General features: G+C 42.1%; 83 protein-coding genes, 1 tRNA gene, 2 pseudogenes and 1 other annotated feature. Of the genes and pseudogenes, 41 read left to right on the top strand and 45 right to left on the bottom strand.

Annotated features, from left to right (window positions below):
• Positions 1–490: 490 nt before the first annotated feature.
• From JMX07_RS10420 to JMX07_RS10410, 3 genes are all read right to left on the bottom strand, one after another.
• The gene (locus tag JMX07_RS10420; RefSeq protein WP_191113951.1) at positions 491–1,153 is read right to left on the bottom strand and encodes a glutathione S-transferase family protein; all 663 of its coding nucleotides are present in this window, start codon (positions 1,151–1,153) and stop codon (positions 491–493) included.
• Between the two features lie 210 nt (positions 1,154–1,363).
• Positions 1,364–2,002 (bottom strand): peroxiredoxin, encoded by a 639-nt coding sequence (locus JMX07_RS10415; protein ID WP_201607813.1) that lies wholly within the window; start codon positions 2,000–2,002, stop codon positions 1,364–1,366.
• A 435-nt stretch (positions 2,003–2,437) separates the two neighbouring features.
• The gene (locus JMX07_RS10410; RefSeq protein WP_201607812.1) at positions 2,438–4,177 is read right to left on the bottom strand and encodes a glutamine--tRNA ligase/YqeY domain fusion protein; all 1,740 of its coding nucleotides are present in this window, start codon (positions 4,175–4,177) and stop codon (positions 2,438–2,440) included.
• Positions 4,178–4,489: 312 nt separating this feature from the next.
• Between JMX07_RS10410 and JMX07_RS10405 the strand changes: the two genes are divergently transcribed.
• On the top strand, positions 4,490–5,005 hold the full coding sequence (locus tag JMX07_RS10405) for a peptidylprolyl isomerase (protein WP_057760980.1): 516 nt from the start codon (positions 4,490–4,492) through the stop codon (positions 5,003–5,005).
• Between the two features lie 123 nt (positions 5,006–5,128).
• Positions 5,129–5,998, top strand: coding sequence for a UDP-2,3-diacylglucosamine diphosphatase (locus JMX07_RS10400; RefSeq protein WP_201607811.1), 870 nt, complete (start codon positions 5,129–5,131; stop codon positions 5,996–5,998).
• Positions 5,999–6,118: 120 nt separating this feature from the next.
• Here the strand turns inward: JMX07_RS10400 and orn are convergent, their stop codons facing one another.
• A complete protein-coding gene (gene orn, locus JMX07_RS10395; protein ID WP_057760984.1) occupies positions 6,119–6,706 on the bottom strand; it encodes an oligoribonuclease in 588 nt (195 codons plus the stop codon).
• A 230-nt stretch (positions 6,707–6,936) separates the two neighbouring features.
• Between orn and rsgA the strand changes: the two genes are divergently transcribed.
• From rsgA to secB, 4 genes are all read left to right on the top strand, one after another.
• Positions 6,937–8,040, top strand: a complete 1,104-nt coding sequence (rsgA, locus tag JMX07_RS10390) for a ribosome small subunit-dependent GTPase A (protein WP_201607809.1) — start codon at positions 6,937–6,939, stop codon at positions 8,038–8,040.
• 221 nt (positions 8,041–8,261) lie between these two features.
• Positions 8,262–8,717 carry a rhodanese-like domain-containing protein gene (locus tag JMX07_RS10385; protein ID WP_057760987.1) on the top strand — a complete coding sequence of 152 codons (456 nt, stop codon included), beginning with the start codon at positions 8,262–8,264 and terminating at the stop codon, positions 8,715–8,717.
• A 379-nt stretch (positions 8,718–9,096) separates the two neighbouring features.
• Positions 9,097–9,360: a glutaredoxin 3 gene (gene grxC, locus JMX07_RS10380; protein WP_021813631.1), complete on the top strand. Its 264-nt coding sequence runs from the start codon at positions 9,097–9,099 to the stop codon at positions 9,358–9,360.
• Positions 9,361–9,552: 192 nt separating this feature from the next.
• On the top strand, positions 9,553–10,005 hold the full coding sequence (secB, locus tag JMX07_RS10375; RefSeq protein WP_057760989.1) for a protein-export chaperone SecB: 453 nt from the start codon (positions 9,553–9,555) through the stop codon (positions 10,003–10,005).
• A 193-nt stretch (positions 10,006–10,198) separates the two neighbouring features.
• On the opposite strand, the gene adk is transcribed toward secB, so the two are convergent.
• The 6 genes from adk to JMX07_RS10345 all read right to left on the bottom strand — a co-directional run bounded on the left by adk (position 10,199) and on the right by JMX07_RS10345 (position 17,343).
• A complete protein-coding gene (adk, locus tag JMX07_RS10370) occupies positions 10,199–10,852 on the bottom strand; it encodes an adenylate kinase (RefSeq protein ID WP_180952604.1) in 654 nt (217 codons plus the stop codon).
• 335 nt (positions 10,853–11,187) lie between these two features.
• The gene (ccmI, locus tag JMX07_RS10365; protein ID WP_201607802.1) at positions 11,188–12,468 is read right to left on the bottom strand and encodes a c-type cytochrome biogenesis protein CcmI; all 1,281 of its coding nucleotides are present in this window, start codon (positions 12,466–12,468) and stop codon (positions 11,188–11,190) included.
• Positions 12,465–13,022 carry a cytochrome c-type biogenesis protein gene (locus JMX07_RS10360; protein ID WP_201607798.1) on the bottom strand — a complete coding sequence of 186 codons (558 nt, stop codon included), beginning with the start codon at positions 13,020–13,022 and terminating at the stop codon, positions 12,465–12,467. The genes ccmI and JMX07_RS10360 overlap by 4 nt, the downstream gene beginning before the upstream one ends.
• A complete protein-coding gene (locus JMX07_RS10355) occupies positions 13,019–13,696 on the bottom strand; it encodes a DsbE family thiol:disulfide interchange protein (protein ID WP_201607796.1) in 678 nt (225 codons plus the stop codon). The genes JMX07_RS10360 and JMX07_RS10355 overlap by 4 nt, the downstream gene beginning before the upstream one ends.
• 1 nt (position 13,697) lies before the next feature.
• Entirely contained in the window at positions 13,698–15,728 is a 2,031-nt protein-coding gene (locus tag JMX07_RS10350) for a heme lyase CcmF/NrfE family subunit (RefSeq protein ID WP_201607794.1), read from the bottom strand.
• A 283-nt stretch (positions 15,729–16,011) separates the two neighbouring features.
• Positions 16,012–17,343 (bottom strand): hypothetical protein, encoded by a 1,332-nt coding sequence (locus tag JMX07_RS10345; protein WP_201607792.1) that lies wholly within the window; start codon positions 17,341–17,343, stop codon positions 16,012–16,014.
• 493 nt (positions 17,344–17,836) lie between these two features.
• On the opposite strand from JMX07_RS10345, the gene mrdA reads away from it, so the two are divergent.
• The 8 genes from mrdA (at position 17,837) to scpB (ending at position 25,946) form a co-directional block, all read left to right on the top strand.
• Complete coding sequence (mrdA, locus tag JMX07_RS10340; RefSeq protein ID WP_179798395.1) at positions 17,837–19,822, top strand: penicillin-binding protein 2; 1,986 nt, start codon at positions 17,837–17,839, stop codon at positions 19,820–19,822.
• Positions 19,823–19,921: 99 nt separating this feature from the next.
• Positions 19,922–20,608 (top strand): 16S rRNA (guanine(966)-N(2))-methyltransferase RsmD, encoded by a 687-nt coding sequence (gene rsmD / locus JMX07_RS10335; protein ID WP_201607790.1) that lies wholly within the window; start codon positions 19,922–19,924, stop codon positions 20,606–20,608.
• A gap of 210 nt (positions 20,609–20,818) precedes the next feature.
• Entirely contained in the window at positions 20,819–21,247 is a 429-nt protein-coding gene (rplM, locus tag JMX07_RS10330; RefSeq protein WP_057761004.1) for a 50S ribosomal protein L13, read from the top strand.
• A gap of 10 nt (positions 21,248–21,257) precedes the next feature.
• A complete protein-coding gene (gene rpsI / locus JMX07_RS10325; RefSeq protein WP_101206364.1) occupies positions 21,258–21,644 on the top strand; it encodes a 30S ribosomal protein S9 in 387 nt (128 codons plus the stop codon).
• Positions 21,645–21,976: 332 nt separating this feature from the next.
• On the top strand, positions 21,977–23,065 hold the full coding sequence (locus JMX07_RS10320) for a lipid A biosynthesis acyltransferase (RefSeq protein WP_201607788.1): 1,089 nt from the start codon (positions 21,977–21,979) through the stop codon (positions 23,063–23,065).
• 108 nt (positions 23,066–23,173) lie between these two features.
• Positions 23,174–24,259 carry a tryptophan--tRNA ligase gene (locus JMX07_RS10315; RefSeq protein WP_201607787.1) on the top strand — a complete coding sequence of 362 codons (1,086 nt, stop codon included), beginning with the start codon at positions 23,174–23,176 and terminating at the stop codon, positions 24,257–24,259.
• 138 nt (positions 24,260–24,397) lie between these two features.
• A complete protein-coding gene (locus JMX07_RS10310) occupies positions 24,398–25,261 on the top strand; it encodes a segregation and condensation protein A (RefSeq protein ID WP_227684784.1) in 864 nt (287 codons plus the stop codon).
• A 124-nt stretch (positions 25,262–25,385) separates the two neighbouring features.
• Entirely contained in the window at positions 25,386–25,946 is a 561-nt protein-coding gene (scpB, locus tag JMX07_RS10305) for an SMC-Scp complex subunit ScpB (protein WP_201607817.1), read from the top strand.
• A 120-nt stretch (positions 25,947–26,066) separates the two neighbouring features.
• Here the strand turns inward: scpB and lolA are convergent, their stop codons facing one another.
• From lolA to rplU, 3 genes are all read right to left on the bottom strand, one after another.
• Positions 26,067–26,753, bottom strand: coding sequence for an outer membrane lipoprotein chaperone LolA (gene lolA / locus JMX07_RS10300; protein WP_413786677.1), 687 nt, complete (start codon positions 26,751–26,753; stop codon positions 26,067–26,069).
• Between the two features lie 408 nt (positions 26,754–27,161).
• On the bottom strand, positions 27,162–27,419 hold the full coding sequence (rpmA, locus tag JMX07_RS10295) for a 50S ribosomal protein L27 (RefSeq protein WP_021813611.1): 258 nt from the start codon (positions 27,417–27,419) through the stop codon (positions 27,162–27,164).
• Positions 27,420–27,510: 91 nt separating this feature from the next.
• Positions 27,511–27,822, bottom strand: coding sequence for a 50S ribosomal protein L21 (gene rplU / locus JMX07_RS10290; RefSeq protein ID WP_057761012.1), 312 nt, complete (start codon positions 27,820–27,822; stop codon positions 27,511–27,513).
• Between the two features lie 569 nt (positions 27,823–28,391).
• Between rplU and JMX07_RS10285 the strand changes: the two genes are divergently transcribed.
• From JMX07_RS10285 to hemB, 5 genes are all read left to right on the top strand, one after another.
• A complete protein-coding gene (locus JMX07_RS10285; RefSeq protein ID WP_160020800.1) occupies positions 28,392–29,417 on the top strand; it encodes a polyprenyl synthetase family protein in 1,026 nt (341 codons plus the stop codon).
• 866 nt (positions 29,418–30,283) lie between these two features.
• On the top strand, positions 30,284–31,687 hold the full coding sequence (locus JMX07_RS10280) for an efflux RND transporter periplasmic adaptor subunit (protein ID WP_201607786.1): 1,404 nt from the start codon (positions 30,284–30,286) through the stop codon (positions 31,685–31,687).
• A gap of 35 nt (positions 31,688–31,722) precedes the next feature.
• A complete protein-coding gene (locus JMX07_RS10275; RefSeq protein WP_201607785.1) occupies positions 31,723–34,953 on the top strand; it encodes an efflux RND transporter permease subunit in 3,231 nt (1,076 codons plus the stop codon).
• Positions 34,950–36,764: an efflux transporter outer membrane subunit gene (locus JMX07_RS10270; RefSeq protein WP_227684774.1), complete on the top strand. Its 1,815-nt coding sequence runs from the start codon at positions 34,950–34,952 to the stop codon at positions 36,762–36,764. Before JMX07_RS10275 ends, JMX07_RS10270 begins: the two co-directional genes overlap by 4 nt.
• Positions 36,765–37,187: 423 nt before the next feature.
• Entirely contained in the window at positions 37,188–38,195 is a 1,008-nt protein-coding gene (gene hemB, locus JMX07_RS10265) for a porphobilinogen synthase (RefSeq protein ID WP_201607784.1), read from the top strand.
• A gap of 88 nt (positions 38,196–38,283) precedes the next feature.
• Here hemB and JMX07_RS10260 read toward each other — a convergent pair whose 3' ends face one another.
• Positions 38,284–39,261: a glutathione S-transferase family protein gene (locus tag JMX07_RS10260; protein ID WP_201607783.1), complete on the bottom strand. Its 978-nt coding sequence runs from the start codon at positions 39,259–39,261 to the stop codon at positions 38,284–38,286.
• 311 nt (positions 39,262–39,572) lie between these two features.
• Here JMX07_RS10260 and JMX07_RS10255 point away from each other — a divergent pair.
• Positions 39,573–39,649 (top strand) — tRNA-Val (locus JMX07_RS10255).
• Between the two features lie 229 nt (positions 39,650–39,878).
• Here the strand turns inward: JMX07_RS10255 and JMX07_RS10250 are convergent.
• Entirely contained in the window at positions 39,879–40,106 is a 228-nt protein-coding gene (locus JMX07_RS10250) for a helix-turn-helix domain-containing protein (RefSeq protein ID WP_075107579.1), read from the bottom strand.
• A 117-nt stretch (positions 40,107–40,223) separates the two neighbouring features.
• On the opposite strand from JMX07_RS10250, the gene JMX07_RS10245 reads away from it, so the two are divergent.
• The 4 genes from JMX07_RS10245 to JMX07_RS10230 are packed head-to-tail and all read left to right on the top strand — an operon-like array spanning position 40,224 to position 42,265.
• Entirely contained in the window at positions 40,224–40,439 is a 216-nt protein-coding gene (locus JMX07_RS10245) for a hypothetical protein (protein WP_075107543.1), read from the top strand.
• 11 nt (positions 40,440–40,450) lie between these two features.
• On the top strand, positions 40,451–41,647 hold the full coding sequence (locus JMX07_RS10240; protein WP_201607782.1) for an Arm DNA-binding domain-containing protein: 1,197 nt from the start codon (positions 40,451–40,453) through the stop codon (positions 41,645–41,647).
• The gene (locus JMX07_RS10235) at positions 41,644–41,934 is read left to right on the top strand and encodes a hypothetical protein (protein WP_201607780.1); all 291 of its coding nucleotides are present in this window, start codon (positions 41,644–41,646) and stop codon (positions 41,932–41,934) included. Before JMX07_RS10240 ends, JMX07_RS10235 begins: the two co-directional genes overlap by 4 nt.
• 10 nt (positions 41,935–41,944) lie before the next feature.
• Positions 41,945–42,265 carry a hypothetical protein gene (locus JMX07_RS10230; RefSeq protein ID WP_201607778.1) on the top strand — a complete coding sequence of 107 codons (321 nt, stop codon included), beginning with the start codon at positions 41,945–41,947 and terminating at the stop codon, positions 42,263–42,265.
• 97 nt (positions 42,266–42,362) lie between these two features.
• Here JMX07_RS10230 and JMX07_RS10225 read toward each other — a convergent pair whose 3' ends face one another.
• Positions 42,363–43,409, bottom strand: coding sequence for a TRAP transporter substrate-binding protein (locus JMX07_RS10225; RefSeq protein ID WP_201607776.1), 1,047 nt, complete (start codon positions 43,407–43,409; stop codon positions 42,363–42,365).
• A 492-nt stretch (positions 43,410–43,901) separates the two neighbouring features.
• Here JMX07_RS10225 and JMX07_RS10220 point away from each other — a divergent pair, with 492 nt between their 5' ends.
• Both JMX07_RS10220 and JMX07_RS10215 read left to right on the top strand, forming a co-directional pair.
• The gene (locus JMX07_RS10220) at positions 43,902–45,065 is read left to right on the top strand and encodes an iron-containing alcohol dehydrogenase (RefSeq protein ID WP_201607774.1); all 1,164 of its coding nucleotides are present in this window, start codon (positions 43,902–43,904) and stop codon (positions 45,063–45,065) included.
• Between the two features lie 49 nt (positions 45,066–45,114).
• Complete coding sequence (locus JMX07_RS10215) at positions 45,115–46,014, top strand: SMP-30/gluconolactonase/LRE family protein (RefSeq protein ID WP_201607773.1); 900 nt, start codon at positions 45,115–45,117, stop codon at positions 46,012–46,014.
• Positions 46,015–46,132: 118 nt separating this feature from the next.
• Here JMX07_RS10215 and JMX07_RS10210 read toward each other — a convergent pair whose 3' ends face one another.
• The 6 genes from JMX07_RS10210 to JMX07_RS10185 form a co-directional block, all read right to left on the bottom strand.
• Positions 46,133–46,957, bottom strand: a complete 825-nt coding sequence (locus tag JMX07_RS10210; RefSeq protein ID WP_201607772.1) for a M48 family metallopeptidase — start codon at positions 46,955–46,957, stop codon at positions 46,133–46,135.
• Positions 46,958–46,985: 28 nt separating this feature from the next.
• Positions 46,986–50,285 (bottom strand): type I restriction endonuclease subunit R, encoded by a 3,300-nt coding sequence (locus JMX07_RS10205; RefSeq protein ID WP_201607770.1) that lies wholly within the window; start codon positions 50,283–50,285, stop codon positions 46,986–46,988.
• A 344-nt stretch (positions 50,286–50,629) separates the two neighbouring features.
• On the bottom strand, positions 50,630–51,379 hold the full coding sequence (locus JMX07_RS10200) for an adenylate/guanylate cyclase domain-containing protein (RefSeq protein ID WP_201607768.1): 750 nt from the start codon (positions 51,377–51,379) through the stop codon (positions 50,630–50,632).
• A 14-nt stretch (positions 51,380–51,393) separates the two neighbouring features.
• Positions 51,394–51,927: a hypothetical protein gene (locus JMX07_RS10195; RefSeq protein WP_201607766.1), complete on the bottom strand. Its 534-nt coding sequence runs from the start codon at positions 51,925–51,927 to the stop codon at positions 51,394–51,396.
• Positions 51,927–53,132 carry a restriction endonuclease subunit S gene (locus JMX07_RS10190; protein WP_201607764.1) on the bottom strand — a complete coding sequence of 402 codons (1,206 nt, stop codon included), beginning with the start codon at positions 53,130–53,132 and terminating at the stop codon, positions 51,927–51,929. The genes JMX07_RS10195 and JMX07_RS10190 overlap by 1 nt, the downstream gene beginning before the upstream one ends.
• Positions 53,122–54,657, bottom strand: coding sequence for a type I restriction-modification system subunit M (locus JMX07_RS10185; RefSeq protein ID WP_201607762.1), 1,536 nt, complete (start codon positions 54,655–54,657; stop codon positions 53,122–53,124). Before JMX07_RS10185 ends, JMX07_RS10190 begins: the two co-directional genes overlap by 11 nt.
• 282 nt (positions 54,658–54,939) lie before the next feature.
• On the opposite strand from JMX07_RS10185, the gene JMX07_RS10180 reads away from it, so the two are divergent.
• A complete protein-coding gene (locus JMX07_RS10180; RefSeq protein ID WP_201607761.1) occupies positions 54,940–55,872 on the top strand; it encodes a hypothetical protein in 933 nt (310 codons plus the stop codon).
• 338 nt (positions 55,873–56,210) lie between these two features.
• Here JMX07_RS10180 and JMX07_RS10175 read toward each other — a convergent pair whose 3' ends face one another.
• The 8 genes from JMX07_RS10175 to JMX07_RS10135 all read right to left on the bottom strand — a co-directional run bounded on the left by JMX07_RS10175 (position 56,211) and on the right by JMX07_RS10135 (position 68,011).
• Positions 56,211–59,420: a site-specific integrase gene (locus tag JMX07_RS10175; RefSeq protein WP_201607760.1), complete on the bottom strand. Its 3,210-nt coding sequence runs from the start codon at positions 59,418–59,420 to the stop codon at positions 56,211–56,213.
• Position 59,421: 1 nt separating this feature from the next.
• A complete protein-coding gene (locus tag JMX07_RS10170) occupies positions 59,422–61,809 on the bottom strand; it encodes a site-specific integrase (protein WP_201607759.1) in 2,388 nt (795 codons plus the stop codon).
• A gap of 1,138 nt (positions 61,810–62,947) precedes the next feature.
• A complete protein-coding gene (locus JMX07_RS10160; RefSeq protein WP_201607757.1) occupies positions 62,948–63,871 on the bottom strand; it encodes a LysR substrate-binding domain-containing protein in 924 nt (307 codons plus the stop codon).
• Positions 63,872–64,167: 296 nt separating this feature from the next.
• A complete protein-coding gene (locus JMX07_RS10155; protein WP_201607756.1) occupies positions 64,168–64,518 on the bottom strand; it encodes a cupin domain-containing protein in 351 nt (116 codons plus the stop codon).
• Between the two features lie 19 nt (positions 64,519–64,537).
• Positions 64,538–65,854 (bottom strand): NAD(P)/FAD-dependent oxidoreductase, encoded by a 1,317-nt coding sequence (locus tag JMX07_RS10150; protein WP_201607754.1) that lies wholly within the window; start codon positions 65,852–65,854, stop codon positions 64,538–64,540.
• 75 nt (positions 65,855–65,929) lie between these two features.
• A protein-coding gene (locus JMX07_RS10145; RefSeq protein ID WP_201607751.1) for an IS3 family transposase occupies positions 65,930–67,017 on the bottom strand; the annotation gives its coding sequence in 2 pieces (ribosomal slippage) (positions 65,930–66,765 and positions 66,765–67,017; 1,089 coding nt in all).
• Positions 67,018–67,138: 121 nt separating this feature from the next.
• Positions 67,139–67,777, bottom strand: coding sequence for a hypothetical protein (locus JMX07_RS10140; RefSeq protein WP_201607748.1), 639 nt, complete (start codon positions 67,775–67,777; stop codon positions 67,139–67,141).
• A gap of 18 nt (positions 67,778–67,795) precedes the next feature.
• Positions 67,796–68,011 (bottom strand): hypothetical protein, encoded by a 216-nt coding sequence (locus tag JMX07_RS10135; RefSeq protein WP_201607747.1) that lies wholly within the window; start codon positions 68,009–68,011, stop codon positions 67,796–67,798.
• 236 nt (positions 68,012–68,247) lie between these two features.
• Between JMX07_RS10135 and JMX07_RS10130 the strand changes: the two genes are divergently transcribed.
• Complete coding sequence (locus JMX07_RS10130; RefSeq protein ID WP_201607746.1) at positions 68,248–68,688, top strand: transposase family protein; 441 nt, start codon at positions 68,248–68,250, stop codon at positions 68,686–68,688.
• Positions 68,689–68,741: 53 nt separating this feature from the next.
• Here JMX07_RS10130 and JMX07_RS10125 read toward each other — a convergent pair.
• From JMX07_RS10125 to JMX07_RS10110, 4 genes and pseudogenes are all read right to left on the bottom strand, one after another.
• Positions 68,742–68,858 (bottom strand): annotated as a pseudogene (locus tag JMX07_RS10125) (IS5/IS1182 family transposase); the annotation flags it as partial.
• Between the two features lie 231 nt (positions 68,859–69,089).
• Complete coding sequence (locus JMX07_RS10120) at positions 69,090–70,259, bottom strand: HlyD family type I secretion periplasmic adaptor subunit (RefSeq protein WP_198335757.1); 1,170 nt, start codon at positions 70,257–70,259, stop codon at positions 69,090–69,092.
• Positions 70,252–72,558 (bottom strand): type I secretion system permease/ATPase, encoded by a 2,307-nt coding sequence (locus JMX07_RS10115; RefSeq protein WP_201607745.1) that lies wholly within the window; start codon positions 72,556–72,558, stop codon positions 70,252–70,254. The genes JMX07_RS10120 and JMX07_RS10115 overlap by 8 nt, the downstream gene beginning before the upstream one ends.
• Positions 72,559–72,578: 20 nt before the next feature.
• Positions 72,579–74,135 carry a TolC family protein gene (locus JMX07_RS10110; protein WP_320158005.1) on the bottom strand — a complete coding sequence of 519 codons (1,557 nt, stop codon included), beginning with the start codon at positions 74,133–74,135 and terminating at the stop codon, positions 72,579–72,581.
• 73 nt (positions 74,136–74,208) lie between these two features.
• Here JMX07_RS10110 and JMX07_RS10105 point away from each other — a divergent pair, with 73 nt between their 5' ends.
• Complete coding sequence (locus JMX07_RS10105; RefSeq protein ID WP_201607744.1) at positions 74,209–74,958, top strand: hypothetical protein; 750 nt, start codon at positions 74,209–74,211, stop codon at positions 74,956–74,958.
• 63 nt (positions 74,959–75,021) lie between these two features.
• Here the strand turns inward: JMX07_RS10105 and JMX07_RS10100 are convergent, their stop codons facing one another.
• The 3 genes from JMX07_RS10100 to JMX07_RS10090 form a co-directional block, all read right to left on the bottom strand.
• The gene (locus JMX07_RS10100) at positions 75,022–77,856 is read right to left on the bottom strand and encodes an Ig-like domain-containing protein (protein WP_201607743.1); all 2,835 of its coding nucleotides are present in this window, start codon (positions 77,854–77,856) and stop codon (positions 75,022–75,024) included.
• Positions 77,857–77,934: 78 nt separating this feature from the next.
• Positions 77,935–78,909, bottom strand: coding sequence for an OmpA family protein (locus JMX07_RS10095; RefSeq protein ID WP_201607742.1), 975 nt, complete (start codon positions 78,907–78,909; stop codon positions 77,935–77,937).
• Between the two features lie 79 nt (positions 78,910–78,988).
• Positions 78,989–80,208, bottom strand: a protein-coding gene (locus JMX07_RS10090; RefSeq protein WP_201607741.1) for an IS3 family transposase whose coding sequence is annotated in 2 segments (ribosomal slippage) — positions 78,989–79,923 and positions 79,923–80,208 — 1,221 coding nt in all. Because the reading frame shifts where the segments join, the coding sequence is not laid out codon by codon here.
• Positions 79,817–79,933 (bottom strand) — a sequence feature (AL1L pseudoknot). Its footprint overlaps the gene before it by 117 nt.
• 225 nt (positions 80,209–80,433) lie before the next feature.
• Between JMX07_RS10090 and JMX07_RS10085 the strand changes: the two genes are divergently transcribed.
• Both JMX07_RS10085 and codB read left to right on the top strand, forming a co-directional pair.
• Positions 80,434–81,135, top strand: a complete 702-nt coding sequence (locus JMX07_RS10085) for an IS1 family transposase (RefSeq protein WP_201607739.1) — start codon at positions 80,434–80,436, stop codon at positions 81,133–81,135.
• Positions 81,136–81,442: 307 nt separating this feature from the next.
• Complete coding sequence (codB, locus tag JMX07_RS10080; protein ID WP_201607737.1) at positions 81,443–82,669, top strand: cytosine permease; 1,227 nt, start codon at positions 81,443–81,445, stop codon at positions 82,667–82,669.
• Positions 82,670–82,679: 10 nt separating this feature from the next.
• Here codB and JMX07_RS10075 read toward each other — a convergent pair whose 3' ends face one another.
• Positions 82,680–83,336, bottom strand: coding sequence for an IS1595 family transposase (locus JMX07_RS10075; RefSeq protein ID WP_201607735.1), 657 nt, complete (start codon positions 83,334–83,336; stop codon positions 82,680–82,682).
• 89 nt (positions 83,337–83,425) lie between these two features.
• Between JMX07_RS10075 and JMX07_RS10070 the strand changes: the two genes are divergently transcribed.
• Both JMX07_RS10070 and codA read left to right on the top strand, forming a co-directional pair.
• Entirely contained in the window at positions 83,426–84,574 is a 1,149-nt protein-coding gene (locus JMX07_RS10070; RefSeq protein WP_201607734.1) for a PucR family transcriptional regulator, read from the top strand.
• A gap of 35 nt (positions 84,575–84,609) precedes the next feature.
• The gene (codA, locus tag JMX07_RS10065; protein ID WP_201607733.1) at positions 84,610–85,860 is read left to right on the top strand and encodes a cytosine deaminase; all 1,251 of its coding nucleotides are present in this window, start codon (positions 84,610–84,612) and stop codon (positions 85,858–85,860) included.
• A 210-nt stretch (positions 85,861–86,070) separates the two neighbouring features.
• On the opposite strand, the gene JMX07_RS10060 is transcribed toward codA, so the two are convergent.
• Positions 86,071–87,192: a Fic family protein gene (locus tag JMX07_RS10060; protein ID WP_201607732.1), complete on the bottom strand. Its 1,122-nt coding sequence runs from the start codon at positions 87,190–87,192 to the stop codon at positions 86,071–86,073.
• Between the two features lie 342 nt (positions 87,193–87,534).
• Here JMX07_RS10060 and JMX07_RS10055 point away from each other — a divergent pair.
• From JMX07_RS10055 to JMX07_RS10025, 8 genes and pseudogenes are all read left to right on the top strand, one after another.
• A pseudogene (locus JMX07_RS10055) lies at positions 87,535–87,708 on the top strand (ATP-binding protein); the annotation flags it as partial.
• A gap of 178 nt (positions 87,709–87,886) precedes the next feature.
• Positions 87,887–88,360 carry a diacylglycerol kinase gene (locus JMX07_RS10050; protein ID WP_201607731.1) on the top strand — a complete coding sequence of 158 codons (474 nt, stop codon included), beginning with the start codon at positions 87,887–87,889 and terminating at the stop codon, positions 88,358–88,360.
• Between the two features lie 118 nt (positions 88,361–88,478).
• Positions 88,479–89,288: a PAP2 family lipid A phosphatase gene (locus JMX07_RS10045; RefSeq protein ID WP_201607730.1), complete on the top strand. Its 810-nt coding sequence runs from the start codon at positions 88,479–88,481 to the stop codon at positions 89,286–89,288.
• A gap of 271 nt (positions 89,289–89,559) precedes the next feature.
• Positions 89,560–89,958 (top strand): YceI family protein, encoded by a 399-nt coding sequence (locus tag JMX07_RS13700; protein WP_265088365.1) that lies wholly within the window; start codon positions 89,560–89,562, stop codon positions 89,956–89,958.
• An 8-nt stretch (positions 89,959–89,966) separates the two neighbouring features.
• The gene (locus JMX07_RS13695; protein WP_320158006.1) at positions 89,967–90,173 is read left to right on the top strand and encodes a YceI family protein; all 207 of its coding nucleotides are present in this window, start codon (positions 89,967–89,969) and stop codon (positions 90,171–90,173) included.
• A gap of 122 nt (positions 90,174–90,295) precedes the next feature.
• A complete protein-coding gene (locus JMX07_RS10035; RefSeq protein WP_413786679.1) occupies positions 90,296–91,693 on the top strand; it encodes a c-type cytochrome in 1,398 nt (465 codons plus the stop codon).
• A gap of 94 nt (positions 91,694–91,787) precedes the next feature.
• Positions 91,788–93,389, top strand: a complete 1,602-nt coding sequence (locus tag JMX07_RS10030) for a flavin monoamine oxidase family protein (RefSeq protein ID WP_201607727.1) — start codon at positions 91,788–91,790, stop codon at positions 93,387–93,389.
• An 87-nt stretch (positions 93,390–93,476) separates the two neighbouring features.
• Positions 93,477–94,208 carry a c-type cytochrome gene (locus tag JMX07_RS10025; protein WP_413786675.1) on the top strand — a complete coding sequence of 244 codons (732 nt, stop codon included), beginning with the start codon at positions 93,477–93,479 and terminating at the stop codon, positions 94,206–94,208.
• A gap of 21 nt (positions 94,209–94,229) precedes the next feature.
• Here JMX07_RS10025 and JMX07_RS10020 read toward each other — a convergent pair whose 3' ends face one another.
• The 6 genes from JMX07_RS10020 to JMX07_RS09995 all read right to left on the bottom strand — a co-directional run bounded on the left by JMX07_RS10020 (position 94,230) and on the right by JMX07_RS09995 (position 99,395).
• Positions 94,230–94,649 (bottom strand): PaaI family thioesterase, encoded by a 420-nt coding sequence (locus tag JMX07_RS10020; RefSeq protein ID WP_201607725.1) that lies wholly within the window; start codon positions 94,647–94,649, stop codon positions 94,230–94,232.
• A 62-nt stretch (positions 94,650–94,711) separates the two neighbouring features.
• Positions 94,712–95,254 carry a DUF3124 domain-containing protein gene (locus JMX07_RS10015; protein WP_165597419.1) on the bottom strand — a complete coding sequence of 181 codons (543 nt, stop codon included), beginning with the start codon at positions 95,252–95,254 and terminating at the stop codon, positions 94,712–94,714.
• A gap of 44 nt (positions 95,255–95,298) precedes the next feature.
• The gene (locus JMX07_RS10010; RefSeq protein WP_201607722.1) at positions 95,299–96,000 is read right to left on the bottom strand and encodes a potassium channel family protein; all 702 of its coding nucleotides are present in this window, start codon (positions 95,998–96,000) and stop codon (positions 95,299–95,301) included.
• A 68-nt stretch (positions 96,001–96,068) separates the two neighbouring features.
• Positions 96,069–97,829, bottom strand: a complete 1,761-nt coding sequence (locus JMX07_RS10005; RefSeq protein ID WP_201607720.1) for a TrkH family potassium uptake protein — start codon at positions 97,827–97,829, stop codon at positions 96,069–96,071.
• A 212-nt stretch (positions 97,830–98,041) separates the two neighbouring features.
• Positions 98,042–98,983, bottom strand: coding sequence for a DMT family transporter (locus JMX07_RS10000; protein ID WP_201607718.1), 942 nt, complete (start codon positions 98,981–98,983; stop codon positions 98,042–98,044).
• A 31-nt stretch (positions 98,984–99,014) separates the two neighbouring features.
• Positions 99,015–99,395, bottom strand: a complete 381-nt coding sequence (locus JMX07_RS09995; protein ID WP_265088364.1) for a hypothetical protein — start codon at positions 99,393–99,395, stop codon at positions 99,015–99,017.
• Positions 99,396–99,549 lie beyond the last annotated feature (154 nt).

The following is a 99,549-nucleotide window of genomic DNA, read 5'->3' as shown; positions in this document are numbered from 1 at the left end:
ATACTCATATCTTGTTGTTTAACACTTTTAATCACTTGAGCACGGAAGTCTGCTGAATAAGTCATAATCTTTTTACTTTTCGCTTGTTTTAAAACGACTGTACCACTTTTATAAAAGATCTACTATACTGGGTAATAGCAGTAATTTTAACGTTGGCTTATTTCGGCTACCTACCATATTACATACCTCTTAGTAAGCTTGTACAACTTATCTCGCGTACCATCTATATTTTAAAAAACCTATTCAAAAGAAGTCATAATTTAAAAGCATTCTTCTTAAATAAACGTTTTAAAAACATAATTGATATAACTAAGCTAGATTAACCACTATAACCTTGGCTCTATTAACCTATGTAACGAAATGTTGATTTTTATTATGTTTCATAAAAAAACAGCTAACGATTGAGGTTAGCTGTTTTGCTTTATAGCGAGCAATTTATCGGATAGGTTAATAGATAAATTTTATGATTTAAACTATTCTCTAGAACCTTTTAGTCATTCACACTGGCAGGTTTGGCTTTAGCCATATTTTTAATACTAAAGCGTTCATTCATCTTTTGATAAAAACGAGCTAGGTTTTCGCCTTGCTCATTAGGATTAATCTTCAATACTTTACCAAAATCTAAGCTGAGATATAGCACGATATCCGCAAAACTTAATTGCTCACCTACTAGGTATTCACGACCTTCTAATATCGTCTCAAAATACGCCATGGCTTTGACCGCACGAGCAATTGATGGTGCGACGAACTCGGGCACTTGTTCAATACGTTGTGCTTTAGATGGATGGCTGTGCTGAAACGCGAGCATCAAGTTATACATCACTTCAAACTCTGCAACACGGCGCATAGAGCAAACTTGCGCACGCTGTACCACATCATTACCCATGACCGAACGCTCTCCGTAAACGCGATCCAGATACTCACAAACTGCCTGAGAATCATTCAATACCGTACCATCATCTAAGGTCAAAACAGGTACGGTCTGCATCGGATTCATTTGTGTAAAGGCTTCTGACATTTGCTCATTTGCCGCAAAATCAATGTCTATCACATCGACATCATCCATGTCATCGACATCGATACCTTTTGAAGCCAATAAGATAAGCGCTTTACGTGGATTAGGCGCTGTACGGGTGATATATAGTTTTTTCATAGTAAACTCCTTGTAAGAATGATTGGACAGCAATTTGGCGCTGATACGCTTTATTATGGTTATTGTACTAATAAGCACAAACGATTGATACGCTATAGCCTAATCTGGCCATCATGGCAAAGTGTTATTAATCATAAAGTAGAAATAATAAAAGCCCCATAACCTTGAGTCATGGGGCTTTATTTAATCATATTTATGCAACCAGTCCAGTTATTTATTAGGGGCTGGGGTCGTACGTAGGTACGGCTTGATTTCTTTATGACCTTTTGGGTATTTGGCAGCAATATCTTCGTTTTTCACACTTGGTGGAATGATCACGTCATCACCGTCCTTCCAATCTACAGGCGTCGCGATGTTATACTCATCCGATAATTGTAGCGCATCAATAACACGGATAATTTCATCGAAGTTACGACCACAGCTGGCCGGATACGTCAGCGTTAGACGCACCTTTTTATTTGGATCAATGATAAAAACGCTGCGTACCGTATGCGTGCTATCTGCATTAGGATGCATCATGTCATATAATTCAGCCACTTCTTTGTTAGGATCAGCGATGATTGGAAAGTTCATCTCTGTCCCTTGCGTCTCACCGATATCACTCGCCCACGCTTTATGGTCCTCTAAGCTATCGACAGAGATACAAATCGGTTTTACATTGCGCTTTTGAAACTCGCCATTGAGTGCTGCTGCACGACCAAGCTCAGTGGTACATACTGGGGTAAAGTCTGATGGATGTGAGAAAAAGACCACCCAATGATTGCCTGCCCACTCGTGGAAATTAATATCGCCTTCTGTGGTCGCAGCGTCAAAATTTGGTGCGGTATCACCTAAACGTAAATGTGCCATGCTTGATTCCTTAGCTATGTGAATGAACGCTTATATCGACACGTCGGCCTCGCGTTCTATTATTATCATCGACGTGCTCAGTTATCAAATATAACATAAAGCACATCCGTAAAAACTGACTTTATCTTAACAAACTGGTTATGAATGTCTTGTGACGGATTGTAATGCGGTTATTCCGTTTAACTCTAAGCTGATGGACAAATCTTTTAATGAATTTTATGGACAGGTAGCTTTGATAAATAAATAATTAAACCACCATACCTGCATCCCATAAGCAAAATTCGCACTATAATCATACTTAACTTTATATCTACACACAAAAAAGCCCATCCCTAGCGTACTAGAAATAGGCTAACTTGCAAACTACTATTGTTCAGTATTATTTCAAAATATTCATTTGGATAAGGATACTTTTAAATACTAAGCCAACATAAATTAAGCTGGCTTATAGCTATCACGTAAGCTAACGATTTGGTTAAATACTGGCTTATCAGTGCTGTGATCTTCGCTGTCAGAGATGAAGTAACCTTCACGCTCAAACTGGAAGCGCGTGCCAGCATCTGCATTGACCAAAGATGGTTCAACTACTGCATTTAGCTCAGTGAGCGAGTTCGGGTTTAGCGCTTGATGAACATCAGCAACGCCACTTGGATCTTCAGCACTGAATAGCTGCTCGTACATGCGTACTGTCGCTGGCACACCTTGACTGGCTGATACCCAATGAATCACGCCTTTGACCTTACGCCCTTCAGGGTTGTTGCCCAAAGTAGCAGGGTCGATCGTCGCTTTTAGCTCAACGACATTACCATTTTCATCAGTGATATGCTCAGTGACGGCTAACACATAGGTGTTACGCAGACGAATCTCTGGCTTTTCTGGAGAGAGACGTTTGTAGCCTGCTGGCGGTTCAATTTCATAATCACCTTGGTCAATGTATAGCGTTTCGGTGAATGGAATCTCACGCTCACCCATATCGACGTTAGGATGATTAGGCTGAGTCAACCAAAGTGTCTGCGTCGTATCGTCAAAACGTGCATTAACGCTATCGGCTTTTTGCGACTCCCAACTGCTGACCGCTTCACTAAAGTTAGTAATCGTCACTTTCAATGGCTTTAGCACCGCCATACCGCGACCAGTAGTCGTCTCCAACGATTGACGAACGCTGAATTCCAATAAGCGAAAATCAACCACACTATCCGCTTTGGTCACACCCACACGCTCACAAAAATCGCGCAAACCCTCTGGCGTATAACCACGGCGACGCATGCCAGCGACGGTTGGCATACGGGGGTCATTCCAACCACTGACGATACCTTCATCTACCAGTTGCTTCAGCTTACGCTTACTGGTCAATGTATGATCAACGTTTAAGCGGCTAAACTCGTACTGATGTGGTGGTACGTCAAAGCCGATTTTTTCAATGACCCAATCATAGAATGGACGATGATCTTCAAACTCAAGCGTACATAATGAATGAGTAATCCCTTCTAACGCATCCGAGAGTGGATGAGCAAAGTCATACATTGGATAAATGCACCATTTATCACCAGTCTGATGATGCGCTTGATGCATCACGCGATAGATAACAGGATCACGCAGGTTCATATTTGGGCTAGCCATATCAATCTTGGCGCGCAAAATAGCCTTTCCTTCAGCGTATTTACCGTCTTTCATATCGTTGAAAAGCGCTAGGTTTTCTTCAACACTGGCATCACGATATGGTGAAGGTGTTCCCGCTTCATTAAATGAACCACGGTTTTCTTTGATTTGTTCAGGAGTTTGCAAATCAACATAAGCGTCGCCTTGCTCAATCAGCTGGATTGCCCATGCATGCAACTGATCAAAATAACCTGAGGCATGATGCGCCTCGCCTGCCCACTCAAAACCTAACCACTGCACATCGTTCTTAATATTGTCGATGTAATCTTGCTTCTCAGCAGTTGGGTTGGTGTCATCAAAACGCAGGTTGCACACACCGCCGAACTCTTTGGCCACACCAAAGTTTAAGCAGATAGATTTCACATGACCTAAATGCAAGTAGCCATTTGGCTCAGGCGGAAAGCGCGTTACAATTTGCTGGTATTTTTGCGCATTGACATCGTCACGAATGATATTACGAATAAAATCGTTTTTTGCTTCGTCTTTTTGTGCATTGTTGCTTGAGTGATCACTCATCGGGCATTGCTCCTAACGCAAATTGTCAGTTCATGATGCGTGCCATCACGCATCACGAAACGTTTAAACTAAAGTGTTAAAATAAAACGAGAATATTAAAATAAAGCGAGAATATTAAAACTTAGATAGTGCGACCGCATTATCAAAATTTGTCAAAAATGGGTAAAGTTGCGTTATTCTATCAGGTTTCGCAAACGCATTAACAGCCTGATACATGACACGGGATAAAAAAGCCGTTAGACTACCCGTAACTTTTTAACCACCACTCACAATAGTGCTATTTAAGGCGCTGCAATCAAAAAGGAATATCCCATGGTAGACATGCCACCAGTAGTAGAACTTGAAACTAATATGGGTGCGATCGTTATCGAACTCAACGAAGAAAAAGCACCAAAAACCGTAGAAAACTTTTTAAACTACGTAAAATCTGGTCAGTATGACGGTACAATTTTCCATCGCATCATTGATGGTTTCATGATTCAAGGCGGCGGAATGGACGCTGAGATGAATGAAAAACCAACCAATGCGCCTATCGAAAACGAAGCGGACAATGGTCTAAAAAATGACAAAGGTACTATCGCAATGGCGCGTACCCAAGATCCGCATTCAGCGACTAGCCAGTTCTTCATCAACGTAAAAGACAACGACTTCCTAAACCACTCTGGCAAAAACATGCAAGGCTGGGGTTACACCGTATTTGGTAAAGTAACAAGCGGTATGGACGTTATCGAAAAAATGCGCAGCGTACCAACTGGTCGTTTCGGCATGCATGCTGATGTGCCAAAAGAGCCAGTTGTTATCAACTCAGCAACCATTATTACTCAGTAATAGTCATTCAATAGCAGCTATTCAGTCATAGTTACTTAGCGATAGCTGTGAATGAGCGAGCATTTTTTAATAGAGTTTATTAAATCATGCTCGCTATACGATAAGTCACGAGGACCAAGATAAATGCAAAGTTTTAATCACTTAATCACGACCCGCCCTCATCAAGTGCGGCAAGTATTGATTAGCGATTTGCATTTATCGCCTCAGGAGCCTGCCTTAGCGCAGGCTTTTTTGGCGCTATTAGATGACTGTCTAGCCCTGCCAGCGTTCAAACGCCTCTTTATACTAGGTGATTGGTTTGAGGTGTGGCTAGGTGATGATACGTATTTATCGTTGTCAGAAGACGAGAGGATAGCGCACTGGTTGACTCCACTTATCACCAAACTCAAGCAGCTACGTATCAATGGCTGTGAGATATTGGTCATGCACGGTAACCGTGACTTTCTATTGGGTCAGCCGTTTTGTAATCTGTTCGGTGGAGAGCTTATCAACGAGCCATATATTTTGCCTATTGGTCAGCAGAATTACCGCTTAGAACACGGAGATGCGCTCTGTACCGATGATAAAAAATATCAGTTCTTTCGCAAAATTATGCGTAACCGCCTAACTCAGTGGTATTTGCTTAACAAGTCATTAGAAAAACGCTTAGCCATCGCAGATAATATGCGTCAACGAAGCCAGCAGAATAATGCTCATAAAGCTGCTCATATCATGGATGTGAATGATAAAGCTGTACGTCAAGCCATTACTACTAGCGATGCATTATTACACGGACATACTCATCGTCCAGACATTCATCAGGCGACTGCTGATAAGAAACGTTATGTCTTAGGCGACTGGCGATTGTTAGATAAAGACACTCGCCAGCCGAAAGTTAGCACCGTGATTGGTGCAGTGACAGATGACGAGCATTCAAATGACGGTTTTAGTAGTAATGATTTAAGCAGTAATACTGCTGAGTTTGGATTGTTTGAGTTTACAATGCTTGTTTGACTTGATCGTTGAATCTAGCTTAAACATAAAAAGGGTCTGTTGAAATATCAACAGACCCTTTTGTTTTTTTACTACAATTCTTTTACTACACTTTTAAATAGCTTATCTCTTGCTAGCTATTTAAGGTATTAACTTAAAGAAATGCTGACGGTAATGCTTTAGCTCACGGATAGAGTCACGAATATCATCTAGGGCTAAATGACTGCCACCTTTTTCGAAGTTCTTTAAGATATCAGGACGCCAGCGGAAACAAAGCTCTTTAATTGACGATACATCAAGGTTACGATAATGGAAGAAACGCTCAAGCTCTGGCATTTGCCGCGCCATAAATCGACGATCTTGGCAAATAGAGTTACCGCACATTGGCGACTTACCACTATCAACCCATTTGTTTAGGAACTTTATGGTCTCAGCTTCGGCTTCTGCCAATGTCACCGTACTACGACGTACACGATCGACCAATCCTGATTGACCGTGCTGCTTGGTATTCCAGTCATCCATCTTGTTTAAGACTTGATCCGATACCTTGATAGCAAACACAGGCCCTTCAGCAAGTACATTCAAATCTTCGTCAGTGACGACAGTAGCAATCTCGATAATCTCATCGTTTAAGGTATCAAGTCCGGTCATTTCTAAATCAATCCACACCAGCCCTTTTTTGCCTTGATTTTTGATTTTAATCTTATTGGGATGGTCACCGGTAGTCATACAATATCCTATGGTCATTAAATTTTGGGACAGTTTTAAACATAATTTAAAAAACGTATTACGAGTAAATACTCATATTCAGGCAGCATTGTAATATACTGATTGATTCAAAAAATCTAGCAAGCAGCCAAAATATTACAAAACCACTGTCTGCCGCAGACGCTTTAGGCTGTATGTTAGCAAATTTTCACGCTACACTTAGCAATATTTTTATAATAGGTCAAAAACCCATGGCATTAATCCGGCAACGCAAACTGACTAAACAACAGATTCGTCGCATCGACAAGCAGCAACTGTCTAATCAAGATAGTATTGATGACAGTTTGATGGATGGCGTGGTCATGGCGCATTACGGTAAGCAACTAGAAGTACAAGTCACTAGCCTGCCAGCTGTCATACCTGAGCAGCCAGAGATTGCCCCTGATGATCCTGAGCCGTTTTGGCAAACGCTTGAATTGAATGATATTTGGCGCTGTCATGTGCGTACCAATCTACCGATGCTAGCTGCTGGCGATCAAGTACGCTGGAATGCTGACTCTAATACTGGTTTTGGTCGTATCGAAGCGGTCAAACCGCGTACATCGCTGGTTTCTCGTCCTGACCGCTATCATAAGCTCAAACCTGTTGCCGCCAATGTCGATATTTTGGCAATTGTTTTTGCGCCACTGCCTGCCGCCGCGCCAACGCTGATCGATCGCTATCTTGTGGTATGCCATCATGCAGGTGTCAAACCACTGTTGGTACTTAATAAAGCCGATCTGTTGGCAGAAGAAAACGGTGTGGATACCAATGAGCTATTGGCGCAGTATGCCGCGCTTGGCTATGAAAGTGTTCTAACTTCGGTCGACTGCCCTGAAAATATCGCTGAGAGCGATGAGCAAGAAGGCCTTGATGAACTAAAACGCTATATAGATAAAAAGTTGGTCATCTTTGCGGGTCAATCTGGCGTCGGAAAAAGCAGTTTAATCAATGCCCTTCTGCCTGACTCTGGACAGAGCGTCAATATCATCTCACAAAACTCTAAGCTCGGTCAGCACACCACGACGACCAGTAGACTGCTGCCATTCAATCCAGAAAACCTTACCCAAGGCGGTATCGTCGATACACCAGGGATTCGTGAGTATGGCATTTGGCACCTTACTCCTGATGATATTATTTCAGGCTTCGTTGAGCTAGCACCATTGGCCAGCGGTTGCCAATTCCGTGACTGTCGCCATACTCACAACAGCAAAGGCTGTGCACTATGGCAAGCCGTAGCTGATGGTGAAGTATTGCAGCGCCGCGTTGAAAATCTCGTCACGCTACGAGAAGAGGCAGATACGAAGCCTTATTAGTATTTGGCTTGTTAGTGTCCGTCTTAATTAAAAGCGGTCATGTAAATAGATATTTTTATTAGGCTGAGAAGCTCCATAGATAAGTACAATAACCGCCCAATTATTGCCCATGTCATCGCCCGTTTACTATAGATGACCTTATCGGTATAATAGCGCCTTGTTCACTATCATTGGGCTGTCTTCTCAGCTTAATAGAACACTTATTTTTTTGGAGGTATGGTTTGGATCGTGCGCTGGAATTTGTGGGCAACCACCCGTTTTTATTTGGTATATTAGCCGTACTTGCTATACTGTTTTTTACGATTGAAAACAAACGTAGCGGTAGAAAGATATCGCCTAACACGCTTGGCATGATGGTCAATTCTCAAAACGCGCAACTTATCGATATTCGCGCTAAGAAGAAGTTTGAATCAGGCTATATTCAAGGCAGCCGTAACATACCGTTCACTGACCTCAAAGACCGCTTAGAAGAGATTCGCGCGATTGAGCAGCCAGTGATTATCATCTGCGACATGGGCGTCCAAGCAGGCGCTGCGATTCAGATGATTGGTAAAGATAGTGTCTATCGCTTAGAGGGCGGTATTGGCGGCTGGCAAGGCGCTGGCATGCCATTGGTTGGTGTAAAAGACGCCAAAGCAAAGGCTAAAGGTAAAACAAAACCAAGTCTAAGCAAGTAATAGATCTGTATAGGCGCTTAAGTGAAGCGTTTATACACATCGCTTAGCTGATGTTTATGCGACCTGACTGATGTTTATGCGACCTGACTAACGTTATCAGCGCTACCAACGCTATAAAAAAGACACCTTTTTATCAGGTGTCTTTTTTTGTGGTTTATTTTTTATGTTCTGTTTATCATGTTTTACAGCACTAAAATACGTTTTGAGCCAAAACGGCTTGAATTTGTTGTGCTTATCCCCACTTTAGTAATGAGCATCACCGAATGCATTTTTACTTTACTCATTGATAACAGACTATACCAACGCTTTGACTATGATAATTTATCATGCTCTTTATAATACGTTTGTTATCCCATAAATTTATAAATAAGGATTTACCATGACTGTATCTGTAAAAGTTTACACTACCCCTATCTGCCCATACTGCTCAAACGCCAAACAACTACTAAAAACCAAAGGCGTTGATTATGAAGAAATCGGTATGCACGATATGAGCAGCGAAGAGCGTCAAGCGCTGATGAAAAAAACCAATAACTACCGCACTGTGCCGCAAATCTTCGTTGGTGAAACCTTTGTCGGTGGTTTTGATGAACTTAACCAAATGAACCAGCAAGGCAAACTTGACGAGCTATTGGCAGGTTAATCTGCTACCTTTCTTTACTGTCTGTCTTTACTTATGTAAAGATAGACAGTGGCACGTTTTAATAGAGTAGTAAGAAGTAATGATAAAAAATATCGAGACAATACCAAAAAATAGTCTCGATTTATATTACAATGAACTTTTATTAAAATGACGATTTGCCCAATCATTTGATTTAATTTTAGAGGATTTACCATGGCTGAAGAACAAGCACAACCACAATTGGCACTAGAACGCATCTACGTAAAAGACATGTCACTTGAAGTCCCAGGCGCTAGCGTATTCACCAAAGAGTGGAACCCAGAGCTTGATATCAATTTGTCTAGCAACGCTGAAAAACTAGATGACGATCATTATCAAATCATCCTAACTGTGAGCGTTACTGCCAAAAATGCGGAAGAAGCAGCATTTATCGCTGAAGTGCATCAAGCAGGTATCTTCTTACTAAAAGACATTCCAGAAGATCAAATCGGTCAAATCCTAGGCGCATACTGCCCTAATGTGTTGTTCCCATATGCTCGTGAAGTCATCAGTGACATCGTGACGCGTGGTAGCTTCCCACAATTGCTACTAGCACCTGTGAACTTTGATCAAGCGTATGCACAGAGCCAGCAGCAAGCACAAGTTGATGCTCAAGGTAATGCTTAAGCGCTAACCAAAAATATATGAGCTCTACGAGTCGTATATTTGATGAAAGACCGTTTACTTATAATGAGTAAGCGGTTTTTTTGTGGGTGTTTTTTATGAGGCGTAAAATCATTGGTCATAAAAAAACCCTGCTATTAAACAGGGTCTTCAACGACTACATCGACTGGCTAAATCAATTAGCTAACCTCGATAATTAGCCTTTTAGTGCAGACAAAATTTGTTGCTTCACATCATCGATACCTTGCGTACCATCAAACTTGTCATAGTTAGGCGCATCATCGCCTTCTTTAGCTTTGTCTTGGTAAAAACCAACCAATGCTGATGTTTGCTCATGATAAGTAGATAGACGGTCACGGATAGTCGCTTCTTGGTCATCTTCACGCTGGATAAGCGCTTCACCAGTGACGTCATCGATGCCTTCAACCTTTGGTGGATTGTGATCGACATGATAAACACGACCTGAACCTGGATGCTGACGACGGCCAGACAAACGGCTCACGATTTCGTCATCAGGTACACTGATTTCGATAACATGGTCGATAGCAACATCAGCGTCTGCAAGTGCTTGCGCTTGAGGAATAGTGCGCGGGAAACCATCTAGGATACAACCATTCACACAATCAGGCTTAGCGATACGCTCTTTCACTAGGTTGATAATGAGGTCATCAGAAACCAAACCACCAGCATTCATGATATCTTTGGCTTTTTTGCCAAGCTCGCTACCTTCTTTAATTGCTGCACGTAGCATGTCGCCAGTTGAGATCTGTGGAATATCATATTCTTTAGAAATAAACTGGGCTTGGGTACCTTTACCGGCGCCTGGTGGTCCTAGTAAAATAATACGCATCATTACACGACTCTCCTTAATAGATAGGATTTTGGGATTAATAAAACTCTGGGATTAGTTGTTTGCAAAGCTACCTTACCTTGTGGCCCTGCAAAGCTCAAGTATTTTCATTATTGATGTGACAAGTTGGCATGACTTATCTGTTCATACATGGTCAATTCAAGATAAAAAGTAATAGAATTGACTGCGTTTGAAACGCCCATTTATATATCTGGGTTCACTTCATATCTCTTTCAAATTAGAACAATCATAGCACTGCTGCTCGCGTCCGTACTGAGCAGCAGCGTCTATATAATAAATACCATTAGCGTCCGGTATTTATCATACTACTATGGCTATGGCACTTGCTGATTGATTTCCACGTTGACCTGATTTTGTTCTGCACTGATAACCACTGGATTGCCCGAGAGGTCGCCTGACTCTGCGGTAGCATTGCCACTATGACTGATACGAGCGATGACCGCTAGCTGTACTTTATCAGAACGAGCCGACCCTAGGGTACGCTCTGGCATCATAGCATCAAGATCACTTAGACTAATAACTGCTTCGCCTTGTTTGATATTGCTAATTGGTAGACGCTTAGCCGCAAATGGTGGACCACCTTTCACGTCACGTATCGCCACAAACAGTGTATCGTCAGCTTTTACCAATGGTAACAAACTAGCATTAATTTTGACTGTCACTTCGACGCCTTCAGAAGCTTGCTGCTGCTGCATCACCACATTAGCGCTAAGCTCGTCTAGACTTGATAGCGCTTGCGTATGATCGCCTGGTTTGGCCGCGATACTGTCACGCAGACGTTTAATCCAGCCTTGCGCTTGATCAAAATTACTAGCACGAGCCTCACCCATCGCCATAAGCATTTGTGCGCCTTCATGCTCTGGGTTTGTGACTAGTATGTTTTCTAACACTCGGCGGCTATTGGCATCTAACTGACCTTTATTAGCAAAGAAACTAATCTGCGCATAAGTGGTCGCAATTTCTTCGTTATCAGGTGATAGACGATAAGCGCGCGACAAAGCCTCTAATGCCGAATCAGTCGCCTCTAATGACAAGAACAGCTCTGATAAACGCATCCAGCGATTGTAGTCACTGGCATGACGATATACATTAGTCTGCATGGCACTAATCAGCTGATTACCATCTTCAATTGCCCAAGCTGGTGGTTGATCGATTCTACCTGTCAGTAAGTCATCCGCCACTTGACCGACTTTGTCCTCGGCAGCCCACAGCTCAAATACAGGTGTGCGATCACCGACCATCAGATATGCCATAGCAGTTAATACAGGTACCCAAACCATAATAATCAATCGGCTTTTGATACCTGGCGTGACCATCGGTGACACTTCACGCTGAGCATCCAAAAGCTGACGCTCAAGCTCAAGCTTCTGGTTTTGATAGTGATGGTCATCAATGATACCACTGTCTTTATCTGTTTTCAGCTCTGCTAGTCGCTCACGAAACACAGCAACGTTGATATCCAGCAGTTGATTATCCACAGGCTTACTATGCGAACGCGGTGCTCTTAACCACGGCTTAATGGTGATAACACCCAATAGTAGAGCGACAAGTAAACTTAGCGCAATAAATAAGCCAACAGTAGAAAATATGGTCATTTTTTGTCCCCAAGGCTTGTAGTGTCGTCTTTGTCATCGTTATTGGCGCGTGACAATAAGCGATCAAGTTCTGCTTTTTCAGCGGCAGACAACGCTTTGACATGGTTGTCTACTGCCACACCACTCTCGCCACTGGCGACAAGCTGACGGCGTTTACTTTGCCAAAACCAACCGACCAATAAGACGATCAATAATAGCGGTGGGAAAAACCATAAAATCCATGTTGAAGGACGTACTGGCGGCTTATAACTGATAAAGTCGCCATAGCGCTCTTGCATATAGGCTCGAATCTCGCCATCACTACGACCATCTTTTATTAAATCATAGGTTTTTTGCTTTAAGTCTTGGGCAATTGGCGCATCAGACCCTGCCAAGTTTTGGTTTTGACATTTCGGGCAGCGCAGCTCTTCGATGAGACCACGGTATTGGGCTTCTTGTTGCACAGAATCAAAATCGTAGACATCAATGGCAGCAAAGCTTGCCATACTCAATAGACAAGCGATAAACAAGCTTGCTAATTTTATAGTCGCATTTCTTATTTGGTAGGCTATCATTTGCACGCCTCCGCAACTTGGCTCGGATCTGGACTGACACCATTATTACTAGCGTCATTGAGCACCATCAAGCAAGGCGTGATACGACTTTGCCAATTGCTCTCATTGATCTCACCGATGATGTGCTGACGAATAATCCCATCACCATCGACGATGAAAGTCTCAGGCGCACCAGTCAGACCTAAGTCTAGAGCGAACTGCCCTGACAAGTCCTGAATAGACATAGAGAACGGGTCACCACCGCGATTCAAATACCCTAACGCATCACCAATATCATCTTTGTAGTTTACGCCCACCAAGTTAACACCGCGCTCTTCTAGCTTCATCAAAAAAGGATGCTCAATGATACAAGTTGGACACCAAGAGCCCCAAATATTCATGAGAAATGGCTTATCTGGCAAGTTATCATTGGTCATGATACGACTGGTATCTGATAATAATGGCAACTCGAAAGCAGGTACTGGACGCTCAAGCGCCGTATTGGTCACGATATCAGTCGGCTTGCCCAAACGCATATAGAGCATAGCGACCAAACCAATAAAGATAACCAGCGGAATCAAAAACCCAATTTTAAGTTTTTTCTTAGTTTTTACTTTATTACTGCTAGCAACTTTAGGGTCTTTGACAGCCTCTTGCTGAGCTTTTTTATCAGATTCATTGTTTGAGGTAGTCATATTAACGCTCCCCTATCTTTGTAGCTGACGTATCCAAATCCGCAACCGTCGCAAAACCTGATTTTTTGGCCGCGATTTGTGCAGGTGTTTTGGTTTTTTTGATACGGTAACGACTGTCTAGCATACTGAGCAATGCGCCAAACGCCATGATAAGCGCACCCAACCATATCCAGCGGATCAGCGGTTTGACATAGATACGGAAAGCCCATTCATTACTGTCTTCAGCAATCGGCTCACCAAGTGCTACGTAGACATCGCGCATCAAATTGGCATCAATCGCAGCTTCTGTCATCGGCATCATACTGATAATGTAGTTACGCTTTTCAGGATATAACGTGGTCACTTCTTGACCGTCTCTGCTGACTGTTACTTCTGCTTGCGTAGCATCAAAGTTACTGCCTTTTACTTCACTAAAGCCTTTCACCGTAAAGTCATAGCCTTGCACGTTGACACTGTCATTAGGCCCTAATGCCACATCGCGCTCAATGCTCAACGTACTGGTAAATGCCACACCGATAACTGCAATGATAACGCCAATATGAGCGGTCTGCTGACCCCAGTAGCTTAGACGCAACTGACGTAAACCGTTTAAACGACTTGGTGCGTTTTTAGTTTTGTCTTTGAAATCGACAACCATCCATAACAACACCCAAAAGCTCACAGCCAATGTAACACCGATATTTAGCATCGCTGATGGACTGGTAAAATAGGTGATAATGGCAGCTAATACCAAACTGCTCACCGCGATAACCATGCCAGCACCCAATAACGGGCGGCTGTCTTGTTTCCAACGGATATTAGAGCCCATACCCATCGCTACCAGTAGCAGCCATGTCAACGGCACAAATAGAGCGTTGAAGTATGGAGGGCCAACAGATACCTGACCCAAGTTAAAGGCATCAGCAATAATAGGATATAACGTACCAAGTAGTACCACTAAGGTTGAAATGAGAATAATAACGTTGTTAATTACCAAAAATGATTCACGTGAGATAAGTCGATACTGACTCTCGACCGTCAAACGCCAACCACGTACAGCAAACATCAACAGACCACCGCCGACGATGATACCGAGAATGACTAGAATCACTAAACCACGCGTTGGATCAGCGGCAAATGAATGCACTGACGTGATGACACCTGAACGTACTAAGAACGTACCAAGCAAGCTAAGCGCAAAAGCAAAGATTGCGAGCATAATCGTCCATGCTTTAAATACACCACGTTTTTCGGTGACAGCAAGTGAATGCAGTAGCGCTGTCCCTGCCAACCATGGCATTAATGAGGCGTTCTCTACTGGATCCCAGAACCACCAACCGCCCCAGCCAAGCTCATAATAAGCCCACCATGAGCCAAGCGCGATACCGACTGTTAAGAAACCCCAAGCCGCCAATGCCCATGGACGCGACCAACGTGTCCATACCGCATCCAAACGCCCTTCCCACAATGCAGCCATACAAAACGCAAATGGCACAACCATACCCACGTAACCCATATAAAGCATCGGCGGGTGAATAATCAGACCAAAATCTTGCAACACAGGGTTTAGATCCGCGCCATCAACAGGCAGATTGGGTAATGTGCGATCAAATGGTGATGAGGTAAAGATAAGCATCGCTAGCATCATCATCTGCACGCCTGCTAATATCACCAGCACTCGCGCACGCATAGACAACGGCAACCCACGGCTGAAGTAAGAGACCAATGCACACCAAGTGGCCATGATGGTCATCCAAAGCAGCAGCGAGCCTTCATGCCCGCCCCATGTCGCCGACAGCTTGTAGTACCAAGGCAGCAATGTATTGGAATGCTGAGTGACGTAGACGAGGCTAAAGTCGTTGTAATAAAAGCCTGCCATCAGTGCAGCAAATGAGGTAATCATTGCCGCAAATTGTGCCCATGCCAGACTTGGCGCCAAACGCTGCCAAGCGACGTGGTCACGCATGACGCCAATGGTTGGTAGTACCACCTGCAAAATCGCCAGTATAAAAGCGGCCAGCAAGGCAAAATAACCCAATTCTGTGATTAACATACGGTCTAACCTTGTTTACCTTGGATACAATTAAGGGTTCACCGATGGCATTGCTAGCCACTGGCAAACGCTAATAGTCCTTTATGCGGTCATAGTTTACGGTTAAAAACTGAGGTTTCAATTGCTGTAGAAGCACATAAAACCCGCTACTATCATTGTGACGTATCAATATGAATGATTGATACAAATTACTTATCTGTTGTTAATTTTACATTTTTTAGTTATTCAAAGCTTATTCAATATAGCCGTTCATCACTAATTAAAAATACTTATTAATGCATTATTACATCGAGGGGAAAAATACTAACACTAAATGCAACCAACCTGCTAGAAAACCAGTCAAACCGCCCAAAACAATCAACGTCATCTCATCCTCTCGGAAAGCGGGACGCAACAGGTTCTGAAACTCATTTGGCGTTAGCGCACGTATTCTATCGCGAAACAGACCGAATATCTTACTGGCTCGGCTTTCATTTAGCTCAGGATCTCGCAGTGGTACCATCGTTGCGACAATAGATTTGTCGATAATGGTATTTTTGAGCTGTCCATAATCACGGCGACCCAATCCCACACGTAATGTCGTGCTAATCACTGGTGACTCTAGCACCGTATATAGATGCGATTTCATCAAATCACGGGTTTGCGCTGAGCGGTCACCATACATCATCTCATTCATGATGTTTTCTAGAGTGACCAAATCTTTTACCACAATTTCAGCAAAAACCTCAGAAACTTCCTCTTGGCGCTTCATAAAGCCACCTTGCAAACGATACTTTGCGATATGCGGTATGACGGGTTTGATAAATGGAAAGCGACTCTGCACCGTAAATAGCTTCAAATAAGGTATGAAGTGCGGCTCTACTGGATTAAATACCATCCAAATGGCAATCCAATTGGTGAGAAAACCCCAAATCGCGGCAAAGAACGGTACGGTCCAATGCTGCGGCACTACCAAAAATATAAACATTTGGATAATACCAAATACCAGACCAATCAACGCACTGATGTGCCAGATAAAATCGATCTCTTTTTGTCCGACCTTTAGAAACATATTGACCATCAGGCGACGATCGTTTTCCATCGTGTTAACAATCATTTTGCGCATATCGACCAAGTCTTCGACATGATAAGTCAAATCTGTCACCAGCGACTGCATAATACTAGGTAGCTCTTTATGGGCTTGCGCATAGACACGGCGCTTTAGGGCGTAAGGCAGATTGCCCCACAATGCTGGCGAGTGATCCAGCATAATCTCATCAATCAATGGCTCAAGGTTTTTGTCCACCGTATCGGTGACAAATATCGCCATTTGCTCAGGCTCCATCGCCTTAAAAAACTCATCAAGCGAACCGAGTTTTGAGAGCGTTTGGTCAACGATAACCCCTGATATCTTGCCCGCTTTGCGCGGAACAATACCTTGCCAACCGATACCTGGCAGCCCAAAAAATGGGAAGTTTGGAATACGAATACCCCAGAACTTGACCGGATAGAACAGCATCTTGAGCGCCATCCACACATGTACCCAAGTGACGAATGCCGTCACTGGTGGGATGGTCAGCATGGCAAAAAACTCTGGATGTTCAGCTATCGTCTGCCATAATGAATTTACGTCCATGACTTATCTAGTCCCTGACAGGTTGATTGTCGTTGCTAATATTGTCGCTACTGATAACGAAACTTTAGCAAAATGAGAACGTTTCAAAAGACGCTCCGCCCATAATAACTACTATAAAATAAATCGCCTGATTTTAGCATACTTGCCATTTATTAGCACATATAGACCAGCGGCAAGTTGTGACTAAAGATGACATGGTTCATATCGTCTGTTAACCAATAAAAACCTAAATATAAGCCAGTGCTTAGTCAGTAGACAATCAAGACAAAATATATGACTGAGTACTGCGCCTGCTTATTTGTTCTGTTATAATTTGTAGTGCAATAACAAAGACTACCTGCGTATAAATGACTGCATGACGATTTCACACCATACTCTTCTATGTGATTGAAACCATTTGCATTATCTTTTAGACTCACCGCACTTTGGTTAACCAACCTGCCCTCTTACTTTTCTTTTATTGACTCACTGACCGTTTGGGCTCTGATCTTCTATGAATAAACCGATAACTCCCAATACCGAACAGGTCAACAGTACCTTTACCAATCGTATTATCATCTTTGGGATTATAATATTGATTGGTTTGGGCGGTTTGATAACACGTTATGGGTATTTGCAAGTCTATGCTCATGATCAGTACACAACGCAAGCTGATAACAACCGTATCAAACTGATATCTGCGCCACCTAGTCGTGGGTATATCTATGATCGTAACGGGGTAATACTGGCAGACAACCAGCCAGTCTTTACAGCGATGCTCAGCCCTGATGAGGTCGAAAATCCTGAGCGCACGTTGCATCTACTTGCGCCGATTTTTGATTTAACCGATACAGATATCACTGACATCTTGGCGCGTCTAAGTAAAAATAAAAACGACCCTGTGACGATTAAGATTGATTTAACAGAAGCACAGTTGGCTCAGTTTAGTGAGCGTAAGCCTTTCTTCCGCGGGGTCTCTATCCAAAGCAAGCTTACGCGCTCTTATCCTTATGATGAGCTGTTTGCCCATGTCATCGGCTATGTCGGACGTATCAATGACAAAGAGTCAAAGCGTATTGATAAAGACCGTTACGCTGGTACTGACTTGATTGGTAAAATCGGTATTGAAGACTACTACGAAGATATTTTGCTTGGTCAACCAGGTTATCAATCGGTAGAGACAGACGCACATGGGAATATCTTACGTCAACTGGATACCAAGCCGCCAATAGCGGGTAACGATATTACGTTGAGCTTGGATTATGGTTTGCAAACCATCGCCCAACAGCAACTCGATGGACGCCGCGGTGCAATCGTCGCGATAGATCCCAAAAACGGTGATGTATTGGCATTTGTTAGTAATCCAAGCTACGACCCTAACCCTTTCATATCGGGTATTTCTTTCAAAGACTACGACGATCTACGCGAAGATTTAGATCAGCCACTATACAATCGCGCACTCCAAGGGATGTACCCCCCTGCTTCTACTATTAAACCGTTCGAAGGTTTGGGCGGTATTCATTATGGTCTACGCGATTGGAACAGCACTATCTATGACCCTGGTTATTTTAGCTTACCTGGTGACACGCATCGATTCCGTGACTGGAAACGTGGCGGTCATGGCACGGTAGACCTCAAAAAATCCATCATGATGTCGGTCGATACGTATTACTACAAACTGGCCTACGAGATGGGCATACAACGTCTACATGATTGGATGACACGCTTTGGTTTTGGTCAACAAACAGGCATTGATTTGCCCAACGAAAAATCAGGCATCATGCCATCGCCAAAATGGAAAAAAGACACTTACGATAAAGACTGGCTACCGGGCGAAACCATCTCGGTCAGTATTGGACAAGGGTATTTCTTGGCAACGCCGCTACAGATTGCTAATGCTACAGCCATGACTGCCAGTAAAGGACAGCACATTACCCCGCATTTATTAAAGAGCAGTGACGGTGCTGCGGACGTCAAAATCATCACTAAGCCAGATGGCAAAATAGACTACAACGGTAAGCCGTCTGACTGGCTACGAATGCATGATGCTATGGAAGACACCGTCAAAAGAGGGACAGGCCGCGGCATCTATACCCCGCGCTATCGTATCGCTGGTAAAACAGGTACTGCACAGGTAAAGTCTATCGCTCAAGGCCAGCGCTATGACAAGTCGGCAATCGATAAGCGTCACTGGGATCATGCTTGGTTTAATGGTTTTGCCCCAGTAGAAGACCCGCAGATTGCCCTTGCAGTATTGGTCGAAAATGGCGGCGGTGGTAGTGCTGTTGCAGCGCCTATTGGCCGTGCTCTATTTGACTACTGGGTATTACAACGTAAAACAGATCCTGTGCTGCCACCTTCTGCTGATGAGCTAAAAGTCATTAAACGCCAAAAAGCTTTTGAAAAAGCGATGCGTGATGCCATTCGAGATAAAGAAGCAAAAGCATTGGAAGAAAAAGAAGCCGCGGAAGCTGAAGCGGCAGCAGCGACGTCTGAGTAACTAGACGTTTAAGTACTTAATAGTATAAAAAGCAAAACCTAGTGAAATAAGACTTAGTAAAGTAAAACCTAGCAAAGAATTGGTAAGCGAGACACGATAATGAAAAAAGCCTCAAATGGACGCGCACCAAAGAATAACCGTAAGGCGAAAAGTGCCGCAGCGGGTGATGTACGCATTATCGGTGGTCAGTTTAAGCGCCGTATTGTAAGTTTCATCGATGCAGATGGCCTGCGCCCGACCCCAGATCGCTTGCGGGAGACTTTATTTAACTGGCTACTCGCTGACATTCATGATGCCCATGTACTCGATAGCTGTGCTGGCAGTGGCGTATTAGGATTTGAAGCATTATCTCGCGGTGCGGCCCACACGACATTTATCGAAATCAATCCAGCACAAAGCAACATGCTACGTCAGAGTGCTGAGCAATTACGTCTTGAAGCTGCTTCTTATCAAATTATCACTGGCACTGCTGAGCAAGTACTGCGTCAAGAGCATCTGACTGCGCGCTCCTTTGACATCGTATTTATCGATCCACCTTATGCTCAGGATTTATGGCAGCCTATTTTGACTGCGCTTATTACCAACGCTTTAATCAATACTGAAACACTAATTTATCTAGAAGCTGATAAAGATTTGTCAGCACAGCTTAAACAATTGGAAGCGTCGCTAAATGAGAATTTAGACCTCCAACCAAGCGTTACTCAGCAACCAATCGCTTTTGAATGCTTAAAACAAACTAAAGTCGGACAAGTTGTCGCTGGACTTTATCGTCTATCATCGTCATAATTGTCGGGTTAATGAAAGCCGTTAACGTATTTTACAAATGTTTAGAACCGCTAAAAACTGGCCGACGCTGCAGTTTAATGTATATAAGGCGAAAATAAACCCCAATGCAGCTTGCAAGCGTAGGCGCTACTGCTTATAATGTGCAGTCTGTTTTTTGAGAGCCCCGTTCCCAGCTAAACTCTCAACGAATTCTAATTTTAAGGTTTTATCATGAAAACACTTAGTGCAAAACCAGCTGAAGTGACCCATGACTGGTATGTCGTAGATGCTGACGGCAAAACCCTTGGTCGCTTAGCCACTCAAATCGCAACTCGCTTACGTGGCAAGCACAAGCCTTCTTTTACTCCGCACGTTGATACTGGTGACTTTATTGTTGTCATCAATGCTGACAAAATCACGGTAACGGGTAAAAAAGCACAAGACAAAAAGTACTATCGTCACAGTGGCTACCCAGGTGGTATTAAAGAAACCAACTTCAATAAGTTGCTTGCACATAAGCCTGAAGATGTTCTACACAAAGCAGTTAAGGGTATGCTTCCAAAGGGCCCTCTTGGCTATGCGATGATCAAGAAGCTGAAACTTTATGCGGGTACTGATCATCCACATACTGCACAGCAACCTAAAGAACTAGACATCTAAGGATATACTTATGGAACGCAATTACGGAACTGGTCGCCGCAAGACGTCTACTGCTCGTGTATTTTTATCAAAAGGTACTGGTAGTATCGTTGTTAACGGTAAGCCACTTGACGAATACTTCAGCCGTGAAACTTCACGCATGGTTGTACGTCAGCCATTAGAACTACTAGACTCTGTTAACGCATATGACTTATATGTAACTGTTGCAGGCGGTGGTATTAGTGGTCAAGCTGGCGCAATCCGCCACGGCATCACACGTGCATTAATCGAAGCTGACGAAACTTTGAAGCCTGCCCTAAAAGCAGCTGGTTTTGTTACTCGTGATTCACGTCAAGTTGAACGTAAGAAACTGGGTCTACGTAAAGCACGTAAACGTCCACAGTTCTCAAAACGTTAATCAAAACTCTCTCTTATCCTTTTGCTGCTGTTGTCTTTTTCTCAGAGCTTCAGTAGCAAAGTTAAATAAGAGTCTGGTTTTGCAAAACCTTATAAGCTGGTCACAGCTTATAAGGTTTTTTTATGCCTACTGATAGCGTGTTGATTATCTGATTGTCTTAATCAAACCAGCTTTGTCTTACAGCGATAATTGACATGAGTGCCTTGTTTCGACACTACAAAGTAGAGCGTCTGTAGAAATTCTAACTTGCAAAGCATTAAACGCTACCCCATCATATCAGTAACTTTTTATTATTAGCCATGATGCCTCAAACCGTGCTGCAGAAGGATATTATGAAAGCGCCAGAACAATTCGACCCTAGCAAGCCATCTGCCAACAGCAGCGTGCCGCCTAGCATGGAACAGTCGGCTAAGTCGCCTGCGATACCTGCTGGCACACCGACGATTACTCAAAATCATAAGCGTACAGCGCAAGCAGATAACAAGCCATTTCAGTGGCAGTTTTTATCACCAAAGAATTGGGGCATTTGGCTGTTATTTTTGATAATGCTACCCATGATATATCTGCCGTTACGTTGGCAGTTTTGGCTAGGTCGTAAGCTCGGTATATTGATTTATAAAGCTGCTGGCTCACGTAGACGTGATACGCTAATCAATCTGAAGTTGGCATTTCCAGAGAAGCCAGAAGCTGAACGTGAATTAATGGCCAAGCAAGTCTTTGTCAATCAAGGCATTGGTGTGTTTGAAACGTTATGCGCTTGGTTCAGGCCCAATATATTTACTAGAACTGTATCCATCTCAGGGTTACAGCATATTGTTAATGCGCAAAATGAGCAGCGACCAGTTATCCTGCTCGGTGCACATTATACGATGCTAGACTTGGGTGGCCTCTTATGTGCGCAGTTTTTCCCTGTAGACTGTATGTATCGTACGCAAAACAATCCTTTATTAGACTGGTTTATTTATAATGGTCGTACCAATATTTTTGGTAAGCAAATCTCTAGTCGTGATATGCGTAGCTTGGTTACCTCTATCAAAGCGGGACACGTCATCTGGTACTCTCCTGATCAAGACTATGGTCTCAAGCAAGGGGTCATGGCGCCATTTTTCGGTGTGCCAGCCGCGACGATTACTGCATCGCGTCGCATGGCAAAACTGGGTAGCAAAGAAAAGCCGCCAGCTGTCATGGCACTGCATACTTATCGGCAGACGCCTGACAACTTGCCGCGCGGTAAACGCCCCCATTATCATTTAACGATTACACCAGAGTTAGACAACTACCCAAGTAAAGATGAAGTCGCTGATGCCACTCGGGTCAATGAAGTTTTAGAAGGACTCATTCGTATTGATCCCACTCAGTGGATGTGGTTTCATCGCCGCTTCAAACATGGGCCAAACGGTCGTACTGATATCTATAAGTAAGCCTTTATTCCCAAAAATACTGGTGAAGTTTGCTATACTTTGCGGCTAATATTTTGCATTTTAGCTATGCACTGATAATAATTTGATAAACAAAATAACGGATTTTCCATGAGCAATAACAGTACTCCTGACAATCAAACTTCTGATACTTCAACCGAAGCCAAGCGCATCCTGACTGGTATCAAGCCAACTGGTATTCCGCATTTAGGTAACTATGTTGGTGCGATTCGTCCAGCGATTGAGTCTATTCAAAATAGTGATCATGAAGCGTTTTTCTTTTTGGCAGACTACCATGGCATTATCGGTTGTTATGACCCTGCTATCATTCATGAATCGACGAGAGCCATTGCAGCCACATGGATTGCTTGTGGTTTAGACCCTGAGCGTGTCACGTTCTACCGTCAGTCAGACGTGCCTGAAATTCCAGAACTTGCTTGGATCTTGAACTGCTCATGTGCCAAAGGTTTGATGAACCGCGCCCATGCCTATAAAGCAGCCGTTGATATCAATACAGAAAAAGCCGATGTCGATCCTGATCAAGGTGTCACCATGGGTCTATTCGGTTATCCCGTGCTAATGGCAGCTGATATTTTGATGTTTAATGCGACCCACGTGCCTGTTGGTCGTGACCAAGTGCAGCATATCGAGATGGCGCGTGATATCGCAGGTACTTTTAATCATCGTTATAAGTCGCTTTTCACGCTACCATCAGCAGTCGTTGATAACGATATACCGCTGCTTACTGGGCTTGATGGCCGTAAGATGAGTAAGAGCTATAGCAATACGATTCCCCTATTCGGTGAGCCAAATCCACAAGTTAGTCCTGAAAAACAGATGCATAAAGCCATCATGAAAATTGTGACTAACTCACAGCTACCTGATGAGCCAAAAGATCCTGATGACTCAGCTATCTTTGAGATTTATAAAGCATTTGCGACCGCTGAAGAGATTGCTGATATGCGTGCGCGCTATGCCGCTGGTATTGGTTGGGGCGACGCTAAGCAAGCTTTGTTTGATAAGATTAATGACGAAATCGCGCCATTCCGTGCACGTTACGAAGAGCTGATGGCCAATCCAAAAGAGCTAGAAGAAATCTTGCAGATGGGTGCGGATAAAGCCCGTCGCCATAGTCGTAAGCAACTAGACAAAGCTCGCCGTGCTATCGGCATCCGTCCGCTTGCTAAGCTTAAATAATCGTTGCTGGAATAGTCGTTTCACTGGCGCAATTTATTATCAAAGCGGGTGCTAAACGTGCAAAATGAACCAAACATCAGACAGGCGGCTTTGTCTAAAGCCGCCTTATCTGCTATGGCTGATTCAACTTCTGAGTCTATGGACAATCAGAGCGAGCATGATGAATCAGTCAACCATGATATGTCGCTGCGTATCTATCAAACGCCTGTGCAGCATTTGCCAGAAGACCTGTATGTACCACCGCAAGCCTTTGCTATTTGGTTAGAGCAATTTGCTGGTCCATTGGATTTTCTATTGTATTTGGTCAAAAAGAACAACGTCGATTTGACCCAAATGCCCATTTTGCCTATCACTGAGCAGTACTTAGCTTATATCGGTGAATTAGATACCGAACACTTTGAGCTAGCGGGTGATTATCTGCTAATGGCATCAACGCTCATCGCTATCAAAACCGAACTGCTATTACCTGCCCCTGATACCCCTACCGATGAGCGTGACCCAAAAGCAGAACTGATCGAACGCCTCGAAGAATACGCGCAAATCAAAGTGGTCAGTCAGCGCCTAGACAATCTAGTACGTCTAGAGCGCGATGTGTTTTTGGCCATGGTTAGTATGCCTGGTCAAGACGTTATGAATGCGGAACTGCCAAGCTACTCACCTAACTTGCTGATTGATAGCTTATTTAAAATGCAGTTACAGCCTGACTATCAAATGCATACGATCAAAGTTGATGCAGTACCCCTTGCCGATCGTATTGCCAGTATTAGCAGACAATTAAGTACAGATGGGGCGCGCTCCTTTTATGAGCTACTGGATAAGGCACAAGGTAAAATAGGCGTGGTCGTGAGTTTTGTCGCCGTACTTGAGCTTATAAAGCGGCAGTTAGTTGGTGTGGTCAATATTGAGACAGATAGCGGTGTCGTCAACTCTGTTTCCAATAATTCTGATCAGACTAATATGAATAATGAATCCACAAATCTCACATTACAGTGGTTAGCCTAGTAGGCTCTAAGACTGTCTCTTAGACTACTCTCTATTAAAATCACAATATTGAAATAAGAGCATACTTTAGATGGTAGATATTGAAGACCCAAAGCAACATGATGAGACCCTAGAATCAACAACTATGACTACATCACCATCAGCTGAAGCGCAGCATAATTCTCTTGAAGAGATGAGTAAACGTATTGAAGTACTGTTGCATGTATCAGAAGCACCGCTGACCGCTCACGCATTAAAGAAACATTTGTCATTATCTACTAAAGAATTAAAGCAAACCTTGGAAGTGCTGCAACAACGCTTAGATACAGGTGTGCTTAGGCTACATGAGACCGCCAGCGGTTATCGTTTACAGATATCTGATGACTATAGCAGTCTAATCCAGCGTACTTTTCCGCAGCGTCAGGAACGCTTGAGCCAAGCCTTACTTGAAACCCTAAGTGTCATTGCTTATAAACAACCTGTGACACGCAGTGATATCGAGCATGTGCGCGGAGTGACATTATCGAGCAATATACTACGCCAGTTATTCGATAAAGGATGGATTGTGGAGAAAGGCTTTAAAAATACTCTAGGCCGTCCTGCATTGCTGCATACTACTGCGCAGTTTTTAGATGCGTTTGGATTAAGCCATCTGGATGAACTGCCACCTATGCCAGATATGGAAACCATACGATCCATGTCTTAAATTTTCTGCTGAACAAACTATAGTTACTCACATAAAAAAGGACAGACCACATAGGGTCTGTCCTTTTTATTGCGTTGCTGATTTTGAACTGATATCAAAACCTAGCAATACGTCTGCTAATTACTGATTAATCACATCAACACCCTTTGGCGGTGTAAATTTAAACTGACTGCTACCAATACTTGGGTTCATCTTAATACCGCTAAACTTAATAGAGGTTGTCTGTCCCAAAGTATCATTCAATACCATCATGACAGGTTTGCCACCACTAAAGCTTATTGAAAGACTTTTGAAACTTGCACTGTCTGACTTAGGATAGAGTACATAGTAGTTTTTGTTGTCATATGGCTGAGTGATTTTGAAGTTTTGATCAATTTTGCTCGGATCACCTGACAGTAGCAAAGCTGGCGTATTACCTACTTGGCTGTCGACGTTTTGCTTGGTCGCTTGCTCTAAATCCTTGTCATAAACCCACATAGAATTACCATTAGCAACGATCAGCTGCTCTGATGGTGACTTGGTTTCCCAGCGGAAGTTATTTGGACGTTGGACACTCATAGAGCCTTTAAACGTACCACTACTCGCGCCTTTAGTTGTTTGACTAAAATTGGCTGTCATACTCTTGGTATTGGTCAGCAATTTGTTCAAACGTTTAGCAGCTGTTAGGTTGTCAGCAGGAGCTGCTGTAGCCGTTTGAGTCAACGCCATCATTGGCGCTGCGACACCTAGCGATGTCATTAATACACCTGCTAAAGCCCCACTCATCATTTTTTGTTTGGTTGATTTTTTCGTAGATAAGTTCATCATAAATCCTCTCTAAAAAAGCATAATCGCTTTAAAGTTGTCGCTAAAAATAAAATATTCTATTGAAATTTTTGTTTTCTATAAATACTGATTTTACCAAGCTAAAGCTGGTAACCATCAGCAATGGCAACAGTGTGCCAGTTTTTTTATTACGCGCCTAGTCATGATTTGCAATCTTTACTACGGCTGCCATACACGCTTGTAACCAATACAGTTACACGGTAAAAGTTTGCATTTATAATTATTAGCTACAGTAATTATGCTAATAGTGGCTTTAAAGATATCGCTTAGAATTATTATTAATTTATATCACCCTACAAACGTAAAAAGCCCTTACTACCATAAGGCAGTAAGGGCTTTTTTAATTATCTGATCATTCTATCCAAAGAATAAAACGACCTAAATAGATAATTATGCGTTTTCAACCGTAACATAACGACGGTTAAATTTACCTTTGGTCGCAAACTTTACAACACCGTCATTCAGTGCAAATAAAGTATGGTCACGACCCATGCCAACGCCTTCGCCTGCATGGAATTCTGTACCACGTTGACGAACGATGATGTTACCAGCTGTGATAGCTTGGCCACCAAAGATTTTTACGCCTAGCATTTTTGGGTTTGAATCACGACCGTTACGGCTCGAACCGGCAGCTTTTTTATGTGCCATGAGAAAATCTCCTTGTTAATTTGACTTATCGCTGATGCGATAACTCTTAAGCATTTAGTGCGCTATTTAGCAATAATTGCTAAATGGATAATTAGGCATTAATCGCTTTGATTTTTAACAAGGTGTACCATTGGCGGTGACCTTGTTCTTTGTGATAATGCTTACGACGGTTGTGCTTGATGATACGGATTTTTTCGCCGCGACCATGCTCAACAACTTCAACTTCTACGCTAGCGCCGTCAACAACAGGCTGACCGATTTTGACGTTATCGCCGTCAACAACCATCAACACGTCTTCAAATTTGATTGTTTCGCCTTTTTCTGCTTTTAGTAGTTCAACTTTAAGCAATTCATCGACGACTACACGGTGCTGTTTACCACCAGTTTTGATTACTGCGTACATTGTATGACTCCGTTTAACCCGTGTGCCGTGGCTGATGTTATACCAACGCTTTTACGACGAACACGACAGGGAAAAATTAAAGGCAAGATTTTACGGCTTTTTGCTCATAAAAGCAAGCCGCGCCTCTCGTTTTTGCAAGGTAGTTACACTAATGACCATCTCTCATTTGGCTATAACGGCTGCTCATCAAGGAAAGTCGATAAACGACAATGCGAATATAAACATGAGAAATAGTAATGATAAGTGATAGATTAAGCCCAACAGCGGCCATTATAACTTATGCAATCAGTTACTTACAGCCCTTTATGAATCATTTATGTGACCAATAAGCTTAAAATGAGCTAGAAGATATATCTGTAAAACACAAGACATTTCTTATCGTTTTTATTCTATTCAATAGGCATAGTAAGCCCTATATATCATACGCCTGACCTACTTGTGCTATATACTTTAACCAACAATTTAAGCAGATAGCTATGCTATCATAAGCGAAATAATACCTTACCTATAGATAGATAAAGTCAAGGTTATACCAACTCTCTTTACTCTTATTAATATGACTATTTATTATGACTAGCACCTCTTTAAATAATACCGTGCCTGCCCCTCAATCGACGCCTAGCTATGCTGATATTCAAAGTATTGTAGCCAACGACTTTGAGGTAATGGACAAGCAAGTGTTTGGCAGTTTGAACTCAAAAGTACAACTCGTCATGAGCGTCTCGCAACACGTGATCAATGCTGGTGGCAAACGTATGCGCCCCCTGATTACCTTGCTTTGCGCACGTATGTTCGATGACAATCCATCAGAAAAGGCCATGCATCTAGCTGCTATCACTGAAATGCTACATACCGCCACCCTAGTCCATGATGATGTCATCGATGAGTCCGGGCAACGCCGTGGAAAGCCGACAGCAAATGCGACGTGGGACAATGCCACTGCCGTATTGGTCGGTGACTATCTGATTGCTCGTGCGTTCAACCTATTGGTTGGCTTTCAGAGCCTGCCACTGTTGCAAGTATTCTCAGATGGGACTTGTGACATTGCCGAAGGCGAAGTATTACAGCTACAGCACCAGCATAACCCTGCCGCAACAGAGGAAGATTACTTACGTATTATCGATGGCAAAACATCACGCCTGTTCATGATGGCGACCCAAGGTGCTGCTATCTTGCAAGACAAGACAGAATATATGACGGCATTGGGCGATTTCGGACAGCATTTTGGTAATGCGTTCCAAATTATCGATGATGTGCTCGACTATAGTGGCGACAGTGAAGTGATGGGCAAAAACTTAGGCGATGATCTTGCTGAAGGCAAACCTACCCTACCGACTATCAAAGCACTCGAGCTACTCAAAGACAGCGACACTGAAGGCTATGAGCAGTTACGTATTGCCGTTCAGACAGGTAAGACACCAAATGCTGAACAACTGATTGAGTTGGTACGTAGTTCTGGCTCATTGGCTTATTGTAAGCAGCGCGCTCTAGAAGAAACTAAACTGGCACAAGATGCACTGAGTACGCTACCAGACAACCGTTATCGTACAGGCTTATATCAATTGACTGAACTCGCTAGCGCCCGATTAGTATAATTAAAGCTGAGTCGTCTATGTTATTAACTAATTAAGACGACTCTTTTTTTTGACAGAATTTTTTAGCATGGCTTTTTAGCAAACTCCTTCAGCAATTGATGAATAAGAAGCTCATAAATTAAGAAGTACCTTCTCAAAAACTAGCATGTCAGCCAAATCGTTACCTTTCTTTAAGTTTCATACATTCTTGCAGTACTATAATCGTATAAGGCTTTTTGGACAGTCGGTCAAAGTTTGATGACGTTTGTTAGAGAGATACTGATAGTTATTTTTTATGACTGTAATTAGGGGTTGCTAAAATTGTCATTTTGTTGACAAAGTCGATTTTCTATCGTTTAAAAACCTTAGTTACTATAGGGTTTTAGATTTATAACAAAAGTTTACAATATATTTTGATACTAGGTTGTGCATGGTTCTATTAGCTGTTAATAGAGACGACGCTTACTATGACGGTAATCTATTAATTCGTAAACTGTAATATTACCGCTTTTCGATCCAGCTCGTATCGCAAACTACTTGACTGTGGGGTTACCCCAATAGTTTATAATGACTCATTAAATTTATTAATCCATTCTGTGGTTTGCTTAAACAATTAATGCTAAATAATCCTTTCGATACTTAATCCATATCGATGTCAGATTTCCTATTAGTTATATTTCACTAACAGAATAATCTGAAACTGGAATAAATAATGCTAGCTTAGGCTATTTATTCTCTTTATTCAGCATTAGCAAGTTATTCAGCATTAGCAAGTTATTCAGCATTAGCAAGTTATTTAGTATTAGCAAGACCCTTATATTCAGTACGCCAAACTTATTGATCGATTTTTATACTGTCACTATTTATATATATTGCCGAGGACATTGATGAAGCACTCTTATCTTGCGCTTGTAATAGCATCTGTACTATCTGGAGCTGTACTGGTTGGCTGTGACAACAACGAGGACGCCGCTGGTGAGCAAGCCGCACAGCAGCAAATGCCGCCTGCGGTTGTCAACGTTCAGACAGTCACTCTCGATACCGTCCCTCAAGTACAAACTTTTTCTGGTCGTACTGCAGCTTATCAAACTGCTGACGTCCGCCCACAGGTCAACGGTGTGATTGACGAAGTACTATTCCGTGAAGGAAGCAACGTCAAGAAAGGTCAGCCACTGTATCGCATCAACACCGACAACTATGCCTCATCTGTAACGAGTGGCCAAGCTGCCGTACAGCAATCACAGGCTAACTATCAAACTGCTGTGGCAAACAATGCCAATGCAAAAGCTGAATTGGTCAGTCGTCAAGCGTCATTAGCACAAGCGCAAAATGATTTACAACGTCTGCAAGGTCTGGTCAGTATTGATGCCATCTCGAAGCAGCAGTACGATCAAGCACAAACAGCCGTACGTACTGCACAAGCAGCGGTACAAAGTGCAGCAGCTTCTGTCGGTCAAACTCAAGCAGGTATTGAGAGTGCAAAAGCAGGCATTCAGACCGCAAAAGCAGGTTTAGAAGCCAGTACGTTAGATCTTAACCGTACTATCGTACGCGCACCGCTTACCGGTCGTACTGATCGCTCTAGCGTCACTGCTGGTACTCTAGTCAGTGCTGGTCAAGCAGATCCATTGGTGACTATTTCACGCTTAGACCCTATCTACGTTGATATTAGCCAGTCTTCTTCTGAGTTGCTAAAGCTTCGTCAGCAGATAGCAGATGGTACTGCTCAGCCAGGTATGAACTCAGTTGAATTGGTACTAGAAGATGGTTCTGTCTATCCAGTACGCGGCAAGCTTGCACTGTCTGAAGCCAAAGTTGACGAGTCAACAGGTGCTGTCACCTTGCGTGCGATTTTCCCAAACAGCAATAACATCTTGCTACCAGGTATGTATGTCTCTGCACGTTTGACGCAGAGCGTTATTACCAACGCGGCTCTTGTCCCGCAAAGTGCGGTCACTCGTACGCCGAAGAGTGAGACACAAGTCTATATCGTTGACGAAAATAATAAAATCCAAGTACGTCCGGTCACCATTAATGGTACTTACGATGGACAATGGGTCGTCACTGAAGGCTTGAAAGCAGGTGACAAAGTAGTTGTGATTGGCGGTGCTAAGGTTAAGCCTGACCAAGAGGTGGTCGCCAAACCACTAGAAAGTGCAAATCCAGCACCATCTGCAAAAGGACAAGGCACGCCAAACGCCAAAACGCCTCAGCAAGCTGCAAAAACGGTGGATAAGCCAGCTGGTAACGAAACTTCTGCTAAGAAACCTACAGAAACCGCTGCTAACTAATTCCATTCAAAGATAGGAAGACTTAGGGATATACTATGTCACGTTTTTTTATTAATCGCCCTATTTTTGCATGGGTTATGGCTATTTTGGTCATGCTCATCGGGGTGATATCGGTTATTAATCTACCGATCGAACAGTATCCACGTATTGCACCGCCGACTATTTCGGTCAGTGCAAGCTATCCTGGTGCTAATGCACAAACCGTCGAAAACTCAGTCGTACAGATCATTGAGCAACGTATGAAAGGCCTCGATGGTCTGATGTATATGTCGTCATCGAGCTCGTCAAATGGTAGTGCTTCAGTGACGCTTACCTTTGAAAACGGCACAGATCCTGACACAGCTCAAGTACAAGTACAGAACAAACTGCAAGCAGCGATGAGCTCCTTGCCTGAGTCTGTTCAGCGTCAAGGTGTCAACGTCAATAAATCGTCTAGCAGCTTTTTGATGGTGCAAGCATTTATTTCTGAAGATGGCACCATGGATCGGGCAGATATTGCCGATTATATTAACTCTAATGTCGTCGATTCGATCAGTCGTGTCGAAGGTGTGGGTGAAGTTCAAGTCTTTGGCTCTACTTATGCGATGCGTGTATGGCTTGACCCTTCACGCCTACGTAGCTACAACATGATACCTTCAGATGTGGTCAATGCGATACGAGCGCAGAACGCGCAAGTATCTGCCGGTCAGTTAGGTCAAGCACCTGCTGATACCGACCAACAGGTTATCAATGCCACGGTCACGGTGCAAAGCTATCTTCAAACGCCTGAAGAATTCCGAAACATTCTACTAAAAACAGATACCTCAGGCGCACAAGTACGCTTAGGCGATGTGGCAGATGTCGAAATCGGCAGTGAAAACTATAGCGTTGTGTCTTTATACAATGGTAAAGAAGCAGCCGGTTTAGGTATTTCACTCGCTGGTGGCGCAAACGCCCTTGAGACTCGTGAAGCCGTCGGCGCACGTATGGCTGAGCTGGAAAAAAACTTCCCAATTGGTCTAGCCTCAGTCGTTCCGTATGACACCACACCATTTGTACGCTTGTCTATTGAACAAGTCGTTATGACCCTCATTGAAGCGATTGTGTTGGTATTTATCGTTATGTTCATTTTCTTACAGAACTGGCGTGCCACCATTATCCCGACCCTTGCCGTACCTGTCGTACTCTTGGGTACCTTTGCAGTGTTGTATATTGCAGGCTTTAGTATCAACGTCTTGACCATGTTTGCTATGGTTCTCTCCATCGGTCTGCTGGTCGATGATGCGATCGTCGTGGTAGAGAACGTCGAGCGAATACTAGAAGAAGATCCTCACATCTCTATCAAAGATGCAACTATCCAGTCGATGGGTGAAATCAGTAAAATCGTTATTGGTATTGCGCTTATCTTATCCGCAGTATTCGTACCGATGGCGTTCTTTGGTGGCTCAACAGGGGTGATTTATCGCCAGTTCTCCATCACGTTGATTACCAGCATGGTGCTGTCAGCCATGGTCGCGCTTATTTTTACGCCTGCGCTATGTGTCACTTTACTCAAACGCGGTAAGAGTCACGAAAAAGGCAGTACTGAAAAGCAAAAGGGTTTCTTTGGTTGGTTTAACCGTGGCTTCTTTAAACTTAGCCGCTCTTATGAAAACTTTGTCGGCAAGAGTATTCGTTTTAAATGGCTTTACATGATTGGCTATGCAGCCATCATCGGTATCATGGCGGTTGTGTTCTTACGTATTCCCGGCTCGTTTTTACCAGAAGAAGATCAGGGTATTATGTTTACCTTGGTTCAGCTTCCTGCTGGTTCGACATTAGATGAAACGCAAGAAGTGCTCGATAAAGTCAGAAACTATTACGACACTCAAGAAACCGATAACATTGCCTCTGTCTTTACCATTGCAGGCTTCAGCTTTGCAGGTCAAGGTCAGAATATGGGTCTGGCGTTTGTGCGCTTATCAGACTGGGAGGAACGCTCGGGCGATGAAAACACCGCTCAAGCTGTCGCTGGTCGAGCAATGGGGTACTTCTTTACTCAGCTGAACGAAGCACAAGTATTTGCCATCGTCCCACCCGCGATTACCGAGCTTGGTAATGCCAGTGGTTTTGACTTAATGATTCAGGACAGTGGTAACCTCGGACATGACGGGCTACTTGAAGCCCGAAACATGCTCTTAGGTATGGCCGCGCAGAACGATCAAGTAGCTGGCGTACGTCCTAACGGGCAAGAAGACTCGCCACAACTTAAAGTAAATATCAATCAAGAACAAGCGGCGGCTTATGGCCTGTCACTAAGCAATATCAATAGCGTTATCTCAACAGCGTGGGGCTCAAGCTACGTTAATGACTTCATCGATCGTGGCCGTATCAAACGTGTCTATGTACAAGGTGAAGCCAGCAGCCGTACCAACCCTGATGATATTGGTAAATGGTATGTACGAAATGACATGAATGATATGATTTCGTTTGATGCATTCTCTAGTAGTGAGTGGCAGTCAGGCTCACCGCGTCTTACTCGTTACAACAGCCTACCGTCCATGAACATCCAAGGTAGCGCCGCACCAGGACTAAGTACTGGTGAAGCAATGAGCTCAATGGAAGCGATGATAGACAAGCTACCTGAGGGTATCAGTTACGAGTGGACAGGTATGTCATTGGAAGAGCAAAAGTCAGGGGCTCAAGCGCCAATGCTTTATGCGCTTTCAATCCTAGTTGTCTTCTTATGTTTGGCAGCCTTGTACGAAAGCTGGTCTATCCCCTTCTCTGTGTTACTAGTGATTCCACTTGGCGTATTGGGTGCAGTGATATTTACCTGGCTACGTGGTTTTGCCAATGATATCTACCTGCAAGTTGGTCTACTGACTGTCGTTGGTTTATCCGCCAAAAACGCCATTTTGATTATTGAATTTGCGAAGGAACACCAAGAGGAAGGTTACAGTCTCAGAGAGGCCGTCATGACCGCAGCACGCCAACGTTTGCGTCCGATTGTCATGACCTCACTTGCCTTTGGTTTGGGTGTTGTGCCATTATTCTTGGCGAATGGGCCAGGTTCAGGCAGTCAAAATGCTATTGGTACTAGTGTTGTTGGTGGGGTAATCACAGCAACCCTCTTAGGTATCTTCTTTATCCCAATGTTCTATATCTGGGTGCGTAGTGCGTTCCCGCATAAATATGAGAACAACACACCCAATGATAAAGATGGTGGCAATGGTACGCCTAACTCGCATAACCCAACACCTTCTGAGAGTTATCAGCCTGCAAGTCTGGGAGACAATACACAATGAGTGCTCAAAAAACATCTATCATCAACTCGTCATCGGTAGCTATGACAGCTATCGATGCGCAGCCAGCACTATCTCGTTTACGCAAAAACAGTGGCCGCCTGTTAGGGCTGACTGCATTGGCAATCAGCATGGCCGCTTGTAACACCATTCCAAAAGCGGATATGCGTCCTGTGCTAGCAGAGCCAAATATTCCTATGCAGCAATCTTATGGTGCATTTGATAAAGAGACTGTCAGTAGTGCTGACCAAGCAAGCATTGCCAGTCAACGCTGGCAGAATTTTTATAGCGATGAGCGTCTAAAGGGTCTGATTGCTCTCGGTCTTGAAAAAAACAAAGACTTTGAGAGTGCGCGCCTAGCTATTGAAAAAGCACGTGCACAGTATCAGATTACCGATATTAATGACTTGCCCGCTATCAATGGCAGTGCTGGTTACACTCGTTCAGCACAGAATCGTACTGATCGAAATGCGAGTAGTAGCTACAGTGTCAACTTGGGTCTTGCCAATTATGAGCTTGACTTTTGGGGTAAAATTTCAAGCTTAAAAGATCAAGCATTGCAGAACTTTTTGGCGACCACAGCAGCCAAAGATGCGACCCAAATCAGCTTGATTAGTAATATTGCCCAAAGCTACGCCAACCTAAGCTATAGCTTAGCGCAGTTAAAACTGGCTGAAGCTACAGTCGAGAGTCGTGAGCGCTCGCTATTTATCGCGGATAAACGTTTTGAAGCAGGTATTGACGCAAAACTGCCTTCATTGCAGGCTGCTGCCTCATTAGAGAGTGCCAAGCTTGCCGTATTACGTGCACAGACCAGCGTTCTTCAATCACGCAATGCATTGCAGTACTTGGTTGGTGGCGCGATTCCAAACGAGCTTATCCCAACACCTGCTGTCAGTAATATCACTAGCCAGCAGATATTTAATGCTGGTCTACCAAGTGAATTGCTGCGCTATCGCCCTGATGTACTACAGGCAGAATACAACTTAAAAGCTGCTGGTGCGAATATAGAAGTGGCGCGTGCCTCTTACTTCCCATCTATTAGCTTGACCAGTAGTGTGGGCGTTAGTAGCGGCAGCCTAAATGACTTGTTCAAAAATGGTGCCGTTGGCTGGTCGTTTGGACCTAGCATTAGCGTCCCTATCTTTGATGCAGGCCGTCTAGATGCCAACTATGATGTGGCTCAAATTGAACGTAAGCAAACGCTTGCTAGTTATGAGAGCTCTATTCAAACGGCATTCCGCGAAGTGTCAGATGTACTTGCTACACGTGCGACGCTCGGTGAGCAGTTAGAGGCGCAGTATCGTCTGCAAGATAATTTTGAGCAGACATATCAGATAGCAGATGCGCGCTTTAAAGCAGGTCTGGACAATTACTTAGACGTACTTGACGCGCAGCGTTCCCTATTCTCTACTCAGCAAGGTATCCTAGATTTAGAGCTACAGAAAATCGTTAGCCAGATTGAGTTGTACCAAGCGCTTGGTGGCGGTGCGAACCTTGATGTACCGTCTGTCATTCCTGTACCGCAGCACACCAACTTGGCGCAAATTGTCACTGGAACTGCTACTAGTGCAAAAACCAAAGCGACAAACGCCATTAAAGCAGCTGGTTCAGCGCGTGTGACTACGCCGCAAGAAGCTATCGCCATTAAGCAGTCGCAAGCGGTAGAAACGACTACTTTTGAACCGACTGCTATCGTCGATGTGAATGACGATGGTAAGAAGGATGCCGCTGTCGGCGTGGTCACTGAAGAGACTCGCTTCAATAATAATAGTGTTGAGCAAGTTCCTGTGACCCAGATTATTGAGCCTTAAATGACCCAGCCTTAATCTGATGACGCAGCTCTATCATCACATTGACAGTCGATACGTACTATCAGCCCTACCGACTTAACATGGTGGGGCTTTTTGCTTTTACTTATGTCTTTTGGTTATAGTAGGCTCTCTTTGTATACGGCCAGTTATAAAGCACAGATTTTAATAAGCTAGTTCTATAAAATACCGCTTATAGCGATATTATTTTAACCATGTAACATGATAACTATTAGGGCGTGTCATCAATTCAATTGATCATATCTAAACGGGCTAAAAATGGCTAAATTTTGCCAAACATCGTTAAATAGCTGGTTAATATCCCGATATTAACCAGCTATTTTCCTTGTTTGACTGCAATTTATCTCATTTTTATCACCATTTTTAAAATGAGGACACGCCCTAAAACAATCATAAGGAATTATTATGAGCTATACCTTTAACCGTGAATACCCTGCCACTCGCTTACGTCGTCTGCGCTACAACGACAATGTACGTTCAATGATTCGTGAGGTGGAGCTGCATCCTAAGCACTTTATTGCCCCTGTCTTTGTATTAGAAGGCGAAAACCAGCGCGAAACCATCGCTAGTATGCCGGGCGTTGAACGCTTATCGATTGATTTGCTAATCAACTATGCCAAAGAGCTGTTAGCAGAAGGTGTCACAACCATTGACCTTTTCCCTGTGATCGATAACGCTTTGAAAACACCGGACGGTAGCGCCGCTTATGACGAAAACGCCCTGACTGCACGTACGATAAAAGCGGTCAAAGACGCTGTGCCAGAGATGGTCGTTATGACTGATGTAGCGCTAGACCCTTATACCTCACATGGTCAAGATGGTCTACTTGATGACAGTGGTTACGTCATCAATGATACAACCATCGAAGTATTGGTCAAGCAGGCGTTGGTACATGCGCGCGCCGGTGCAGATATCATCTCTCCTAGTGACATGATGGATGGCCGTATCAAGGCCATGCGTGACGCGTTTGAAGCAGAAGGTTTTGTGAATACGGCTATCATGGCTTACTCAGCCAAATATGCTTCTGCTTACTACGGCCCATTCCGTGATGCCGTCGGCAGTGCTGGCAACCTAAAAGGTGGCCATAAGAAACAGTATCAGATGGACTTTGGCAATCGTGCTGAGGCGCTACATGAAGTGGCTATGGATATCAACGAAGGCGCAGATATGGTCATGATCAAACCAGGTCAGCCGTATCTTGATTTGATTCGTGAAGTCAAAGACACCTTTGGCGTACCCACCTTTGCGTATCAAGTATCTGGCGAATATGCCATGCATATGGCTGCTATTCAGAATGGCTGGTTGAGTGATGCAGTGATTTTAGAATCTTTGATTGGCTTCCGCCGTGCTGGTGCTGATGGTATCTTGACCTACTTTGCTCTAGAAGCGGCCCGCCAGCTAAACAATGCCTAATAGTAGTTGTACTACCTTTTATAATGTAAAAACCCCAGCTACTAATAAGTAGCTGGGGCTTTTTTTGAATATTTTTTGATGAATAGAACTATAGACGTGCACGATCATGTGGTTCATTAAAATCAAGCACTGGGCCAACAGGGACAATACGCGTGGGATTGATATTGGCATGACTGGTGTAATAATGCTGCTTGATATGATTCATATTTACCGTATCTTCAATGCCAGGTACCTGATATAAGTCACGCAGATAGCCCCAAAGATTTGGATAGTCAACGATACGACGCAGATTGCATTTGAAATGCCCAACATAGACAGCATCGAAACGAACCAACGTCGTAAATAGTCGCCAATCGGCCTCGGTTATAGTGCTACCTGTTAGATAACGCTGATGTGCTAAGCGCGTCTCAAGTGTATCTAATGCCGCAAATAGCTCAATCACGGCCTCTTCGTAAGCCTCTTGCGTGGTAGAGAATCCTGTTTTATATACGCCATTGTTGATAGTTGAATAGACAAAGGTATTGATATCATCAATTTCTTGTAACAACTCTGCTGGCACAAAATCACCTGCTAGCGCACCAACCTCATCAAAGGCAGAGTTAAACATGCGAATAATCTCAGATGACTCATTACTCACGATTGTGTTTGTTTTTTTATCCCACAAGATAGGTACGGTGACACGGCCTGTATAGTCTGGCTTGGCCTTGGTATACAGCTCATAGGCATAGTCTGCATTGATAACTGGGTCAGCAACGACGCCTGCACCCTCTGCAAACGTCCAGCCGTGCTCTCCCATAAAAGGATGAACCACAGATATCGGAATGATGTCTTCTAAGCCTTTAAGCTTGCGGTAAATAAGGGTACGGTGTGCCCAAGGACAGGCTAGCGACACGTATAGATGATAGCGGTCAGGTTCGGCTTTAAAGCCCTCAATACCTGTTGGCCCTGCACTACCATCTACCGTTACCCAGTTTCTAAAACCAGCATCCTCACGCTGAAAGCGGCCGCCACTCTCTTTTGTCTCGTACCACTTGTCTTGCCACTGCCCGTCTACCAAGAGACCCATGTTATTCTCCAACTGTTTTTAATATTTGTTTAACGTTTACTAAGCATGATTAACTTTAAGTCATTATCATCATGATGATCGCATTATTTAGAAAGACATCATACCAGTTATAAGGGTCTAATCATTAGCATCACCACTTTTATTAACAATAAAAACTAAACTTACTAAATTTAATATTTAGTTAAATTATACAAAAACACTTTTTAATCACTAATATAATGCTGAATACCAAATATTATGATAATAAAAGAGTTTTATGCTAAAAAAGACTTGCAAAGTCTGAGAAACTTGCTAAAATGCTCAACCTAAATAGGCGTATAGCTCAGTTGGTTAGAGCGCTACCTTGACATGGTAGAGGTCGTTGGTTCGAATCCGATTACGCCTACCAGATTCGAAAAGCCCCAATCTTAAGATTGGGGTTTTTTTTTGTCCGTGAAATATGGGCTGTAGCGGAAAATACTTGCTTATATCGACTCATAGCCATGATTATACAATCAGATTTAAATCATTTAAAAAAGTGACGGTGACCAAATGGTGACCAAAACGTGACCGACCCTTAAAAACCATTAAAATTAAAACTCTCTTTTTGACCTCTACTTTAAACTGTAAGCTAAAACCTATTTCTGAGTATTTTTCTCTTTATCCTCTTTTACATATTCAAAAATATCCCCTACCTCTACTTCTAAATACTCACAAAGCTTATCTATAGTATCAAAATCAATTCTAGATGATTGATCATTATATATCTTATGTAATGTCGTCTTGCTTACCCCTGTTGCTCGTACGGCATCCGCTACTTTTAGCCTTCTTTCAGCTAACAAAGTTGGGAGATGGTTAACTATCATTCTATAAACTCCAATTATAATTATAAAAAGTACTTGCATAGTTATAAATTTATGGTAAATTACAACTATGGTATTTAAAAGTACCATTATGGTTAAACTTTATATAAGGAACATATTATGTCACATACCTACCTAACTACCCAAGAGCTTTCTGAGCTCATCAAATACAACCCTCGTACTATCCGTAATGAGCTCAAGGATAGTGTGCTTATCGAGGGTATTCATTACATACGTCCATTTGGTGGTCGTAAGATTTTGTACATTTGGGAAGAAATTGAAAAGGATATGCGCACTGGTATCGCCGGTAGCGTCAATGCCATGGCACTTCAATAAGGAGAAATAGAATGGCTAGTATCAGAAGTAGATACGGCAAGCTTGTTGTAGATTTTTACTATATGGGTATACGCTGTCGGGAGACGACAAACCTGACAGACACACCAGCGAATCGCAAGAAGCTTGAAAAAGTGATTGAGAAGATGGAAGCAGAAATCATCTTAGGACTGTTCAACTACGCTAAGTACTTTCCAAAAAGTGATAAAGCGGCACAGATGGTAGCGTTAAACGACCGAAAGGAATGCATTAGTACCGATACGCCTTCTTTTGAACAGTTTGCAAAATTATGGTTTTCTGAAAAAGAAATTGAATGGCGTGATACTTACAAGCGTAAAATAAAGGAGATTATTGATATGTACTTGATTGCTAAGTTTGGGACTAAGCCCATTCATCTCATAAAAAAGACAGATGTATTAGCCTTCCGTTCATCCCTCGCCAAAGTGACTTACGGAAAAGCTAACAAACATCTGTCAGCGGCACGCATCAATTCGATCATGGTACCTTTGGGTATGATACTAAAAGAAGCAGCTAAACGCTATAAATTTGATAATCCTTATTACGATATCAATGCGCTCAAACAGCCCAAAACGGATATCCAACCATTCACACTAAGTGAGGTTTGGACGTTTATTAATGGGGTGAGAGCAGACTATCGCAATTATTATCTGGTACGTTTTTTCACAGGTATGCGTACGAGTGAAATTGATGGATTGACTTGGGAGAACATTGACTTTAATCGACGTGAGATTGTGATCAAACAAGCTTATGTCAAAGGCAAAATTGTTCCTCCTAAGACTCAAGAGTCTTACCGTGCGATTCAAATGTCACCTTGGGTCTACGATGCTCTGAAGGAACAGCAGACCATCACTTATAAGCGATCTGATTATGTGTTTTGCGCACATACAGGTGAACCACTTGATTATAACAACGTAAATAAACGTGTTTGGCACCCTACTCTTAAGATTTTGGGTCTCAAAAAGCGTAATGCTTATCAGACTCGTCATACCGCAGCAACGCTATGGTTAGCTGCTGGCGAAAGTCCTGAGTGGATTGCCAGTCAAATGGGGCACGCTACGACTAAGATGCTGTTTAATACTTATAGTCGCTACGTACCGAACATGACTAGGCAAGATGGTAGTGCATTTGAAGCATTGGTCAATCGCAGTCAGATTGCTCAGGTATCTACTGACAAGGAGACGTCACAATGAAAATGATTGATTACGATAAATTGCATGCGACGTTTAAATCTAGTGGCTATGTCAGTAATGGCGCAGATAATATTGCTAACTACCTCATTTGTGAGCTCTGTATTCAGTCAGGTACTGGTTTGGCTAGGTTCCTAAGTATTGATAGTTGCTTTGATAATCATACGGCGCTGCGCATATGGGTACAGAAGCGCTTAGAAACTAATCTCGACTATGTCTTTGATGATATGTGTAGTCAGCTACAGAGTGAGCTCTACGAGCTTCTACCTCAAACTGGTTATGGATACTAAGGAGGGTATTATGAGCATGAACTTCGTCTTTGATTCAGCTCTGGAGGATACAGCAAAGCGTCTGTGCTATGAGTATTGGTCCTATGCGTCGCCCAGTGATTATATAGCGCATTTAGAACTGCTTTGTTATGACCACAACACGGAGACTGATGTTTTATTTGCTACACTTGCAAAATGTCAGGTTTATTTAGATGACGTACACTGTGAGTACTGTGGTCGTCCCTATCAATTAGATGTCCCAGCAGATGTACCTTATGCAAGGAGATTTAATTCTTGGTTTTGTGAGGGGTGTATTAGCTTTTCTGGTGGACAGCTTGTCCTAGGTAAGTAAATCTTGAAATAGTTATAATCAGAAAAACAAAAAAAGCCTCAGCTTAAAGTTGAGGCTTTTTCAGTTTAGCTATATTTTAGCTAAAATTTTTATAAGATTACACCTTACAGACTACGCTAGCTTCTTTAGCCTTATCATAGACCCCGTAAGCATCTAGTCCTAAAGACTCCACATCATCAAGATATTTCTTTGTACCTTTTTCAAGTGGACCTTTCCAATCTGGGTCATTGAGTGGATCTAGGATATCGATAACTTCGTCTCCCTGATCGATAGCTGCTTGTAGCTGCGTTGAATAAGTCTTATCCCACATGGCCCCTACTTTCTTGCTAAGCGCCATACCTGAATTGTCATCAATAACTTGTTTCAAGTCCTCTGGCAGACCTTCATACTTATCTTTATTCATAGTTACCATTAAAGCAGAACTATAAAATGGCATATTAGTATGATACTTCGTCAACTCATTTAGTTTGAAAGTCTCCATAGCTTCCCATGGAAAGCTTAATCCATCAACTACACCACGCTGTAAAGAAGTATATATATCATTGGCAGGTAGCCCCACAGGAGAAGCTCCCATACTCTCGATAATATCACCTGCAACTGCTGAAGGCCGACGAATACGCATACCTCTCATATCCTCAGGAGTTCTGATCAATTTGTTAGTACTGTGCAAGGTTCCGGGTCCTGTGGCAAACATAAAGAGCAAGTGTGAATCTTTATACTCTTCAGCAATCGTACCATTGTCATACAAGGTTTGCAGCATACAGCCTGTTTGTGTTGATGAGTTAGATAACCCTGGAAGCTCTGCAATCTGAGATAGTGGGAATCGACCACTTGTATAACCTTGTACTTGTGAGCCAATATCAATGGTTCCTTTTACAGCAGACTCATAAGCTGTATCCGCTTTACTAATAGTGGCCGAAGGATATACCTCAACTTTAAGACGCCCGCCCGAATCAGCTTCGACTTTCTTTGCCCAAGGTTCAAAAATCTCTTTATTAATATCAGATGTTGCAGGATAGAAATGTGAGAAACGTAAAACAGTGGTCTCTTCTGAAGAAGTCGCACCATTACTAGATTGGTTTGAACAACCTAAAAGGCTCATCGCGGCTAGCACACTTATCGGAAAAATGGGTGCTAATTTCATTATCAATTCCTTTTGATAGTAGTCATAAGTTCATTAATTTAACTTATGTTTTTATAGTATTTGACAGGTAAGTTAAATACACCATTATTAGTGGTTATAAATAATTAGGTCAATATATACTTAACGTACAACTGAACACTCATCTGAAATTAGCAACTAAAGTGATAGCTGTCAAATCATTTAATGACTATTCTCTAATGTTTATGATAATGTAATACCTTACAAACATCGGCTAGTTAAGCATGCTAGTAAATTCAGATATTGCTTACTTTTCTGGTATCCAGACCCTTTTAATACGCTGTTTTTGCAACCCACTGTCCGCAATGATTTTGTAAAAATGTATTGAAAGTAAAAATGTTAATAAGATAAGTAGTTACCTAATACTCTTGAAAAGCATTGACGCCTTATAAGAGTCTAATCGATATAAAAGCACTCTTACTTTTGCATCGTTCGATCTCAACAAGTGAGTATATATATACAAGGAAGAACAGAATGACAGGGATTGAATTTTATACTAATGGTCATATTGTCAGCGAAGCTGACAGCATGCGCCAAAAGCTAGGGGTTTTAGCAAAACAATATTCTGCCACCTCAGCTATAATCATTACAGATGCTGGAATCTCCGAACTAGGCTATGTCAATATCGCCCAGCAATCCTTACAGGAAGCCGGTGTTAATGTCGTTGTGTTCGACAGTGTCGTTGCAGACCCGCCCATTGAAATTGTTGAAAGCGCTATTGGACTTGCAAGAGACAATAAATGTGACTTGATCATTGGCTTAGGAGGCGGCAGCTCTATTGATACAGCAAAGATTGTCGCCCTATATCCAAACGACTTTCAGTCCGTTAATGATATTTTGGATAAAGATATTAGCGGTTTCAAAAAACTGCCGCTATTTGCAATACCGACTACTGCAGGTACAGGTGCAGAGTCCACTTTTGTCTCCGTGATTACCGCAAAGGATGGCAGTAAAAAGGCTATTTATACTCCTAAAATTCTACCTGATGTCGCCATTTTAGATGCAACACTGACACTAAAATTACCTCGTCATATCACTGCAGCAACCGCGCTTGATGCTATGGTGCATTGTATTGAAGCCTACACGAGTCGTACTAAAAAGAATCCTATTTCAGATGCATTAGCCCTAAAAGGCTTACAAATGCTTTGGAATAATTTTGAAAAAGTGTTAAACCAAGGTGACGATATTGATGCTCGTGCCGATATGCTGTTAGGTTCTACGTTAGCAGGCATCGCCTTCGTCAATGCCTCTGTAGCCGCTGTTCACGGGCTCTCCTACCCGCTTAGTATTAACTTCCACATTCCACATGGACATGCTAATGCACTCGTCATGTGCGGTGTTTTTACATTTAACTTATCAGAAGCTGCTCCTCTATACGCAGAGCTTGCTCGTGCTGTCATGCCTACTCAAACAGCTGGAATGACAGATTTAGACGCAGCGACTTCATTTATTAGTCAACTAAAAATATTTTTGGAAAACAGTGGTCTCAAATACCGTTTAAGTGAACTAGATATTACAAAGAACGATATTCCTGCTCTAGCCGACATAGTTATCAATACCTATGCGCGACTAATTGCCACCAATCCCAAAGATATGAATTTAGAGGAAGTCACTGCAATATATGAAGAAATAGCCTGATAAGAAATACTTTTTAAATAATTTTGTCTATCAATCAAGGAAGATGGTTATGTCGAAATATGAATTAGAAGTTGCCGTTGATGGCTTTCACTATCTAGAAGGGCCTCGCTGGTATCAAAATGCGCTATGGTTTGTCGATTTCTATACTCAAGGCGTTTATCGGGTCAACGATGAAGGAATAGCGGAGAAAATCATCCATGTTGAACATCAACCTTCCGGTTTAGGATGGTTGCCTGATGGGCGTCTGCTGGTTGTATCGATGAAAGACCGCAAAGTCTTGCGACTAGAAAATGATGGTAACTTGGTCGTTCACGCTGATATCTGGGAGCATTGCGGTGGTCATGCCAATGACATGGTGGTTTCAGTCAATGGTAATGCTTATGTCGGCAACTTTGGTTTTGATTTGATGGGTGGCGCTGACCATGAAAACACAGGGCTTGTATTGGTTAAGCCTGATGGAAGCTCACAGGTTGTCGCTGAAGGATTGGCATTTCCAAATGGCATGGTTATCTCTGCAGACCAGAAAACATTAATCGTTAACGAGCTATTTGGCAATAAAGTTACGCAATTTGATATCAAAGAAGATGGTAGCCTCGGAGAAAAGCGTGACTTTGCTAATTTTGGAGAATTAGGTGATGAGCCAAATCTGGGTCTACGTATAGAAAATGCCAGCATATTACCTGATGGTTTGGCCTTGGATGCCGAGGGTGCTGTGTGGATCGCAGATACCATAAATCAGCGAGCGGTACGCATAGCAGAGGGTGGTGAAATTTTAGAAACTATCGATACTGCACCTGATGGTATCTTTGCGGTTACTCTTGGTGGGCATGATGGTAAGACATTATTTATGTGCGCGGCGCCAGACTGGGATGAAGCTTCTCGTAAGGCAGAAACTAAAGGACGTATGCTAGCTGTACAGGTTGAAGTAGGGCATGCAGGTACGCCATAATTAAAAAGCTTCTCAGAACTGAACTTAAAATAACCCGCATCAGGCGGGTTATTTTAGTTGATAGCTAGCTACTTTTTGAAGGTGGCTTTTATGCTAATTACGATAAAGGTGTTATGACTCATTCATTCAAATAAAGCTCAGCCATCTCATCAAGCCGGGCTTTTACCTCTTTCCAGTTCGGCATTACTTGCGTTAATAAGCGCCAAAATTGCTCGCTATGATTATGCTCAGCTATATGACATAGCTCATGCAATATTACATAATCAATGCATTCCTTTGGTGCTTTTACTAAGTGCGGATTGAGGATTAAATTACCTTTCACTGAACAACTGCCCCACTGCTTCTTCATAACTAACAGTCTGAAAGCTGGCGTATCAGTTATCCACGCTGCTTTAGGTAATACCACCTTTAGGCGTTCTATAAAGATAAGCTTGGCTTTGTTTTTATACCATTCATCAATAAGACGTTTAACTAAGACAGCTCGTTCTTCAGCGTCCAACTCAGAATCACTTTGAGACAATTCCACGTTAAATTTACCGCGACTGAGCTTCACCGTGCTGTTTGTTACATCGGCAGTTTCTGCATCGGCTATCACTTTTAACACATAACGACGGCCTAGATAAAACTGGGTCTCACCGCTGACATAGCGCTTGGGCAATACATGATCTTGTTGCTTGGCAAAGTCCTGTAGGCTTTGCCATATCCAGCGAGCACGCTTCATCATCGCATCATAAATCACCTCATCGGTAGCATCGACAGGTGCGGTGGCAACCACACGCTGATCAGGATGTACTTTGATAACCACTTTTCGAGGCTTGGTCTTTTTAGCAATCAGCTTATCGCTTTCAGGCTTATTTATCTTTTCTTTATAAGTTGCTTCTTTACGCACGACTTCATAATCAATCTTATCTTGACCATAATAAAATACGCCATTCTCAGTCATTACCTACTACCCTCTTACTGCTCTTAGCCTACTTGTCTCTTGAAAGCCCAAGACGGGTAATCTTTAGCACTTCTTCGATAAGTTGTTGCGCTTTATCGATACCCAAATCCATAAATAACATCGGCAGCAATTTGACACTAATAGCATTTTCAATCTCTGCTGGATTGATAGAATACTCAGCCACTGCTGTCTTAACGATCTTATCAACCTCAAAGGCGTAAGCGACTAGCTTGTCGTTATCTAACTCTTTATCTACCAAGAAATCAATATCAAATAAGTGCTTAAACAAACCAAAATACGCCTGAGCATGTTTGTTTAACTTACCACTATCATCGATAAACGCATTTGGTACATCAGCGACATCGCGGTCTTTGACGGCTTGCTCAAAGTCAGCAAACATCATGTACTGCTTCACTGGCGCATCAAACATTGCCTTAGCATCAGCAATCGCTTGTTTGAGCAATTTAGAAAAATACTCTTGGGCATAAGGATCATCAGCCAAATCCTGCTCAATCATCTTGGTCACCCGACCAGTGATTTTATCCGTTTGGTTACGGGCTTCATCATCGCTTAATTCTTCAGGTTTAACATCCTTACCTAAGTTACCAACCAAGTAAGCACCTTTTGCCTCACGAACTTCAAGCCCTGCGATATGCTTATCAAGTAAGCTACGAATGTCCGCTTCATACTCATCGTAATCAATGGTTTCATCAGCATCTTCGCGTACTTGCTTACGTAGATTGATAAAGGCTTTTAGATCCTGTTTATAACAATCACGTTTACTATCAAACGACTTATCCTCAAAGAAAGACGCTGATTGCAACGCAATTTTCATAGCATTAGAAAACGTAGTCAAAGCTGCATAAAAGTCATCACGTTCTTTGAGCTTGGTATCGACTACCCTACCTTCTATTTCCTGCATTTTTGGTGCAAGTACTTGTCTTAACGCTTGACCATCCTGTTTGTTCTTCACTGATGAGAATATCGCCCACAGCTCACTATGCAGTCTGGGTAGCTGCTTATACTCGGTATCCATCGCGTTATACAGACCCTTAAGATCTTCGATATCAAAGCCACCTTGCGTACGTTCTGCTAAGTCTTGATATTTCTCAATGGTGATATCCAGCTCTTTTAAGATGCCACGATAATCAATCAGATAACCAAAGCGTTTCTTCTCATGCAAGCGGTTTACCCGTGCAATCGCCTGAATCAGGTTATGCTGTTTTAAAGGCTTATCAATATACAGTACGGTGTTTTTTGGCTCATCAAAGCCCGTTAGTAGCTTATCAACAACGATCATAATGTCAGGACCATCGTCCTGACTAAAGGCTTCTATGATAGCTTTGGTGTAAGCTTTTTCATCACCGCCATACTCTTTGGCGACATTGGCTTGCCACCAGTTTTGTACGATGTCTTTTGATTCACCATCAACAGTGTCATGCCCCTCACGGGTATCAGGTGGCGACATGGCAACCACTGAGGTCACTTTGCCAATCTTGTCTAAGGCCATCTTATAGCGGATAGCTGAGGCTTTAGAGTCACAGGCCAGTTGACCTTTAAGGTGCTGCTGTTTAAAGTTTTGGAAGTGATCAGAGATGTCATGAGCGATCAGCTCAATACGACCTTCAACCTGATAGATTTGACCTTTTTGTGAGAACTTACGCTTGAGATCAGTCTTTTGATCATCGGTAAGCTTTTGAGTAATACGGTCAAACCAAGCATCGATGGCTTGGTCATTGGTATTCAATTCAGGGATACGCTCTTCGTATAATAGTGGCGTGACGGTTTTGTCTTTAACTGCTTGCTGCATGGTATAAGAGTGAATGATGCTACCGAATTTGTTTTCGGTCTTATCATCTTTCAGTAATGGCGTACCTGTAAATGCAATAAAAGCGGCGTTTGGCAGGGCTTGTGCCATGCGGATGTTATTCTCACCGTTTTGGCTACGGTGACCTTCATCGACCATGACGATGATGTTTGGGCTGTCGTTATAACATTCATCATATTTAACGGCCGAGCCAAACTTATTAATAATAGAGAAGATAACGCGCTCGTTACCGTGCCCGATTTGCTGCGCTAGACGGCGACCAGAAGTTGCCATGGCATCGGATTTATCTCGATCACTAAGCACACCACCAGAAGCAAAGGTTTTACTAAGCTGAGTTTCTAGATCGACACGATCGGTGACGATAATGACGCGGCACTTCGCAAGCTCCTCTAACCAAATAAGTGCTTTGGAAAAGAACACCATGGTGAAAGATTTACCACTACCTGTGGTATGCCAAATGACACCGCCTTCACGACTGCCCTTTTCATCAAAGGTACTGATACGTTCAATCAAGGCTTTGATACCAAAGACTTGCTGATAACGGGCAACAATTTTGCCAGCTTTTTTATCAAACAAGGTAAACAGGCGCGTCATTTCAAGCAGACGCTGTGGCTGCAAAAGACTGATGATTAAGCGGTCTTGGTCGGTAACGACTAAATCACCGCCATTAACTAATGACTGATATTCCTCTTTGATAGAAGTAGGACGATCACCAAACAAATTCTCAATTTGCTTAGGACTGAGCGCTTGGTTCTTTAAACGATGAAACTCAGGTTCAGAGATTTCTTCTTCAACCCATTTTGCCCAAAACTTCTCAGGCGTACCGCAGGTGGCATACAGACCGTCATTACCATTGACCGCTAGTAATAACTGGCTATAGGCAAATAGATGCGGTATTTCTTTTTGCTTTTGATTTCGGATATGCTGGGACACCGCTTGAGCATTGGTCGATTGCCACTCTCTACTCGAGTCAGGGCGTTTGGCTTCGATCACTGCCAGCGGTAGACCATTCACAAAGCAGACGATATCAGGTCTACGGCTACTCGTGCCCTCGCTATTGAGTACCACCAGCTCTTCAGTAACGTGAAAGCTATTATTACCAATATTATTCCAATCTATCAGAGCGATAGTCTGCGAGGTTTTCTTACCATCGATAAACTCAGTCACGGTCACGCCATAAAGCATAGCGTTATATAGTGCTTCGTTTGCTGCCTGTAAGCCTAAGTTCATGGCTGGATTTAGCTCGTGCATGATTTTATCAATGGCACTGTCTGACAAATGATGCGCCTGACCTTCAAATGTAAAAGTTTGCTTGGCTAAAAATGCACGCATGATGGGCAGTAATACGACTTGGTCAGTGGCCTTATTTGAAACCACTTTTGAGCGCATGGCACTGCATTGACTGGGTGGTATGAACTCATAGCCTAATGTTGTCAGCAAGGTTAGGGCAGGAATCTTTGAGCTGAACTCTTCTGCGAAGTTGATGCTGGGGTTGGTCATATCTGCCCACTTTAGACATAGCGTTTGTTTGGTTATATTTATTGTAGCTGATACCGTCATAAAAAAGGCAAAGAAAAACCGCCAAGGTTGCGCGTTACCCAAAGGGCACTAAGCGTGGCGGTTATGTTGGGTATAGATTAGTTGATATTTGTTATGGTGACAATTTGCTTTGACAAGAAATAAAAAGTAAAAGCTCAAAAAGATTAGCCTCGATATCTGAATGCTTTAAAAGTGGGGAAATATGCGAGTCATGGGACGGTGTTCTTTAAGACTGCATTCGCGCCTCGTCCCTCGGAAAGGGCAGATATAGTTGTTGTAGGTGAGAAGAACCAACCCTACACTGCTTACTCTCTAAAATCGTTCTCAACCCATGTATTAAATTCAATTTTAATAATATCAGCATGATACGCATCTAAGTACCAAGTTTTAGAGTTGTTGATGTATTTGAAAAAACCTCTTAAGTTGTTATTTGGATTATTCTTTTCAAGTTCATCTATAAAATTATCATAAGAAGTTTTAGAATATATTATACGTGAATAGCCATCCTTATCTCCGTAGGAAGATAGGTTTGATGCCATCGTCACTGCTCTACCTATCCATACTTTGCTATTGATATTGACACCTTTCCTACCAGCTTTCACCACCAATTCCTTATCAGTAGCCATACCAATTCCAACGTCAATTTTATCCATTCCTCTCTTACTAAGTAGTCGATTAAACATGTTGATAAACGTATTCACATAAAAAGTATTATTTGCACATTCTAAAATTTCGGCTTGAGTAGGCGTAGTATAGATAGCGTAGACACAATCTCCACGGATACCTATCTCACGGACGTTACCATCCTTCCTGAGGATTTCGATAACTTCTGAGGTAAATGCTCTAACTAATTTAGCTGTATCTTCATTCTTCTTAGAAAATAAAGTAGTTGAGTCCCTTATATCAACAAATATTGCTGTAACCCAAGAATTATAACCGTTCTCAAAAGTAAAATTATCATCACTGGGAAGTCTATCCTTTTCTTCTATTTCCATATAGTTATCAAGAATTGTTTCAATTCTATTCTTTCCTTGCTTGTAATCATATATAGACAATATTCTCTCCTAATTTAAAATAAATAAGACCATGAGACTATGAGCACTGGTAAGCTGAACAGAATGAGCTTAAAACCTTTGTTGTACCTTTCGAATTTTTCTGTGCATATTTTTGAATTGACATAAATTTGACAGGCTAAATCTTCTCTATAGCTATACTCGTTCTTTTCGATATTTTGTAGGTATTCATTACTACCTTGTTGAGATGATATTGCACCAAAAAAAATCATAGAGTTGCTATTTTCAGAATGAATTTTGGTTCGCGCTGTTAATGCTTGTGATAGGTGATACACACCTTTTAAAAAATAAAATAGCGAGAGAGTAAGGCCAAATATACTAATTCCAAAAAACCAATATGATTCGTTACTTTCTAGTACTAAACTAATAAAAATTAGGTTTGGGGGCTTGAATGTAAGTAAGATCGTGATGATAACTCCAACAAAAGAGAGTAAATAAGATACTTTACTATCGCAATTGGCAACAAAACCTATCGTTCTATCTAAAGTTTTTTCTAGTACTTCGTTACTTATGCGAGAGTCAGCTTCCATTACGCAACCGCCCCATCAACCACCACCCGCTTCTTACCAGTCAACAAAACCTGCATCAGCGCCTTTTTCTCTTGCTGAAAATCAGCCAATTGCTGCTCAAGCAACTCAATTTCTTTATCGGCATTGGTCAACACGGTGGCGGTTTTTTGTTGTTCTTTCAGGCTTGGAATTTTAATTACTAATTCAGATACAACGCCCCAATCTGCTCTAGGCATTTTTGATCCTGATGATTTATTTGCCTCAGATACAAACTTATCTGTTTGTACGAAGTGAAATAAATACTCATCAAGCAACTTAGATGTAGTTTTAAACACCCATATTTCAGTCGAGCAAACGCCTTCAAAATCTGGTCTTGCATACTTTCTTAGGTATGGGCGCAGCTTGCCAAACAGTACGCTTCCAGCTTCAAAATAGTTTTTTATACTTGCTAATTCGCTAGCATTTTCACTTCCAATTATTCGACCTGAGCTTTGATCTAAATGCTCCAGCTCAATACAAGGAAGACACTGATTAGCCTTTAATGGATTATACTTTTTAGATGATAATTTAGTGACTTCTCCGAATATTACTTCCTCCCACTCACCCTCAAACCGCTGACCTGACTCGTCAAGCAAACGCTTTTTACCCGTCAGCAATTGCTGCATCAACGCTTTTTTCTGCTGGATACTATTCTCAATCAAACGCTCAGTCGTGCTAATCGCTTTATCCCAAGTCGATAGGATTTTGGCGATTTTTTGTTGTTCTGGGAGTGGTGGAATCGGAACTTGAATTTCTTTAACAATTCCGCCGCTTAGATTTTGCTGACCACCACTATTGGCTAGCTCTCTGATATTTTCATATTGGCTAGTCAAATATTGATAATAATAATCTACGTTAAATCCTGCATTCAACTGTAACGCAGCACATGCTTGATTTGTAGAAGCTTCAATCCCAAGCTTGGCTACTTGACCACGAGTTTTTCCTTGACCATACATAGCCATTAAAATAGTATCTTTCGGATATAATTTTGCTGATGATTTTTGAAGACCTTCTTCAGTAATTTTTTGCTCAGTATCAGTAATCACATTGAACTTGACTTCAGCAGTAGTTACCCAAGGAATAGTGCCATTAACCCAGTAAGAATCTTTTTTTCTGCTAGGAGTACCACCCGAAGAAACTTGTGCTATGTCCTCTATAACGCCTGACTCCCAACCATTAGGCATCATAACCCAACTCCTTTAAAAACCCTGCCATTTCTGCTTCTAGCGCATCGAGTTCAGCCTTTAACTCAAGACGCTCAGTACGCACCGCGACCAGATCAATCTCCGCCTCTTCCTCAAAGGTATCGACATAACGTGGAATGTTAAGGTTAAAGTCGTTTTCTTTAATTTCATCAAAGCTCGCTAGATACGCGTATTTATCAACGCTCTCCCGCGCTTTATAGGTTTCGATGACTTTAGCAATATTGCTATCAGTGAGCTGGTTTTGATTTTTACCGGATTTGAACTCATTGCTGGCATCGATAAACAGGACTGTGTCATCCGTTTTATTCTTTTTAAACAGCAAAATAGCGGCTGGAATACCCGTCCCAAAGAACAGCTTTTCGGGTAAGCCAATCACCGTATCGAGTAGGTTTTCTTCGATGAGCTGCTGACGGATTTTGCCTTCGCTAGACGCACGGAACAGCACGCCATGCGGTACGACCACACCCATACGACCAGTAGTTGGCTTAAGTGTTTCGATCATATGACTGATAAAGGCATAATCGCCCTTGGTCTTGGGCGGTACACCGCGATGGAAGCGACCATAGGGATCGCTGCTGGCATCTTCATGTCCCCATTTATCCAGTGAAAACGGCGGATTGGCGGTCACCACATCGAACTGTAATAAGTGCTTGCCGTCCTTGTCGAGTAGCAGCGGATTGCGGATGGTGTCGCCCCACTCGATACGGTGGTTGTCCTCACCGTGTAGGAACATATTCATCTTCGCCAGTGCCCATGTCGAGCCAATGGCTTCTTGACCGTATAGCGCATACTTCTTAGAGTTTGAGTTTTTGCGTACCATTGCCCCGCACTTAATGAGTAGCGACCCTGAACCACAGGCTGGATCACAGATTTCATCACCTTCGACAGGCTCAAGGATAGTCGCTAGCAAATTAGACACTTCAGGCGGCGTATAGAACTCGCCAGCTGTCGCGCCACTACTCGCAGCAAAATGCTTGATTAAAAACTCATAAGCATTACCAATCACATCGAGGCTACCGACACGCTCAACGCTTAGATTAAGGATGTCTTTGCCAAAGTCTTCTAATAAGTGGCGTAGTAGCTCGTTCTTTTGCTTTTCTTGACCCAGTTTATCAGTGTTAAAACTGATATCTTGGAAGACGTTTTTGAGCTTAGTACCGTTGGCTTCTTCAATGGCATGTAGCGCCTCGTCAATACGTTGACCGTTGCCCGGCTGATGACGCTGCTCATACAAGTCCCAAAAGCTTGCGCCTTCAGGCAAGACAAAGCGCTGCTTGGACATCATGGCATGGATCAGCTCTGGGTTGTCGCCAAACTGCTCGACCAGCTTGTTGTACTCATCGCGGTAAACGTCGGATAGATACTTGAGAAACAGCATGGTCAAAATAAAGTCTTTATAGGTATCAGCGCTGATGACGCCACGGAAGGTGTCACAGGCGTTCCATACGGCTTTATTAATGTCGTCTTGATTGATTTGGGTAATATTATTAGTGGTACTGGCAGGCATTGGTTATTCCTTAACGCGCTGGAAAATTGCTGGTTGTTATGGTGAGTCTTTATAGTTTGATGAACTGGTTTTGCTTGGGAGTATAGCGCACATTACTGTTTAGGATAAGACTCAAGACACTGCTACTTGTGAGTTGGAAATTTTCTAATGATTTAAACATTCTTACTTTATAAGATACATAGTAATTGTAGCGACAATGTTAAAACTAAAACTTTGTTTTGCAATTTGATGTACCTTTAACTATGATTACTTTCTTACGGAAAGCTAACGATAGGTAACAATATGAAAATAAATAAATTGTATGCCAGTATCTTATTGACAAGCGCCTTAATGCTGACAGGGTGCGGCGGCAATGATGATAATGGTGAATATGTAGTAGGTAGCGGTGATAGTACTGGCCCTATCATCGACAATAAGCTGAGCTACGTAGCATTTGACCCGTTCAGTGATGTAATTGACGGAGAATATAAGACAGGATGGGGAAAGCTTGCCTATCGATTCGATAGCAATAATTTTTTGCAGACAATTTCTACTGTCGTAGGAAGCTCACCTACTGCTTATCAAGTTAGTAGAGGTGATGAGGAAGATAATTTAGACTACTATGTTGGCAATAAAGTATTTGTAAAAGTAAGTGATGAGTTTGACAGTCGATTCTATAAGCTCAAATTTACTGATAGTGATAGCTTTGAGTTAAAAATTCAGACCGATAACGCAGCCATTGAAAGCATTTACGATATCGAAACTTTAGATCTTAGCGGCATTAAGAAGTTAGCTCGTAATGCTGATACGGGGATTAATACTGTCTTAGACTATGACTACTTCCCAGATAATATCGCCTTTCCTACTGGCTCTCAATGCTATATTTTTCAGGAGACACCATCTCAGTCCTATTATTCTTTTTACGAGCTAGCTTCTAGAAACGACATCACTATCAGTGAATGGATCGCTGACCAAAAACAATACAACGTGGTCAAAAACCTCGTTGAAGAAAAAGTTGGTCGCAATAACGAACTCTCAGCTGCTAGATATACTTCTGAAGATGGCGATATTGTAGCTGCTGTTGAGTACAATGGTTTAGTCTATGACTCTTACTACTATCAAAAAGGTGTTACAGAAGATACTGATACGGACTTTACGGTCGATGTGGTCAATTGTGATCAGTACAATACTGTTGCCGCTGATTTCATAGAAACACAAATTAAAGCCAATTATTAGAAATAGTTGTGTACTAAGAAGTAGCTGTAATCTTAAGAGCTTATATAAATCAGAAATCATGAACCTACCTCATAGAAATGAAATAAAAATAGCGCCTGCAATGGGCGCTATTTTTATGAGTCTAGTAAGGGCTCATCAATCACATTTATAAATATTCACAGTTAGACATCAGGATCACTACCGCTTCATTGATTACTTTTCTTTTTATGCTCTATAAACATATATCACCATAAGGGCTCAACGATTAGTCCTGTATATAGTTTTAAGCAGATAACGACCACACTATTCTGATAGCGTACCCACCATAACCTCATCCAAAAACACCTGGCAATCTAAATTCACATCATTTTCAAAAACTGATTATCCAAATCCAAGATTAAAGTTAAATGTATAGCAAACCTCAATAAGGGCGAATACTCGTAATTGGAGACTTCAATTTTACTATTTTTCTTTGAATTCTTTTTGCTATTCGGGTTATGTATACCTAGACTAATAATATTATCTGGTTTATACGTTTCGAATTTTAAGCCAGGATAGCCTGATAGCTCTTTTTTAAATAGTGACATTATCTCTTCATTACCTCTTACAAGCCAGTACTTATCTTCTATAAGTTCAGCCCCAAGCTTTATAAAATCTACTGCTGCATTCATATCTTTTATAGAGAAGTTGATACTAGGACGCGAAGTGCTCATTTTAGAAGCCGCAACCATAATAAACTGATTCCATTGTTCATTTTTTTGGTCTCTAACTGTAGTAGCGTTCGTAAAAAAATGACTTAAGATCTTCTGCTCACGACCACTCTTCAGTAATGATGGGGTTAACTTAATAGTATCTGTTTCAGCGAAAAACCGCTTTTGGCCTCTTGTAGATAGAATGCCATGAATTCGCATAGCATTATCAAAATACTGCTGTGCATGTAACCTATTAATATCGTATTTTGCAGCTACGTTATCAACGTTTTTATCCTCTACCATATCTTCTAAAAACCCAATAATCCTTCGTAGACCATACCGCTGTAATAGCATATTTCTACTATCATCTTGTGCATTCGCTACTACTGTATTATTAATATTTTCTTGGATAGCAAATTGCTTTGGACTTCTATAATCTTTATTCAATACTTGTCGATACAATATTTTTCGTATCTTTTGCAGATCTATGTTATTGGTATCACCTTTATATCCATTCTCTTTTAATTGCTTTTTATCTATACCGGTAATATTTTTAAATGTGCTATAAGGCAATCGAATACTAGCTTGACTAAGACTATAAGACGCCATTAGCCATGCGGTATGATTGTAATATTCGAAACCTCTATCAGGTGATAAGTGTCCAAAAAGATGAGCGCAGCTATACCACAAATCTGAACCACAAGTATTTTCACCCAGTAATCCCTTTTTAATACATTCAATATCCTCTTCATTGTAGTCAGTCATACTCATGACTAAGTCAGGATGACCTTGCATTACTAATGCTAGATTAGTCATCGCTGTATGCCTAAATCCATGAAACGTCATACCTATATGATCAGATCCCTCTATATCTTTATGCAATAGCTTGAGCAGCTTGATTGGAACATGGTCAGCAAGAGGTATATGTGAGGATGACAGTGTAAAAATAAAACGCTGATCATTCTTCGTCTTGTTAATAGTAATAAACTTAATAAACAATGCCAATTCAGATGGCTTTAACAGTGCAAATAGCGGTACCTCTCTGATGCTTTTGTCTGTTTTGATTGAACGATAATGATTTGGACGTATCATAACTGACGGTTTGTCACGCTGCATTCCCTCGATATCGGCATATTTAAGACCTAAGATCTCTTTTTTACGCATGCCTGTACGATACGCGATAGTGAATAAAATAGTGAGCATATCGGCTTCAACAATATCAATACCAATTCGCATTTGTTCTATAAGTGCTGAAAATAATTGTGGAGAAAACCATTCAGAGCGAATTTTACGCTGCGATGACGTAAGAGGCACTTTAACCTTTGGGAATCCATATTCTACTTCAGCAAACTTATGTATTGCTTGTAGACGTTTTGCCGGGTAACTTAAATCTTTGACAGCCATATCATCAAGTATTTCATCATATAGCTCTTCAAAATATTCAGTTGTCCAACTCTTAAGCGGTTGGTCTTTGGTAAACGTTAGCCATTCATAACCTATAGCGGTTATATATTTGCTAATAGACTCATTATTAATTCCCTTTTTTTCTACAAGAGATAACACCCAACGTATTAATATTTTATAGCTCAAACTTGAAGAGTCATGCGATATTTTTAATAGTTCGTCGATTATGTTGCTTTGAGACTTGGACTTATTCTGATGCTCATACTTTTTGTGTAGTATATTTTTAAGCGCTTTAATAAGATCAAGCTCATCATCTGCCTGACGGCGAGAGGCTTTCTTTTCATTTCCACCATTGGAAACAATGATTTCAAGATCCAAAAACTCTTTGTTCTCATATACTTTTTGAATAGGCTGGTACTTCTGATGAAGTAATCGTTCAAACGATTTTTTTGTGAGTCCAACGGTAGCCTGCTTGCCTTTCATAACGGTTACTAATGCCTGATCTACATTCACATCAGGTAGCATCTCCCAAATATAACTGCTATTAGAGAGCATGAATGCCAACGTTGGTGTCTTGATACTCTGCTTAACTAGCAGTGGAGTTAAAGTGGTTTTTAATATACTTTCAATACTCGTTTCAGTCAGCGTTTCGTGTATCAGCTCATCAAGCATTGATATCATCCTAGCTTTACTATGACAGTCATTTAACCGTATCAACCAACACCGTGTGACGGGGTCTAAAACAATTTGCTGATTGCAATACAAATTATCAGTAATATACTCGTTGCCATATTTTCTGTTCTTATAGTGCCCCTGACTAATAATATTAAAATTTATAAAAGGCTGGCGTTTTGTCGGTTCTCTAATAGTATTTATGTAGCTTACAAGCGTCTTTTTATCATTGATTCCTCCATATATCATTGCTGAAAATATTAGCCACCCTATAATCTGGGTTTCCGTATAACAATCCGTATCTAGCCAATGGCGATCAACAACTGTCAAAATACTACTCACTTTCTTACCATTTTTGATCCAGTCAGATTCAACACTTAAGGTATTGACCTTAGCTTTAACCGCTTTTGGAGGCATTGGGTATGCAGTCGTTTGGGTCTGAAAATTATTATTTTGGTAAGCGATAAATTCATTCAGCAGTGTATAGGCTTGTGTTAAAGGATATCCTTGATAGCAGTAGGTAGGGATACTCGACGTCATCTGACTATAAAACTCTTCCAGGTTTGTATTAGTTATTCGCTGGCCTTTAGTTATTGAACACATTTTGTCCTTATCGAACAAAGTATCCCAATTTTCTTGAAACATTAGTAATAGGCTACGCTTGTTTAACTCTAAAGGTGTTAGCCGACTCTCTGAATCAATTAATTGATAACCTGTAGATAATTTGATGAAAAATTTATCAGTAATTCGTCCGTTTGGATTTATCCAAACGCTAGGTTCTATGGTTTGAATATCAGACATGTTAATCAGCTCTCAGTTGTTTTAAGCGCTCTTCTACGATAGAGGCTAATGATCTTATGCCAATAGTTTGTGCAATAACTTCAAGAGTAGGACCTACTTTATGGATCTGCTGCTTAGAGATTGAAGAATACTTGTTCAACGCCTCTTGATCACGCTTTTCGTGGCCAATAATTGCATTGATCAGCGGTATTGGGGTGCTAAGTCTCTCTAGCTGAGTACGCACAAAATGCCGAACCCAATAGGGATCAATATCTAGCTCATGAGGCGTCGCTTTAGTAATATCTCCACGTTTAATAGGATTTAACTGGTGCATAGACTCTAAAAGATTAATAACTGTTGATTCAATATTATCATCTAGCGTCTCAGTGATAATATTAGATAACTCTCTATTTTCAATAAAGGTCATCCTGAATGTTCGTAAGAAAATTTTGTAGTCTATTATTAGTTGTTTGGCACTTGCACATAGAGGTATTAATCGATCTGTCTTACTACTACGATTAGGCTTATCATCTACGATCAACCAGCCCATTTCTTCATCTATTTGATTGACTGAACCTGGAATGCCGTTGTTAGCTCGAATACCTGTCGACAAACAAATGGCATACCATGTATAGATACTATATCGATTAAACAGCTCAAATGCTGTTTCACTGTTAGAAACCCATAACGTTAAATCTAAGACTAGGTTTTTGACATGTTCAATATTTAGCACCTGCATGCTACCTGTAGAGAAATGTGGTACTGGCTTATCAAAGTAGCCAAGATTGTAAGTTGACCCTGCACTTAATGAGTTCAAACAATCTTTATAAACAGAAACGATGTCATCGTTTGAATGGCTACTGTAATAAATTGCAGGTGCGATAGAGGCAGGTGTACGGCAAATTAAATCTGCATAATGCTCATTACCCGATGGCGTGAATCGTCGGATATACATATGTAATATTTTTGATATGCGAGTATCAGTAAGATAAACAATCTCCAGCTGACTTTTCATGGCTTTAATAAACTCTTTTACCTTCTCCATCGTTAGCTCTGATGCACTAACCTCTGCTAACTTGCAGGTCAAACCTATAGGTAGTGGTAGATAAATGAGATCTGACTTATTTTCAAAACAAGAAGTCTTAAGCTCTGCCCTATCACTTACGCCTAACCTATGCATAATAAATATCTGCTCGTTATCGTACTCAAGCAACGTACTTTTGCTAAAAAAATCAGGAATTAATAATGTTTTGATAGGTAAACCAGTGATCAGAGAAAAAAGCAGGAGAGCTGCTACCGGTTGTTCGCTGTAGGTTACTAAATGATTAAACACTGCCTGACAGCTCATTTTTGAAAGATAGCGAACATTAGTAGCAAGCTCAAAATCATGCGCTGCCATGTAGGTTTGCTGTACCGATTCATCATAGTTATGAAGTGGTGCGATACGTTTAGAGAGATCAGGCTGTGAATAGCTGAAAAAATAATCTGAATTATAAGCATCTACCAACTCTTCAACAGAAACACTTTCCTCAGAAAGAGATGGTTTTTCACAAAAAGGTATTAATTCTATTGGATTATTATCAATAGGATCAGACACTTTGTTAGTATGGAAAAACCCATAAAAATGAGGCTGCGCGTTAACGGGTATAGGTTCAGCTTTAAGATTTTGCCAAGGCTTGTCTTTTATTTTGTCAGGTTTATCTGACTTAGAGTTGCTATTATCACTCGTCCCTGCTTGCTCTTTGTCTTTTTTTTGCTCTTTGTCTTTTTTACTACTTCGTTTATGTTTTCTTTCAGGATAGTAGGCCCATTCTATTATTTGATGGATTTGCTCTATCTGACGCGCACGTTTCTTATAGTTGTTAGTATCGTTTTGTTCCCACCGTGCATTCGCTAGTACTTCAGCACGCTCATTAAGGTCATCTATTAAAGCTTGTAAATATTGCGAGTCAAACTCTAGCCTTGAGAGTGGTAATATAGTTTGAAAAAAATCATGACTCCAAAACCACTGATAGTCTGCAGTTTGTGTATATCCATATATTTTAAATTTCTTTAATATGCTCTTGGCTTGTATTGGGTTTAGATGAATGTGTGATAACACACTAAGATAAATGGCGAACCCTAACCATTCTCTAATCAGCGCATAGTTAGTATTATAGTCAGTTAAATCTTCAAAATTGTGTTTAATAAGGGCCAGTAACCAGTGAATATCTGCTCTCTTATGATTTCTTCTGGGTCTATCATAATTTGGAAGAGTAGAAACTAAAGCGTTGAAGTCTAAGCACTGATGAGTGTTCGAATGGTAATGATAAAAGATAGATTTAATCAGCTTGGGCTCATCTATGTTGTGGTACGAAATACCATGCGGTAGCAACTGCTGTATTGCAAAATCGATTTCAACTTCATTCATCGTACGACTCCTCTAAAGGAGTTTTTTTGTGCGAATTGTAGTAACTGGCTTCTGAGAGTCCAATTAAGTTGACAAATACCTTTGTCGTTAATTTCACACTGTTAAACACCCTTATACAATCATCCTCAGACAGCTGCCTCTTTAATTGCTGATAACAGTTAACTAAATTTAATACACCCTTATATCTGGTGATAAAAAATATTATCTCATTAAAAGCATAAGACTTAATTTGAGAGTCAGTTAATTTTTTGCTGACGCTAAAATTTAATTCGGATTCATAGATACTGATATCTTGTATATCGGTAGTGAGACAATAATTCAGAATAAAAAAATTGTCGTAGAATAAATATCCTCTACTACCTTGCTTTTCCACTTGAAACACTTGCGAACACTGAATTCGAGTCCAAAATTCAATATCGCTCTTTAACATGTAAGGCAAAATAAGGTGATTAAATATTTTATAGTAGCCAATATTAGCTTTATGAACACTTAGTTCTTTTTGCTTTATATCGTTTAGGTAAGTCTTTTTCATAAATAGTGAAATCCAATCATACTTACTGAAATCTTATATAATTTAATCTACTATTATCTACAGAAATTGCAAGTAATTATTGGAAAATATTAAGTAATTTCAGTAACTTATACCAAAATATACCAGGATATAGCAAAATATACCTATTTCATCTGAGCTGAGTTTCTACGCTGCATACTTTAAGAAGAAATGATAACCATCCTGCCATTAGAGTCGTAGCTCTTATATTAAATTATTTTTTAGAAGAACTAGATTGCCAAAAAACTGCTGCCTTTGAAACGTTGGCTGATGAGTAGCAACGAATCCTTGTTGATTAAAAATATCTCAACTACCGATTATCAAAACATCAAACAACAATCTAATGATTCAAAAAATGCTCTCCATATCGGTATTGCTAGTCAAAACCCTAGAGAGCAGACGAACAAATGGCAATACTCACCACTACTACGATTTTTTGTGCATATGATGTTGATTACAGATGAAAAAATATCGCTCATAGATAATGAGTGATACTCACGTTGAGCGACATATCTTTTAGCTAAATTATTGACAGGTTTGTGGTTCATACCATCAAAGACAATCTTGATACTACAGAATAGTTAGTCTTTAATTCAGGCTTCCTGTTCCTACAATCTCTGGGAGCTGTTGTAGTAACCATTCCCGAAATTTGGTCACGCTCATTGACGTGTTATGCCGACCTAAAGGCTCTAACATATAAAAGTTTTCTGCAGTACGTAAAACGGTATCCACTGGGCGTACTAGGGCACCACTTTTTAGATAGTCATCTACCAGTGAGCCCCACGCCAAAGCAATACCTTGACCATTAATTGCTGCCTGAAGCAACATCGTGTAATTATTAATATGGACTTTGTTTTTAGGAGTAATAGTAGGATAACCTACTTCACTAAACCACTCAGGCCAAGTCATCCAGTCTGTTCGTGCTTCATCAAGATTTAGTAAAGTGCCACCAAATATTTTCTCTAGCGATCTATCATTATTAAACTGTACCAAATAATCTGGACTACAAACAGGGAAGACCTCTTCTGGAAATAGAGGGGTTACCTCCATTCCTGCAGGTGGTACACGACAGTAAAATAAAGCCAAATCGCAGTCCATACTATGCAAATCCACAACATTGTCAGTTGCTAGTATTCTCAGGTCTATGCCTTCTTCTTGCTGAAATCGTGCAACCTTGGGCAATAGCCAAAGTGCTGCCATAGCATGTGTGGTGGCTACTGTGACTTGATTTTCACCGCGCCATTTTTTGATTTCTCCAGTCGCTTGGGCAATATTAATAAGCGCACCATAAATGCTTTGATAATACTGTAATCCAGTGGGCGATAAAGATATCTTACGATTTGCTCGAATAAACAACTCTTTGCCAAGATACTCTTCTAATTGGCGTATCTGACGACTAACTGCTCCTTGCGTGACGTTTAGCTCATCAGCAGCTAGGGTAAAGCTCTGGTAGCGAGCTGCTACTTCAAACATAATGAGACTATTCATCGGTGGTAATGGCTTGATTTTCATCGACACTCCTAGCTTGTCATTTGCATAATAGCTGACGCTATTTTATCTAACCTAGTCCTTAGATTAGATAGTAAACTAAAATCATTGAAAGCTAGAGTATATCACTAGAAGTCATGGAAAAAATGATCGAGGAATTTAGCAGTTTCAAAATATAAATAATCAAGGTATAAGAAATTTGACTACTGCCGTTCGAACAGTGTTATATAATCTTTAAAACTAATATTTACTATTATATGTAAACACAAAAAACCCTTTAAATCATGAGACTTAAAGGGCCTAATGCCTAAATATCATATTTATGTCAATCCATGGATTTCTTTCCAGTTACCAGGGTGCACAACATAGCCAAACAAGGCATGACCACCGTATATAAGCTCTGTTCCTTCAGGAATCCAAAGCATCTGTCCTGGACGCACTTCGTACTTTTGACCATTAGCCGTTAACTCAAAGCAGCCTTCTATCACAAAGACAACCTCATCGTAGAGTACTTGCCATGAGACCTCTGCACCTTCCCAACGAGCAAAACCTATCCCCATATTTGGAGAAACATCAGGTGTTAGTGCCCTAGCCACATAAGCCATGCCTGGAGAGTCGCCACGTACACTAAATTCGAGGTTCTTACTGTCTATTAATCTTACTTCACTCATGATCATCTCTTAGCGGTTGCTATAGTTCACTGCGACTTTGCCATTTTGCAAGATTGATGCGAAACTTGACCCCCAATCCTAAAAATGGTTCTGGTGGGTTTAAGCTTGGCATATCAGTCACATATTGAATATCATGCAAATCTTGGGAGTCTGCTCCTACCACCAGATCTGCGAGTAGCGTTCCAGAAATGGTTCCCCACGCCGCACCAACACCGTTGTCACACGCGCTGGCATACACGCCATCTTCTAACTCACCAAAGAAGTTCGTAAAATTGCGTGAAATGGCATAAACACCTCCCCATGTATGAGTTAAAGGCACACCTGCTAGCTCAGGATAACGGGCTAAGAATGATTTTCGATGATCAGTCTGAACCCATTGGCGTGTTTCATTACTGATGCTTTTGCCATATTTTGGTACATGTTTGTAGGTATTACGAATAAGGATGCGGCGATCCGCAGTCATGCGTAATGTCGTACCAGCATGGTCAGCTGGTGTTAATCCCCAGTTTAAGTCACCTTTGTATATCTTCATCTCTTCATCAGTTAGTGGACGAGTCCAACTGGCAAAAGTCATCACGGGTAATAAACGATTTTTGAGATAGCCAAACTCTCGCGTAAAGATACTGGTGCCCAGTAATAACTTAGGTGTAATCACTGTTCCTTTATTACTGGTCAGTACCCAATTACCATTTAATTTCTGTATGTCTGTAATTGGTGATTCTTCAAACAGTTCTACATTCTCAGGTAGATTGTTACCCATTCCTTGTACTAAAGCGGCAGGCTGCATGAGGTAAGAACCAGGCGTAAAAATAGCACGGCTATAATAATTGGTTCCAAGAACGCTACTGAGCTCTGCTTTTTCTACCCAGTGATAAGGCTCCCCTAGATTTTTCATCAAATGCTCAAAATGATTTAGGTGCTCTTCACCACGTTCGCCAACTGCGCCTTGGTACTTACCTACTGCCGACCACTGACAATCGATGTTGTGCTGTTCGACCAACCCTTGCAACTGAGATATGGCGGTTCTATTTAGGTGTAATAGCTTTTTCTTAAGCTCAGGATCTGGGTGCTCTAATGAAAACTTATGTGGTAAATCTATCACAAAGCCTGAGTTACGTCCTGAAGCCCCTTCTGCCACACGCTGCGCATCTACCAATATAATACGCGCTTCTGGCTTTAGCTCAGCCAATCGCCTTGCAGCCGCTAGGCCAGCAAAGCCTGCACCAATAATCGCATAATCGACTTTTTGTGTTCCAACCAGTTTTTTGGCAGGTTCTGGCGCAGGCAATACGGAATACCAACCACAGCTTTTGTCATCATTCGGTAAATTAACCATTATTATTTCCTCAAGCTGCCGTTTTATTGAGCGTGATGGAAATACCCCCAAATTTAAAACACCAAATAAGTAGAACTAAGCTGCCATATTAAGTTTCTGAATTGGCGTAAAGCCACCATTACCCATATTGGGTCTTTCGTTATTATAGTGATACAGCCAAGCTTCAGCCTGGTGCCGCACTTGATCTAAACTATCAAACAGTTCTTGATTAAGCCAGTCATAACGCACTGTCTTATTAAATCGTTCAATATAAGCGTTTTGCTGAGGATTGCCAGGCTCAATGTATTCGATAACGATACCTTGCTTAGTTGCCCAATCCTTTAAATCATTGCTGATATATTCAGGGCCATTATCACACCTGATTTGATTAGGCTTACCTCGGTGCTCTATAAGCTGGTTTAAACTGCGTATCACTCTTTGAGCCGGTAGTGAGAAATCAACCTCTATGGTTAATGCTTCACGGTTATGATCATCAATGACATTAAACAGTCTAATAGCACGACCATCAGTTAAGGCATCGTGCATAAAGTCCATACTCCAGCTTTGATTGATGCAAGTGGGCACAGCAAGCTTTTGCGGTTTGTCTCGTTTAATACGGCGTTTAGGCTTTATTCTAAGGTTTAATTCAAGCTCACGGTAGATGCGATAAACACGTTTATGGTTATAAGGCAGTCCCAGTACATTTCTTAGATATAAGAAGCACAGCTTAAAACCCCAATTTTTATGACTGCTTGTTAAGTCAGTCAATAGCTTAGCTATCTGCTCATTCTCATCCGCTGTCTTTGGCTGATAGTAATAGCAGGTTGTGCTGATATCAAAGATCAGACAGGCTAGACGGATGCTTATATTACGATCATCAACATAATATTTAGCTAAGTCTTTGCGCCTAGAGGGCGCTACCACTTTTTTGACATGGCATCCTGTAAGATATCTGATTTAAGCCTTTCCTCAGCATACATTTTCTTTAAGCGAGCGTTCTCAGCTTCTAATTCTTTAAGACGGGTAATTAATGAAGCATCCATGCCGCCGTATTTACTCCTCCATTTGTAGAAGGTACTCTGACTTATATTGTGCTCACGCAGTATGTCACTGACAGGCACGCCTTGTTCTGCTTGTTTGAGTATATTAACTATCTGGGTGTCGGTAAATCTTGATTTTTTCATGTCGAAATCTCCTGCTGGTATTTTAGCAGTTAGTTTCTACTTTTAAGTGTTATTATTTTTTGGGGTGATTACCGTATGACCAAATATATATCCATTTATGTCGCGATATCACATAGCCTATTCAATCCTCAATATATATCGCTTTTAAATGAAAAAAATTAGGCTCATCAGTCATACTTGATCGATAATATATAGACTCACCAGTATTAGATAATAGTCCTTCGACAGCATCTCCTATGTAAGCAAAAGCTTCTATTGGTAAGCTTTGCTCGCTCTCCATGCCAATCAACACCCCTTTGGTATCATGTGCTTTTTCCAGTTGACTTATCAGCTTGTGTGTCGCTGATTTTACCATATCTGATTCAGGCTCACCTTTAGCGCTTGTATGAACAAACTGGAATGAATTGCCACACTCAAGCAAGTGTATAACATCTATCACATCTATGCCGATAAACGTACTTGCAGACCTTACATTAAGCAGTTCAACGACATCGTTTACTTTATCTGGCTGACACTTAATAACTGCCTCTACGATATCAAAGCCCTCATGATCGTGCTCATGGTTATAGTCATCTGTTTGTAAGCCTACTAAAATATCAGCCTTTACTTTCTGTTTTAGCTCAAACAGTGCCTGCTCACTCCATTCATCGTTCATAACAAAACAACCAATGATAGCTGGTGGAAAACACTCTGTGTTTGATCGATATAAAGCAGCACAAGGGGTATCATCTATTTGCGAGTTGTCGAGCTGATATTTCATGATTATACTCATTTATAATTAGAGCTTTTCGTTCAATAGATGGTGATCTACTAGAATCTGAAACACCGTGTCCATTTCTTCCAAAATTTTATCTGCCATCGTGCCTTTATTTATTATTAACCATGCCTCACTCGAACCTTTCCAATCTTGCGGATCAAAGTAGTAGTAAGCAGGCCATTGAGCAGAAGAGCTCACTTTTTTATCAGTTAGCATCGTATTCAGTACCGTTTTCATAGCTTCTGTATGTGGACACGCTTTCGCGGCTTCTACAGAAGTGAACTTAATTCCTAGAATTGGACGATCAAACCCTGCATTATCAAACTCGAAGCAAACCCATGCATTGTCATAGCCAGGAATTATGAATCTAATCTGTTCGTATCTTCTGCCCTCGCCGATATAACTAATAGACCTCTTGCAAAAGTAGTTGTAAGACACAACGTATATTATTGAACTCTACTTACTTAATAGATATGCCAAACATAGATAAGCTACTCAAACAAAGTGACGCTGGTTTTAAACGCTACACTGGCATTCATAAAGCCACCTTTTATGACATGCTTGAGGCCATGCAAGAGCATGAAGCATCTAAGACCAAATCAGGTAGACCAAGTGTGCTCAGTCTTAAGGAGCAGATACTACTCGCCCTGACTTATTGGCGTGAATACCGCACGCTTTATCATATCAGTATGGACTTTGGTATTCATGAGTCTTCTGCTAGCCGTATCATTCGTAAAGTAGAAGACATACTGATTGACTCTGGCAGGTTTGAATTGCCTAAAAAGTTGCCTAGTCGCGTCGATGAGGACATCAATTGGTCAGTCGTCATTGTCGATGCCACCGAAACCCCAATTGAGCGTCCAAAAAAAACCAAAGAGACTACTATAGTGGCAAGAAGAAACAACATACCTTAAAAGCGCAGGTTATCGTTCATTGGCAAACAGGATTGATACTGGACATGCAAACATCTAAACAATATGGCTTCCATGACTTGTCTGTCGTTTTTCCAAGTATGACAGCCATGAGCCTTCATGCTACTTTGGAGTTGTTCCCATGTATTATCATTAAGCACTGTTCTTGCCATAATTTAGAGAGCCATGTTTGAAATAGTCTCTTTATTTCAAAGCCTTTATACTTACTTTTCCAGATTAGGGACACACCCTAAAATCTCTCAAGTTTATGTTTACAGGATTGACGGCAGGGTTAGGGCGCGTCTTCAATTCACTCAATAGTTATCTAAATGTGTTGAAAACTACTATCAATAAAATATAGCAGATATATGGTAAACGCATCTGCTTAAAGCTTTATACAAGTCTTAACGCTCACCTAACCCTTCAGAGAATGTTTTGGTGATAGGCTTGGTAATATAGGACAGCACCGAGCGTTCTTTGGCTTTGATATCGACTGAGGCTGTCATACCTGGTTTAATGACTATTTCGTCACGGTGGTCTTCAAACTCGGCGCCCGTAATTTTGATTTGCGCTCGATAATACGGCTCTTCACCTTTCGGTGTTTGCTCCATCAGAGTATCGGGACTGATATAAACCACATTGCCATTCATAGCACCAAATATAGAATAATCATAGGCATCCAGCTTGACAGTAGCCACCTGACCTTCTTTCACATAAGCAATATCCATTGGGCTAATCTTGGCCTCAACGATGAGATCGCTACTGGTTGGCAATATTTCCATAATAATCTCACCAGGCTTTACGACCCCGCCAATAGTGGTAATAAGGATGTTATTTACCTTACCATCGGTTGGGGCATATAGGTTTTTTTCTTGCAATACTTGCGAGTAGTCGCGCAGCTGCTCAAGCTCAGTATTGAGCTCCTCTTGCGCCTTGGTCATTTCCGACTGCGCTTCTTCAAAGTATTTATTGCGTTTGTTGGTGATTTGCGCCTGTATTTCTGCCACTTGCCGACGGAGCTTAATTACATCAGCCTGACTGACATCTCCATGAGCAAGTAAAGGCTCGTTCATACTCAGCTCTTGATTTGCCAATACCATCATTTTTCGTAAAGAACTAACATCCTGCTCGATAGCACGGCGGCGGCGATTGTACAGTTGCGTTTGATTGTTTATATATTCATCATACTGCAAAATATCATCTGGAAACGTTAATGGTCGCTCATATATTTCAGCTTCAAGTCGAGCCAGCTTGGCTTTTAGGGCTGCTATTTTAGAGCTTGCATTGGCGACTGCCGCTTGTGCCCGCTCTTCTTCTAAGGTAACAACCAGTTGCCCTTTAGTGACGTCTTCACCTTCTTTGACTAAGATATCAGTCAATACGCCACCCTCAACCGCTTGAATGTCTTGTGTCCGAGCACTAGCGATAACAGTTGCTGTGGCTCGAGTCACCTGATCTATTTTTGCAAAATAAGCCCAAATAACTAATACAATGATACCGAATAGAGCGCCCCAAATAATGATACGGGTACGTCCAACTTTAGGATCATAAGACTTATGTTGGTAATTATTCATTGGCTTGCCCTACATTATCATCTTTATCAGACTGATCATCAGCTTTCACTTCAATACTTGAGGTTTTTTTACTGATAACACGAGTTTTTGGTTGGCTGACCTTTACTGCGGTTTTATGAGCAGGTTTTCGCTCTTCATTGCTTTGTAATTGGGCCAGCACTTTTGATTTTGGCCCATCCATCACGATTTGTTGATTGTCCATAATGATGATGCGATCAACCAATTGCAGCAGTGGCATTTTGTGAGTGGCCACGATTAAAGTATGATCTTCTCCAAAATGCTTATGCAACACATCGATACACTGTGCTTCCTGCCGATTATCCATAGAGGCGGTTGGCTCGTCCATCAATACCACCGAAGGCTTGGTTAATACTAAGCGTGTAAAAGCAACCAACTGTTTTTGTCCTCCTGATAATCCCTTGCCTCCTTCACTAATAGGCAGATCTAAACCACTAGAGTGGCTGGCAACTAGTCTAATCAGTCCCGTCTTGACCAACGCATCATACATAACGTCATCGCTAGGCGCTGGTAAGCCGATCAATAGGTTTTCTCGTAGCGTGCCCTCAAAAAGGCGATGATCCTGTTGTAGGTAGCCTACTTGCGCACTCAAAGACTCACGACTGATCTGCTGCATGTCAAGCCCGTCTAACAATACCCTGCCCTGTGTGGGCGCATATAATCCAGACAATACTTTTAATAGGGTTGATTTGCCAGAACCAATAGGTCCTAAAACAGCAATACGCTCGCCTGCTTTAATCTGTAGCCTACTGATAGCTAAAGCGGGCTGATCATTATTTTGGTAGTTGAATATCACTTTTTCTAAGTCAAAATTACCTGAGATATGACTGGGCGATAACGGGTGACTGACACCGTGATTGTCTTGCTCTAGTGAGAACAACTGCTCTATATTAAGTTTGGCAGCTTTGGCATAGGAGTGCTGTACCAATAGATTAGGAATACCCATCACTGGTGCTAAAATACGACCGCCTAAGATTGAGCAAGCGATCAAGCCACCCATGGTCATATCTCCTGACATCACTACAAAAGAACCCACAATCACAATACCGACATAGCTGACCTGTTGTATCATCTGTGACAAGTAACTTAGGTTGTCATTGGCATGCTTCATATCCAAATCATTTTTGGTGGTGATGTTCATCACATCAAGCCAGCGTGACAAAAACTTCCAGTTGCCTGATCCGGCCTTAATCGTTTCAACGCCCTCTACCGTCTCTACTAAGATACCTGTCTTGCGATAAGAGGCTTGCGCGCCCACAGCGGCGATACTGTCGATTTTTTTGCGTGCACTAAGACCTAGTACAATCGCCACCACGGCGGCAACAATAGGTACTAAAGCGACTAATGGATTACCAATAATAATAATAAGGGTTACAAATATGATCGCCATCGGTATATCGACCAAGCCAAACAACGTACTTGCTGTATAAAAACTGCGAACCTGCTCATATCCACGCAGCTGCGCCGCCATAGACCCCACAGACCCTGGCATCTGATCGATGCGCACGCCTAATAGACGCTGAAAAACCTCACGTGATAAATACTGGTCGAGATTGACCACCACTTTGTCCATAATCTTGGAGCGGGCAAACTTCATAAAAGTTTCAAATAAGATGACCAGACCTACCCCACTCGCTAAAATAATCAAAGTGTATTCGCTACGAGTTGGAATCACACGATCATAGACCTGCATCGAAAACAGCGATACGGCAAGTGCCAACATATTGATTAAAAACGAGGCAACAACTGCCTCTACAATAATGCCACGGTAGTTTTTGAGGTCTTTTTTGAGAATTTGATCAAAAGACAGCTGCTTGCGTTTGCTGGGTTCCTCTCCTAAGCGCACACGCAATAACTGGCTAAAAGCCTCGCTTGCATGCACACTCTTGCCCCTAGACTGGCGAAACTGCCACAGCCCTTGCGGGGTCTGCTGCTCAATCACGCCCCATCCTTGCGTAGGATGCAAAGCCAACAATGGCAAAAATGCGGCATCGGGTATTGGTAAAGATTCTGGCAACTGATCAATGCCCAACTGTTCCAGCACCCTAACAGTACTCGCCAGCGTCACAAGCTCTGTCTGCTGATGCAGCACCCCATGCAAGCGCACACTATCAATAGGATAGCCTTGCTGAGTCAGCAAAGTGTGTAACGCTGCCGCCAATTGCGCCGCTTGCTCATTTATTTGCTCATCAGGGGCAGGCGTCGATAACTGCGAAGTAGGATTTGCCATCAGCTCGCTGTCAGATGTAGCGTCATTCGAAGCTGGAACTGGTGTACTCATGATAAATATATCCTACAAATTTATGGATAGTTGGGGTCATTAAGTGGATAAGTGACGAGACCTGTATCATCTTTGTTGTCACTACTCGCCTCTTTCATCACGATCGGCTGAATGATGACCTGATCAGACTGCTGTCTGGCAGCATCTTGACGGGTCAGCCATTTTTTTACCGGGTCTAGCGGACTAAATAATGGCTCAGGCTGACGGCTTTGATCATATTGCTGCCACGACATCAGGCCAAAATCCACTTGCAGCTTATAAAAAGCACCGATGATAGCCGCGCGGGTCTCGACCAGTTGTGCTTGATATTGTGAATGCTCACGCACTGCGTTCAGTACCTCAAGCCAAGATTTACGCCCTGCAATGAACTGGCGGCGATAAGAGCTCACCACAATCTGTGCGCCTGCGACTGCTGCGATCAAAGAGCGCTCTTGATCCTTAGCACTAGCAAACTGCTGATATTGGGTTTGGATAGTCTCAAGCACTTGTCGTCTTGACGCTTCTTTTGACTGTGAAAGGCTGTTTACTCGTGAGGCTGATGCCCGGGCTAGTGCCAAATTAGATAGGCCTGCTCCTGGAGCATAGCTTAAGCCTACCGAAAACTCACCTTCACTATTATTCTGATTGTTGTTTCTATTTTCATCATGATAATAGTCGTATTCGTACTGTGCATAAACAGTCGGATAACGCGCCGCCTGCAATGACTTAACTTCTTGCTTAGCCGCTTCAACTTGATAATGCCCTTTTACCACAGTAGGATTATAAAAGCTGGCCTGATCGAATGCCATTTTTTCAAAGGTTTGAGAGTAGCCTTTGGCATAGCTGACAAGCTCACCGATATTCGGCACTGGCAGATCAGCTGCTGACAGCTTACGGCCTGTGATTTGCTCTAATCGAGCGATAGCAATACGCTGCTGCTCTACTGCTGCTTGATACGAGTTTTGCTCTTGTAAGATGCGATTGGTCACCAAATCCATCTCGATACGCGCCGATACACCTTGATTGACTCGGCGCTGCATCATCTCCTCAAACTCTGCCAACAGTTGCAGATTATCATAATAGACTTGCTGCTTAGACACAGCAGTGATATAGCTCTGCCATGCCTCTATGGTGGTTTTGGCGACTTGATTCTGTTGCTCGTAAATATACTCTGTGGCTGCTTTATCATCAAAAAGTGCTTGATTGACGTTGGCAGTAAGCTTGCCACCCGTCCATAATGTCTGCCGTAGCTGAAACTGAGAGACCATGCCATCGTCACGATCATAGCCTGATGACAATGTGGGTGCTGGCAGCAAGTTGAGCTTGGCAGCACGGATACTCTCTGTCGTCGCCTGCTGCTCAGCACGTGCCGAACCTATCAAAGGATGACTATCCACTGCGTGACGAATCAGACCATCAATATGACCATTCATGGCTATGTTCGATATAGCATCATATGGTGTTGTTACTGACATAGGCATGACTACTTTTGCTGAGTTATCAGCAGCCACAGCGACAGTCATAGACGATACTAATAGCATGCTGATACTCAGCACTGAACAAGGCGCGCTCAAAATACGGTAACGATTCACACTCATAACATCAGGCTCAATTAAAAAAGGATAGTGTGTTAATATTCAATCTATTGATATTCATGGAGATTTATCGCTTATGCCAGTGCTAGAAAAAACGCCAAAACATAGAACCATCACCGCTATAATATTGGCGCTACTGCTACATTTGATGGTTGCACTGGTATTGTACGTAACCCTATATGAAAGGCTGGATACTGACACTCAGCAAGCGACTCATCACACTCAGCCTGCACCCGTTGTAGCGCAATCGCATGATACGTCGCAAGTCAACGTAACCCAGTCAACTGAACGCCATGATAACAAAAAAACCATGATAACAAAGCAAAAAACCGACCTGCCAGCGATAACAACTCCTACGCAGAAAGTAGCGCAAGCATCAAAAGATGCCAGCATAGCGAAAGATAAGGCACCCAAGCAACCTGCTAATATGCTAGCTTCTACCGTAAATCAAAACCCACTAAATTCCAGTACTAATACACCAGATCTCGATACGTCAAGTAATAAAACGGCAAATACCAGGGCGAGCAATAACAACACATCTCAAACTGCCAAAAATGATACTTATAAAAATAGCCGTAGCGCTAACGACAACTCGACTCAGCAGCTACAAACCACTGTAGAATATGAGCACTTAGAGGATGAGCTAGAAGAGAACGCTGAGCGTCTATTTGCTCTCATCAATACCGTTAAAGAGCGCAATCAGCAACAGATCAACGAGCAGCAAGCCAGTCAATCTATAAAGTCGCCTAAAACTACTGAGCAAATGACGACACCTGATTATCCCATCTCCCCTATTACCTCATTAGACAAGTCAAAAAACAACTAAATACGTAACAAAGAAGCCATCACAAGTATGGCTTCTTTGTCACAGTTATAGATAAGGTTTGGATTAGATAATAGTGGTAGTAATATCAGTATCAATCATCACGTTATGAGTACCATTACTATCACTAAAGCTATAGATATCATAGGTATTACCGTTTTGGGTCGTGGTATTGTTGGTATTGGTCCAATCATTACCAGATAGCTGCACACTATCAGCAGTATCTCCATCGACAAATATTGTATCGTTGCTATCAGTCATATTAATAACGTCACTAGTCTTTAGATTAGTCAATGACTGTGCCCCATCACCTAACTCAATAAGTTCCATATTATCAATCTTATTGCTATCAAAGCTACTAAAATCAATACTGGTATCTACCAGTAGCGTATCAAAACCTGCACCACCATCCATCGAAACTTTATCTGCTGAAAACTCAATGGTGTCATTGCCTATATTATCCGTTACCTGTACCTCGAACTCTATCGTAGAGGATGAGCTATCGCCATTTGACTTTTCAGTAGACGTTACTATGAAAGTCACATCAAGTGAAGCGGCTGTAGTATCATCTCCAACAACTAGTTTAAAGTCCTTATATTCATTTGTACCTGTATCACCTACTGCTGGAGTATAGTTGGCGATACCGTCGGCGCCTACAGTTACAGAATGATTTGTACCGCTTGCATCCGTAAAAGAAAGCATTGCACCAGCTGGTAAGCCAGAGACTTCAAACGATAAGTATTCTGAACCATCAATATCGGTTGCTTGTAGATGAATACCTGTTAAATCAATGGTATCTGAAGATAGGCCCTCATATCCTATATTCACTGGAAAGAAACCAGTATCGTCTTTTCCATCGCTCCCGGCATCGTAACCACCCAAAACATATCTCGTCTCTTTCAGACTATCTTCTATAGCATCAGCATTTGGATAGTACTTCATAGACGACCCGTCAGTGTTTGCAACTGCAAAGTCATAGTTACCTGGTCCATCCGCATTATGTGCATAAAACTGGAAACTATAGAAGCCTGTCTCGGTCACGCTAAAGTCATCTTCGCCACTAGTGTTAGCTCCTCTCCAGTTTACATGCAACGAAGAGACATCATCACCAATGACAATTGCAGCACTGTCATCGCCAATGCCTGAATATGTGTAAGTTTGACCAACCTCAAGGAAGACATAGCCTGATATATAAACGGCATCATACGCAGGTAGGTTGGTACTGGATAGACTAGTGGTTGTTCCTGAACCAGATGTACTAACAGCGGATCCATTACTGTTAGTCACATTCTCATTACTTCTTAAATAATCAATTGCGTTTAATAAAGTCTCTTTAGCTGCGCCATCTCCACCGTTTTCTAATAGGTTCTCACCATTGATATTTTGGGCATTAGACCATGTTTGAATATTTAGACTTAAAGCAGGAGGATCAAGCTCAAAAGCACCTGCCGTTGGTTTATCTGCAACCGCTATAACTTCAATGTTTAAGTCTGCAGTGTCTGTCGTAGTACCATCACTAACCGTATAAGTAATAGTAGGCACATCACCACTATAGTCCTCTACAGGCGTAAAGCTATAGTCACCATTAGCATCGATTTGCACACTACCGACATCTGGGATATCAATAGAAGTTCCAACAGTATAGTCAGCTCCGCCAATTTGGATACCTGTTACTGTCAGACCTGATACGTCATTAGTCAGCACATTGCCAGTAGTGGTACCAGAGTCTTCTTCCATAGATTGGTCGTCATTGTTAGCAACAGGCGGTGCATTTGGCACATCGATAAAGGTGACGGTACCGGTGTCTGTGTCTTGACCATCAGTCACGGTGTACGTGACGTCTGGCACTGGACCTGCGTAATTAGGCTCTGGGGTGAAGGTTAGCTCACCTTCTGGCGTCATGGTAATCGTACCCACGCCTGTGATCGTCGCCGTCTCACCTGGCTGATAGGTAGTGCCGTCAACCGTGAAGTCATCAACCGTCAATGGGTCGTCGTTTGGATCGGTATCGTTGCCAATGATGTCCTTTGTCACTGGCGTTCCACTTTCGGTGGTTACTTCGTCATTGTTAGCAACAGGCGGTGCATTTGGCACATCGATAAAGGTGACGGTACCGGTGTCTGTGTCTTGACCATCAGTCACGGTGTACGTGACGTCTGGCACTGGACCTGCGTAATTAGGCTCTGGGGTGAAGGTTAGCTCACCTTCTGGCGTCATGGTAATCGTACCCACGCCTGTGATCGTCGCCGTCTCACCTGGCTGATAGGTAGTGCCGTCAACCGTGAAGTCATCAACCGTCAATGGGTCGTCGTTTGGATCGGTATCGTTGCCAATGATGTCCTTTGTCACTGGCGTTCCACTTTCGGTGGTTACTTCGTCATTGTTAGCAACAGGCGCCTGATAAACAGGAGGAATAACATCGCCACCACTATCGTTTGAGCTGCTACTACTAGCAGCGACTATACCAACCAAACCAACGCCAGCCGCCGCTGGTATCCACCAAGGCACAATAGCTACATACTCCGTACCGCCGAGCGCCTGACCCTCGACATCACCAACTTTTAGTTGAGTCACATAATCATAGGTCTCACCAGTATCTGGAATATAATAATAGTATTCTCCATCTTCAGCGATACCAAGTAGCGCACTGTCTGGGTTATCGTAAAAACCTTGTATAATAAGGTCGCTTTCTTGACCTTCTTCTTCAAATGAAACATGTAAGTCATTTTTCAGACGTTTAGTGATGATATGGTTAGGCGCTCGACCGATAGCAGTATCATGAAACTCATAATTCACCTTATCCATAGCTTTAATAATGGTAGGCTTACCGTCCTTGGTCACGACTTGTACTTGATCTATGGTTTGAGTCGCATCATTTGTCTTCACAATAATCGTATTCATTTTTATCTCTTATATTCTTCAATCAAAATTTTAGAACTTTACAGTCTTATGTATTAGGATGTCTAAATCGCTAAAAACTCATGGCTTGGCTAGGTTTTCTTCGACCACAGCAACCACTCGGCGATTGAGCTGCCTACCTTCTACTGTGTCGTTGCTTGCTCTTGGCTGCGACTCGCCATAACCAATGGCAGTTAAACGATCTTCTGCGACTCCAAACTGCGAGATCAATACTTCTTTTACCGCATTAACACGACGTTGGGATAAAGCTTGGTTATAGCTATCTTTGCCTCGGCTATCAGTATGCCCCTCGATGGTTACTACCGTATTAGGGTACTGGGTCATAAATTCAGCCAACTCAGCTACTTTGGCATAATACTCTGGCCGTACGACCGCCTTATCCGTCTCAAATAATACCTCAAGATCAATCGTCACTTTTTCAGTTAGCACTGGTGTTTCTTTTTCTACTGTTAAAGGTGGTGTCACAGTGGGCATAGCAGCGACAGGTGCTGGACAATTCGGTACGACACGGCTAATTTGATGAGACTGATAGGACTTATTTGCTAATAGCGGTGATGCACTGTCAGGCGTTATCTGCGTCAGTGTGCTCTCACCTGTTCCGTCCATTTCGACATAAAAAAAGTACGTTTGACCACCTTGTAACTGATAATCTTGCTTATCTGCCAATAAGTTATTATTTTTAAAACCAGTCGCCTGAACACTCAACTGATTAATTCCAACACAAGAGTCCACCACCGTGTAGTTGTTCGCATGCAAACTGACTTGAAACCTGTTGTTGATAGAGATATTGGTACTTGTTTGCTCAGAATGATTATCGTTCTTCCGTATAAATACTAATCGAGTCTTATCAGACGCCACTTCTTGCTTGAGCACCTCTTTGAAGTCAATACTTTTTTTATTGTTCCACATAACGCCATCAACATGCTGGGTATAGCCTTCACTATCAGCACCACCAATGACAGCACAAGAAGGCATACCAAGCAATGTTATTGGTAAAATAATAGCAACTATATTCTTTCTAAGTATCTTGTTCATAGTATTAATCAGACTTCCAATTTTTTGATAGGTAATATTTTGAACCGCCCCGACTATATCGAAGGCTGATCTACTTGAGTCAGGCAGCAATGCCTGACAGGATTAAATTATCATAATACCGCTTTTCAAACTCAAAGGGTGACACATATCCAATCGTGCCATGTAGACGCTTCTTGTTGAACCAATCCACCCATTCAAGGGTTGCCAGTTCAACATCGTTCACACCAGTCCAGTTCTGCTTTAAATAATGAATCACCTCAGACTTGTAAAGCCCATTGACCGTTTCAGCCAATGCATTGTCGTATGAATCGCCTGTTGTACCAACAGAAGCAATCACGCCAGAGTCCGTCATCTTATCAGTATAGCGAATAGATAAGTACTGAACCCCTCGATCACTGTGATGAATGACATCTTTGGGATGGTTTCTATCTGCTATTGCTTGGTTTAATGCCGCCATTACCATATCCGTGTTCATACGATTCGATACTTTCCAGCCGACAATAGCGCGAGCAAATACATCGATGATAAAAGCGGTATAAACCCAGCCGCTCAATGTCTTGATATAAGTAAAATCTGCAACCCACAGCTGATTAGGACGATGGGCATTAAAGTTACGATTGACCAAGTCGTCAGCACGCTTTTGGTCGTCACGGCTGTTGGTGGTAATCTTACCCTTACCGCGCCAGACACCTTGTAAGCCGTGCTGACTCATTAAACGCTCGACGGTGCAGCGTGCGATATAAATGCCGTCTGCCTTCATCTGCCGCCAGACTTTGCGAGCACCATAGCGGCATTTGCTGTCCTGCCAGATGCGTTTAATCTCGCTGAGATAGTAGTCGTCATGCTGACTGCGCAGTGAACGCCTTTCAGGGCAGCACTCTAGGTCTTTAGTACGGTGATAGGTTGATGGGGCAATCGGTAATACTCTACAGATCAGCTCGACCCCATAACTACCTCTATAGTCATCAATAAACTGAACCATTATCTGGGTGGACGGCCCGTCCCCGCCTGGGCGAAAAAAGCGGCAGCCTTACGTATAATCTCATTGGCTTGCTTGAGCTCTTTGTTCTCGCGTTCAAGCTCTTTGATACGCTCTTTGTCACTTTGAGCCTGCACTGAGGCGGGAATGGTTTGGTCTATGTGCTTTTTATGCCAGGATCGCAGTGTCTCAGGCGTACAGCCAATCTTTGACGCTATGGCTTGAATGGCTGACCATGTAGAAGGATAGTCGCTCGACGCTTCAATCAGCATGCGAACGGCGCGTTCTTTAATCTCAGGAGTGTAGGTTTGTTTTTTCATTGTCGTATTCTCTCAGAATGTTGAGTCTCCGACAATCCCGGGGCGGTTCAGTTTTGCCAGAGATATACTTGCTATTACTTAGAGATCCCTGCATTCGAAATAAAACCCTCATGATTTACCTTTCCGTTATTCATCTTCTTTTAAATTATTAGGTGGTGTATCAAAAAGTATGCTGAAGAAATAAAGGAGGGGTGACAGCCGAAGCAAGATGATATATTTGAGGTTATGAAGACACAAATAGATATCATATGCCCCGACTGTCACAGTCCCAGTCTAAAGAAAAATGGTACAAAAAGCTATGGCAAGCAGAACTACCAATGTAAGGACTGCAAACGTCAATTCATTGGCGACCATGCTTTAACCTACCAAGGCTGCCATTCGCAAATAGAAGACAAGATAGGGCTAATGACGGTTCATGGTTGCGGCGTTCGTGATATAGCGGTTATAGCCAAGGTTAGCATTGGTAAAGTCCTTAGCACCATAGGCTCATCGGTCTATAAGATTACACCTAAAAAGCGCTACTATGAACGCTTAGAGGTTGATGAGTTTTGGACTTACGTGTATCGCAAGAAGCGTAAAGTTTGGCTTATTTATGCTTATGACCGTGATACTAATGAGATTGTCGCTTATGTCTGGGGCAAACGTGATTTGAGAACGGCTAAGAAGTTAAGAGCACGTTTAAAGCAACTCAAAGTAAGCTACGGTTCTATTAGCATGGATAACTGGGATAGCTTTATAACCGCATTCAAGCCTGACAAGAAACAAATTGGCAAACAGCATACCGTAGGTATAGAAGGTAATAATTGCCGTTTGAGACACCGATTGCGACGAGCGGTTCGAAAGACCTGTTGCTTCTCAAAAAAGTTTGATAACCACTTTAAGGTGTTTGATTTGGTGTTCTTTTATGTCAATTATGGCTATGTCTGATGCCAGCATACTTTTTAAAACACCACCAATTATTAATCCTACAACAGCTCTAAAACTGTTTCATTCGAAACTGCTCTTACTTATTAGAGAGATCACCATGCACCATATAAGAACGCAAGAAGATTAATTTGGTGCATTCGTTCGCACTCCCAAAACAACCTCATTTCTTACTAAAAACAAATACTGTTCATATGGTACATTTATGGAAAGGGTTAATGATTGTTTTATCACTTATTTTTTTCTTTTTAATATTGGCATAAAGGTTGCTATTTGTAAGTTACAACCTCCAAATTAGGGATCTAGAATAATGAATCAATCTGACGACTACCCTTTGAGCGCTGTACCAACTGACAAGAGAAAAAGTTTATGGTCCATGATGTCAGTATTATTGGGCTTTACATTTTTCACATCTACAATGTGGGCAGGCGGTACACTTGGCAAATCATTTTCATTTTATGAGCTGATTTCTATTATATTCATAGGTAACTTACTGCTTGGATCTTATGCAGCAGGCTTAGGTTACATTGCATGTAAAACTGGTTTAAACACCGTGTTGTTGGGTCGATATTGTTTTGGACTAAATGGAAGTAAGTTATCTGACTTTGTATTAGGATTTACACAAATCGGTTGGTATGCATGGGGTACTGCGACGATTGCCATTGTCATTGTCAAATTATTGGGATTGCCAGATACATGGCTCACGCCATTGATGATCTTTTTTGGTTTTGGTTTTTGTATCAGTGCGTATATAGGCTACAAAGCGTTAGAAATTCTTTCAAAAATCTCCGTACCTGCGATGCTATTTTTTATAGGCTTATGTTTTTACAAAGGCATTCTCGATATAGGTGGTATTTCGGAATTTATAGCTATTGAACCCACCGAGAGTATGCCAATCGCAGCTGCTATCACCTTGGTGTTTGGCACTTTTGTAAGTGGGGGCACACAAGCAACGAATTGGAGCCGTTTTGCTAAATCAGGAAAAGTAGCCGTTATAAGTACTTTAGCTGCATTTTTTATTGGCAATGGCTTGATGGTATTTGTCGGTGCTTTTGGTACTGCTATCTATCAACAAGCAGATATCGTTGATGTGCTTGTTGCTCAAGGTTTCATGCTTATCGCTATCCTAATGCTATTCACTAATATTTGGACTACCCAAGATAATACTATCTACAATTTTGCAGCTGCAGGGTGTAACTTATTAAGAACAGATAAAAGACGTTTAGTCACCCTATTCGGTGCTGCATTAGGCACCGCATTAGCCGTCATGGGCATGTATAACATGTTGATTCCATTTTTAATATTACTAGGAACGTTCATTCCACCAATTGGTGCGATTATCATGACAGATTTTTGGGTGAAGTATAAAGGCAACATGCCAGATTTGAGCAGTATCGAATTGCCCCAGTACAATATGGTTGGATTATCGGCTTATGTAATTGGTTCAGGCTGCGCGTACGCTTCACCTTGGATTGCGCCACTTGTCGGCATTGTGGTTTCTGCGGTTGCTTACACAATATTATTAAAGGGGCTGTAGTAGATAAGGATTAAATATCACACCATTTTCTCAATGTTTTCAGCTGATTAGATGGTGAGCCATAGTTGAATCTAAACTCGCACTCTTTTAAAAACAAATGGAAGTTCTTCTTATTAATCCCATTATACTTTCTGAGTGTTCGTTTGGACTGATTCCAAAAGTTCTCAATGCCATTGATGTGATTGTTCTTACCGCAAATGAACTCTATAGAGTGATTGACTCTGAAATGTTTAAACTCGCTCACATCCAGTGCATTGTAACTTCGATAGCTATCCGTATAAACAAAGCTGTCAGGCTTGATTTTACGCTTAATAACAGGCATTAGGGTAGTCTGTTTGGTGTCTGCTACGACAATGGTATAAACCTTACCGTTTCGTTTTAGAATACCAAATACAGCGGTTTTACCAGCAGCCCCGCGACCTCTTTTGCCTTTGCGTACACCGCCAAAGTAACTTTCATCTAATTCGACCTCACCATCAAAAAGCTCATCAGCTTCTAATGAGAGATGGTAATCTATCACAAGTCTTATTTTATGATAAAAAAGTGCAGCAGTATTAGGCTGAATATCAAGCAAATCTGCGGCTGTTCTAGCAGTCACTTCAGCCGTAAAAAACTCTAACAGCCTTCGCTGTACTTTTTTACTTAGTTTACAACGGGTTATCTTCATAAAAGTAGTCTAGCATAGTGCTTATCTACTACAGCCCCTTATTAAATCTATCTACTGTAAAAAACCACCGAAAACAGAGTATTTAATTAATGATATCTATTGAATCGTTAAGTCAAATAAGCGGACTAGAAAAGCTTGAGTTTCGAGCAGGGCTACAAGGCAGTAAAAACGCTATACGTTGGCCCTATATCGCAGAAAACACAGAGATAGAAAACTGGACAAAAGGTGGAGAATTGATCTTTGTTACAGGGTTAAATTGGAACTGGACTGTTCAAGACTTTATTACTCTCATTAAAAAAGCAAAAAAACAATGTACGAGTGGGTTAGTGATTTTAACTCACTCACCCTATCTCGATACTATTCCTATTGAAGTTTTAGATTTTGCTAATGAACAACATTTTCCTATTTTTGAACAGCCTTATTCACTGCCAATGGTCAATGTTACCGAAATATTATCTAACGCGATCATCATGGATGGTCTCAATAATAAATCCAGTCGTTGGTTTCTACAGAACTTGGCAGACAATCCCAACATATCTGAAATAGACCTGATTAAAGCCACAGAAATAGGACTTAATCCCGCTCAACAGTTATCTGTCGCTTTTATTAAATTCAATCGTATTACTGATGAAGAAGTCATTAAAGGAGATTACTTAATCAGTCAATTCATGCTGAACGAGGGCGTTCAACTTCCTATTACGGAGCTGCATCAAGGCTGGCTGGCGATTATGCCGACATCAGCGGAATACTGTGATGATAGTATGAAACGATGGAATCAATTGCATCAAAAACTGCTTGCATATGGCTTTAATTGCACTATTGGTGTTAGCGATGCAAAAGAATTAAAAGTCATTTATAAAGCCGTTTCACAGGCAAGACAAAGCGCTAAATTTCGTAGAGATAATAATAGAAACGAAGTTATACATTACAACTCGTTAGGTATTGCTCAGCTTTTTACTCATATCGATAACAATGAAATTGACTCTTTTTGTCGTCAGTATCTAGGTGATATTTTCAACAAACAGGATAATCAGAGTTTGGTTTTAAAAACTACTTTAGCTTGCTATTTTGATAATTTATGTTCAATGCGTCAGACAGCATTGGCAATGAATATACACAGAAACACTTTGTCTAATCGATTAGAAAAGATAGAAACGTTGACGGGTATTAATTTAAGTAATGCTCAACAGCGATTGAGTTTGCAAATAGCGCTCATTGCAGATCGTTACATCAGTTAACTTTTATAAAATATAATTACCAATTAGGAGACACCATGATTATTAACAATGCCAAACTACGAGGCAAACAAGGTCTATATAGTCTTGAGTGCAAAAATGGGAAGTTTGTAAGTATCATTGAACAAGATGGCCCAGTCATTGCATTAGAGTCAAGTCTTGATGCAAAAATGAATCTGCTATCCGCTCCATTTGTTGAGCCTCATATTCACCTTGATGCTGTATTTACAGCAGGCGAGCCAAACTGGAATTTGAGTGGCACGTTGTTTGAAGGGATAGAGCGTTGGGCTGAACGTAAGCCAATGTTAACTAGCGAAGATGTTCAGCGACGAGTATTAAAAGCCGTACAACTATTGGTCGAAAATGGCGTTCAACACATTCGCACACATGTTGATATTACCGATCCTGAATTAGTTGCCTTAAAAGCAATAGTCGCTTTAAAAGAAAAACTCAATGCTTATATTGATTTACAAATAGTTGCATTCCCCCAAGAAGGTATTTTTTCCTTTCCCAACGGCAAGGCACTGATGGAAAAAGCACTTGAACAAGGTGCTGATGTCATCGGTGGCATTCCTCATTTTGAATATACTAGAGAATATGGGGTTGAGTCGATGCGATGGATCATCGACCTTGCGGAAAGGCATGGAAAGTTGGTTGATGTCCATTGTGATGAAATAGACGATGGCGCATCAAGGTTTTTGGAAGTATTGGCTACAGCCGCTTTAGAAAAAGGGATTGGAGAACGAGTGACAGCAAGCCATACTACTGCAATGCACTCTTATAACAATGCGTATTGTTCCAAATTATTTCGTTTACTAAAAAAATCTAAAATAAATTTTATTGCTCTTCCTACTGAAAATATGCATCTACAAGGACGCTTTGATGGTTATCCTAAGATTCGCGGTATCACACGAGTTAAAGAGATAAAAGATGCTGGAATGAATATATGTTTCGGTCAAGACTCTATACAAGATCCATGGTACACACTAGGTAATGGCAAACTACTTCGTGTTCTAGATTCAGGGATTCACTCATGTCATATGATGGGATACGAGGATTTAGAAACTGCATTAGACTTAATTACAGATAATGGTGCTAAAACGCTCAATATATCTGCAAACTACGGTATAGAAGTAGGTAAGCCTGCAAACTTTATTATTCTTGAAGGTAGCAATGATGTCGAAGTAATCCAAAAACAGGGCGATGTTTTATACTCTGTAAGAGAGGGAGAGGTACTCATATCTAGACAGCCGGCTACTCTGAATCAAACAATATCTTTAACTGAATGAAAGAATGTTTTTTTACGAGCTACCAAAAATGCGTTCAAGAGTGTTTTCTTGAACGCTTCATCCTTTGCTTATAGCACCATATTTTCTTAGAATTTGACGCTAATTGGATAGTAGTTCGTAAGTACCTCATAATCTCTATATAAGCATAATTTGTGCGAACACATTAAATTGTAACACCGTATAAAAGTTCTCTAAAGCTCATATTCTTTATCATAAAACCAACTCATAACTCGTACTACGTCCTGATGCTATAGATTTTTGCATCATGTCCTTCTCTATTAAATCATTAATATCTCGTAGTGCAGTGTCTATAGAACACTTGGTCATAGTCGCCCATTTCTTAGTGGTAAGTTTGCCATAAAAATCAGTCAGCAAAATATTTAGCATTTTTACTTGCCTATCATTTAAAGCGTACTGTCGATGCGTCTGCCAAAAGCCCGCCTTACTGATAATTTTATCCGTGGTTTCTTGAGCTACAATGAGGGATTGCTCTAGCGTTTGCAAAAACCACACCAACCAATCCGTGATATCTTTATCACCTTTTTGCGTACGTTCTAGTATTTTGTAATAGTCATTACGCTGTTTAAGAATTTGCGCTGACATACTATAAAAGCGTTGGGCACTGTTATCGCTTTTTGCCAGCATACGTTCTGTGAGTGCTCGTGTTAGTCGTCCATTTCCATCATCGAATGGATGCAAAGTCACAAACCATAAATGAGAAACACCTGCTTTTATGACCAAATCTATATCGTCTTGCTTATTTGACGAAGTGTTAAACCACAATAAAAATTTGCTTAACTCATCTGGCAACCTATCGGCACTCGGGGCAACAAAATGAACCTGCTCACGACCATACCCACCAGAAACTACTTGCATTGGTCCTTTACTATCATCACGGATACTGCCTGCTTGAATACGATAAAGACTACTATATCCAGCTGGAAATAATGCTCGATACCATCCAAGTAAATCATTTAATAATAACGGCTGTTGATAACGATAGGTGGCACTTAGCATCATCTCTAACACCGCATCAATTTCACGAGTAGTGGTTGGCATGCTGGCACTATCTAACCCTAAATACCCCGCAACTAAGGAGCGCATTTGTTCACCATTTAGCGTTTCACCTTCTATCTCAGAATTTTTAATAATCTCTAAGGTCACCGCATCCAATTGCGCCTCAACATTCAGATCGAATCCTAGTGTTAGCAGCTTTCCTAATAAATGGCCTTGTAATATCCGCACACGACTGACGAGTGGCAATAGATTTTTGTCCAACCATTGCCATTCAGTCCAGTTTGGATGTTCATGAATATAAGTAACATGCTTCATATGTTCCTCAGAAATATGCAGGGATTAGGACAGTAATCTCCTTATATCATGCAGAGAATAAGCAGTAGAAACAATATGTAGAAGTTCAAAAACGACAATAGTAGACGTAATAAGAATAGATTCTCAACGAACACACATAGTTTTGCAGTTTAAGAAGGGCTTGAGTAGAGGTAAAAACACTATAAAAATACAGTGCCTAAATACGAGTTAAATTTTATTTAACTATAATTTACATCGTGATTATTTGATCGTATAACATTGACGGGCTATTAATATCAATGCGTATAAGATATTGTCAGGATATAAACTTTGGTCGACCTACCTTGACATGGTAGAGGGTCTCAGTATAAAGACGAGCAAACAATCCTGTCGTCAGAGCATGAGACAAAACATAAGGTTGAAGGCTCAGGTCTAGGACTCAGTATCGTCCAGCGTATCATGTCGCATATGGGCTGGCAGCTCACTCATCAAGCCAATCGCTCAGGTGGAAGCACCTTTAGTATTTATTATAAATAACCTAGTGATAGTCCAAAGATATCTTCATTTCCCCATCAGTAATTATGATGGGGAAATGAAAAATTTAAATACCTATTACTCTTTATTCTCACCCCTCTATGTCCTCTTAACGTTTTCTTAACCTCTCCCGTCTTATACTCAGGCTATCTTAATTTTAATAGACCATTAAGAGTGCCATATGAAGCAAATTACTCATACCAACCTTATAGAGCCGTCAACCGAGCATAGTTCTGTCAACCAAACAGCACATGATAGTGCACTTGCAGCTGACAGCTTTGCAGGTCATGCCAAAGGTAAAACGGGGCTTTACCGCATTGTAAAAGCCACTGGTTACTCTATAGATGGCTTTAAAGCCGCATATAAATTTGAAGCGGCTTTTAGACAAGTTGTGTGGCTCAACCTTGTACTGCTGGCTGCTGTCATCGTTATGCCTTTTGCGCTTGGTATAAAAATGATGCTAGTCGTCGCTTCTTTTTTATCTTTGATTGTTGAGCTGCTCAATACAGGAATTGAAGCCTGTGTCGACCATACTTCCACGGCCAAACACCCGCTCGCAAAAATTGCAAAAGATGTCGGCTCTGCAGCACAGTTCTTAGCGTTAAGTTTGTTAATGGTTTTATGGGTAATGGCGTTGTCTGCGCTATTTTATTAAAGCATGACGAGCATTCGTATAACAGCGCAACACGCTGCTAGCACTATCTTAGAAAAATAATAAAACGAAGGTCGTATTAGGATCTATCAACATCGCATATACGTTATCAGGTGTAGTCATGACTTCAGAAAACAACGCAATGACTTGGGACTGGCTAAAACTACTGTGCGTGACCATCATGGCCACCTTAGTTTTTGAGCATAGCCAATTAGATGTACGCATCAGTAAGCTTTTTTATAACAATGGACACTGGGTACTCGAAAAAGGCGCGCAGCCTTATGCATTTATCTTTTATGATTTACCCAAAGTATTATTGATTCTTTTGGCTGTCTATCTCATAGCGGTTTTAATCATCAAGTATAGACAGTCAAGGCTTAATGCTACTGCCTTAAACCGCAATAAGCTCAGTCATAATAAACTTGATAAATTTATGCTTCCTTTACCTATGCGCGAGATTAGCTACCTACTGATTATATTGGCGATTGTACCTGCTACCATTGCCACGCTCAAAGGCGTCACCCATGTTAGTTGCCCAAATGACTTGGTTATTTTTAATGGGGATTTACCCTACCTCAATCTTTGGCAAAACATCGTAGCAGCAACGCCTGCCAGATGCTTCCCAGCAGCTCATGCCAGCGCAGGATTTTCTTTATATGGACTGGCTTTTTTACCGACACTAAGAAAATACCGCTATCAGATAGTCATATCAGTAACCGTTTTGGGCTGGACAATGGGACTGTATAAAATGCTGTTTGGCGATCACTTCTTTAGTCATACATTGGTCTCAATGCTGCTGTCATTAACGATAGCTTGTGCGCTCGCAGCCTTATTTTTTAAACAATCGATTAAAAATAAAGCATACAGCACCAACGATGATAAAGGACATACTGGTCTGAGCTTGTCTAACATTGAGCACTCTAACACTTAAAGTTAGCACTTAGCTTCAATACCTAGGTTCAGTACTTATGCATCAGTACTTAGCTTCAGTAATTAGCTATCAGTACTCATTTATCAGTACTTAGAATTGACGTTCGGACGTGACAGAGTCGTTCGTTATCTCTTTACTAAAATAGCACTACTAAGTATTTGAAAAACCCTGTATAAATAATAAACAATCACTGGCTTATTGTTAAGCAAACGCAAGGATAGCGCTTGTGAATAAGCTCCTCTATTTCAATAGCCAGTAAAGGAATGTAGCTATGCGCTTGTTGTTTATTAGGCCAAAACCTTCGCATATCTATTCTTTTTTGACCATTTTATTATTGCTCGTAGGCGCTGCAAATAGCAGTCAAGCTGCCAGTTACGCTATTAATCCTGCCAGCACTCATATTCGATTTGCTATCGAACGCTTTAAGAGTTCAGCCACGACTGGTGGCTTTTACAATATCAAAGGTCAATTGCAATACGATCCAAGCCAAAGATTAGGCAACATCTCACTAATCATACCGATAAACTCTTTAAATACGGGCAACCCTTCTTTCAATAATAGTTTAACGGGGCCTGAATTTTTTGATATGCAGAGGTTTCCTTCAGCGCATTTTGAATCGACAAAATGGCATTTTAATCAAGATAAAAAAGCCCTCAGGTCACTCGGGTAGATGGACAACTGACACTGCATGGCGAGACCCACCCAATTAGCCTCACCGCGACTAAGTTCGATTGTTATCTAAACACGAGCATCAGAAAAGATGTTTGCGGTGGCGAGTTCACTGCTACGATTAATCGCACAAAATGGAATATCAATAAATTCGCTTGGTTCGGACTGACCAAAAACCTTGACTTAAGTATCAAAGTCGAAGCCGCCAGACAGTAGTATTTTTTAACGTTTCGCCATTGTCTGAATGGATACTGGTAGTGATTTGCAGAAAGCTTAAAAAGGAATTAGACATGATTCATCGGTATTATAAGGACATTGTGAAGCCACTTTCTGCCGTCATGCCAGCATTGTCATTTTCTTCGATAATAACACTGACGCTGACATTAACGTTGGGATTCAGCTTAGTGTCTACCGTCGTGATGGCAGGCACAGTCAGCCTGCCAATGGAAACTTTGCCCAGTCGAATAACCCTGCCAAATGTCAGCCCTGCTAATAGTGCGCTTGCCAACCGCGGGGCTTACGTGGCGCGTACCGCTGACTGTATGGCCTGCCACCGTGATGACTATAGTGGCGGCGTACCAATTGAGACGCCGATTGGCAATATCTACTCGACCAATATCACACCGTCAACGCGCTATGGCATCGGCAACTATACTGAATCTAACTTCAAAAAGGCTTTGCGAAAAGGTCGTGCACCCAATCATCAGCTTTATCCTGCGATGCCTTACCCGTCTTATCATGGCATGACAGATGAGGATATCAGTGCATTATTTGCTTATTTTCAGACCGTACCTATCGTAGACAAACCACCTGAAAAAACCACTCATTTGCCTTTTCCATTAAATATTCGTAGCTTAATGCTGGCATGGAATGTCATCAATGTGCCCTCTACCGAAAACCGCTCAGGCCTAACCCAAACCCAGCAGCGCGGTGAGTATCTGGTCAATAACCTAGAGCACTGTGGCACCTGTCATACCCCGCGTAACTTAACTCAAGGTCTTGATAAAGACCGCTATTTATCCGGCGCACCACTTGGTAAATGGTTTGCACCGAATATTACGCCTGACAACGACACAGGTATCGGCCTTTGGAGCGAAATGGATATCGTAACTTACCTGCGTACAGGCACGCTTGATAAGCGCGCTTATGCGGGCGGCCCGATGGCAGAAGCCGTGGCGCACAGTACGCGTTATCTCACTGATGAAGACCTTATAGCGATGGCTGACTATTTAAAAGTCGTTCCAGCCATTAAGACCGATGACTACTTGATACCTGTCAATGTCTCTCGTCTACCGCAACCAGTCAGTAACTCCATTACTTATGACTTGCTAGAGCAGAAAGACTATCTGGCACAGGCTAAAACGAATACTGTCAACAGTGCCAACAATAGCGGCAGCAATAATAACTTGGACAGCAATTCGCCAAAAGACTTATATCTCATCCATTGCGCTAGCTGTCATGGCGTCGACGGTTACGCCCAGCCCGATGCTCGCTACGCATCCATCGTTGGCCTCAGTAGTATTCGCCGCGTAAAACCTGATGCACTGATTGGCGTCATTGCATTTGGGGCAAAAGGTGCCTTTAACACAGCACCAAAAATGCCCGGCCTCTCAGAAGACTTAAGCCCTGCACAGATTGCTAATATTACTAACTATGTGCGTGTCACCTTTGGTGGTTTACCCAACAGCGATGTCAACGCGGCTGACGTCACGCGCGTGATTAAAGAAAAAAGCTAACCCTAAGAATTGGCATTAAAACTAATGATAAAAAATGCGCCCTAATCTTCGCCTTTTGTCATATGGCAAAGACCAGCACGATAAGGATAATCCTATGAATGACCTGCTCCAATCTCCCACGCGGCGGCAACTGCTCTCCATGATTGGCAAGACCGCAGGCGCATCTGCGATGTATCAAGCGATGACCACGTTGGGGTTTGCATCCGAGTCGAGCTTTAACGAAGAAATGAATCTGAAAGGCGCACCTGCTGGTGCCAGTATCGTGATTTTGGGTGCAGGATTGGCCGGGCTGACTGCAGCCTATGAGCTGCGAAAAGCGGGCTACAAAGTGACCGTGCTTGAGTACCAAAATCGTGGCGGCGGACGTAGCTGGACACTCAACAGCGGTGATAAATATACAGAGCTGGGCGGTGCTGAGGTCACTTGCGACTTTAAAAAAGGCAATTACTTTAATGGTGGTCCATGGCGATTGCCTATCCATCACTACGCGGTCTTTCATTACTGCAAAAAGTTTGGCGTCGCATTGCAGCCATTTATCCAAACCAATGATCGCGCTTATCTACACCGTACCAATCACTTTAACGGCGCGCCGCAGCGCTTGGGCGAAGTGCAGAGTGATATTCGCGGTTATGTGTCAGAACTGCTGTCCAAAGCCGTCAATAAAGGCAGTCTCGACAGTAGCGTTGATAAAGAGGACAAAGAAAAACTACTCGAAGGGCTAAAGAGTTGGGGCGTTCTGGACAATAACTATCGCTATGTCAAAAGCCATGAAACCGGCAAGCATCGCGGCTACAGTGTGTATCCGGGTGGTGGATTGATGCCAGATGCCAAGCCTTCAATCCCCATACCGATGGATAAGCTACTAGACTCAGGCATGTGGTCGGACATTTATAGCAACTATACCGTGCATGTGCATCAACCAACGATGTTTCAGCCTGTCGGCGGTATGGGAAAAATCGGTGATGCGTTCACGCGCGAGTGCCGCGATATGATTACCTTCAATGCCAAAGTCACTAAAATCAATCAAGACGAAACTGGGGTTACCGTTGACTATGTCGATAGCAACAGCCCTGACGGTGCCACCAAAACCGTGCGAGCAGATTGGTGCATTTGTACTATTCCTTTGTCCATATTGACTCAGATTGATATCAACGTCTCCGCTCCGATGAAGAAAGCAATGGCAGCCGTTCCTTATGATAGCTCTTACAAAGTGGGTTTGGAGTTTAAACGACGGTTTTGGGAAGAGGATGAATGGATCTATGGCGGCATCACTTATACCGATATGCCCATCTCGCAAATCTCCTACCCGTCACAAGATATGTTTAGCTCAGGCTCAGGTGTGTTGCTTGGTGCTTATGGATTTGGGGAAGCCTCATACAAGTTTAACTCGTTGACTCCCAAAGAGCGTATCAATGCCGCGCTCGCCTATGGCAAACAGATTCATCCGCAATATACCAAAGAGTTCCGCTCAGGCACATCCGTCGCATGGCATCGTATCCCTTGGTCGCTTGGCTGCTACGGTATCTGGAGCGAGTCAAGTCGTGAGCAGTACTATCACACATTATGCGAGATAGATCATCGTATTGTGTTAGCAGGAGAGCATTGCTCACATATTCCTGCATGGCAAGAAGGCGCGATATTATCCGGTATGGATGCTGCCAAACGCTTACATCAAAAGGCCAAGAAACTTGGATAGCCAGCTTTTGAGTAATGAGCTTTGAATAACCAGGCTGCCGTTCAAGCAAGGATGATAACAATGAGACTAAGCACATTAGGAACAATCATGAACATGGTGACATCAAACTTAATCAAACCATTTAGCCCACTCAGCTCAGGCAAAGCAATGATGATGTTCATGGTTGGTGGGTCGATAGCGTTAACAACGTTGCCAGGCTGTAGTCAGTATAAGGCAAAAAACGCAGCCACTATCGCCAACCCGCAGACCGCAGACCGCAGACCGCAGACCGCAGACCGCAGACCGCAGACCGCACCCATGGTATTTGACAACAATTTTGACAATCAAGCCAGTCGCAATCAGGGCGCATGGAGCGGCGTATATATGTCCAAAAACGAGTTGGCTGAACCCGCTAGCAATATTGTCGATGTGCGCTCAATACCAAATATGAGTAAAGATATTAACCTGCAAAAATGGCTCGCAAAATTTGAAGGCAACACACAAGGTAAAACGGGGTTCTTTACGACCAATGGCAAAAAGCTCTACGATGACTCCTGTGCTGGTTGTCATATGCAAAAAGGTGAAGGCGCGCAAGGCGCAGGCTACTATCCACCGCTAGCTAATAACAGCAAGATGCAATCAAAGTACTATATTATTAGTGTGTTAATTAATGGCCTACGCGGCATGCCATCATTCCACCGTATGATGAGCGATGAACAAATAGCAGCCGTCACACAATACGTGCATAGCGATCTAAATAACTTCACAGATATAGTGACTCCTGCCAATGTCGCACAGCTACGCCATGACTTTCCACCAGGTTCTGATCCTAGTGAGTAAGTAAAATACACGACAAACTAGCTAGCCTTCAATACGCTTAGGCGGCACCGAATACGTGCCAACTACGTGAGCCACGATGTCATCACATCCTTCTGAATAAAGGGACACCTCGCCTACTATCAACGTGCGTCCTACTTTCATCAAGGTACATTCGGCGATAATACGCGCATTTGCTGACGGCTTACGCAAAAAGTTGATGGTCAAACTCGTCGTCACCGTTAACGGGACAATACCGATTCTTCCGAGTATCGCGACATAAATGGCGACATCAGCGACAGCCATCATGACAGGTCCTGAAACTGTGCCACCGGGACGCAATTCATTTATACCGATCTCATGCGATAAGGTCGCACCATTTTCGTTGACCGTCTCGACGACGCATTTGGTTTGGGGAAACTCCAATGCCATAAAGGCGCTGATTTCTTCTTTGGTTGCAGACATAACGCTTCCTTGAGTTGAATTAAACTTTCCTTGTTACTTATTACTTCACTGAATACATTCCTTTAATGTATCACGGGTGTGCCTTCTGTACTAAAGGCAAACCCTTTATTGCTAAAGTTACCGATCATGACTGCTTCTATCACTGGTCTGACGGTTTCATCCACACCTTCGACTTCGATGATAAAGTTAGCGCCAGATCCGCCTTTATCCTCTTCTTTTTCGACGATATAGTTCAGCGTGGCCATCGCTGGTAGCTCGATAGGCTTATCTAGATATGATTTAACCAGTGCCCCATCTGTATCGTAATAATCAATTTTATTAATATACAGTGATTTTTTGAGCGTGGTGTTACGTACACTCAGCGTCGCCGATAGCAGCACTTTGCGAGCGTCTCTATCGGTATAGATATCAGAATAAATCGGCACATAAAAGGTTTGCTTGTAACCAAACTGACTGTAATCCACGTCTGAGGTAATCGCCAACTCTTTAATCGGGTCTTTTTGATGTTCGGACAGAAGAACGTTCGGGTCTTGCGCGGACTGATCACAACCTGACAGTAGTGCCATTATGGCAATCAGTAGGACAGATATACTTCGCTTATTCATAATCATTTCCCTATACCTGCTGGTATCACTGCGATGGCAAGCTGCTATTTGATTTTCACACCCACACTACGTAAGAACTGATTGGTATGTTTGTTGGCGCCATAAATCACCAGTACATCGCGCTCTTGCAATACTTGCTCAGGCGTCGCCAAACCTTGAATGCTAGGCTTGCTCTGCGTACGACCAAAACTGTCTTCATAATACTCATAGCGCAACGTACTAAGCAATCGGATATTGAACTTTTGCTCTAACTGTAAGTCGTCGACAGTCTTACCAATCAGCACATTTGGAATCTTAATCTCCACCATGCTGAAGTTATCGCTCAATTCAAACGAATCGACAAAATAGCGTAGTGACAGACGCTTAGCCCAGCGATTGGCCGCTTCTTTCTCAGGGTGAATCAAATCATCCACACCGATGGCTTGTAGGACTTTTTCATGTAGCGGATTGATACTACGGCTGATCAAACGTTTTGCTTTTAACGTCTTAAACAGCGCCGTTGCCATGACATTAGCGCCTTGATCTTCGCCAATTGCCACGATGACAATATCAGTATCAACGATTGGTAATCCGCTAACCGTATACTCGTCCGTGGCATCCATACACAGCGTATGAGAAATCACCTCTTTGTAAGCTTCCACCCGTTGCATACTACTATCAATAGCAATCACTTCATGCCCTTGACTGGTCAATGCCGATCCTAACGATGCACCGAAATTTCCTAGCCCTACGATGATGTACTTCATAACTTAAACAACCTTTTTTAGTATTTTTTTGCTATTTATTAAGAACGACTCAGTCTGTTTACGACGGATTAGTTAATCGTAATCTCTTCAGTAGGATAGCGATAATTACGTTGACGCATATTTTTTAGCAGTGCAATAAATATCGTCAGCATACTGACGCGGCCAACGAACATAATGACCGAAACCACTATTTTACTAAAATCTGATAAGTCTGCTGTCAGGTTTAAACTTAGGCCCACCGTGCTATAAGCTGAGAAGCACTCAAATACCACTTTAATCAAATCAAGCTCTGGCTGATCATAACTGATGAGTGTCACGCCCGTACCGATGACCAGTAGCGACAGCCACATAATAGAAAATGCGCGGCGAACTGAAATCTCCGCAATCTCTCGTTTGAATATCTCTATCTTGGTCTGACCACGAGCTAGGCTTAATGTATTCAATAGCGCAATCGCAAAGGTACTGGTCTTGATACCCCCACCTGTAGAGTTGGGTGACGCTCCAATCCACATCAAAAATATCGTCAGCATCACCGTTGGAAACGTCAGCTCACCCATATCAATGACATTAAATCCTGCCGTACGCGGGGTAGCCGCCGTAAAAAACCCTGTTACCAGCTTCCCAAGAAAACTGGTATGGTCAGCGAGCACATTATTGTATTCAAAGATCATCACCCCAATCAGACCGACTAGCAATAGTGCGCCTGTGGTAATCAAAGTAATACGGCTATTAATATTAAGTAACCAAGGCTGATAAATATAGCGTTGGTCATGACGATTTATCAGCCGCTGAGCACGATAACGTAAATACCTAAGCACATTGACCACAATAGTAAAACCCATACCACCAAAAATAAATGTCATCGCCAGAATCAGCTGTAGCGAATAATTAAAACGTAGCGAATCATCGTACAAGCCAGCACTAAAGGTAGAGAACCCAGCATTACAAAAAGCAGAAATCGCATGAAAGACTGAAAAAAATAACTGCTCAGACCAATCCATATTGGGTATATCATAAATACTGACATAAATCAGCGCAGCCGCTACCGCCTCGACCGCAAATGTGACGTATAAGATAGACTTGAGTGTCGACACCACATCACCCATACCGCGCATATAAGACATCTCACTGATGCTGGCTTGCGTCTCATAACTGACACCACCCTTAAAAAAATAACTAAAATACGTCACAAAGGTCAAAATACCCAAACCGCCAATTTGTATCAGACCCATAATAATGACTTGGCCAAAAGTCGTAAAATAGGTGGCAGTATCCACTACGATAAGCCCTGTCACACAAACTGCACTGGTCGCGGTAAAAAGCGCATCAACAAAAGACAGCGGCTGCGTCGTCGCATTGGGCATCATCAATAGCAATGCACCAACCAGCACCACGACTAAAAAGCTTAGAATAAAAAACTGCGCAGGATGTAGAAAGGTACGATTGAGATTGAAATTATGATCGGAGAGTTCGCGGACGAAGGTGACAAACACCGCTATCTTTATCGCGACAAAGCCATCAACGGCAGCAGATAGGCCCGAACGTACTAAGTCCGTAAAATGCGCGGTCAATAAAATGATAATGGCAATGCTAGTCAGTGCGTCAAAGACGGCGACTTTATTAAGCGTTAATGGCTTTTTGGTATAGATGTAACGACCAGCGGTCACCATAAAACTAAGGAAGATGATGACCAAATAGAAAATATGGAATACTTGCTGGAGCCACATTGGTAGTGTAAAACCACTATCTAACAAGGCAATCGCTACCCCGATGACACTAATGAGAATCGTAAAATTATTTATTAATCGATAACGCGTGGCTGCATTCATAGCCTGAGTCCATGACAACAATAACCACGATACTTATACTCCTTTTTTGTCGTATCCACAAAAAGTGATTTAAGTTAATCGTAACCAATTATTGAGTCATAGTAGCTATTGATAAGTTAGATACTGATAACCAGAGCCAGATAAGAAGTGCGCATTAGGCAGTAACGGTTTTAATAACTCTATAGTTTAATGCTATCGCCTATACACACTTATTAAACCTCTTCTTTTACTCTTGCTATTTTTACGCCGCCCCATGTCACCAATGCCACGCCAATCGCAATTAAGGTGGCGCCTAAAAATAAACCTTCTGGTGGACTTTCCCCTTGCAAAAAAATAGCGACGGGCACGCCGACAATGGCTCCTACTGCACCTAACAAACTTAGCAACACAGGTCCACCTGTCTTTTGCAATAGAAATAATAGTAAAAACTGTCCAGCAAATACGCCTGCTTGTATAGCTATCATGCTTAGCGGCAACCAGTTCTCTAAAGATACAGCGATAGAGAAGTCTGACATCGCACTAAATAAACCTAGCAGCAGCGCTGCCGCAATCAACATACCTGGAGCAAGTGCGCCAGAAGACGCATTATCAGGCCAGCGTAATGTCCGATATATATTGCCAATAGCGAGTAGCACTGGCCCACAAAGCGCGATTAGAATCCAAAACACACTAGAATCTGGCGCAGAGAATTTATGTATGGCTAATGCTCCTGCCCCGATGAGTGCTGCGATGACCCCAAGCGCACGGACAATATAAAATTGCTCTATACGTAGTATCAGCGCACCAAGATAAGTTAGCAGTGGCGGCAATGAGAGGATTAAGGCGACAAAACCTGCGCCCACATGAGGAATGGCAGAAAATAACAGTAAGTTGGCGGCCGCGACACTGACCAGCGCCGCGACAAAGTAATACTCTAAGCTGCGAGCATTAAGAGGAGGAAGCTCTTTTCTGATGAGCGCTGTCATAAATAAAATAACAGCAGCGCCAGTAATCGACCAAAACAAAAACCCTAATGGGGTGAGACCGACATCGATAGCGTACTTTGCCACATTGGTCGAGATACCAGTGAGTGCCCCACCTGCCAGCAGACAAATGAAGGGCACCAGCCAAGTAGTAGTTTTGTGAATACTGGTTTGTTTGAGCGAGTCATTCATCGACTATCCTATTGGATGATGAATTTTTGAGTCATGTTAGATGGCTTTTATAATAGCTACTGGCGCAAAATGGTAGCAGGTAGGCTTTGTACAGCGACGGTTGCTGCATCAATTGCTCCAGCGACATAGCCAGGGAATGCGCTGACCACTCACTACCACAACCTGTTAGACAGTCTTGCCACACGCCTGTTTTTGGTTTGGACGGCGGTGCTACTACATGCTGACCGTTACCGCTAGCATCAGCAGGCATCGCTGTTAATGGATCTTTTGCCCAGTCTTTAAGATATTCAGCTTTTGGAGTACTTGCCTGCTCACCAAATAGTCGCACTAACTGGGCACGGCAATGTTCTTTTAGCACCGTATCAGAGACACTCTGACGTACTTGAGCAGGAACACCAAAGAAACCAAACAATGCCCCATCGCCCTCTGGCGTAGAGGCATTGTAGTGGCATAATTAAATTGGACAACTGCTAAGAGGCTATACTAACCCAAAGAAGGAAAATAGTATGACCAACAAACGCAACCAATATACCCGAGAATTTAAATTAGAAGCGATTAGCTTAGTC

Source organism: Psychrobacter immobilis (assembly GCF_904846235.1).
GTDB classification, from domain to species: Bacteria; Pseudomonadota; Gammaproteobacteria; order Pseudomonadales; family Moraxellaceae; genus Psychrobacter; species Psychrobacter immobilis_C.
The sequence above is the reverse complement of the archived record's forward strand: the minus strand, read 5'-3'. Positions and strand labels throughout refer to the sequence as shown.

What these genes read in the sequence shown, in the direction of transcription:
- JMX07_RS10005 (WP_201607720.1), bottom strand. Translation starts at nt 97,829, where the DNA reads ATGAATGCAGCCACGCGTTATCGATTAATAAATAATTTTACGATTCTC.
- mrdA (WP_179798395.1), top strand. Translation starts at nt 17,837, where the DNA reads ATGAATAAACCGATAACTCCCAATACCGAACAGGTCAACAGTACCTTT.
- JMX07_RS10045 (WP_201607730.1), top strand. Translation starts at nt 88,479, where the DNA reads ATGACTTCAGAAAACAACGCAATGACTTGGGACTGGCTAAAACTACTG.
- codB (WP_201607737.1), top strand. Translation starts at nt 81,443, where the DNA reads ATGAATCAATCTGACGACTACCCTTTGAGCGCTGTACCAACTGACAAG.
- JMX07_RS10075 (WP_201607735.1), bottom strand. Translation starts at nt 83,336, where the DNA reads ATGAAGATAACCCGTTGTAAACTAAGTAAAAAAGTACAGCGAAGGCTG.
- codA (WP_201607733.1), top strand. Translation starts at nt 84,610, where the DNA reads ATGATTATTAACAATGCCAAACTACGAGGCAAACAAGGTCTATATAGT.
- JMX07_RS10310 (WP_227684784.1), top strand. Translation starts at nt 24,398, where the DNA reads ATGGACAATCAGAGCGAGCATGATGAATCAGTCAACCATGATATGTCG.
- JMX07_RS10240 (WP_201607782.1), top strand. Translation starts at nt 40,451, where the DNA reads ATGGCTAGTATCAGAAGTAGATACGGCAAGCTTGTTGTAGATTTTTAC.
- JMX07_RS10060 (WP_201607732.1), bottom strand. Translation starts at nt 87,192, where the DNA reads ATGAAGCATGTTACTTATATTCATGAACATCCAAACTGGACTGAATGG.
- JMX07_RS10190 (WP_201607764.1), bottom strand. Translation starts at nt 53,132, where the DNA reads ATGATGCCTAATGGTTGGGAGTCAGGCGTTATAGAGGACATAGCACAA.
- JMX07_RS10115 (WP_201607745.1), bottom strand. Translation starts at nt 72,558, where the DNA reads ATGAGTACACCAGTTCCAGCTTCGAATGACGCTACATCTGACAGCGAG.
- JMX07_RS10100 (WP_201607743.1), bottom strand. Translation starts at nt 77,856, where the DNA reads ATGAATACGATTATTGTGAAGACAAATGATGCGACTCAAACCATAGAT.
- JMX07_RS10085 (WP_201607739.1), top strand. Translation starts at nt 80,434, where the DNA reads ATGAAGACACAAATAGATATCATATGCCCCGACTGTCACAGTCCCAGT.
- JMX07_RS10185 (WP_201607762.1), bottom strand. Translation starts at nt 54,657, where the DNA reads ATGCCTGCCAGTACCACTAATAATATTACCCAAATCAATCAAGACGAC.
- rpsI (WP_101206364.1), top strand. Translation starts at nt 21,258, where the DNA reads ATGGAACGCAATTACGGAACTGGTCGCCGCAAGACGTCTACTGCTCGT.
- JMX07_RS10035 (WP_413786679.1), top strand. Translation starts at nt 90,296, where the DNA reads ATGCCAGCATTGTCATTTTCTTCGATAATAACACTGACGCTGACATTA.
- JMX07_RS10320 (WP_201607788.1), top strand. Translation starts at nt 21,977, where the DNA reads ATGAAAGCGCCAGAACAATTCGACCCTAGCAAGCCATCTGCCAACAGC.
- JMX07_RS10225 (WP_201607776.1), bottom strand. Translation starts at nt 43,409, where the DNA reads ATGAAATTAGCACCCATTTTTCCGATAAGTGTGCTAGCCGCGATGAGC.
- JMX07_RS13700 (WP_265088365.1), top strand. Translation starts at nt 89,560, where the DNA reads ATGCGCTTGTTGTTTATTAGGCCAAAACCTTCGCATATCTATTCTTTT.
- JMX07_RS10270 (WP_227684774.1), top strand. Translation starts at nt 34,950, where the DNA reads ATGAGTGCTCAAAAAACATCTATCATCAACTCGTCATCGGTAGCTATG.
- JMX07_RS10000 (WP_201607718.1), bottom strand. Translation starts at nt 98,983, where the DNA reads ATGAATGACTCGCTCAAACAAACCAGTATTCACAAAACTACTACTTGG.
- JMX07_RS10130 (WP_201607746.1), top strand. Translation starts at nt 68,248, where the DNA reads ATGCCAAACATAGATAAGCTACTCAAACAAAGTGACGCTGGTTTTAAA.
- JMX07_RS10205 (WP_201607770.1), bottom strand. Translation starts at nt 50,285, where the DNA reads ATGACCAACCCCAGCATCAACTTCGCAGAAGAGTTCAGCTCAAAGATT.
- JMX07_RS10195 (WP_201607766.1), bottom strand. Translation starts at nt 51,927, where the DNA reads ATGGAAGCTGACTCTCGCATAAGTAACGAAGTACTAGAAAAAACTTTA.
- adk (WP_180952604.1), bottom strand. Translation starts at nt 10,852, where the DNA reads ATGCGTATTATTTTACTAGGACCACCAGGCGCCGGTAAAGGTACCCAA.
- JMX07_RS10015 (WP_165597419.1), bottom strand. Translation starts at nt 95,254, where the DNA reads ATGAATAAGCGAAGTATATCTGTCCTACTGATTGCCATAATGGCACTA.
- JMX07_RS10135 (WP_201607747.1), bottom strand. Translation starts at nt 68,011, where the DNA reads ATGAAAACGGTACTGAATACGATGCTAACTGATAAAAAAGTGAGCTCT.
- JMX07_RS10280 (WP_201607786.1), top strand. Translation starts at nt 30,284, where the DNA reads ATGAAGCACTCTTATCTTGCGCTTGTAATAGCATCTGTACTATCTGGA.
- JMX07_RS10315 (WP_201607787.1), top strand. Translation starts at nt 23,174, where the DNA reads ATGAGCAATAACAGTACTCCTGACAATCAAACTTCTGATACTTCAACC.
- JMX07_RS10095 (WP_201607742.1), bottom strand. Translation starts at nt 78,909, where the DNA reads ATGAACAAGATACTTAGAAAGAATATAGTTGCTATTATTTTACCAATA.
- JMX07_RS10350 (WP_201607794.1), bottom strand. Translation starts at nt 15,728, where the DNA reads ATGTTAATCACAGAATTGGGTTATTTTGCCTTGCTGGCCGCTTTTATA.
- JMX07_RS10025 (WP_413786675.1), top strand. Translation starts at nt 93,477, where the DNA reads ATGAACATGGTGACATCAAACTTAATCAAACCATTTAGCCCACTCAGC.
- JMX07_RS10010 (WP_201607722.1), bottom strand. Translation starts at nt 96,000, where the DNA reads ATGAAGTACATCATCGTAGGGCTAGGAAATTTCGGTGCATCGTTAGGA.
- ccmI (WP_201607802.1), bottom strand. Translation starts at nt 12,468, where the DNA reads ATGACCATATTTTCTACTGTTGGCTTATTTATTGCGCTAAGTTTACTT.
- grxC (WP_021813631.1), top strand. Translation starts at nt 9,097, where the DNA reads ATGACTGTATCTGTAAAAGTTTACACTACCCCTATCTGCCCATACTGC.
- JMX07_RS10120 (WP_198335757.1), bottom strand. Translation starts at nt 70,259, where the DNA reads ATGAATAATTACCAACATAAGTCTTATGATCCTAAAGTTGGACGTACC.
- JMX07_RS10220 (WP_201607774.1), top strand. Translation starts at nt 43,902, where the DNA reads ATGACAGGGATTGAATTTTATACTAATGGTCATATTGTCAGCGAAGCT.
- hemB (WP_201607784.1), top strand. Translation starts at nt 37,188, where the DNA reads ATGAGCTATACCTTTAACCGTGAATACCCTGCCACTCGCTTACGTCGT.
- JMX07_RS10260 (WP_201607783.1), bottom strand. Translation starts at nt 39,261, where the DNA reads ATGGGTCTCTTGGTAGACGGGCAGTGGCAAGACAAGTGGTACGAGACA.
- JMX07_RS10170 (WP_201607759.1), bottom strand. Translation starts at nt 61,809, where the DNA reads ATGAATGAAGTTGAAATCGATTTTGCAATACAGCAGTTGCTACCGCAT.
- JMX07_RS10175 (WP_201607760.1), bottom strand. Translation starts at nt 59,420, where the DNA reads ATGTCTGATATTCAAACCATAGAACCTAGCGTTTGGATAAATCCAAAC.
- rpmA (WP_021813611.1), bottom strand. Translation starts at nt 27,419, where the DNA reads ATGGCACATAAAAAAGCTGCCGGTTCGAGCCGTAACGGTCGTGATTCA.
- JMX07_RS10140 (WP_201607748.1), bottom strand. Translation starts at nt 67,777, where the DNA reads ATGAAATATCAGCTCGACAACTCGCAAATAGATGATACCCCTTGTGCT.
- rplU (WP_057761012.1), bottom strand. Translation starts at nt 27,822, where the DNA reads ATGTACGCAGTAATCAAAACTGGTGGTAAACAGCACCGTGTAGTCGTC.
- JMX07_RS10155 (WP_201607756.1), bottom strand. Translation starts at nt 64,518, where the DNA reads ATGAGTGAAGTAAGATTAATAGACAGTAAGAACCTCGAATTTAGTGTA.
- JMX07_RS10210 (WP_201607772.1), bottom strand. Translation starts at nt 46,957, where the DNA reads ATGACTGAGAATGGCGTATTTTATTATGGTCAAGATAAGATTGATTAT.
- rsmD (WP_201607790.1), top strand. Translation starts at nt 19,922, where the DNA reads ATGAAAAAAGCCTCAAATGGACGCGCACCAAAGAATAACCGTAAGGCG.
- JMX07_RS10415 (WP_201607813.1), bottom strand. Translation starts at nt 2,002, where the DNA reads ATGGCACATTTACGTTTAGGTGATACCGCACCAAATTTTGACGCTGCG.
- rsgA (WP_201607809.1), top strand. Translation starts at nt 6,937, where the DNA reads ATGGCATTAATCCGGCAACGCAAACTGACTAAACAACAGATTCGTCGC.
- rplM (WP_057761004.1), top strand. Translation starts at nt 20,819, where the DNA reads ATGAAAACACTTAGTGCAAAACCAGCTGAAGTGACCCATGACTGGTAT.
- JMX07_RS10070 (WP_201607734.1), top strand. Translation starts at nt 83,426, where the DNA reads ATGATATCTATTGAATCGTTAAGTCAAATAAGCGGACTAGAAAAGCTT.
- JMX07_RS10160 (WP_201607757.1), bottom strand. Translation starts at nt 63,871, where the DNA reads ATGAAAATCAAGCCATTACCACCGATGAATAGTCTCATTATGTTTGAA.
- JMX07_RS10420 (WP_191113951.1), bottom strand. Translation starts at nt 1,153, where the DNA reads ATGAAAAAACTATATATCACCCGTACAGCGCCTAATCCACGTAAAGCG.
- JMX07_RS10180 (WP_201607761.1), top strand. Translation starts at nt 54,940, where the DNA reads ATGAAAATAAATAAATTGTATGCCAGTATCTTATTGACAAGCGCCTTA.
- scpB (WP_201607817.1), top strand. Translation starts at nt 25,386, where the DNA reads ATGACTACATCACCATCAGCTGAAGCGCAGCATAATTCTCTTGAAGAG.
- JMX07_RS10285 (WP_160020800.1), top strand. Translation starts at nt 28,392, where the DNA reads ATGACTAGCACCTCTTTAAATAATACCGTGCCTGCCCCTCAATCGACG.
- secB (WP_057760989.1), top strand. Translation starts at nt 9,553, where the DNA reads ATGGCTGAAGAACAAGCACAACCACAATTGGCACTAGAACGCATCTAC.
- JMX07_RS10030 (WP_201607727.1), top strand. Translation starts at nt 91,788, where the DNA reads ATGAATGACCTGCTCCAATCTCCCACGCGGCGGCAACTGCTCTCCATG.
- JMX07_RS10360 (WP_201607798.1), bottom strand. Translation starts at nt 13,022, where the DNA reads ATGATAGCCTACCAAATAAGAAATGCGACTATAAAATTAGCAAGCTTG.
- JMX07_RS10400 (WP_201607811.1), top strand. Translation starts at nt 5,129, where the DNA reads ATGCAAAGTTTTAATCACTTAATCACGACCCGCCCTCATCAAGTGCGG.
- JMX07_RS10405 (WP_057760980.1), top strand. Translation starts at nt 4,490, where the DNA reads ATGGTAGACATGCCACCAGTAGTAGAACTTGAAACTAATATGGGTGCG.
- JMX07_RS10250 (WP_075107579.1), bottom strand. Translation starts at nt 40,106, where the DNA reads ATGATAGTTAACCATCTCCCAACTTTGTTAGCTGAAAGAAGGCTAAAA.
- JMX07_RS10230 (WP_201607778.1), top strand. Translation starts at nt 41,945, where the DNA reads ATGAGCATGAACTTCGTCTTTGATTCAGCTCTGGAGGATACAGCAAAG.
- JMX07_RS10355 (WP_201607796.1), bottom strand. Translation starts at nt 13,696, where the DNA reads ATGACTACCTCAAACAATGAATCTGATAAAAAAGCTCAGCAAGAGGCT.
- JMX07_RS10050 (WP_201607731.1), top strand. Translation starts at nt 87,887, where the DNA reads ATGAAGCAAATTACTCATACCAACCTTATAGAGCCGTCAACCGAGCAT.
- JMX07_RS10275 (WP_201607785.1), top strand. Translation starts at nt 31,723, where the DNA reads ATGTCACGTTTTTTTATTAATCGCCCTATTTTTGCATGGGTTATGGCT.
- JMX07_RS10105 (WP_201607744.1), top strand. Translation starts at nt 74,209, where the DNA reads ATGCCAGTGCTAGAAAAAACGCCAAAACATAGAACCATCACCGCTATA.
- JMX07_RS10110 (WP_320158005.1), bottom strand. Translation starts at nt 74,135, where the DNA reads ATGAGTGTGAATCGTTACCGTATTTTGAGCGCGCCTTGTTCAGTGCTG.
- JMX07_RS10235 (WP_201607780.1), top strand. Translation starts at nt 41,644, where the DNA reads ATGAAAATGATTGATTACGATAAATTGCATGCGACGTTTAAATCTAGT.
- JMX07_RS10150 (WP_201607754.1), bottom strand. Translation starts at nt 65,854, where the DNA reads ATGGTTAATTTACCGAATGATGACAAAAGCTGTGGTTGGTATTCCGTA.
- JMX07_RS10345 (WP_201607792.1), bottom strand. Translation starts at nt 17,343, where the DNA reads ATGGACGTAAATTCATTATGGCAGACGATAGCTGAACATCCAGAGTTT.
- lolA (WP_413786677.1), bottom strand. Translation starts at nt 26,753, where the DNA reads ATGATGAACTTATCTACGAAAAAATCAACCAAACAAAAAATGATGAGT.
- JMX07_RS10020 (WP_201607725.1), bottom strand. Translation starts at nt 94,649, where the DNA reads ATGTCTGCAACCAAAGAAGAAATCAGCGCCTTTATGGCATTGGAGTTT.
- JMX07_RS10215 (WP_201607773.1), top strand. Translation starts at nt 45,115, where the DNA reads ATGTCGAAATATGAATTAGAAGTTGCCGTTGATGGCTTTCACTATCTA.
- JMX07_RS10410 (WP_201607812.1), bottom strand. Translation starts at nt 4,177, where the DNA reads ATGAGTGATCACTCAAGCAACAATGCACAAAAAGACGAAGCAAAAAAC.
- orn (WP_057760984.1), bottom strand. Translation starts at nt 6,706, where the DNA reads ATGACTACCGGTGACCATCCCAATAAGATTAAAATCAAAAATCAAGGC.
- JMX07_RS10245 (WP_075107543.1), top strand. Translation starts at nt 40,224, where the DNA reads ATGTCACATACCTACCTAACTACCCAAGAGCTTTCTGAGCTCATCAAA.